The organism is Streptomyces sp. NPDC060035, assembly GCF_042736635.1.
Lineage (GTDB): Bacteria > Actinomycetota > Actinomycetes > Streptomycetales > Streptomycetaceae > Streptomyces.
Genome location: NZ_JBHWVO010000012.1, coordinates 1 through 88683, shown reverse-complemented (window position 1 = coordinate 88683; position 88683 = coordinate 1). Strand labels below are relative to the sequence as shown.

The 88683-nt window shown below is 70.3% G+C and carries 79 protein-coding genes, 1 pseudogene and 1 riboswitch; of the genes and pseudogenes, 29 read left to right on the top strand and 51 right to left on the bottom strand.

What is annotated here, in order from left to right; all coding sequences use genetic code 11:
- Positions 1-129 precede the first annotated feature (129 nt).
- Positions 130-3669 carry a DNA polymerase III subunit alpha gene (dnaE, locus tag ACFWBQ_RS20400; RefSeq protein WP_385490730.1) on the bottom strand — a complete coding sequence of 1180 codons (3540 nt, stop codon included), beginning with the start codon at positions 3667-3669 and terminating at the stop codon, positions 130-132.
- A gap of 210 nt (positions 3670-3879) precedes the next feature.
- Between dnaE and ACFWBQ_RS20395 the strand changes: the two genes are divergently transcribed.
- The 4 genes from ACFWBQ_RS20395 (at position 3880) to ACFWBQ_RS20380 (ending at position 8697) form a co-directional block, all read left to right on the top strand.
- Positions 3880-5205, top strand: coding sequence for a DUF2252 domain-containing protein (locus tag ACFWBQ_RS20395; protein WP_385490727.1), 1326 nt, complete (start codon positions 3880-3882; stop codon positions 5203-5205).
- A 57-nt stretch (positions 5206-5262) separates the two neighbouring features.
- Positions 5263-5988, top strand: a complete 726-nt coding sequence (locus ACFWBQ_RS20390; protein ID WP_385490724.1) for a hypothetical protein — start codon at positions 5263-5265, stop codon at positions 5986-5988.
- A gap of 50 nt (positions 5989-6038) precedes the next feature.
- The gene (locus ACFWBQ_RS20385; protein WP_385490721.1) at positions 6039-6854 is read left to right on the top strand and encodes a DsbA family protein; all 816 of its coding nucleotides are present in this window, start codon (positions 6039-6041) and stop codon (positions 6852-6854) included.
- 193 nt (positions 6855-7047) lie between these two features.
- Positions 7048-8697, top strand: coding sequence for an alkaline phosphatase D family protein (locus tag ACFWBQ_RS20380; RefSeq protein WP_385490718.1), 1650 nt, complete (start codon positions 7048-7050; stop codon positions 8695-8697).
- Positions 8698-8778: 81 nt separating this feature from the next.
- Here the strand turns inward: ACFWBQ_RS20380 and ACFWBQ_RS20375 are convergent, their stop codons facing one another.
- Positions 8779-9363 carry a dienelactone hydrolase family protein gene (locus tag ACFWBQ_RS20375; RefSeq protein ID WP_385490716.1) on the bottom strand — a complete coding sequence of 195 codons (585 nt, stop codon included), beginning with the start codon at positions 9361-9363 and terminating at the stop codon, positions 8779-8781.
- A 37-nt stretch (positions 9364-9400) separates the two neighbouring features.
- Between ACFWBQ_RS20375 and ACFWBQ_RS20370 the strand changes: the two genes are divergently transcribed.
- The gene (locus ACFWBQ_RS20370; protein WP_385490713.1) at positions 9401-10546 is read left to right on the top strand and encodes a mechanosensitive ion channel family protein; all 1146 of its coding nucleotides are present in this window, start codon (positions 9401-9403) and stop codon (positions 10544-10546) included.
- A gap of 188 nt (positions 10547-10734) precedes the next feature.
- Here ACFWBQ_RS20370 and ACFWBQ_RS20365 read toward each other — a convergent pair whose 3' ends face one another.
- From ACFWBQ_RS20365 to ACFWBQ_RS20350, 4 genes are read right to left on the bottom strand one after another with little or no spacing between them, the layout of a single operon-like run.
- The gene (locus ACFWBQ_RS20365; protein WP_385490710.1) at positions 10735-11211 is read right to left on the bottom strand and encodes a GNAT family N-acetyltransferase; all 477 of its coding nucleotides are present in this window, start codon (positions 11209-11211) and stop codon (positions 10735-10737) included.
- Entirely contained in the window at positions 11208-12149 is a 942-nt protein-coding gene (locus ACFWBQ_RS20360) for an RluA family pseudouridine synthase (protein WP_385490707.1), read from the bottom strand. Before ACFWBQ_RS20360 ends, ACFWBQ_RS20365 begins: the two co-directional genes overlap by 4 nt.
- Positions 12150-12172: 23 nt before the next feature.
- Entirely contained in the window at positions 12173-12787 is a 615-nt protein-coding gene (lspA, locus tag ACFWBQ_RS20355; protein WP_385490704.1) for a signal peptidase II, read from the bottom strand.
- A 57-nt stretch (positions 12788-12844) separates the two neighbouring features.
- Positions 12845-13747, bottom strand: a complete 903-nt coding sequence (locus ACFWBQ_RS20350; RefSeq protein WP_385490701.1) for a TraR/DksA family transcriptional regulator — start codon at positions 13745-13747, stop codon at positions 12845-12847.
- Between the two features lie 539 nt (positions 13748-14286).
- Here ACFWBQ_RS20350 and ileS point away from each other — a divergent pair.
- Positions 14287-17436, top strand: a complete 3150-nt coding sequence (ileS, locus tag ACFWBQ_RS20345) for an isoleucine--tRNA ligase (RefSeq protein WP_385490698.1) — start codon at positions 14287-14289, stop codon at positions 17434-17436.
- 281 nt (positions 17437-17717) lie between these two features.
- Here ileS and ACFWBQ_RS20340 read toward each other — a convergent pair whose 3' ends face one another.
- From ACFWBQ_RS20340 to rsmH, 16 genes are all read right to left on the bottom strand, one after another.
- Complete coding sequence (locus tag ACFWBQ_RS20340) at positions 17718-18854, bottom strand: DivIVA domain-containing protein (RefSeq protein ID WP_385490695.1); 1137 nt, start codon at positions 18852-18854, stop codon at positions 17718-17720.
- Between the two features lie 49 nt (positions 18855-18903).
- Positions 18904-19200 carry a YggT family protein gene (locus ACFWBQ_RS20335; protein ID WP_329212022.1) on the bottom strand — a complete coding sequence of 99 codons (297 nt, stop codon included), beginning with the start codon at positions 19198-19200 and terminating at the stop codon, positions 18904-18906.
- A gap of 92 nt (positions 19201-19292) precedes the next feature.
- Complete coding sequence (locus tag ACFWBQ_RS20330; protein ID WP_056784116.1) at positions 19293-19904, bottom strand: cell division protein SepF; 612 nt, start codon at positions 19902-19904, stop codon at positions 19293-19295.
- Positions 19905-20031: 127 nt separating this feature from the next.
- The gene (locus ACFWBQ_RS20325; protein WP_385490691.1) at positions 20032-20751 is read right to left on the bottom strand and encodes a YggS family pyridoxal phosphate-dependent enzyme; all 720 of its coding nucleotides are present in this window, start codon (positions 20749-20751) and stop codon (positions 20032-20034) included.
- A 6-nt stretch (positions 20752-20757) separates the two neighbouring features.
- The gene (gene pgeF / locus ACFWBQ_RS20320; RefSeq protein WP_385490688.1) at positions 20758-21489 is read right to left on the bottom strand and encodes a peptidoglycan editing factor PgeF; all 732 of its coding nucleotides are present in this window, start codon (positions 21487-21489) and stop codon (positions 20758-20760) included.
- A gap of 17 nt (positions 21490-21506) precedes the next feature.
- Positions 21507-22715: a cell division protein FtsZ gene (gene ftsZ / locus ACFWBQ_RS20315; RefSeq protein ID WP_385490686.1), complete on the bottom strand. Its 1209-nt coding sequence runs from the start codon at positions 22713-22715 to the stop codon at positions 21507-21509.
- Between the two features lie 276 nt (positions 22716-22991).
- Positions 22992-23786: a cell division protein FtsQ/DivIB gene (locus ACFWBQ_RS20310; protein ID WP_385490683.1), complete on the bottom strand. Its 795-nt coding sequence runs from the start codon at positions 23784-23786 to the stop codon at positions 22992-22994.
- A gap of 49 nt (positions 23787-23835) precedes the next feature.
- On the bottom strand, positions 23836-24930 hold the full coding sequence (gene murG, locus ACFWBQ_RS20305) for an undecaprenyldiphospho-muramoylpentapeptide beta-N-acetylglucosaminyltransferase (protein ID WP_385490680.1): 1095 nt from the start codon (positions 24928-24930) through the stop codon (positions 23836-23838).
- 6 nt (positions 24931-24936) lie between these two features.
- Positions 24937-26397: a putative lipid II flippase FtsW gene (ftsW, locus tag ACFWBQ_RS20300; protein ID WP_385490677.1), complete on the bottom strand. Its 1461-nt coding sequence runs from the start codon at positions 26395-26397 to the stop codon at positions 24937-24939.
- A 115-nt stretch (positions 26398-26512) separates the two neighbouring features.
- Positions 26513-27931 carry a UDP-N-acetylmuramoyl-L-alanine--D-glutamate ligase gene (gene murD / locus ACFWBQ_RS20295; RefSeq protein WP_385491057.1) on the bottom strand — a complete coding sequence of 473 codons (1419 nt, stop codon included), beginning with the start codon at positions 27929-27931 and terminating at the stop codon, positions 26513-26515.
- On the bottom strand, positions 27928-28998 hold the full coding sequence (gene mraY / locus ACFWBQ_RS20290) for a phospho-N-acetylmuramoyl-pentapeptide-transferase (RefSeq protein ID WP_385490674.1): 1071 nt from the start codon (positions 28996-28998) through the stop codon (positions 27928-27930). The genes murD and mraY overlap by 4 nt, the downstream gene beginning before the upstream one ends.
- Entirely contained in the window at positions 28995-30416 is a 1422-nt protein-coding gene (murF, locus tag ACFWBQ_RS20285) for a UDP-N-acetylmuramoyl-tripeptide--D-alanyl-D-alanine ligase (protein ID WP_385490671.1), read from the bottom strand. The genes mraY and murF overlap by 4 nt, the downstream gene beginning before the upstream one ends.
- A 4-nt stretch (positions 30417-30420) precedes the next feature.
- Positions 30421-32151, bottom strand: coding sequence for a UDP-N-acetylmuramoyl-L-alanyl-D-glutamate--2,6-diaminopimelate ligase (locus tag ACFWBQ_RS20280; RefSeq protein WP_385490668.1), 1731 nt, complete (start codon positions 32149-32151; stop codon positions 30421-30423).
- 15 nt (positions 32152-32166) lie between these two features.
- Positions 32167-34170 carry a peptidoglycan D,D-transpeptidase FtsI family protein gene (locus ACFWBQ_RS20275; protein ID WP_385490665.1) on the bottom strand — a complete coding sequence of 668 codons (2004 nt, stop codon included), beginning with the start codon at positions 34168-34170 and terminating at the stop codon, positions 32167-32169.
- Positions 34171-34174: 4 nt separating this feature from the next.
- Positions 34175-34720 (bottom strand): septum formation initiator family protein, encoded by a 546-nt coding sequence (locus ACFWBQ_RS20270; RefSeq protein ID WP_385490663.1) that lies wholly within the window; start codon positions 34718-34720, stop codon positions 34175-34177.
- A gap of 49 nt (positions 34721-34769) precedes the next feature.
- Positions 34770-35732: a 16S rRNA (cytosine(1402)-N(4))-methyltransferase RsmH gene (rsmH, locus tag ACFWBQ_RS20265; RefSeq protein ID WP_385490660.1), complete on the bottom strand. Its 963-nt coding sequence runs from the start codon at positions 35730-35732 to the stop codon at positions 34770-34772.
- A 408-nt stretch (positions 35733-36140) separates the two neighbouring features.
- On the opposite strand from rsmH, the gene ACFWBQ_RS20260 reads away from it, so the two are divergent.
- The 4 genes and pseudogenes from ACFWBQ_RS20260 to ACFWBQ_RS20245 form a co-directional block, all read left to right on the top strand.
- A complete protein-coding gene (locus tag ACFWBQ_RS20260; RefSeq protein ID WP_385490657.1) occupies positions 36141-36704 on the top strand; it encodes a beta-class carbonic anhydrase in 564 nt (187 codons plus the stop codon).
- A gap of 207 nt (positions 36705-36911) precedes the next feature.
- A complete protein-coding gene (locus tag ACFWBQ_RS20255) occupies positions 36912-37979 on the top strand; it encodes an AAA family ATPase (RefSeq protein WP_385490655.1) in 1068 nt (355 codons plus the stop codon).
- Positions 37979-39346: a DUF58 domain-containing protein gene (locus ACFWBQ_RS20250; RefSeq protein WP_385490653.1), complete on the top strand. Its 1368-nt coding sequence runs from the start codon at positions 37979-37981 to the stop codon at positions 39344-39346. The genes ACFWBQ_RS20255 and ACFWBQ_RS20250 overlap by 1 nt, the downstream gene beginning before the upstream one ends.
- Positions 39343-41748 (top strand): annotated as a pseudogene (locus tag ACFWBQ_RS20245) (transglutaminaseTgpA domain-containing protein); the annotation flags it as partial. The gene ACFWBQ_RS20250 and the pseudogene ACFWBQ_RS20245, both read left to right, overlap by 4 nt.
- Positions 41749-41829: 81 nt before the next feature.
- Here the strand turns inward: ACFWBQ_RS20245 and ACFWBQ_RS20240 are convergent.
- The 3 genes from ACFWBQ_RS20240 to ACFWBQ_RS20230 all read right to left on the bottom strand — a co-directional run bounded on the left by ACFWBQ_RS20240 (position 41830) and on the right by ACFWBQ_RS20230 (position 43983).
- Positions 41830-42234 carry a DUF3040 domain-containing protein gene (locus tag ACFWBQ_RS20240; protein ID WP_385491054.1) on the bottom strand — a complete coding sequence of 135 codons (405 nt, stop codon included), beginning with the start codon at positions 42232-42234 and terminating at the stop codon, positions 41830-41832.
- Between the two features lie 301 nt (positions 42235-42535).
- Positions 42536-43294: a class I SAM-dependent methyltransferase gene (locus ACFWBQ_RS20235; protein WP_385490650.1), complete on the bottom strand. Its 759-nt coding sequence runs from the start codon at positions 43292-43294 to the stop codon at positions 42536-42538.
- 167 nt (positions 43295-43461) lie between these two features.
- The gene (locus ACFWBQ_RS20230) at positions 43462-43983 is read right to left on the bottom strand and encodes an SAV_6107 family HEPN domain-containing protein (protein WP_385490647.1); all 522 of its coding nucleotides are present in this window, start codon (positions 43981-43983) and stop codon (positions 43462-43464) included.
- A gap of 170 nt (positions 43984-44153) precedes the next feature.
- Between ACFWBQ_RS20230 and ACFWBQ_RS20225 the strand changes: the two genes are divergently transcribed.
- The 5 genes from ACFWBQ_RS20225 to ACFWBQ_RS20205 all read left to right on the top strand — a co-directional run bounded on the left by ACFWBQ_RS20225 (position 44154) and on the right by ACFWBQ_RS20205 (position 50171).
- On the top strand, positions 44154-44957 hold the full coding sequence (locus ACFWBQ_RS20225; protein WP_385490645.1) for an ATP-binding cassette domain-containing protein: 804 nt from the start codon (positions 44154-44156) through the stop codon (positions 44955-44957).
- Positions 44929-47016, top strand: coding sequence for a YhgE/Pip family protein (locus ACFWBQ_RS20220; protein ID WP_385490642.1), 2088 nt, complete (start codon positions 44929-44931; stop codon positions 47014-47016). The genes ACFWBQ_RS20225 and ACFWBQ_RS20220 overlap by 29 nt, the downstream gene beginning before the upstream one ends.
- Before the next feature lie 29 nt (positions 47017-47045).
- Positions 47046-47657: a TetR/AcrR family transcriptional regulator gene (locus ACFWBQ_RS20215; protein ID WP_385490640.1), complete on the top strand. Its 612-nt coding sequence runs from the start codon at positions 47046-47048 to the stop codon at positions 47655-47657.
- A 359-nt stretch (positions 47658-48016) separates the two neighbouring features.
- Positions 48017-48619: a DUF4126 domain-containing protein gene (locus ACFWBQ_RS20210; RefSeq protein ID WP_385490638.1), complete on the top strand. Its 603-nt coding sequence runs from the start codon at positions 48017-48019 to the stop codon at positions 48617-48619.
- Positions 48620-48665: 46 nt separating this feature from the next.
- Entirely contained in the window at positions 48666-50171 is a 1506-nt protein-coding gene (locus ACFWBQ_RS20205) for a phytoene desaturase family protein (RefSeq protein WP_385490635.1), read from the top strand.
- A 34-nt stretch (positions 50172-50205) separates the two neighbouring features.
- Here ACFWBQ_RS20205 and ACFWBQ_RS20200 read toward each other — a convergent pair whose 3' ends face one another.
- The 6 genes from ACFWBQ_RS20200 to ACFWBQ_RS20175 all read right to left on the bottom strand — a co-directional run bounded on the left by ACFWBQ_RS20200 (position 50206) and on the right by ACFWBQ_RS20175 (position 55146).
- A complete protein-coding gene (locus ACFWBQ_RS20200) occupies positions 50206-51171 on the bottom strand; it encodes a hypothetical protein (protein ID WP_385490632.1) in 966 nt (321 codons plus the stop codon).
- A 50-nt stretch (positions 51172-51221) separates the two neighbouring features.
- A complete protein-coding gene (gene metF / locus ACFWBQ_RS20195; protein WP_385490630.1) occupies positions 51222-52139 on the bottom strand; it encodes a methylenetetrahydrofolate reductase [NAD(P)H] in 918 nt (305 codons plus the stop codon).
- 133 nt (positions 52140-52272) lie between these two features.
- Positions 52273-52923 carry a thiamine phosphate synthase gene (gene thiE / locus ACFWBQ_RS20190; RefSeq protein ID WP_385490628.1) on the bottom strand — a complete coding sequence of 217 codons (651 nt, stop codon included), beginning with the start codon at positions 52921-52923 and terminating at the stop codon, positions 52273-52275.
- Between the two features lie 188 nt (positions 52924-53111).
- The gene (locus tag ACFWBQ_RS20185; RefSeq protein WP_385490625.1) at positions 53112-53477 is read right to left on the bottom strand and encodes an Rv2175c family DNA-binding protein; all 366 of its coding nucleotides are present in this window, start codon (positions 53475-53477) and stop codon (positions 53112-53114) included.
- A gap of 66 nt (positions 53478-53543) precedes the next feature.
- A complete protein-coding gene (locus ACFWBQ_RS20180) occupies positions 53544-54776 on the bottom strand; it encodes an NAD(P)/FAD-dependent oxidoreductase (protein WP_385490622.1) in 1233 nt (410 codons plus the stop codon).
- 28 nt (positions 54777-54804) lie between these two features.
- Positions 54805-55146 carry a hypothetical protein gene (locus tag ACFWBQ_RS20175; RefSeq protein WP_385490620.1) on the bottom strand — a complete coding sequence of 114 codons (342 nt, stop codon included), beginning with the start codon at positions 55144-55146 and terminating at the stop codon, positions 54805-54807.
- Between the two features lie 51 nt (positions 55147-55197).
- Positions 55198-55310, top strand: a riboswitch (TPP riboswitch).
- Here ACFWBQ_RS20175 and thiO point away from each other — a divergent pair.
- The 5 genes from thiO (at position 55308) to ACFWBQ_RS20150 (ending at position 60472) form a co-directional block, all read left to right on the top strand.
- Positions 55308-56525 (top strand): glycine oxidase ThiO, encoded by a 1218-nt coding sequence (thiO, locus tag ACFWBQ_RS20170; protein ID WP_385490617.1) that lies wholly within the window; start codon positions 55308-55310, stop codon positions 56523-56525. It overlaps the preceding riboswitch by 3 nt.
- Entirely contained in the window at positions 56522-56764 is a 243-nt protein-coding gene (gene thiS / locus ACFWBQ_RS20165) for a sulfur carrier protein ThiS (RefSeq protein WP_385490614.1), read from the top strand. The genes thiO and thiS overlap by 4 nt, the downstream gene beginning before the upstream one ends.
- Positions 56765-56766: 2 nt before the next feature.
- Complete coding sequence (locus ACFWBQ_RS20160) at positions 56767-57561, top strand: thiazole synthase (protein WP_385490611.1); 795 nt, start codon at positions 56767-56769, stop codon at positions 57559-57561.
- A 128-nt stretch (positions 57562-57689) separates the two neighbouring features.
- Complete coding sequence (gene pknB / locus ACFWBQ_RS20155; RefSeq protein WP_385490608.1) at positions 57690-59603, top strand: Stk1 family PASTA domain-containing Ser/Thr kinase; 1914 nt, start codon at positions 57690-57692, stop codon at positions 59601-59603.
- A gap of 5 nt (positions 59604-59608) precedes the next feature.
- Positions 59609-60472 (top strand): deoxyribonuclease IV, encoded by an 864-nt coding sequence (locus ACFWBQ_RS20150; RefSeq protein WP_385490606.1) that lies wholly within the window; start codon positions 59609-59611, stop codon positions 60470-60472.
- Positions 60473-60519: 47 nt separating this feature from the next.
- Here the strand turns inward: ACFWBQ_RS20150 and ACFWBQ_RS20145 are convergent, their stop codons facing one another.
- Positions 60520-61152, bottom strand: a complete 633-nt coding sequence (locus tag ACFWBQ_RS20145; RefSeq protein WP_385490603.1) for a sulfite oxidase-like oxidoreductase — start codon at positions 61150-61152, stop codon at positions 60520-60522.
- A gap of 156 nt (positions 61153-61308) precedes the next feature.
- Here ACFWBQ_RS20145 and bfr point away from each other — a divergent pair, with 156 nt between their 5' ends.
- Entirely contained in the window at positions 61309-61788 is a 480-nt protein-coding gene (gene bfr / locus ACFWBQ_RS20140) for a bacterioferritin (RefSeq protein ID WP_351175097.1), read from the top strand.
- A gap of 33 nt (positions 61789-61821) precedes the next feature.
- On the opposite strand, the gene ACFWBQ_RS20135 is transcribed toward bfr, so the two are convergent.
- Positions 61822-62091 carry a bacterioferritin-associated ferredoxin gene (locus tag ACFWBQ_RS20135; RefSeq protein ID WP_385491051.1) on the bottom strand — a complete coding sequence of 90 codons (270 nt, stop codon included), beginning with the start codon at positions 62089-62091 and terminating at the stop codon, positions 61822-61824.
- A gap of 160 nt (positions 62092-62251) precedes the next feature.
- Positions 62252-63604, bottom strand: coding sequence for a class II 3-deoxy-7-phosphoheptulonate synthase (locus tag ACFWBQ_RS20130; protein ID WP_385490599.1), 1353 nt, complete (start codon positions 63602-63604; stop codon positions 62252-62254).
- A 97-nt stretch (positions 63605-63701) separates the two neighbouring features.
- On the opposite strand from ACFWBQ_RS20130, the gene ACFWBQ_RS20125 reads away from it, so the two are divergent.
- Positions 63702-63758 (top strand): trp operon leader peptide, encoded by a 57-nt coding sequence (locus ACFWBQ_RS20125; protein WP_385491048.1) that lies wholly within the window; start codon positions 63702-63704, stop codon positions 63756-63758.
- Between the two features lie 98 nt (positions 63759-63856).
- Positions 63857-65743: an anthranilate synthase family protein gene (locus tag ACFWBQ_RS20120; RefSeq protein ID WP_385490596.1), complete on the top strand. Its 1887-nt coding sequence runs from the start codon at positions 63857-63859 to the stop codon at positions 65741-65743.
- 30 nt (positions 65744-65773) lie between these two features.
- Here ACFWBQ_RS20120 and ACFWBQ_RS20115 read toward each other — a convergent pair whose 3' ends face one another.
- The 5 genes from ACFWBQ_RS20115 to ACFWBQ_RS20095 form a co-directional block, all read right to left on the bottom strand.
- Entirely contained in the window at positions 65774-66772 is a 999-nt protein-coding gene (locus tag ACFWBQ_RS20115; protein ID WP_385490594.1) for a 2-hydroxyacid dehydrogenase, read from the bottom strand.
- A 66-nt stretch (positions 66773-66838) separates the two neighbouring features.
- A complete protein-coding gene (locus ACFWBQ_RS20110) occupies positions 66839-67876 on the bottom strand; it encodes a 6-phosphofructokinase (RefSeq protein ID WP_385490591.1) in 1038 nt (345 codons plus the stop codon).
- A 114-nt stretch (positions 67877-67990) separates the two neighbouring features.
- Positions 67991-68683, bottom strand: a complete 693-nt coding sequence (locus ACFWBQ_RS20105) for a response regulator (RefSeq protein ID WP_385490588.1) — start codon at positions 68681-68683, stop codon at positions 67991-67993.
- Positions 68680-69909 (bottom strand): MacS family sensor histidine kinase, encoded by a 1230-nt coding sequence (gene macS / locus ACFWBQ_RS20100; RefSeq protein WP_385490585.1) that lies wholly within the window; start codon positions 69907-69909, stop codon positions 68680-68682. The genes ACFWBQ_RS20105 and macS overlap by 4 nt, the downstream gene beginning before the upstream one ends.
- 43 nt (positions 69910-69952) lie before the next feature.
- Entirely contained in the window at positions 69953-70672 is a 720-nt protein-coding gene (locus ACFWBQ_RS20095) for a lysophospholipid acyltransferase family protein (protein WP_385490582.1), read from the bottom strand.
- Positions 70673-70921: 249 nt separating this feature from the next.
- Between ACFWBQ_RS20095 and ACFWBQ_RS20090 the strand changes: the two genes are divergently transcribed.
- Together ACFWBQ_RS20090 and ACFWBQ_RS20085 are read left to right on the top strand one after the other, a co-directional pair.
- Complete coding sequence (locus ACFWBQ_RS20090; RefSeq protein ID WP_385490580.1) at positions 70922-71701, top strand: alpha/beta hydrolase; 780 nt, start codon at positions 70922-70924, stop codon at positions 71699-71701.
- The gene (locus tag ACFWBQ_RS20085) at positions 71694-72362 is read left to right on the top strand and encodes a hypothetical protein (protein ID WP_385490577.1); all 669 of its coding nucleotides are present in this window, start codon (positions 71694-71696) and stop codon (positions 72360-72362) included. The genes ACFWBQ_RS20090 and ACFWBQ_RS20085 overlap by 8 nt, the downstream gene beginning before the upstream one ends.
- A 16-nt stretch (positions 72363-72378) precedes the next feature.
- Here ACFWBQ_RS20085 and ACFWBQ_RS20080 read toward each other — a convergent pair whose 3' ends face one another.
- The 6 genes from ACFWBQ_RS20080 to ACFWBQ_RS20055 form a co-directional block, all read right to left on the bottom strand.
- Positions 72379-73140, bottom strand: coding sequence for an endonuclease/exonuclease/phosphatase family protein (locus ACFWBQ_RS20080; RefSeq protein WP_385490575.1), 762 nt, complete (start codon positions 73138-73140; stop codon positions 72379-72381).
- Between the two features lie 72 nt (positions 73141-73212).
- The gene (locus ACFWBQ_RS20075) at positions 73213-74154 is read right to left on the bottom strand and encodes an ROK family glucokinase (protein ID WP_385490572.1); all 942 of its coding nucleotides are present in this window, start codon (positions 74152-74154) and stop codon (positions 73213-73215) included.
- 75 nt (positions 74155-74229) lie between these two features.
- A complete protein-coding gene (locus ACFWBQ_RS20070) occupies positions 74230-74721 on the bottom strand; it encodes a DUF5304 domain-containing protein (RefSeq protein WP_385490569.1) in 492 nt (163 codons plus the stop codon).
- An 81-nt stretch (positions 74722-74802) separates the two neighbouring features.
- A complete protein-coding gene (locus ACFWBQ_RS20065) occupies positions 74803-75996 on the bottom strand; it encodes an ArsA family ATPase (protein WP_385490567.1) in 1194 nt (397 codons plus the stop codon).
- A 4-nt stretch (positions 75997-76000) separates the two neighbouring features.
- Positions 76001-76447, bottom strand: a complete 447-nt coding sequence (locus ACFWBQ_RS20060; protein ID WP_385490564.1) for an SRPBCC family protein — start codon at positions 76445-76447, stop codon at positions 76001-76003.
- A gap of 120 nt (positions 76448-76567) precedes the next feature.
- Complete coding sequence (locus tag ACFWBQ_RS20055) at positions 76568-77377, bottom strand: metallophosphoesterase (RefSeq protein WP_385490562.1); 810 nt, start codon at positions 77375-77377, stop codon at positions 76568-76570.
- 279 nt (positions 77378-77656) lie between these two features.
- On the opposite strand from ACFWBQ_RS20055, the gene ACFWBQ_RS20050 reads away from it, so the two are divergent.
- Entirely contained in the window at positions 77657-79453 is a 1797-nt protein-coding gene (locus ACFWBQ_RS20050; RefSeq protein ID WP_385490559.1) for an AMP-dependent synthetase/ligase, read from the top strand.
- A gap of 104 nt (positions 79454-79557) precedes the next feature.
- Here the strand turns inward: ACFWBQ_RS20050 and ACFWBQ_RS20045 are convergent, their stop codons facing one another.
- Positions 79558-80700: a glycosyltransferase family 4 protein gene (locus ACFWBQ_RS20045; protein WP_385490556.1), complete on the bottom strand. Its 1143-nt coding sequence runs from the start codon at positions 80698-80700 to the stop codon at positions 79558-79560.
- Between the two features lie 77 nt (positions 80701-80777).
- Here ACFWBQ_RS20045 and ACFWBQ_RS20040 point away from each other — a divergent pair, with 77 nt between their 5' ends.
- On the top strand, positions 80778-82004 hold the full coding sequence (locus ACFWBQ_RS20040) for a glycosyltransferase 87 family protein (RefSeq protein ID WP_385490554.1): 1227 nt from the start codon (positions 80778-80780) through the stop codon (positions 82002-82004).
- On the opposite strand, the gene ACFWBQ_RS20035 is transcribed toward ACFWBQ_RS20040, so the two are convergent.
- From ACFWBQ_RS20035 to ACFWBQ_RS20015, 5 genes are all read right to left on the bottom strand, one after another.
- Positions 81961-83214 carry a hypothetical protein gene (locus tag ACFWBQ_RS20035; RefSeq protein ID WP_385490551.1) on the bottom strand — a complete coding sequence of 418 codons (1254 nt, stop codon included), beginning with the start codon at positions 83212-83214 and terminating at the stop codon, positions 81961-81963. The two genes, ACFWBQ_RS20040 and ACFWBQ_RS20035, sit on opposite strands and share 44 nt — an antisense overlap.
- 16 nt (positions 83215-83230) lie before the next feature.
- Positions 83231-84253, bottom strand: coding sequence for an NlpC/P60 family protein (locus tag ACFWBQ_RS20030; protein ID WP_385490548.1), 1023 nt, complete (start codon positions 84251-84253; stop codon positions 83231-83233).
- A gap of 235 nt (positions 84254-84488) precedes the next feature.
- On the bottom strand, positions 84489-85514 hold the full coding sequence (locus tag ACFWBQ_RS20025) for an NlpC/P60 family protein (RefSeq protein WP_385490546.1): 1026 nt from the start codon (positions 85512-85514) through the stop codon (positions 84489-84491).
- A 291-nt stretch (positions 85515-85805) separates the two neighbouring features.
- A complete protein-coding gene (locus ACFWBQ_RS20020; protein ID WP_385490543.1) occupies positions 85806-87167 on the bottom strand; it encodes an NYN domain-containing protein in 1362 nt (453 codons plus the stop codon).
- A gap of 37 nt (positions 87168-87204) precedes the next feature.
- Positions 87205-87447, bottom strand: coding sequence for a hypothetical protein (locus ACFWBQ_RS20015; RefSeq protein WP_329211905.1), 243 nt, complete (start codon positions 87445-87447; stop codon positions 87205-87207).
- A 161-nt stretch (positions 87448-87608) separates the two neighbouring features.
- On the opposite strand from ACFWBQ_RS20015, the gene ACFWBQ_RS20010 reads away from it, so the two are divergent.
- Both ACFWBQ_RS20010 and ACFWBQ_RS20005 read left to right on the top strand, forming a co-directional pair.
- Complete coding sequence (locus ACFWBQ_RS20010; protein ID WP_385490541.1) at positions 87609-88361, top strand: rhomboid family intramembrane serine protease; 753 nt, start codon at positions 87609-87611, stop codon at positions 88359-88361.
- Positions 88358-88639 (top strand): Lrp/AsnC family transcriptional regulator, encoded by a 282-nt coding sequence (locus ACFWBQ_RS20005; RefSeq protein ID WP_123470113.1) that lies wholly within the window; start codon positions 88358-88360, stop codon positions 88637-88639. Before ACFWBQ_RS20010 ends, ACFWBQ_RS20005 begins: the two co-directional genes overlap by 4 nt.
- Positions 88640-88683 lie beyond the last annotated feature (44 nt).

Genomic DNA, 88683 nt, shown 5'->3' with positions numbered 1-88683 from the left:
TGTTTTTTTATAAAAACAAACACCCCAACACGGGCCCCCCCCCCACCTGCGGCCCGGGCCGCCCCCCCCGCCCGGGGGGGCCCCCCCCCGGGGGGGGGCCGCCCCTCTCGCAGGTCCGGGTCGGGCTTGTCAGCCGGCCAGGCAGGACGGGCCGAGCAGCACCTTCAGGTCACCGAAGAGCGCCGGGTCGGGCTTGACCCGGTGCCGGTCGAGCCGTAGCACGGTGGTCTTGCGGGGGCCCTGGAGTCTGATGCGTACCTCGGTGTCGCCCCGGTGGCTGCTGAGGACCTCGCCGAGCCGGCTGACCATCGGCGGGGTGATCTTGACCGTGGGGATGGTCAGCACGACCGGCGCGTTGGTCCCGGCCGACGAGATGTCGGGAACCTGCATTTCCATGGCGACCAGACGGGGTACGTCCTCGCGCTTGTCGAGGCGTCCCTTGACGAAGACGACGGTGTCCTCGACGAGCTGGGTGGAGACCAGCTGGTAGGTGGCGGGGAAGAACATGCAGTCGATGGAGCCCGCGAGGTCCTCGACGGTGGCGATGGCCCAGGCGTTGCCCTGTTTGGTCATCTTGCGCTGGAGGCCGGAGATGATGCCGCCGATGGTGACGATCGCACCGTCGGCGTGCTCACCGCCGGTGAGCTGGGAGATCGCGGCATCGGACTTGTCGGACAGTACGTGCTCGATACCGAAGAGCGGGTGGTCGGAGACGTAGAGGCCGAGCATCTCCCGTTCCTGTGCGAGCAGGTAGGACTTCTCCCACTCGATGTCGGAGAACTCCACATCGAGTCCGAAGCCCGGCTCGTCGCTCTCCTCCTCGCCCATGCCGCCGAAGAGGTCGAACTGCCCCTCGGCCTCCTTGCGCTTGACCTGCACCACGTTGTCGATCATCGGCTCGTGGTGGGCGACCAGGCCCTTGCGGGTGTGGCCCATCTCGTCGAAGGCGCCGGCCTTGATGAGCGACTCGACGGTGCGCTTGTTGCAGACGACCGCCTCCACCTTGTCCAGGAAGTCCGGGAACGTGGAGTACTTACCCTTCGCCTTGCGGCACCGGATGATCGAGTCGACGACGTTCTGGCCGACGTTGCGGATGGCGGTCAGGCCGAAGAGGATCACTTCGTCGCCCTGCGCGGCGAAGTTCGACTCGGACTCGTTGACGTTGGGCGGAAGCACCTTGATGCCCATGCGGCGGCACTCGTTGAGGTAGACCGCGGACTTGTCCTTGTCGTCCTTGACCGAGGTGAGCAGCGCGGCCATGTACTCGGCGGGGTAGTTCGCCTTGAGGTACGCGGTCCAGTAGGTGACCAGGCCGTACGCGGAGGAGTGCGCCTTGTTGAACGCGTATCCGGCGAACGGGACCAGGACGTCCCACAGGGCCTTGATCGCGGCGTCGGAGAAGCCGTTCTTCTTGGCACCGGCCTCGAAGAGGACGAAGTTCTTCGCCAGCTCGTCGGCCTTCTTCTTGCCCATCACGCGGCGCAGGATGTCGGCCTCGCCGAGCGAGTAGCCGGCGACGATCTGGGCGGCCTTCTGCACCTGCTCCTGATAGACGATCAGGCCGTAGGTGAGCCCGAGGACCTCCTTGAGAGGCTCCTCCAGCTCCGGGTGGATCGGAGTGATCTCCTGCCGGGCGTTCTTGCGCTCCGCGTAGTTCGTGTGGGAGTTCATGCCCATCGGGCCCGGCCGGTACAGGGCCGAGACGGCGGAAATGTCCTCGAAGTTGTCGGGCTGCATCTGGCGCAGCAGGGAGCGCATCGGCCCGCCGTCGAACTGGAACACCCCGAGCGTGTCGCCGCGGCACAGCAGCTCGTACGTCTTGGGATCGTCCAGCGGGAGCGCGAGCATCTCGAGGTCGACGCCCTTGTTGGCCTTCACCATCTTGATGGCGTCGTCCATGATCGTCAGGTTGCGCAGGCCCAGGAAGTCCATCTTGAGCAGGCCGAGCGACTCGCACTGCGGGTAGTCCCACTGTGTGATCGTCACACCGTCGGTGTGCCGCACCCAGATCGGGGCGTGGTCGACGATGGGCTCGCTGGACATGATCACGCCGGCCGCGTGCACACCCATCTGCCGGACCAGGCCCTCGACGCCCTTCGCGGTGTCGATGACCTTCTGGACGTCCGGCTCGTTCTCGTACATTCCCCGGATCTCGCCCGCCTCGCTGTAGCGCGGGTGCTTCGGGTCGGTGATGCCGTTGAGGTCGATGCCCTTGCCGAGGACGTCGGCGGGCATGGCCTTGGTCAGGCGGTCGCCCATCGCGTACGGGTAGCCGAGGACACGGGCGGAGTCCTTGATCGCGTTCTTGGCCTTGATCTTGCCGTAGGTGCCGATCATGGCGACCTTGTCGGCGCCGTACTTCTCGGTCACGTACCTGATCACCTCGACGCGCCGGCGCTCGTCGAAGTCGATGTCGACGTCGGGCATGGACACGCGCTCGGGGTTCAGGAACCGCTCGAAGATCAGTCCGTGCGTGATCGGGTCGAGGTCGGTGATGCCCATGGCGTACGCGACGATCGAACCGGCGGCGGACCCTCGGCCGGGACCGACCGCGATGCCGTTGTTCTTGGCCCACATGATGAAGTCGGCGACGACGAGGAAGTACCCCGGGAACCCCATCTGGATGATGATGTCCATCTCGTACTCGGCCTGCTTCTGCCGGTCCTCGGGGACACCTGCGGGGTAGCGGCGGCCCATGCCGACCCGGACCTCTTCCTGGAACCAGGTGATCTCGGTGAAGCCGTCCGGGATGTCGAACTTCGGCATCAGGTCGCGCTTCTCGAACATGCCCGTGGTGTCGATCTGCTGCGCGACCAGCAGGGTGTTGGCGCAGCCCTCCTGCCAGGCGTCCGAGGAGTCGACGCCGTACATCTCGTCCGTCGTCTTCAGGTAGTAGCCGGTGCCGTCGAAGCGGAAGCGGTCCGGGTCGGAGATGTTCTTGCCGGTCTGGATGCACAGCAGCGCGTCGTGCGCCGCCGCCTCCCTGGCATAGGTGTAGTGCGAGTCGTTCGTCACGAGCGGCGGGATGTTCAGCTTCTTGCCGATTTCCAGGAGCCCGTCGCGGACCCGGCGCTCGATCTCGATGCCGTGGTCCATCAGCTCCAGGAAGTACCTGCCCTCGCCGAAGATGTCCTTGTAGTCGGAGGCCGCCTGGACCGCCTCGTCGAACTGTCCGAGCCGCAGCCGGGTCTGCACCTCACCGGAGGGGCATCCGGTGGACGCGATCAGGCCTTCGGACCACTGGGAGATGGTCTCCCTGTCCATACGCGGCCACTTCTGCAGCCAGCCCTCGGCGTAGGCGTCCGAGGACAGCTTGAAGAGGTTGTGCAGCCCGGTGCTGTTCGACGCCCAGATCGTCTTGTGGGTGTAGCCACCGGAGCCGGACACGTCGTCGCGCTTCTGGTGCGGCTGGCCCCACTTGATCTTGCGCTTGTGCTTGCGCGACTCGGGGGCGACGTAGGCCTCGATCCCGATGATGGGCGTCACCCCGGCCTTCTTCGCCGAGTGGAAGAAGTCGTACGCCCCGTGGAGGTTGCCGTGGTCGGTCATCGCGATGTGCGACATGCCCATGTCGTTGCACGCCTCGAACATGTCCTTGAGCCGCGCGGCACCGTCCAGCAGCGAGTACTGGGTGTGGACGTGCAGGTGCGTGAAGGGCGGCTTGGCCACGGCGCTGTGCCTCCGGGTTGTTGTTCAGGGCGGCGCGAAGCGCCTCGATGAGGGGTGGTGTCGGGGAGATGTCGGCTTGGGGGGACAGCGTGGAAGTCTACGTCTTGGAGGTGACAGGCGACGGGCACTCCGGGGTACGGTCGCGCGTTGGAAGGGCTGGGACGCCCGTCCCATTTGTCATGAACGCCATGTACCAGGAGGCACCCAGCGATGTCGGTCACGCAGCCCAGCGCGGAACAGCGCGGGGAGCAGATCCTTGCCGTTTTCGACACCGCCTTCGGCGAGCTCCTGGCCGCCGACCCTGCCGCTTTCCGGGTGAAGTTCCGCAAGATGGCGGGCTCGGCCTTCGCCTTCTACCGCGGCTCGGCCGGGCTGTTCTACGCCGATCTGGACCGCGAGCAGCACAGCGGGCCGTATCTCGACGAGCGCACGAGCCGGGTCTGGATCCACGGCGATCTGCACGCGGAGAATTTCGGCACGTACATGGACGCCAACGGCCGGCTGATCTTCAACGTCAACGACTTCGACGAGGCCTACGTCGGTCCGTTCACCTGGGACCTCGAGCGCTTCGCCGCATCCGTCGCCCTGATCGGTTACGCGAAGGCGCTGGGCGACGACCAGATCACCGAGCTCGTCCGGGTCTACGCCGCTGCCTACCGGGAGCGGATCCACGCCCTGGCGACGGGCGCGAAGAACGACGAGGTGCCGCCCTTCACCCTGGACACCGCCGAGGGTCCGCTGCTCGATGCGCTGCGTGATGCCCGGTCCCTGACCCGATTCGGGCTGCTGGACTCGATGACGGAGATCCGGGACTTCGAGCGCCGCTTCGCAGCCGGCGGCGGTGCGATCGACCTGGACGCCGCGACGCGCTACAAGGTGCTCGCCGCGTTCGACGGCTACCTGGAGACGCTGCCGGAGTCGAGCCTGACCCGGCCGGACTCCTACCGGGTCAAGGACGTCGTCGGTCGTCGCGGCATCGGCATCGGCTCGGCGGGCCTGCCCTCGTACAACATCCTTCTGGAGGGCAACAGCGACGCCCTGGAGAACGATGTGGTGATCTACCTCAAGCAGGCGCAGACCCCTGCGGTCTCCCGGCACATCACGGACGCGGCCGTGCGGAACTACTTCCAGCACGAGGGGCACCGCACGGTGATCTCGCAGCGCGCGCTCCAGGCGCACGCCGACCCGTGGCTGGGCTGGACGGAGCTGGACGGGGCGGGTCAGCTCGTCGCCGAGGTCTCGCCGTACGCGGTCGATCTGGACTGGTCCGACATCGACGAACCGGAGGAGATCGCAGCGGTCGTCGCCGACCTCGGCCGGGCGACGGCGACGATGCACTCGGCCGCGGACGACGAGAGCGGGCACTCGCTGGTGCCGTTCTCCACGGAGCGAGCGATCGACGCGGCGATCGCGGCGGACGAGGAGGGCTTCGCGGAGCTGCTGGTCGACTTCGCGCACAGTTACGGCGCCCGCGCCCGCGCCGATCATCAGATCTTCGTGGACCTCTTCCGCAACGGCCGTATCCCGGGGCTGTAGGACCCGGCCGACGGCCTTAGGGCTCGTTTACAGCTACACATGGCACACTCTGCGGCGATGGACGTATCAGGGACGCAGATCAGAGCGGTACGCGCGGCGCTGTTCACCGCGCTCGTCGTCACGCTCTCCTCCGCGTCCCATGTGCTGCTCTCGCGGGTCCCGCTGCCACTGACGGCGATCGCCCTGCTGACCGGGGCCGTCTTCACCGTGGCGTTCGCGCTCGCGGGCCGGGAGCGCAGCTTCGGGGCGATCGCCGGGCTGCTGGTTCCGCTGGAGCTGGTCGCCGACACCGTGTTCACCACCGGACAGCACCTCTGTTACGGGGCGGCGGGCGGCCCGATCGCGGGCCCTCTGCGCTCCGTGGGCGTCGATGTGCTGTGCGGTGGCGAGGCGGGCGCAGGCTCCACACACCTCGCGGGTGTGGCCGCGGTCGGTACACCGCTGACAGGGGTGACCGGGACGAGCGAGCGCGCTGCTGCCCTGCTGGCCTCGCCCGGCCCTGCCGTGCCGTGGCTGCTGCTCGCCGCGCACGTGACCGTGGGCCTGCTGGCCGCGGCCTGGCTGCGGCGCGGTGAGTCGGCGATGGCGGGGCTGCTGCGCGCAGCGGGGGCTGTCGCGTTCCGGCCGCTGCTGACCGCTGTCGCCGTGTGGGTGACCGCCCGGCGCCACGCACGGCGCGATGCGCGCTCCGGCGGACGGGCCGACCCCCTCTTCCCGGCCCGCCTCCTCGTGCACTCCGTGGGACGGAGGGGACCGCCGCGCTCGGCCTGTGCCCTTTCCTGAGCACGCGGCAGACCCCCCGGACCACCCCACGTACACACGGAGAAACAGTCATGAGCAACCGCAACAGCCAGGCCAACAAGTCAGCCGCCCGTGAGCGGCTGCGCGTCGAGCGCGAGCGCCAGGCCAAGAAGGACAAGGTACGCAAGCAGGTCGTCGTCGCCGTCTCCGTGGTCGCCGTGCTGGCGATCGCGGGCGGCATCAGCTACGGCGTGATGCAGCTGAACAAGCCCTCCGGCTGGGAGGCGGCCGCGGACGCGAAGAACGTGACCGCACCGAAGAACACCTCGGGTGACAACGGCACGACCGTCGTGATCGGCGAGTCGACCGCCAAGAAGACCCTGGAGCTGTACGAGGACTCGCGCTGCCCGATCTGCGCCACGTTCGAGCAGACGGTCGGCGAGACGGTCGCCAAGGACGTCGACGCCGCCAAGTACAAGATCAAGTACGTCGGTGCGACCTTCATCGACAACTCCGACAACGGCGAGGGCTCCAAGAACGCCCTGAGTGCGCTGGGTGCGGCGCTCAATGTGAGCCCCGAGGCCTTCCTGGACTACAAGGCCGCGCTGTACTCCGCGAAGTACCACCCCGAGGAGAGCCAGGACAAGTTCGCCAAGGACAGCTTCCTGATCGACGTGGCGGACTCGGTGGACGCGCTGAAGGGCAACACCGCGTTCCAGAAGGACGTCGAGGACGGTACGTACGACGCCTGGGCGATCAAGATGTCCGAGACGTTCGACAAGAGCGGGGTGAAGGGCACGCCGACGCTGAAGATGGACGGCAAGACCGTCACCGCCGAGGGCAGCAAGAACGCGCCCATGACGGTGGCCGACTTCAACGCGGCGATCACCAAGGCACTGAAGGGCTGACCGCCTGACAGGCTCCGGCTGACGGGCTGGCGGGCTGACGGGCTGACGGGCTGACGGGCTGACGGGCTGACGGGAGAACCTGCGGCCCCGAGCGCACCTCGGGCGTAACTCCGGGCGTCGAATTTCCAACAGGCGGGCGAACTTCCCTTGTTCGCCCGCCTGTTCGCTCTACCCACCAGTAGGGTGATCGTCCGTGACCAGTCGACATCTTTCCGCACCCAGCCGCCGCACGGTCGTCAGAGCCGCCGCCGCCACAGCGGTCGCCGCCCCCGTGCTCGCTTCCGCCACCAGCGCCCGGGCCGCCGAGGGCCCGGCCTTCCTGCACGGCGTGGCCTCGGGCGATCCGCTGCCCGACGGCATCCTGCTCTGGACCCGCGTCACTCCCACCGCTGACGCCGTGCCCGGCTCCGGCCGCGGCGCCGATACGGCGGTGCGCTGGGAGATCGCCGAGGACAAGGCCTTCTCCCGGATGGCCGCTCAGGGCACGGCCGTCTCGAAGGCCGCCTCCGACCACACGATCAAGGCCGATGTCCGTGGGCTGCGCCCCGCCACGACGTACTACTTCCGCTTCTCGGCGGGCAGCGCGGAAACGGTCCGCTCCCCCGTCGGCCGCACCCGCACGGCTCCCGCGGCCGGCACGGCCACCCCAGGGATCCGCTTCGGCGTGGTGTCGTGCGCCAACTGGGAGGCCGGCTGGTTCTCCCCGTACCGGCATCTCGCGGCCCGCGCCGACCTGGACGCCGTTCTGCACCTGGGCGACTACATCTACGAGTACGCGTCGGGCAGTTATCCGACCCAGGACACCGTGGTACGTCCCCACTCACCGCTCCACGAGATCCTCACCCTCGCCGACTACCGGACCAGGCACGGCACGTACAAGACGGATACCGATCTCCAGTCGCTGCATGCCACCCACCCGGTGATCGCGATCTGGGACGACCACGAATTCGCGAACGACGCGTGGTCGGGCGGAGCCGAGAACCACACCCCGGGCACCGAGGGCGACTGGGCCGCACGGGTCGCCGCGGCGAAGCAGGCGTACTTCGAGTGGATGCCGGTCCGCGCCTCCACCGAGGGCACCGTCTACCGCAGGCTGCGCTTCGGCAGCCTGGCCGAGCTGCACCTGCTCGACCTGCGCAGCTTCCGCTCCGAGCAGGCGTCGATCGGCAACGGCAAGGTCGACGACCCGGAGCGGTCGATCACCGGGCGGGCGCAACTGGACTGGCTGAAGGCCGGACTGGCCGGATCGGACGCCAGGTGGAAGCTGGTCGGCACCTCGGTGATGATCTCGCCGGTCGCCTTCGGCGCGCTGCCGGCCCATCTGCTGGCGCCGCTCGCGGAGTTGCTGGGGCTTCCCAAGGAGGGGCTCGCGGTCAACGTCGACCAGTGGGACGGCTACACGGACGACCGCAAGGAGCTGATCTCGCATCTGCGGGACCGGTCGGTGACCAACACGGTCTTCCTGACCGGTGACATCCACATGGCGTGGGCCAACGACGTCCCCGTGAAGGCCGCGACGTACCCGCTGTCGGCCTCGGCGGCCACCGAGTTCGTGGTGACATCGGTGACCTCGGACAACCTGGACGACATCCTGCGGGTCGCCCCGCAGACCGTCTCGGTGGTCGCGGCGGCAGCGGTCAAGGCCGCCAACCGCCATGTGAAATGGATCGACCTGGACTCGCACGGCTACGGCGTCCTCGATGTGACGGCCGAACGGTCGCAGATGGACTACTACGTGATCTCGGACAAGACGAAGAAGGACGCGACCGCCTCCTGGGTCCGCTCGTACCGCACGCTCAGCGGGACCCAGAAGATCGAACGGGCCGACGCCCCCGTGCGCTGACCGCACCGGGAGGCGAAAGCCGAGAAGCGAAGCCGGGGAGCACGAGCCCGGGGGCCCCGCACCCAGGTGCGGGGCCCTTGCTCATGCCTGCAGCGTGGCGAGGAACCCGAGCCCGACCTTCCAGGCCAGTTCGGCGGATTCCCCGTCGTAGTCGGGCAGTTCCGGGTCGGTGAACAGGTGCCCGGCCCCGGGATAGCGGTAGACCTCGACATCCGCGCCGGTCCGCTGCATCTGGAGGTACCAGCTGTTCAGCCAGTCGTGCGACTCGAACGGATCGGGGTCGGCGACGTGCAGCTGCACCGGCAGCTCGTCCACCGAGGCGCTCGCAGCGATGTCCGACGTGCCGTGGAACAGCAGCAGCCCGCGCGCCTTGGCGTCGCCGAGCGCGAGGGTCTGCGCCACCGACGCACCGAAGGAGAAGCCCGCGTACACAACCCCCTGGTCGGAATAGGGTGCGGCGGCCAGCACGGCGCGCTTGAGCAGCTCGTCCTTGCCCACCTGGTCCTTGAAGGCCATTCCTTCCTCGACGGTGTCGAAGGTGTGCCCCTCGAAGAGATCGGGCACGCGCACCTCATGCCCGGCTGCACGCAGCCGGTCGGCAGCCGCGTGCACAGCGGGCCGCAGACCGTAGGTCGAGTGGAAAAGCATGATGTTCATGAAGTCCATGGTGCCAGCTGTGCCCCAACGCTTGGAGGACCGGGGAATGGAGAACGTAGTGCGCCCGCTGCTCGTCCTGGGCGGATCGCTGGTGATCACCCTGCTGGTGGGCTGGCTGGTCGATCTGCTGTTGCGCCGGGCAGACAGCCGCCACTACGAGACGCCCGTCTGGGGCCTGCTGCGGCGGTGCCGTCTTCCGCTGCAGGTGGTGCTCTGCACGGCGTTGCTGCGGGCCAGCTTCATCCACGTACGGCTCGATCCGGTGCGGGACCACCGGGCCGGGATCGGCCGGGCCCTGACCCTGGTCCTGATCGCGGCATCGGCCTGGCTGGTGATCCGCGTCGCGGCCACCGTCGTCCAGTCCTCGTACGCCCGCTATGCGACGTCCACCCGCGATCCGGCCCGGGTCCGCCGGGTACGGACCCAGGTCACGCTGATCCAGCGTGTGGTCACCGCCGTGGTGGCGACGGTCGCGGTGGCAGCGATGCTGCTGACCTTCCCGGCGATGCGCACCGTCGGCACCTCGATGCTGGCCTCCGCCGGTGTGCTCGGCATCGTCGCCGGTGTCGCGGCCCAGTCGACGCTCGGCAACCTCTTCGCCGGCTTCCAGATCGCCTTCGGCGACATGGTCCGGATCGGCGACACCGTGGTGGTGGACGGCGAGTGGGGCACCGTGGAGGAGATCACCCTCACCTTCCTCGCGGTGCGGACCTGGGACGAGCGGCGGATCACCATGCCTGTGTCGTACTTCACCAGCAAGCCGTTCGAGAACTGGTCGCGCGGCGGGGTCCAGATGACCGGCACGGTCTTCTTCCAGCTCGACCACTGCGCGCCGATCGCCGCGATGCGTGAACAGCTGCGCGAGATCCTCGGCGAGTGCGCCGCCTGGGACGGCCGCGACTGGTCCCTGGCCGTCACGGACACCACCCCGTCGACGATCGAGGTGCGGGCCGTGGTCACCGCGAAGGACGCGGACGACATCTGGACGGTGCGCTGCGCGGTGCGGGAGCAGCTCATCGGCTGGCTGCGTGACCGCCACCCGTACGCGCTGCCGCGGATCGTGACGTCACCCGCGGTGCTGCCGCCGGGCGACCGCTGGCCGGAACCGACGGGTGCCGAGGACGGCGTCCGGGGCCCCGTCGACGGCCGGGTCCCGGCCCCCGGGAGTGCCCCGCGTACGGGCCGCGGCTGACCGCCCGCAGGGATGTCGTCTTCGGCGCAGGCTGCGTACGTCCGGGTACCGCAGCACCCGGAGCCACGGCAGGGCCATGCCTTGGAAGACGAGGGAGCGCCCTGGCCCGGGGCCCGGTGATCATCCGGCCGGGGCGCCGACGTGCCACGAGAGGTCTGCGGACCAGGCGTCACCGGTGGACGACACGGTCAGAGCGCGCGGCGCATCGCCCGGTGCGGCATTCCGGCGTCCGGGAATTCGGGGCCGTACGCCTCGTACCCGAGCTGCTCGTAGAAGCCGAGCGCATGGGTCTGGGCGTGCAGGTCGACCGCGGTCAGGCCCAAGGTGCGTGCCTCGTCCTCGATGGCGCGCACCAGCGCGGCGCCGACCCCGAGGCCGCGCGCCTCGCGGGTCACGGCGAGCCTGCCGAGCGAGCCGACGGCTGCGGCGCCGCCGGTCTTTCCTGCCGCCGCCGCGCCGTGCAGCAGCCTGCCCGTACCGAGCGCCGAGCCGTCCGCCGCGACGGCGAGGACGTGTACCGCTCCGGCGTCGTAGGCGTCGTACTCGATCTCCTCGGGCACCTGCTGTTCACCGACGAAGACGTTCTTGCGGACCTGGAAGCAGGCCGAGAGATCGCTGTCCTCGACAGCCCTGCGGGTGCTGTACGGGGCGGGCGCGGGACTCACTCGCTCTCCGCCGCGATCGTCTCGAGGGCGTGGCGCAGGTCGTCCGGGTAGGTGCTGGAGAACTCGACCCAGCTGCCGTCCGAGGGGTGCTCGAAGCCGAGCCGGACGGCGTGCAGCCACTGGCGGGCCAGACCGAGGCGCTTGGACATGGTCGGGTCGGCGCCGTAGGTCAGGTCGCCGACGCAGGGGTGGCGGTGCGCGGACATGTGCACCCGGATCTGGTGGGTGCGCCCGGTCTCCAGCTTGATGTCGAGCAGGCTGGCGGCGCGGTAGGCCTCGATGAGGTCGTAGTGCGTCACGGAGGGCTTGCCCTCTGCGGTGACGGCCCACTTGTAGTCGTGCTGCGGGTGGCGCCCGATGGGGGCGTCGATGGTGCCGCTCATCGGGTCCGGGTGGCCCTGGACCAGCGCGTGGTACTTCTTCTCGACGACCCGGTCGCGGAACTGGGCCTTGAGCAGGGTGTAGGCCCGCTCGGACTTCGCCACGACCATCAGGCCGGAGGTACCGACGTCCAGCCGGTGCACGATGCCCTGGCGCTCGGCGGCGCCGGACGTGGAGATCCGGTAGCCGGCCGCCGCGAGACCGCCGATCACGGTGGTGCCGGTCCAGCCGGGGCTGGGGTGGGCGGCGACGCCGACGGGCTTCATGATGACGACGATGTCGTCGTCGTCGTGCACGATCTCCATGCCCTCGACGGGCTCGGCGACGATCTGGACCGGCGCGGCTGCCTGCGGCATCTCCACTTCCAGCCAGGCGCCGCCATGCACCCGCTCGGACTTCCCGGCCACCGCACCGTCCACCTGGACCTTCCCGGCAGCGGCCAGCTCGGCGGCCTTGGTGCGGGAGAAACCGAACATCCGGGAGATGGCGGCGTCTACACGCTCGCCCTCCAGGCCATCGGGTACGGGCAGGGTGCGGACCTCGGGATACGTACTCACCTGTCGAGTATGCCTTGCGCCCACTAATCCTTGTGCACGGTGCCGTCGGGGTCCAGGCCCTTGAAGGAAAGGATCACGATCAGGATGCCGCCGCAGACGATCGCGGAGTCGGCGAGGTTGAAGACGGCGAAGTGCGCGGGGGCGATGAAGTCCACCACCGCGCCCTCGAAGACGCCCGGTGCACGGAAGATGCGGTCGGTGAGGTTCCCGAGCGCTCCGCCGAGCAGCAGCCCGAGGGCGATGGCCCAGGGCAGGCTGTAGAGCTTGCGTGCGAGCCTGGCGATCACCACGATCACGACCGCGGCGATGGCCGTGAAGATCACCGTGAACGCCTCGCCCATCCCGAACGCGGCACCCGCGTTCCGGATGGCGTCGAACTTCAGCCAGTCGCCGAAGATCTCGATGGGCTCCTGGTGCTCCAGCTTCGCGACCACGATCATCTTGCTGATCAGGTCCAGCAGGTAGGCGAACACGGCCACGACGAAGAGCACGAGGATCTTCCGCCTGCCCCTGCCGCTGCCCGTGTCGTCGCTTCCGGCCTGAGTCGTGCCGTCGGCGGGCTGCGGGGACTCTGCCCCGTCAGCCCCCTCGGCATCAGGGATATCCGGCGTACCGATGATGCGCTCCGCCTCTGCCACGTGAGTCCCTCAACCTAGGTGCCTGACTGAGGACGAGGGTACGACACACGGCCATGGTCAACCGCGTCGCTCCTGCTTCTGTTTGTCCTCCACACAGAGCGTGGCCCGGGGGAACGCCTGCATGCGTGCCTTGCCGATCGGGTTGCCGCAGATCTCGCACAGCCCGTACGTCCCCGCGTCGAGTCTCGCGAGGGCGCGTTCGGTCTGCTCCAGCATCTCCTGGGCGTTGGCCGCCAGGGACAGCTCGTGCTCACGCGTGATGTTCTTGGTGCCCGTGTCCGCCTCGTCGTCACCCGCCCCGTCGCCGGAGTCCCGCATCAGCCCGGCCAGTGCCGCTCCCGATGCCTCCAGCTCGCTGCGCAGCCGCATGACCTCGCTGGTGAGCACCGTCCGCGCCTCGGCGACCTCGTCCGGGGTCCAGGGGTCCTCCCCCGGCCTGACCGCAAGCTCGCCGGGCGCCGTCGCGGCTGCACGGGCCTGAGGCACCGCTGTGGTGCCGTTTCCTACGGCCGTGGTCCGGCCGGCGCTCTTCTTGGCTACCACCGTGTGGGCTCCTGTCTGCTCGGCGGCCTGGGCCGCCCCCGTGGCCTTCTTCGAAGCCTTCTTGGCTGCGTTCTTCTTCGCCGCGCTCTTCTTCGCCGGCCCGTGGTGCGCCGGAGCCCGATCGGCCCGTTCCTGCTCGTCCGGCGGCCCGGCCGCCGTCATGCCGGCGGTCTTCCCGTCAGGAGGCTTCCCTGCCGAGGCCTTCTTGGCCGCCTTCCTCACCGCTTTCTTGGCCGCCTTCTTGGCCGCCTTCTTCGCTGTCCTCCCGGCCGGCTTCTCCCTGTCGGTCACCCGGCCGTTGTCCGGGTCCGGGCCCGTGGCCTCTTCTCCGCTCGCATTCCCGGTCGTCTCCTCGGCCACCGCACCCGTGGATCTCGCCGACGCCGTTCCTGTTCCGGCGGTCTTCTTCGCCACCATGGCCGCGGCCCCTTCACATATTGTGATCTTGCACGCGAATCGTGCTGGGACGATAAGTCGACCCCAGCCCCACGGCAACGGGGCACGCCGCCGGTTCGCCCCTCCCCGTGCCCGGGTCGCGACGCGCCTGCAACCGTTGTGCCCAGCTCCCCGCGCTGTAATCCGCTCCCGATACGCCCGCCAGGACTTCCTCCGCCCCGTCTGGCCATTCGGGTCACGCCGCACCCCGCCGGAAATCCGGTCGGCCCTCGCCCGTGCGGGCCCGTACACTGACCGCAGCGAGAGGCATGGATGGGACGAGTAGCGTCGTACGCAGCCCATAGCGACCCGGGGACGGTGGGAGCCCGGGGGCGAGCGCGTCGTGAAGATCACCCCGGAGTCGCCGGAAGAACGCCGTAAGGCGCGTAGACCCGGCATCGCTACCCCAATGAGGGGGCCACGGGTGCACGCCCGGGGCCAAGGAGGGTGGTACCGCGGGAGCCGGTAGGTTCTCGTCCCTCCGACGGAAGTGGAAGACGTCCGCCGGAGGAAGCCCGCTCATGACATCGCCGCAGTACCGCCAGGTACCCGCCCAGGTCGACCTGCCCGCCCTCGAGCACGCCGTGCTCGACTTCTGGCGCGACAGCAAGGTCTTCACCAAGAGCCTCGAACAGTCCGAGGGCCGCCCCGAGTGGGTCTTCTACGAGGGCCCGCCGACCGCCAACGGCATGCCCGGAGCCCACCACATCGAGGCCCGCGTCTTCAAGGACGTCTTCCCCCGCTTCCGCACCATGCAGGGCTACCACGTCGGCCGCAAGGCCGGCTGGGACTGTCACGGTCTGCCGGTGGAACTCGCGGTCGAGAAGGAGCTGGGCTTCAACGGCAAGAAGGACATCGAGGCGTACGGCATCGCCGAGTTCAACGCCAGGTGCCGTGAGTCCGTGACCCGCCACACCGACGCGTTCACCGAGCTCACGACCCGCATGGGCTACTGGGTCGACCTCGACGACGCCTACCGCACGATGGACCCGGAGTACGTCGACTCCGTGTGGTGGTCCCTGAAGGAGATCTTCAACAAGGACCTGCTGGTACAGGACCACCGCGTGGCCCCCTGGTGCCCGCGCTGCGGTACCGGCCTGTCCGACCACGAGCTCGCCCAGGGCTACGAGACGGTCGTCGACCCCTCGGTCTTCGTACGCTTCCCGCTCACCTCGGGCCCGCTGGCCGGCGAGGCCGCACTGCTCGTCTGGACGACCACCCCCTGGACCCTGGTCTCCAACACCGCCGTCGCCGCGCACCCCGACGTCACCTACGTCGTCGCGACGGACGGCGAGGAGAAGCTGGTCGTCGCCCGGCCGCTGCTCGAGAAGTCTCTCGGCGAGGGCTGGGAGCTCACCGGTCAGTCCTTCACCGGCCGCGAGATGGAGCGCTGGACGTACGACCGCCCGTTCGCCCTGGTCGACTTCCCGAGCGAGGCGCACTACGTCGTCAACGCCGAGTACGTCACGACCGAGGACGGTACGGGTCTGGTCCACCAGTCCCCCGCCTTCGGCGCCGACGACCTCGTCGTCTGCCGCTCCTACGGCCTCCCCGTCGTGAACCCCGTCCGCCCCGACGGGACCTTCGAGGAGGACCTCCCGCTGGTCGGCGGCGTCTTCTTCAAGAAGGCGGACGAGGCGCTCACCGAGGACCTGGCCGCGCGCGGCAAGCTCTTCCGCCACGTTCCGTACGAGCACAGCTACCCGCACTGCTGGCGCTGCCACACGGCGCTGCTGTACTACGCGCAGCCGTCCTGGTACATCCGCACGACGGCGGTCAAGGACCGGCTGCTCCAGGAGAACGAGAAGACCAACTGGTTCCCCGGCTCGGTCAAGCACGGCCGCTTCGGCGACTGGCTGAACAACAACGTCGACTGGGCGCTGTCCCGGAACCGCTACTGGGGCACCCCGCTGCCCATCTGGCGCTGCGAGGACAACCACCTGACCTGTGTGGGCTCCCGCGCCGAGCTGGGCGAGCTCACCGGCAGCGATCAGTCGGAGCTGGACCCGCACCGGCCGTTCATCGACGAGATCACGTTCACCTGCACGCAGGAGAACTGCCAATTGGAGGCGTACCGGGTCCCCGAGGTCATCGACGCCTGGTACGACTCGGGCTCGATGCCGTTCGCGCAGTGGGGCTACCCGTACAAGAACAAGGAGATCTTCGAGAGCCGCTACCCGGCGCAGTTCATCTCGGAGGCCATCGACCAGACCCGCGGCTGGTTCTACACGCTCATGGCGGTGGGCACGCTCGTCTTCGACAAGTCGAGCTACGAGAACGTGGTGTGCCTCGGTCACATCCTGGCCGAGGACGGCCGGAAGATGTCCAAGCACCTCGGGAACATCCTCCAGCCGATCCCGCTCATGGACCAGCACGGCGCCGACGCCGTGCGCTGGTTCATGGCGGCAGGCGGTTCCCCGTGGGCGGCGCGCCGTGTGGGCCACGGAACGATCCAGGAGGTCGTCCGCAAGACGCTCCTGACCTACTGGAACACGGTCGCCTTCCAGGCCCTGTACGCCCGTACGTCGAGCTGGGCCCCGTCCGCGGCCGATCCGGCACCCTCCGAGCGCACGGTCCTGGACCGCTGGCTGCTGAGCGAGCTGAACGCCCTGGTGGACCAGGTCACCCAGGCGCTGGAGAGCTACGACACCCAGCGCGCCGGCAAGCTGCTGTCCTCGTTCGTCGACGATCTGTCCAACTGGTACGTACGCCGCTCACGCCGCCGCTTCTGGCAGGGCGACAAGGCGGCGCTGCGCACGCTGCACGAGGTCGTCGAGACGGTCACCCGGCTGATGGCTCCGCTGACACCGTTCATCACGGAGCGGGTCTGGCAGGACCTGGTCGCCCCGGTCTCCCCGGACGCCCCGGAGTCGGTGCACCTCTCCTCCTGGCCCGAGGCGGACCTGGCGGCGATCGACCCCGCCCTGTCCACGCAGATGGCGCTGGTCCGCCGCCTGGTCGAGCTGGGGCGCGCCACGCGTGCCGAGTCGGGCGTCAAGACCCGTCAGCCGCTGTCCCGCGCCCTGGTCGCGGCCTCGGGCTTCGAGAGCCTCTCCCCCGAGCTGCAAGCCCAGATCACGGAGGAGCTGAACGTCTCCTCGCTGGCCTCCCTGTCCGAGGTCGGCGGCTCGCTGGTCGACACGACGGCGAAGGCGAACTTCCGGGCACTGGGCAAGCGGTTCGGCAAGGGCGTCCAGGCGGTGGCCAAGGCGGTCGCGGACACCGACGCCGCCGCGCTCTCCCTGGCCCTGCGCGAGGGCACCGCGTCGGTCGAGGTCGACGGTGAACAGGTCACCCTCTCCCCCGACGAGGTCATCATCACCGAGACCCCTCGCGAGGGCTGGTCGGTGGCCTCCGACTCGGGCGCCACGGTCGCACTGGACCTGGAGATCACCCCGGAGCTGCGGGCGGCGGGACTGGCCCGTGACGCGATCCGGCTGATCCAGGAGGCCCGCAAGAACAGCGGCCTGGACGTGGCGGACCGGATCGCGGTCCGCTGGACCTCCACGTCTCCCGCGACGGCCGAGGCCCTGACCGAACACGCGTCCCTGATCGCTGACGAGGTGCTGGCCCTGGACTACGCCCGGGGCGAGGCGGACGACACGTACGGCACCGCGTTCGAGGACGAGGGCCTGTCCCTCACGTTCCGTCTCCGCAAGACGCAGCGGTAACCCGTAGGACGCCAGTGGCCCGGCCGGACATGTTCCGGCCGGGCCACTTCTCTGTGCCGCCCCCTGGCCGCCGCATCCCGCCTCGCCGGCGTTCCGGGCGCGGGGGCCCCGGGGGCGGACCCTCGGTTACGGAAGGGGGCGCTGAGGGCCGGGTAGAGGGACAAGCCCCGCGCGGCGGCCCCGCACACCGGTGGCCACGGCAAAGGGCCGGGCCCCGGGGAGAATCCCGGGGCCCGGCCCTTTGCCTGCCGACGGCTACGCGCTCAGCGAGCGCGAACCGATCAGTTGTCGTCCTCGTCGATCAGGAACCCGCGCATCGGCGACGGAGCCTGCTGCATCGGCTGCGGCGCCTGCGGCCGCACCGGAGCCATCGGCTGAGTCATCGCGGGCGACATCTGCTGCTGGCCGCCGTACGACGGGCCACCCATGGACGGGTTGCCCATCTGCTGGTTGCCGTGCCCACCGTGGTTGCCGCCCATGGTGTGACCCATGGCGCCCGCACCGGCCGGGGCCAGCGAGGCCGACGGCGGCAGCGAAGCGGCTGCCGGGCTCCGCGGCGGAGCCAGGGAGTCGTCGGCCTGGGTCTCCAGCTGGCGCAGCTGGCTCTCCAGGTACGACTTCAGACGGGTCCGGTACTCGCGCTCGAAGCCACGCAGGTCCTCGACCTTGCGCTCAAGCGTCGCGCGGGCCGACTCGAGGGAGCCCATGGCCACGCGGTGCTTCTCCTGCGCGTCCCGCTCCAGAGCGTCCGCCTTGGCACGGGCGTCCCGCTCCAGACCCTCGGCGCGGCTGCGCGCCTCGCCGACGATCTTGTTGGCCTCGGAACGGGCCTCCGCGATCGCCTGGTCCGCGGTCTGCTGGGCAAGGGAGAGGACACGGGCGGCACTGTCGCCGCCGGGGGCCTGCTGCTGCATCTGCGGCGGCTGCATCTGCTGCATCTGCTGCATCTGCTGCTGCTGAGGGTGACCGCCCATCGGGCCGCCCATGGGGCCGCCCTGCATCGGGCCGGGGCCGTGCTGGCCCTGCGGACCGTGGCCACCCTGCGGACCGTGGCCGCCCTGGGGGCCGTGGCCACTGGGACCGGCAGGCAGCTGCGGAGCTCCACCGGACAGCTGGGGGGGACCCATCTGCGGGGGCTGCTGCTGCACCGGCGGGCCAGATATGGCGGCGGGTACGGGAGCACCGGGGCGGTCCTGCTGCTCCGGCGGCTTGCGCATACCCTGCTGCTGCTGGTTCTGCGCAGCCGCACGCGTCGCCGCGGCCAGCTTGGCTCGCAGGTCCTCGTTCTCACGGAGCAGACGAGTCAGTTCCGATTCGACCTCGTCGAGGAAGGCATCGACCTCGTCCTCGTCATAGCCTTCTCGGAGGCGGACGGTCGTGAACTGCTTGTTCCGCACGTCCTCGGGGGTCAGCGGCATCTCTTCTTCACCTCTACGTAGTCGTCGGCAGTCGGCAAGACCGTATCGTTCACACGCTGCTCGCAAGCTTGCCCACGATGCTGAGCAGGATGTAGACGATGATCATCAGAACGAAGAAGGACAGGTCAAGTGCCACGCCCCCGAGACGCAACGGTGGTATGAACCGCTTCAGAAGCTTCAGCGGTGGATCGGTGACAGTGTAAGTGCCCTCGAGAACGACCACCATCGCCTTGCCTGGGTGCCATGAACGTGCGAACTGGAAGACATAGTCCATGACCAGCCGGAAGATCAGCACGATGAGGAAACACATCAGCGCGATGTAGACAACATCCAATGCGACGCCCATGTCCCGCGCTTCCCTCTCCCCTGGCTTTCGTAGCTCCGGCCTCCCGGCCGTTTACCGACCTGACGGCCGGGTTTGTTCCCGGTGTCGTGTTCTCAGCTCTGGTTGAAGAATCCGCCCTCTGCGATGCGGGCCTTGTCCTCCGCCGTGACATCGACGTTAGCAGGCGACAACAGGAACACCTTCTGCGTCACCCTTTCAATGCTGCCATGGAGACCGAACACGAGGCCTGCGGCAAAGTCGACAAGTCGCTTCGCATCCGTGTCGTCCATCTCCGTGAGGTTCATGATCACCGGAGTGCCCTCACGGAAGTGTTCCCCGATGGTACGGGCCTCGTTGTAGGTCCTGGGGTGCAACGTCGTGATGCGGTAGGGCTCCCGCTCGGACACAACCTTGGGCATGATCACCGGTGCGTTCTTCTCCATGTTCGGGCGGTCAGGTGTGATGGATGCCACGGGGGCGATTCGGGCGGGTCGTCCGCTTTCCGCCGGGAGCTGAACCGGCTCACGTTGCGCCGGCGGCTGCACCACTCGTACCGGTTCGTCCCGTTCCCGCTCCACCTGATGCGCGGGCTGGTGCCGCCGCCGGTCCCGCTCGGGCTCCGGCTCGGGTTCGAATTCGTCGTCGGGGTCGAACCCCGGACCGTCGTACCCATCGTCCTCCACGAGGCCGAGGTAGACCGCCATCTTGCGCATCGCGCCGGCCATGCTCCGAGTCCTCCGCTCTGTGGTGGATCGGCATTCGTGTCACCAAGTGCCCGAGATCCACTCCGGCCTGCCCGCTTCGAGCGGGAATGACCATATTTTCTGCTGTGGTCCGACTTGCTTCGCGACGTTACCCGAGCCGGGGTCGGACTCCGAGTACCGCCGTACCGACGCGTACATGTGTCGCTCCGGCCGCCACCGCGTCCTCAAGATCCGAACTCATCCCTGCAGAGACCATGTTCGCAGCCGGATGGTTCCCGCGCAGGCGGGATGAGAATTCCATCAGCCGGTCGAACGCGGCCCGCTGCCGGCCCGCGTACGGTCCGGCGAGCGGGGCTACGGTCATCAGACCTCCGAGCCGGAGCCCCGGTGCCGCGTCCACCGCAGCGGCCAACTCCTCGATCGCGTCCGGTGCGACGCCTCCCCGGTCACCGCGTTCGCCGCTCTCCGCGTCCAGGGCGACCTGGATGAGGCAGCCGAGCTCCCGGCCGCCCTTCACCGCGGCCGCCGAGAGCGCGGTGACCAGTTTGATCCGGTCCACCGACTGCACGACATCGGCATAACCAGCCACGGAGCGAACTTTGTTCGTCTGCAACTGTCCGACAAAGTGCCATGTGAGCGACAGATCCGCACAAGCGGTGGCTTTCGGTGATGCGTCCTGATCACGATTCTCGGCGACGTGACGCACACCGAGTTCATGCAGGATCCGCACATCGCTCGCGGGGTAGGTCTTGGTGACCACGATCAGGGTCACTTCCTCCCGCTTGCGGCCTGCCGTGGCGCAGGCGGAAGCAATGCGTTCCTCCACCTGTGCCAGGTTTGCCGCGAGTTGGGACCTGCGATCCGTCATGTCCTATCAGTCCAACCAGACATATCCGGCGAGCCGCCCGGTGGTGCGGTCGCGGCGGTACGAGAAGTGGTCGCCGGATTCCAGGGTGCAGTGCGGCGAACTGTGGCGGTCGCTCACGCCGAGGGCGTCGAGCTGGGCGTGGACTCCCGCGGTCACGTCCACCGCCGGCGTCCCCCAGCCGGTCTCCGACCACGAGGCGGGAACGACCTGCGCGACCTCGGCGCGCATCTGCGCCGGCACCTCGTAGCACCGCCCGCAGACGGCCGGTCCGGTGTGCGCGACGATCCGGGACGGTTCGGCGCCGAGAGCGATCATCGCCTCGACGGCGGCCGGCACGACACCCGCGACCAGTCCGGGCCTGCCCGCATGGGCCGCGGCGACCACACCGGCGGCCGGGTCGGCCAGCAGTACGGGCGTGCAGTCGGCGGTGAGTACCGCGAGCGGGAGTCCGCGCCGGGCCGTCACCACCGCGTCCACCGCCGGGATCTCGGGGGCGTCGCCCCAGGGCCCGTCGACGACGGCCACCTCGCGCCCGTGCACCTGGTTCATCCAGACGACCTGCGCCGGATCCAGGCCGAGGGAACGGGCGGCGCGTTCGCGGTTCTCGCGGACGGCGGCGGGGCCGTCGCCGACCGCACCGCCGAGGTTGAGCTCCTCGTACGGAGCGGCGCTCACTCCGCCCCACCTGTCGGTGAAGGCGAAATGGGCGCCGCCCGTCGAAGACACTGCGGTCTTCACCGCGTGGTGCGGACCTATCACTTCAGGAAGTCCGGTACATCCAGCTCTTCGGCCTGGGTGTCCTGATACGGACGGGCCGTCGGGACATGCGGCGGGGAGACCGGCGGCAGCGAGCTCTCGTTCGCCACCGGCTCGACCGGCGCCTGGGTCTCCTCGCGCGTGGGCACGGAGCCCAGTCCGCCCGTCTGGCGCACCGGTTCGGCGGTCCTGGCCGGCGACACCGACTCCTCACGCTTGCCGGCACCCGCTCCGAGAACCGTCTCGCGACGGGTCGGCGGCTGTCCGCCGTCGAAGCCCGCGGCGATCACGGTGACCCGCACCTCGTCGCCCAGCGCGTCGTCGATGACCGCGCCGAAGATGATGTTCGCCTCCGGGTGGGCCGCCTCGCTCACCAGCTGCGCGGCCTCGTTGATCTCGAAGAGACCGAGGTCGCTGCCGCCGGAGATGGAGAGCAGGACACCGCGGGCACCGTCGATGGACGCCTCGAGGAGCGGCGAGGAGATCGCCATCTCCGCGGCGGCCACCGCGCGGTCGTCGCCGCGGGCCGATCCGATACCCATGAGCGCCGATCCGGCCTCGGACATGACCGACTTGACGTCGGCGAAGTCGAGGTTGATCAGACCCGGGGTCGTGATGAGGTCGGTGATGCCCTGGACGCCCGAGAGCAGCACCTGGTCCGCCGACTTGAACGCGTCGAGCACACTGACCTGGCGGTCCGAGATGGACAGCAGTCGGTCGTTGGGAATGACGATGAGGGTGTCGACCTCTTCACGGAGCTCGGCGATGCCGTCCTCCGCCTGGTTCGCCCGTCGGCGGCCCTCGAAGGTGAACGGGCGGGTGACCACACCGATCGTCAGGGCGCCCAGCGAGCGAGCGATGTTGGCCACGACGGGTGCGCCGCCGGTGCCGGTGCCGCCGCCTTCTCCGGCGGTGACGAAGACCATGTCGGCCCCCTTGAGGACCTCCTCGATCTCCTCACGGTGGTCCTCTGCCGCCTTACGACCGACGGCCGGGTTCGCCCCGGCGCCGAGGCCACGGGTGAGTTCACGGCCGACGTCGAGCTTGACGTCGGCGTCGCTCATCAACAGTGCTTGCGCATCGGTGTTGATCGCGATGAACTCGACGCCCTTGAGACCGACCTCGATCATTCGGTTGATGGCATTGACACCACCGCCGCCGACACCGATGACCTTGATGACTGCGAGGTAGTTCTGCGGTGCTGCCACGTCGAAGGCCTCTCGCCTCGAGTTACGTGTCGTCGCTTCGCGGTAGTCCCGCCGCGACGACGGATGCCGATTGGGACGGTCCGAACGCCGACCCAAACCCTAACGTTGAAGTTTAGGGTTACCAGTGTGTCCGCTTCTTGGACTCTTCTGAACAGGACACTAAGTCGACAAGTGGCGCACGTTCAACGAACACGCCGAACCTCCCGTTTTTCTTTTCACCCTATGTGATCACCCGTAGCGCTGACCAACCAGGGTGCTGGCCAGGCCAAATGTGCGTCAACTCGTCGATACGGCCGGGGCGGTGGGTGCACTCACGTCGAAGTGCCCCGCTTTGGGAGCCGCTTTCATGAGTGCTACGAGGACTCGCGCCTTCACGGGCCCTTCCTCACCACTGCCCCACATCACGGTGCGCCCCCGGGTCAGCTCCAGGACGACGGAGTCGTACGACACGATCCGTACGACCTCGGTCTCCCCGGCCAGATGTCCCGGAAGTCCGCCCGCCACCCGGACTGCTTCCTGCAACAGACGGTCACTTCCGAAGCGGCGGAGACTCGCTGACCGATCCGGTACCAGTTCCAGCCGAGGTACGCGCCTCGGCGCTTTGTCCACAGTTGCGAAGCGCACGCCTTTCGCGTCCACTTCAATGAACTTTGCGCCCTTTTTCACCAACAGGACCGGCTTTCGTTCGGTCACTTTAAGTCCGATGCCGTGTGGCCATGACCGTACGACATCCACCGAGTCGATACGAGGCAACTTCTGGCGCAACCTGTCCGCCATGGCTTCGGTGTCCACGGAAATCAACGGAGCACCGACCGGAGCCGCGGCGGCGGTCTCCACCTCGGCCCGGGTCAGGACGTCGGTGCCGGTGGTCGTCACCTGTTCGACCCGCAGCCAGGGCGAGCCGTAGAGCACCCAGATTCCGCCTGCCGCGATCAGCGCCACGACAAGTGCGGCCAGGACCAGTCGCGTACGGCCGGTCAGCCGACGCCCTTCGGGACGGATGTGCGGCGGGCGGGCCGGAGTGTCGGCACGCTTGACTGTGCCGCGCTGGGCGGTCGTCGGTCCGGCCACGCTCGCTCCTTCACCGGACCCGGGGCGCGCGCCCCGGGTCCGCACCGCCTCACGCCTGGCGGCGTGCGGCAATCGCCTCGTACACCATGCCGACGAGCAGGTCGTCGGCGTCCCTTCGCCCGAACTCCGCGGCGGCACGGGACATCTCGTACAACCGGTGCGGATCCGACAGCACCGGAAGGACGTTGCCCTGCACCCACTCCGGGGTGAGCACCGCGTCGTCCACCAGAAGGCCGCCGCCCGCGTTGACCACCGGCTGGGCGTTGAGCCGCTGTTCGCCGTTACCGATGGGCAGCGGGACGTAGGCGGCGGGCAGCCCGACGGCGGAGAGCTCGGCGACGGTCATCGCGCCCGCGCGGCAGAGCATCATGTCGGCCGCGGCGTACGCGAGGTCCATCCGGTCCACGTACGGTACCGGGATGTAGGGCGGCATCCCGGGCATGTTGTCGATGCGCGGCAATTCGTTCTTCGGGCCGACCACGTGCAGGATCTGGATTCCGGACCGCTGAAGCAGCGGCGCGACCCGCTGGACCACCTCGTTGAGGTGGCGCGCGCCCTGTGAGCCGCCGGAGACCAGCAGCGTCGGCAGGTTGGGGTCGAGACCGAAGGCGGCGCGCGCCTCCGGACGCACCCGGGCCCGGTCGAGGGTGGCGATGGTGCGCCGCAGCGGGATGCCGATGTAGCGGGCGCCTCGCAGCTTGCTGTCCGGGGTGGAGACGGCAACCCCGTGCGCGTACCGCGAACCGATCTTGTTGGCCAGGCCCGGCCGGGCGTTGGCCTCGTGGACGACGATCGGGACACCTGCCCGCTTGGCGGCGAGGTAGCCGGGCAGGGCGACATAGCCGCCGAAGCCGACCACGCAGTCGGCCTTGGTGCGCTCCAGGATCTGCTCGGCTGCCTTGATGGTGCCGCGCAGCCGTCCCGGGACAGTGATCAGCTCAGGTGTGGGCTTGCGCGGCAGCGGCACAGCAGGGATCAGTGCCAGCTCGTACCCCCGCTCGGGTACGAGCCTGGTCTCGAGTCCGCGTTCCGTGCCGAGGGCAGTGATTCCCACGGCCGGGTCCTGCCTGCGCAGGGCGTCTGCGAGGGCAAGCGCGGGCTCGATGTGGCCGGCGGTCCCCCCACCGGCGAGTACGACATGCACCGAAATTCACCGCTCTCCGGACGGACGCTTCGTGACGCGCCGTCTCATCGTCTTCCATCTCACCCCGGGCCTCCGCATGGCCAGGGCCGCTTTCGCAGCGGGTTCCTCTCGCGCGAACGCGATCAGCAGCCCGACAGCGAACATGGTCGGCAGCAGGGCCGAACCTCCGTAGGAGAACAGCGGCAGCGGGACACCGGCGATCGGCAACAGGCCGAGCACCGCACCGATATTGATCACGGCCTGGGCCGTGATCCAGGTGGTCACGCCTCCCGCTGCGTACCTCACGAAGGGGTCCTCCGTGCGTCCGGCCACGCGGATACCCGCATAGCCTAGAGCCGCGAACAGGGCGAGCACCGACAGCGTCCCCGCCAGACCCAGTTCCTCCCCGGTGATGGCGAAGATGAAATCGGTGTGTGGTTCGGGGAGTTGACCCCATTTTTCCACACTCGCACCCAGCCCGGAACCGAACCATCCGCCGGAGGCCAGCGCATAGATTCCGTGCACTGCCTGCCAGCAGGAGTCACCGGGACCGGGCTCGGAGGCGCCGATGCACCCGAGCCGGGACATCCGGTTGGGGCTGGTCTTGATCAGGACGAAGCCGATGAGGCCGGCGAAGGCGAGCACCCCGGCGAAGAGCCGGGTGGGAGCACCCGCCAGCCAGAGCAGACCGAAGAGGATCGCGGTGAGAATGATCGCAGTTCCCATGTCGCCGCCGAGCATGATCAGTCCGAGCAGCATGAAGGCGACCGGGACGAGCGGCACCAGCATGTGCTTCCACTGCGTCAGGAGCCGCTTGTCATGTTTGCGCGCGATCAGGTCGGCGCCCCACAGAACGAGGGCGAGTTTGCCGAACTCGCTGGGCTGGAGCTGGAAGGGACCACCCAGGTAGAGCCAGTTCTGGTTGCCGTTGACCGACATCCCTATCCCCGGGATCTGCACCATCACCATCAGGAAGACGGATCCCATGAGGAGCGGGTAGGCCAGTGCCCGGTGCAGTTTGACGGGCATCCTGGAGGCCACCAGCAGCAGGCCGGCCCCGATGACGGCGGCGAGGAACTGCTTGCGGAAGAAGTACGTGCCGGGTTTGGCGAGCTCCAGCGCCTTGATCATGGAGGCGGAATAGACCATGACGAGCCCGAGAACCGTGATCAGCAGGCTGGAGCCGAGGATCAGGTAGTACGCGGTCAGAGGGCGGTCCCAGGCCCGGCGCGCCTGCTCGTACATCCGCCGCACGGCGGCGAACCGGGGTGGCCGGGATCCTGGGCCGGAGCCACTGGTGCCGCTGCGGGGCACGGGGGGCCGCCGGGAGCCGACAGCAGGCCTGCTGCGCAGCGCGAGTCCCGCGGGGAGCCCGGAGCTCCCGTCGGCCGGCTGGGCGAGCAGGAGCGGGGTGAACGCCCGGCTGATCGCGGCGGTCACCCGTGAGCGGTCCGCTCCGCGAGGGGCTGGGCTCTCGTCGGCCGGCATTGTCGCTGTCCCCTCCACTGCTCGTGCCCGGGGCTGTTGCCGGGGCGCCGGGGCCCGCGGCGGTGCCGCTCGTGCCCCGGGACTCCCGGACGGTACGGCGTGGAGGCCGGGCCTGTCAGGCGCTCTCGGCGACGAGTTGGCGGACCGCGTCCGCGAACGCCTCGCCCCGCTTGTTGTAGTTGACGAACATGTCCATCGAGGCACAGGCCGGTGCCAGCAGTACGGTGTCGCCCGGCCGGGCGAGCCGTGCCGCTTCCCGGACCGCTTCGGACATCGCCCCAGTGTCGGTCCGGTCGAGGTCGACCACCGGTACCTCGGGGGCGTGTCGCGCCAGGGCTTCGCGGATCAGCGCCCGGTCGGCGCCCATCAGCACGACGCCCCTCAGGCGCTTGGCGGCCCCGGTCACCAGCTCGTCGAAAGCGGCGCCCTTGGCGAGGCCGCCGGCGATCCAGACGATCGGGTCGTAGGCCGCGAGGGAGGCCTCGGCGGCGTGGGTGTTGGTCGCCTTGGAGTCGTCGATGTAGGTGACCCGGTCGACGTCCGCGATGTGCTCGATGCGGTGGGCGTCGGGGCGGAAGGCCCGCAGCCCGTCGCGTACGGCGGCGGGCTCCACCCCGAAGGCGCGGGCGAGGGCCGCGGCGGCGAGGGCGTTGGCGATGTTGTGCGGAGCCGGCGGATTGATGTCGGAGACCTCCGCGAGCTCCTGCGCCTGCTTCTGGCGGCCGGCCACGAAGGCCCGGTCGACGAGGATGCCGTCCACCACGCCGAGCTGCGAGGGACCCGGCGTACCGAGGGTGAAGCCGATCGCCCGGCAGCCCTCCTCCACGTCGGCCTCGCGCACCAGGTCCTCGGTCGCGCCGTCCTGTGCGTTGTAGACACAGGCGATGCGGTTGCCCTCGTAGATCCGGCCCTTGTCGGCGGCGTACGCGGACATGGAGCCGTGCCAGTCCAGGTGGTCCGGGGCCAGGTTGAGCACGGCCGCGGAGTGGGCGCGCAGCGAGGGCGTCCAGTGCAGCTGGTAGCTGGAGAGCTCGACGGCGAGCACGTCGTACGTCTCCTCGCCGAGGACCGCGTCCAGGAGCGAGACGCCGATGTTGCCGACCGCGGCGGTGCGCAGGCCGGCCGCCTCCAGGATCGAGGCGAGCATCCGCACGGTCGTGGTCTTGCCGTTGGTTCCGGTGACCGCGAGCCAGGGTGCGGCGTCGGGCCCCCGCAGCCGCCAGGCGAGTTCGACGTCGCCCCAGACGGGGACGCCCGCCTCGGCGGCTGCCAGGAAGAGCGGCTTTCCGGGCTTCCAGCCGGGGGCCGTGACGATGAGTTCGGTGGACCCGGGCAGGGTCGCCCCGTCGCCGAGGCGCACGGTGATGCCGAGCGCCTCCAGTTCTGCGGCCTCGACGCGGGAGCGCTCGTCGTCGCCGTCGTTGACGACAGTGACCAGCGCCCCGCGCTCGTGGAGGGCGCGGGCCGCGGGGATACCGCTGACGCCGAGCCCGGCGACGGTGACGTGTTTGCCCTGCCAGTCCGCGTTGCTCACTTCTTGGCTGCCCATCCTGCGTAGAAGAGGCCGAGTCCGACGATCACGCACATGCCCTGGATGATCCAGAAGCGGACCACGACAAGGACTTCGGACCACCCCTTGAGTTCGAAGTGGTGCTGGAGCGGTGCCATCCGGAAGACCCGTTTGCCGGTCATCTTGAACGAGCCGACCTGGATGACCACGGACATGGTGATCATCACGAAGAGGCCGCCGAGGAGGGCGAGCAGGAACTCCGTGCGGGAGCAGATCGCGAGGCCCGCGAGCGCGCCGCCCAGGGCGAGCGAACCGGTGTCGCCCATGAAGATCTTCGCGGGCGAGGTGTTCCACCACAGGAAGCCGAAGCAGGCGCCCATGAGCGCCGAGGCGACGACCGCGAGGTCGAGTGGGTCACGTACCTCGAAGCAGGCTTCGGGGTTGGTCAGCGTGTTCGCGTTGGCGCAGGACTCCTGGAACTGCCACAGCCCGATGAAGGTGTACGCACCGAAGACCATCACCGACGCGCCGGTGGCCAGGCCGTCCAGACCGTCCGTCAGGTTCACGCCGTTGGACATGGCGAGAATCATGAACAGCGCCCAGACGCAGAAGAGCACCGGTCCGATGGACCAGCCGAAGTCCTCGACGAACGAGAGCCGGGTGGATGCCGGGGTGTTGCCCCGGATGTCCGCGAACTGGAGGGAGAGCACCGCGAACGCGATGCCGACGATCAGCTGGCCGGCCATCTTGGCCTTGGCCCGCAGACCCAGCGAACGCTGCTTGACGATCTTGATGTAGTCGTCGAGGAAGCCGACGAGGCCCATTCCCGCCATCAGGAACAGGACGAGGACGCCGGAGAAGCGCATCTCCTCGCCGGTGATCACCTTCGCCAGGACGTACGCGATGATCGTCGCCAGGATGAAGGCGATACCACCCATGGTGGGCGTGCCCTGCTTGCTGCCGTGGGAACGCGGGCCGTCGTCCCGGATGAACTGCCCGTAGCCCTTGCGGGCCAGGAGTTTGATCAGCAGCGGAGTGCCGACCAGGGTCAGAAAGAGCCCTATGGCTCCTGCGAAGAGGATCTGCCTCATCGGACGGCGCCCTCGCCCTCGGTCGCGTTCTCCAGCAGTGCCAGGGCGACCTTTTCCAGGCCGACCGACCGGGACGCCTTCACCAGCACGACGTCTCCCGGGCGCAGTTCACTGCGCAACAGGTCGACGGCCGCCTGTGCGTCGGACACGTGCACCGACTCCTCACCCCACGAACCCTCGTTATATGCGCCCAGTTGCAGCCAGGAGGCTTCTCTTCCTCCGACAGCGACGAGCTTGCTGACGTTGAGCCGGACGGCGAGCCGTCCGACAGCGTCGTGCTCGGCGAGCGACGCGTCGCCGAGCTCGGCCATCTGACCGAGCACCGCCCACGTACGTCCCCCTCCTGCCCGTGAGGCTCTGCCCATGGCAGCCAGCGCACGCAGTGCGGCTCTCATGGATTCGGGGTTCGCGTTGTAGGCGTCATTGACGACCGTCACACCGTCCGGACGCTCGGTGACCTCCATGCGCCAGCGGGAGAGGGAGCCCGCCCCGGAGAGCGCCTCGGCGATCTCAGTCACGGACATGCCCAACTCATGGGCGACGGCGGCCGCGGCGAGCGCGTTCGACACGTGGTGCTCACCGTACAGGCGCAAGGTCACGTCGCTGCACCCGGTGGGTGTGTGGAGCGCGAAAGCGGGGCGGCCGTCGTCCGTGAGCCGGACGTTCTCTCCCCGTACGTCCGCATCCGGGGCCTCTCCGAAGAGGACCACCCGCGCTTTTGTGCGGGCGGCCATGGCCCGCACGAGCGGATCGTCGGCGTTGAGCACGGCGACGCCGTCCTCGGGGAGGACCTCCACGAGCTCGCCCTTGGCTTGGGCGATCGCCTCCCGGCTGCCGAACTCACCGATGTGGGCGGTTCCCACGTTGAGGACCAGGCCGATCCTCGGCGGGGTGAGGTCGGCGAGATAGCGGATGTGGCCGATGCCGCGGGCGCCCATCTCGAGGACGAGATGTCGGGTTTCCGCGGTGGCGCGCAGCGCGGTGAGCGGCAGGCCGATCTCGTTGTTGAGCGAGCCCGGGGTCCAGACGGTGGGTGCCTTGCGCTCCAGGAGCTGGGCGATCAGATCCTTGGTGGAGGTCTTTCCGGCCGATCCGGTGAGCGCGACGACGGTCGTGCCGAGGCGCTCGACGACCGCGCGGGCGAGGGTGCCGAGCGCCGATACGACGTCGTCCACGACGATCGCCGGAACACCGACGGGGCGGGCGGCGAGCACGGCCACCGCGCCCGCCTCGAAGGCGCGCTGCGCGTAGTCGTGGCCGTCGACCCGCTCGCCGGCGAACGCGGCGAACAGTGCGCCTTGCTGCACCTCTCGGGAGTCGATGACGACGGGGCCGGTGACGGTGAGGGTCCGGTCCGGTATGTCGTGCGGCTGCCCGCCGACGATTTCGGCGATCTCGGCGAGTGAAAGGGCGATCACTTGGTCATCCCTGACTGTTGTTCTCGTGGGTGTGTGCGCGGCCCTCGGGGGCGTGCACGGCGCTCGTGCGTCCCCTGGAGCGCTCGATGGCCTGGCGCAGGACCAGACGGTCGTCGAAGGGGCGTACCACGCCGTGGATGTCCTGGCCCTGCTCGTGTCCCTTTCCGGCCACCAGTACGGTGTCGCCGGGTTCGGCGCGTGCGACCGCCGCGGCGATGGCGGCGGCCCGGTCCGCGTCGACGAGAACGTCGCCGCGTTCGTGGACGGGCACCTCGGCGGCGCCCAGAAGCATCGCGGCAAGGATGGCCAGGGGGTCCTCGGAGCGCGGGTTGTCCGAGGTCAGAACGGCGGTGTCGGCGAGCCGGGCCGCCGCGGCACCCATCGGACCGCGTTTCGTCGTGTCACGGTCGCCGCCGCAGCCGAGCACGATGTGCACCCTGCCCTCGGTGACCTTCTGCAGGGAGCGCAGGACGGATTCGACGGCGTCGGTCTTGTGCGCGTAGTCGACGACCGCGAGGTACGGCTGTCCGGCGTCGACGCGTTCCAGTCGGCCGGGGACACCGGGGACCGCCGCGACGCCGTCGGCGGCGGTCTGCGGGTCGACGCCCGCGACGGCCAGGGTGACGATCGCGGCGAGGGTGTTGGCGACGTTGAACGGGCCGGGCAGCGGGGCCTTCGCGGTGATCTGCTCGCCCTTGGGGCCGATCACGGTGAAGGTGCTGCTCTGCGGGCCGACTTCGACGTCCCCTGCGCGCCAGTCCGCGTCCGGGTGGCCCTCGGCGGAGAAGGTGACGACCGGGACGGACGCCTCCGTGACCAGCCTGCGGCCGTATTCGTCATCGAAGTTGACCACGCCCAGCCTGCTGCGGTGCGGCGTGAACAGCCGCGCCTTGGCCTGGAAGTAGTCCTCCATACCGGAGTGGAACTCCATGTGCTCCGGGCTGAGGTTGTTGAACACGGCCACGTCGAAGACACAGCCGTCGACCCGGCCGAGCATCAGAGCGTGGCTGGAGACCTCCATGGCCACCGCCTCGACACCGCGTTCGCGCATGACGGCGAACAGCGCCTGGAGATCGGTGGCTTCCGGGGTGGTGCGTTCGGACTTGATGCGCTCGTCGCCGATGCGCATCTCGACCGTGCCGATCAGGCCCGTACTGCGTCCGGCTCCGCGCAGGCCGCCCTCGACCAGGTACGCGGTGGTGGTCTTGCCGGATGTGCCGGTGATGCCGATCTGGAGGAGGCCGACGCCGGGCCGGCCGTAGATCTCGGCGGCGATGTCGCCCATCCGGCCGCGTGGGTCCTCGGTGACCAGGACCGGGATTCCGGTGGCGGCGGCGCGGTCGGCACCCGCCGGGTCGGTGAGGATCGCGGCCGCACCGAGACCCGCGGCCTGGGCGGCGAAGTCGGCGCCGTGGAAGCGGGCACCGGGCAGAGCCGCGTACACGTCCCCCGGGCGCACGGCCCGCGAGTCGTGGGTGATGCCGGTGACCTCACCGGCTTCTTGCGGTCCGGCGCCGAGCCGGGCTGCCAGCTCTCCGAGGGAAGTCGGCCGGAGCCGGTCCGGTCGGGGCGCTCCCGGATAGTTCACAGGCGCGTCCTTCTGAGTGGTTTGGAACTGATCAGCGTGGGGCACGGCGGTGAGCGTACCGGGCGGACCCGGCCTCTCGCGAAGCGAGGGGCCGGGTTTGCGGTACTTCTCGTTCCGGTTCCAGGGATCCGGGGTGATGGTCGTCACTGAGGCATTTCCGAGTCATTCGCCGGGCTTGAAGGACACCGGCAGCCTGGCGGGATCGCTGCCGGACGGTGCGGTCTGGAGGGTCTTCAGCGCGAACTCCATGACCTTCTTGTAGATCGGACCGCAGATCTGGCCGCCGAAGTAGCTGCCCTTGGTGGGGTTCTGGATCGCGCAGTAGACGGTGACCTGCGGGTCGTCGGCCGGGGCGAAGCCCGCGAAGGACGCGGTGTAGCCCTTGTAGATGCCGCGCACAGGGTCCACACGGTTGGCCGTACCGGTCTTGCCCGCGACGCGGTAGCCCGGAATGTGAGCCTTGGCTCCGGTGCCCTCCCGGTCCTCGACCACGGACTCGAGCATGTTCGCCAGGGTCTTGGCGGTCTTCTCGCTGACCACCCGGGTCCGTTCGGGGGCGGCCCCCGCGGTGTAGCGGCCGTCCGCGCCCTTGGTGCCGCGGACGAGGGTCGGCTCGACCCTGACCCCGCCGTTGGCGATGGCCTGGTACACCGACGCGGCCTGCATGGCGTTGAGCGAGAGGCCCTGGCCGAACGGGATGGTGTACTGCTGCGAGGTCGACCAGTCCTGCGGCTTGGCGAGGATGCCGGGCGACTCGCCCGGGTAGTCGAGCCCCGTGGTGCTGCCGATACCGAATTTACGCAGGTACGAGTACAGGACCTTGTTGGCCTCGGTCTGTGTCCTGCCGAGCTGTCCGGTGGCCAGAATGGTGCCGATGTTGCTCGATTTGGCGAGTACGCCGTTGAGCGTGAGGTACCACGTGGGGTGGTCGATGTCGTCCCTGAACAGCCGGTCCCCCCGGTGCAGCCGGTTGGGGACGGTGACATGCGTATCGGGCGTTGCGGCCCCCTCCTCCAGTACCGCGGCCATGGACATGACCTTGCTGGTGGAGCCGGGCTCGTACACGTCCTGGAGTGCCGCGTTGCCGAGGGCCGCGGAGTTGACCTGCGAGAGGTCGTTCGGGTCGTAGCCGGGGGCGTTCGCCATGGCCAGTACCTCGCCGGTCCTCGTGTTCTGGACGATCACATAGCCGCGGTCCGCCTCGGACTTCTTCACCTGGTCGGCGATGGCCCGCTGGGCGGCCCACTGGATGTCGCGGTCGATGGTCAGCTCGATGTCGGTGCCCGCGACGGCCGGAATCTCCTTGGTACCCGCCGTCGGTACGGGGCGGCCGCCGGCCTGGGCATACCGGATCTTTCCGTTCTCGCCCTCGAGCTGTCCGTTCAGCTGGGCCTCCAGGCCGCCGCCGCCCTTGCCCTCGGCATTGACGAATCCCAGTATTCCGGCGGCGAGATCGCCGTTCGGGTAGACCCGCTTGGTGGTGGGCTCCTGGAGGACACCGGCGAGTACGTTCGCTCCCGGGCCGCCGTCGGCCTTGTCCTTCGCCGCCTTCTCGGCGAATGCGGACTTGAGGTCCTTGATCTGCTTCCAGACCTGCGGGGTCTGCCGCCGGGCCAGCACGGTGTAGCGGATCTTGGGGGCCGAGAGCTTCTTCGTCAGCTCCCGGGCGTCCTTGCCGAGGATCGGGGCGAGCAGCGCCGCCGCCTGCTGCGGCGCGTCGGGGGCCTTGCTGTCCTCGGGGGTGAACAACTTGGGATCGGCCGTGATGTCGTGCGCGTCGACGCTGGTTGCCAGCGCGATGCCCCTGCGGTCGGTGATCTCACCGCGCTCGGCGGCGATCGTGTACTCGAGATAGCGGTTCTTCTCGGCCTTGGCCGAGTACGCGCCGGCGTCGACCGCCTGGACCTGGAGCAGCCGGACGACGAACGCCAGCATGACGAGCGTCAGGCAGAGGCTGATCAGGCGCAGCCGCGGGCGGGGGCTGCCCAGGCGGATGGACTGCGGGGAGCCGCCACGCGACGCCCTTCCCCGCGGGCGCCGCGACTGCGGGCGCGGGCGCCCCGCGCCGGGACGGGCGGCGGGCCGGGGCCGCCCGGATCCGCCTGCCGCTTTACGGGGGCGCGCAGGGCCGGGTACACGGCGGCGCGGCGGTTCCTTGGACGGCACTGCGTCACCTGCCGGGGCTCGTCGGGGGCGAAGTCGTGGGGGTCGTGGACGGCGCCGAGGTGGAAGCGGCACCGGAGGGCTCCGACGGTACGGACCCGGACGGCGGGGCGACGGCCGGCGGCGAGGCCGCGCTGCCGGACGGGCTCGCATCAGGCTTGGGGGCGGCCGCGGGGGACGGCTCCTCGGTGATGCGTTCCGAAACGCCGCGGATGGTGCCGTCCGGGTTCAGGAAAGCCGGGCTGCCCCCGGGCACCATTCCGAGTTCCCGGGCGCGCCGTTCCAGCGCGTCCGGCTCCGAGTAGCTGTCGACGTCGCGCTGCAGGGCCTGCTGCTCATCGGTGAGGTCGGTTGTCTCCCGCTTCAGCTTGCTCAGCCTGAACGATCCTTCGTTGAGCGCCGAGTTCAGCAGGAGCAGCGAGATCAGGCCACCGGCGAGGAGCAGCACGACCAGCAGGACGAAGGGGGTGCGGGCCGCCGTGCTCGGCCCCGACGGCATCAGCCGGGCGAGCCTCCCTGCCCGCCCCTTCATCTGCTCGGCCGCCTTGGTCACCGCAGTGCCCCCGCCTTCCCCGGTGCCGCACCGGGGCGGCGGAGCGCGCTCATCGCTCCTCCTCGCGGATCCGCTGGGCGCCGCGCAACCGGGCGGGGGCGGCCCGCCGGTTCTCGGCGACCTCCTCCTCGGTGGGCAGTTCCGCGCCGCGGGTCAGCAGCTTCAGCCGGGGCTGGTAGCGCTCGGGGACGACGGGCAGACCGGGCGGCGCCGTGTTGGCCGCGCCGGCCGCGAAGACCTGCTTGACCAGCCGGTCCTCCAGCGAGTGGTACGAGAGGACGGCGATGCGGCCGCCCACCGCGAGGCTCCGCACAGCAGCCGGAACGGCCCGCTCCAGGACGGTGAGCTCACCGTTGACCTCGATACGCAGCGCCTGGAAGGTGCGCTTGGCCGGATTGCCCCCGGTTCGCTTGGCGGCCTGGGGAAGGGAGTCGCGGATCAGCTCCACGAGGCGGGCGCTGTTGCTGAAGGGTTCCTTCTCGCGCTCGCGTACGACGGCGGAGACGATCCGCTTGGCCTGCTTCTCCTCTCCGTATGCGCGGAGAATCCGTACGAGCTCACCCGGCGCGTAGGTGTTGAGCACCTCGGCCGCGCCGATGCCGGTCGTCTGGTCCATGCGCATGTCGAGCGGGGCGTCCTGGGCGTACGCGAATCCGCGGTCGGCCTCGTCAAGTTGCATGGAGGAGACGCCGAGGTCGAACAGCACGCCCTGGACCTTGGGGACACCCAGCCGGTCGAGAACCTCGGGCAGCTCGTCGTAGACGGCGTGGACCAGGGTGGCCCGGTCGCCGTACGGGGCGAGGCGCTCGCCGGAGAGCCGCAGCGCCTCCTTGTCACGGTCCAGTGCGATCAGCCGGGCCGTCGGGAAGGTGGCGAGCAGTGCCTCGCTGTGCCCGCCGAGCCCGAGGGTGCAGTCCACAACCACAGGCGGCGGCCCTGTCACCTCCAGAGCCGGGGCCAACAGGTCCAGGCACCGCTGGAGCATCACCGGGACATGTCGGGTCTGGCTCAATGCGCCCTCTCAGGCTCAGTCCCGTGTGGCTGCACGTGCGGCCTGGTCCCCGCCCGCTCGGAAGGGGAGGTCCGCCGGCGCCGGGGAAGAGGCGTCGGCCGACCGGCGAGCGGGAGAGGGCCGGGCCGCATGTACGCCGCACATCACGGGGAATTCGAAACGTGCTGAAATATGCAGAATGTGCAGGCGTGTCGGTAACTTCGCGTCACTTTAGTCCACCCTGCCATTCGATCGATTCCCGATCAACGAACCGGACAGCGCGTCGCACCACCCTCTGCAGGCCCGGGTCTCACCCGTGCGGGTGCAGGACCGTGAGGCTTGTGGGTTACCTCACAACAAGCCACGTTGACGTTCTTTGTCCCCTTCCACAGCACGCCGACGGCGACTGCGAGAGCTAACGTCATAGCCATGTCGACTTCCGCGCAGTCTTCCGCCGAGCCCATCGCTTCCGCCGCAGGCGCGGCCCGTTCGGGCGGCACGGTCACCGACCGGCTGGTCGAAGCGAACGCCCGTTATGCAGACGCGTTCGGCGATCCCGGCATGGACGCACGCCCGGTGCTCCGCGTCGCCGTGGTCGCCTGCATGGACGCGCGTATCGACCTCCACGACGCACTCGGTCTGGAACTCGGCGACTGTCACACCATCCGCAATGCGGGCGGTGTGGTCACCGACGACGTCATCCGGTCGCTGACCATCAGCCAGCGGGCGCTCGGCACCCGCAGCGTCATACTCATCCACCACACGAACTGCGGCCTCGAATCGCTCACCGAGGACTTCCGGCAGGAACTGGAGCACGAGGTCGGACAGCGGCCGGTCTGGGCGGTGGAGTCCTTCAAGGACGCCGACCAGGACGTACGGCAGTCCATGCAGCGCGTACGCACCTCTCCGTTCCTCCCGCACACGGACGACATCCGGGGTTTCGTCTTCGACGTGACCACCGGTCTGCTCCGCGAGATTCTTCCCGCCTCCTGACCCTCCGGCCACGGCTCGCCCGTCGACATACGGGCCACACCTGACATATCGCACCCACTTATCCACAGGCGAGTGACACGAAGCGGTAACGGCAACAAGAATGCGGGTGTGACACCTCTCCGGGTCTTCCGGGAGGTGTCCGTATTTCGGGGCGGGCCGGGGCAGCTTTGCATGTCGGCCCGTGCACAAGGGGCCGAGGAGGGCCGGGTGACGACCTATGACGATCGAGCGAGCCTCACAGATCTGACCACCACAGCGGAGCAGGTGCGCAGGTCGGTGGAGGGTGTGATCGAGGGCAAGCCTGAGGTCGTACGGCTTTCGCTGACCGTATTGCTCGCGGAGGGACACCTCCTTATCGAAGATGTGCCCGGGGTCGGCAAGACGATGCTGGCCAAGGCGCTGGCGCGGTCCATCGACTGCTCGGTGCGGCGTATCCAGTTCACGCCCGACCTGCTGCCCTCGGACATCACCGGGGTGTCGATCTTCGATCAGCAGCGACGGGAGTTCGAGTTCAAGCCGGGCGCGATCTTCGCCCAGATCGTGATCGGCGACGAGATCAACCGCGCATCGCCCAAGACCCAGTCCGCGCTGCTGGAGTCGATGGAGGAACGCCAGGTCACGATCGACGGCCAGACCTACGAACTGCCCAACCCGTTCATGGTCGTGGCCACCCAGAACCCGGTGGAGATGGAAGGCACGTATCCGCTGCCCGAGGCGCAGCGCGACCGGTTCATGGCCCGGGTGTCGATCGGCTATCCCAGCCCGGAGGCCGAGCTCCAGATGCTGGACGTGCACGGCGGGGTCTCACCGCTGGACGACCTGCAGCCCGTGGCGCACGCCCACGACATCGTGAAGCTGATCGACGCGGTGCGCATGGTCCATGTGGCCGATTCCGTGCGCCGGTACGCGGTGGACCTCGTCGGGGCCACCCGTCAGCACCCGGATCTCAGACTCGGGGCCTCGCCCCGCGCGACCCTGCATCTCCTGCGTGCGGCAAAGGCATCGGCGGCCCTCAGCGGGCGCGAGTACGCCCTGCCCGACGACGTCCAGGCGCTCGCGGTGGCCGTGCTCGCGCACCGGCTGCTGCCCACGGCCCAGGCCCAGCTCAACCGCCGCACGGCGGAGCAGGTCGTGCTGGAGATCCTTCAGCGCATCCCCGTGCCGACGTCGGGTGCCGCCACGGCCGCCACGGCCGCCACTGCTGCCCCGGCGCAGCTGCAGCACCAGCCCGGCCGCCCGGTCTACGGCCAGCAGCCCGGCCTACGGCGGCTGTGATGGCGGCCGGGGTGCCCGGTCCCGTGGACGACGGCGACGACAAGGGCAGCCTGCGTGCCGCTCTGAGCGGCCTGACAACCCGGGGGCGGTCCTTTCTCGCCGCCGGTGTCGCCGCTGCGGTCTGCGCCTACGTGCTGGGCCAGGGCGACCTGCTGCGGGTCGGACTGCTGCTGGCGGTGCTGCCCCTGGTCTGCGTGACGGTGCTCCACCGCACCCACTACCGGGTCGCGGGCAGCCGGCGGCTGTCGCCGTCCCGGGTTCCCACAGGTTCGGAGGCCCGGGTCCACCTGCGGATGGACAACCTGTCCCGGCTGCCCACGGGCCTGCTGATGCTCCAGGACCGGGTGCCGTACGTGCTGGGCCCCCGGCCCCGCTTCGTACTCGACCGGGTGGAGGCGGGCGGCAAGCGCGAGGTCTCCTACCGGGTCCGGTCCGATCTGCGCGGCCGCTATCCGCTCGGTCCGCTGCAGCTGCGGCTCAGCGATCCGTTCGGGATGTGCGAGCTGACCCGCTCCTTCAGCGCGTACGACACCCTCGTCGTCATACCGCGCACAGAGACCCTTCCGACGCTGAAGCTGGCGGGCGAGGCTTCCGGATACGGCGACGGCCGGCAGCGTTCACTGGCACTGGCCGGCGAGGACGACATCATTCCCCGCGGTTACCGGCACGGGGACGACATGCGGCGGGTGCACTGGCGCTCCACCGCGCGCTACGGCGAGCTGATGGTGCGTCGCGAGGAGCAGCCGCAGCGGGCCAGGTGCACGGTCCTGCTGGACACCCGGCGGATCGCGTACCGGGGGGCCGGGCCGGACTCCGCCTTCGAGTGGGCGGTGTCCGCAGCGGCCTCCGTACTGGTGCACATGCTGGAGCGCGGCTTCGCCGTACGTCTGCTGACGGACAACGGCAGCGCCGTGCCGGGTGAGGGTTCCGACGGATTCGCCGGGTCGACCCCGGGCTCCGCGGACTCGGCGGGTCTGATGATGGACACCCTCGCAGTCGTCGACCACTCCGACGGGGGCGGTCTGTCCCGTGCCTACGCCGTGCTGCGCGGGGGCAACGAGGGCCTTCTGCTGGGGTTCTTCGGCGATCTGGACGAGGAGCAGGCGGCGGTGGCGGCCCGGATGCGGCAGCGAAGCGGCGCCGCAGTCGCGTTCGTGCTGGACAGTTCCGACTGGATGCGCGGCGGGGACAGGGACGATGTGTCTCCCGCGCCGGCCGAGGGCCGGCTGCGGCTGCTGCGCGAGGCGGGCTGGACAGCGGTGGCGGTGCCACCCGGGGTGGAGTTCGCCCGGCTGTGGCAGCAGGCCGGCAGCCCACAGTCAGCAGCGGCCGGCGGGACGACGGGGTTCTCTGGGGGATGGTCATGAGCGGTCGGGCTCGGCTGGCGCTGTGCGCCTTTGTGGCGACGCTGATGGCGGCCGGGTCTCTGATCCCGCTGGTCGAATCGGCGAAGTGGCTCTTCCAGGCCGCTTTCCTGCTGGGGATCCAGAGCGGTGTGGGTGCGCTCGCCCGCCGGGTGCCCCTCGCACGGGTTCTGACGATCTCCGCGCAGGTGCTGGTCACGCTGCTGCTGCTGACGATGGCGTTCGCCGGGGAACAGGCGCTGTTCGGCGTGCTGCCCGGGCCCGAGGCCGTGCAGCGGCTGGCGGATCTGCTGACGACGGGCGCCGACGACGTCGGCAGGTACGCCATCCCCGCGCCGGCGACGGACGGTATCCGGCTGATGCTGATCGGCGGGGTGCTGCTGATCGGGCTCGCCGTGGATGCACTCGCGGTGACCTTCCGTACCGCGGCGCCGGCCGGGCTGCCCCTGCTGGCGCTCTACTCGGTCGCTGCGGGGCTCGGCGACGGAGGAGCGGGCTGGCTCTGGTTCCTGCTCGCCGCGTGCGGGTACCTGCTCCTTCTGCTGGCCGAGGGCCGTGACCGGCTGTCCCAGTGGGGGCGGGTCTTCGGCGGCATGTCGCCCTCGTCGGGCGGTCCGGCGGCCGGGCTGGAAGGGTCGTCGGGCCCTCCGGCACCGGTCCGCACCGGGCGTCGCATCGGTGCGGTCGCGCTGGGCATCGCCCTGGTGGTCCCTGCGGCGCTGCCCGCTCTGGACGGCGGGCTGCTGGACGGCAGCGGCGGCGGCACGGGCAAGGGCAGCGGCGGGGGCACGATCTCCGCGGTCAACCCGCTGGTCTCGCTGCAGAACAATCTGAACCAGCCGGAGAACCGGGAGGTGATGTCGTACCGCACCAACTCGGCGAACCCCGAGGACTTCTATCTGCGCATCCAGGCCCTGGACCAGTTCAACGGGAGTGAGTGGCGGCCTTCGACCCGCCGCCTGAAGGACGTGCCGGACCGGCTGCCGCAGCCGGCCGGGCTGGGCTCCGACGTCACGGTCACGGAGATCCGGACGAACATCTCCGCTTCGCGCTCGTACCAGCAGACGTACCTGCCGCTCCCCTATCCGGCGAGCGAGGTGGACATCGGCGGTCGCTGGCGATACGAACCGGAGGGACGCACCCTCGTCGGGGACGACGGCCAGACGACACGTGGCGCCCGGTACGAGGTCAGCAGTCTGGTCGTGGAGCCGACGGCCGAACAGCTCGCCGGGGCACTGGCTCCGCGTTCGGAGCTGGCGCGCGAGTACACCCGGGTTCCCGGCTCGCTGCCCGAGGTGGTCCTGAAGACCGCCGAACGGGTGACGAAGGGGGCGGCCAACGACTACGAGCGGGCCGTCAAACTGCAGGACTGGTTCACCTCGGGAGGCGGCTTCCGTTACGACACGACGGTGACGTCGGGGACCGGAACGGCGGCGATCGAGCGGTTCCTCAAGCACAAGGAAGGCTTCTGCGTCCACTTCTCGTTCACGATGGCCGCGATGGCCAGGACGCTGGGCATTCCGGCCCGGGTCGCGGTGGGCTTCACACCCGGCACGGTCCAGGCGGACGGTTCCGTATCGGTCGGGCTGCGCGATGCGCACGCCTGGCCCGAGCTGTACTTCGAGGGCGTGGGCTGGACCCGCTTCGAGCCGACCCCGTCCCGGGGCACCACCCCCTCGTACACCCGGCAGGACGAATCCCCGGATGACACGGACGATCCGGCGCAGCCGTCGGCAGGAGCCTCTGCCGCACCCACGGCCGTCCCGTCCGCCTCGGAGTCGTGCCCGGCGCAGATGCGCCGCCAGGGCGAGTGCGGTGTGTCGGCAGCTTCCGGCGCGGTGGACTCCGCAGACCCGGGGGCGCCGACGGGAACCATCGTGCTGGTGGTGCTCGGCGCCCTCCTGGTGCTCGTGACCCCGTTCCTGCCGATGTTCTGGCGTCTTCGTGCCCGTGCACGGAGGCTGGGTTCCTCCGGGGGCCGTACGCCTGCGGATGCCACAGCCGGAGTCATGGCCGCGTGGCGGGAGCTCACCGACACGGCCTGGGACCACGGTGTCGAACCCGACGAGTCGCAGACCCCTCGCAAGGCGGCGGCGCGCGTCGTGCGGCTGGGGAAGCTCGACGGCACGGCGGCGGCCGCGGCCCACCGGGTGGCGGGTGCGGTGGAGCAGGTGTTGTACGCACCCGTGCCCCTGGCAGCCGCCGGTTCGGCCGAGGATGTCCTGGTCGTACGGGCAGGGCTGCGTGCCTCGGCCGGGCGCCTGGGCCGGCTGCGCGCGACGGTCGCACCCCGTTCGGCTGTTCGGGTGATCTGGGCGGTCTCGGAACGCCTCGCGGCCTTCCGCGGTCGGTGGGCGAACCGTCCGCGCCGTGAGGGCTGGGCCGCCCGCCTGCGCCGCCCCTCACCCATGAGTCCTGCAGCAAGTTTCGGTGTTCACGGTCCGGATCAGGGGCCGGGCGGGCCGACGCCTATCGGACCGAGGTGTTCACTGGCCCTGTTCGTCGCGGCGGCGCTGCCACCGTTGCTCGATCCGGTTCATCATCGACCGGCGCTGCCTGGGATGTCGGCGTTCGCCTCCGCCCCCGCTCTCGCTCCCCGCCTGCGGCTGCTCGCCGGGCTTGGGCGCTTTGCGCCACCCGGTGACAACCAGCACGGCGCAGCCCAGCATGACGAGGAATCCCACCACGCTGATCCAGGTCTGCTTAAAGACCATTCCGGCCATGAGGAGCGCGATACCCACCAGAAAACCGACCACCGCCTGGTAGACCCGTCGCCGGGTGTACCTGCGCAGCCCGCTTCCCTCAAGCGCTGTCGCGAACTTGGGATCTTCGGCGTACAGCGCTCGCTCCATCTGCTCGAGCATTCGCTGCTCGTGCTCCGAGAGCGGCACGGAGTCCTCCTCGTCGTCGGCCGCGGGGGGCGACCGGTATGCGGCCCTTCCAGAATAGGCAGGGATTCGCCCCCGTGAAACCCGCCCTCTAGCCTTAGCCAGTCCGGACCGCCATGTCGGTCCGGCTGCTGAGGCGTAGATTCCCCGACGGCCGATCCGTCATGCCGGATGGTGTCACCCGATCATACGGGGCCCGCGCCCCGATCGGGTGTTCTGGGCAGTACTCCGTCTGCAGCTGCGTTGCTGATCAGCCGTGTTCCGGTCGCTCCACGGACACGTATCGGCTGTGTCCTGTCATGACTCAGACGCGCTTCTCGCCCAGAACGTGCAGCTGGGTCGCCACCGAATGGAAGGCGGGCAGTTCCGCGACGGCGGCCTCCAGCCTCAGGAGCGCTTCCATCGCGCCGGACTCGGTATCCACGAGAGCGCCCGGCACGAGATCGGCGAAGACCCGCACACCGTGGACCGCGCCGACCTCGACGCCTGCGGCCACGACCAGCTCGACGAGCTGGTCGGCGGTGAACCTGCGGGGCACGGGGTCGCCCTCCCCCCAGCGTCCCGCCGGGTCCGTCAGCGCCTGCCTGGCCTCGGTGAAGTGGCCGGCGAGGGCGCGGGCCAGAACGGCGCCGCCGAGCCCGGCGCCCAGCAGGCTGAGCGCCCCGGACGGACGGAGCGCGTCGACCGCGTTCCGTACGCCTTCGGCGGGGTCGTCCACGTACTCCAGGACGCCATGGCACAGGACCGCGTCGTAGCCGGCGCGCTCCACCACGTCGAACAGGCCGAGGATGTCGCCCTGGACCCCTCGGACCCGGTCGGCCACCCCGGCCTCGGCCGCGCGGCGCTCCAGCGCGAACAGCGCGTTGGGGCTGGGGTCGACGACGGTGACCCGGTGACCGAGACGGGCGACGGGCACCGCGAAGTTGCCGGTGCCGCCGCCTGTGTCCAGCACGTCCAGGGCGTCCCTGCCGGTCACCTTGACGCGACGCTCGAGAGCGTCCTTCAGGACGTCCCAGACCACGGCGGTACGGAGGGAGGCACGGGGGCGCAGCTGGTCCGACACGGCAGATGACTCCTCGGCAGGGTGCCGCCACGGACGGCGGAGCGTGAACGGTGCAGGTGGTACGGGTGCTCTCCACCCTATTGCCTCGCACCGCCGTCCCGGTCACCCCGCGTCATTGCCTCGCACCGCCGTCCCGGTCACCCCGCGTCGGACCACCTCTCGGCCTGCTACCGGGGCCGGTCCTTCCGTGGCTGCGGAAGGACCGGCTGGAGCACCAGGAGCCGCTCGACCAGGCGCAGGAACATGCCGGCGTCCCTCAGCAGATCGTCGGCGTCACGGCTGGTGGCCGCGCCCGGTATACCGGCCTCCGCGCGGGCCCTGCGCCGGGCCCCGGAAGCGAACAGGGCGCTCCATTCGGTGAGTTCCGGGGCGATTTCCGGAAGGACTTCCCAGGCGCTGCGGATCCTCTCCCGGCGGCGCCTGCTGGTTTCGGGACGGCCACGGGCGGCGAGCACGGCGGCTGCGGTGCGCAGCGCGGCAAGGTGAGCGGTGGCATACCGCTCGTTCGGCACGTCGAGAACGGCGGCCTCGTCCAGGCCGGAACGGGCCTGGGCGAGCAGATCGAGAGCGGCGGGCGGCGCAGTGGTGCGACGCATAACGGGGTGGACGTCGGTTGCCGGACCGGTCAGTGAGGGGGCAGGGCTGCCTGCGCGGCGCCGTGGAGCGGCGGCTGCGGACGAGCTGGCCATGACGAACCTCCTGTCGTCGTGTGACGGCTTCGTGGCCGTATGTGTCCATCGTGGAGGCCACCACTGACAATTCCTTCCGAACTGCCGCTGACCTGGCACTTTGCTTCGAGTGCAAGTTCGGGCTAGGTTTTTTGCACTGACCGGTCAGTGCAAAAGACGGGGGTGAGGCTGTGGACGGCCCGAACGGGGCGGAAGTGAGCGCCGAGGACTTCGGACTGAAAGGGCCGCGCGGCTGGGCTTTCCGGGGCGTGGACTTCACCGCGGATCCCGGAACGCTCGTCGCGATCGAGGGTCCGTCCGGCTCGGGTCGCACCTGCCTGCTGCTCGCGCTCACCGGCCGGATGCGCTCCACGCAGGGGCACGCGGAGGTCGGCGGACTCCGCCTGCCGGGTCGGCTCGGAGCCGTTCGCAGGATCAGCGCGCTGGGCCCGGTGTCCGGGGTCAGTGAACTCGACCACGCCCTCACCGTCGCCGAGCATCTGCGTGAACGGGCCCTGCTGCAGCGCCGCTTCGACAGCTCGTTCCGCGCCCTGCTGCAGCCCCGCGCCCGGCGGGCCGCGACGGCCCGGGCCACCGTCGATGCCGCGCTGGATGCCGTCGGCCTGGACCCCTCGGTCCTGCCCAAGGCCGAACGTACCGCCGTACGGGACCTGGAGCGCCTCGAGGCGCTGCGGCTGTCCCTCGCCCTCGCACTGATGGCCCGGCCCCGGCTCCTCGCGGTGGACGACACCGACCTCAAGCTCTCCGACGCGGACCGGGCCGAGGCCTGGGAGCTGCTGCGCACCCTCGCGGGCGGCGGGACGACGGTGCTCGCCGTGTGCAGCGAGGCACCCGAGGGCGCGTTCACCGTACGCACGGGAACACCCGCCACAAGCGTGCCGCGGCCCGGGGCGGCCGACGCCTCCACGACAGAGGACGACACCACGACCGGAGAGGGGACGGCCGATGCGATCGCCGAAACTGGCCGCGCTTGAGCTGAAGCGATTCGGCAGGGGCCGGATGCCACGGGCCGCCCTGGTGGCGCTTCTGCTGCTTCCCCTGCTGTACGGCGCCCTGTATCTGTGGTCCTTCTGGGATCCGTACGGGCGGCTCGACAAGATCCCCGTCGCACTCGTCAACAACGACAAGGGTGCGAGCGCCGAGGGCAGGCGCGTCGTGGCCGGTGACGAGATCGCCGGCAGGCTGCTCGACTCCAAGGTCTTCGACTGGCACGAGGTCGACCCGGCCGAGGCCCGCAGGGGCGTCGAGGACGGAACGTACTACCTCTCGCTGACCATGCCGTCCGACTTCAGCGAGCGGATCGCCTCCAGTTCCGGTGACTCCCCCGAGGCCGGCGCCCTGCAGGTCCGTACGAACGATGCCAACAACTACATCGTCGGGCAGATCTCCCGGACCGTGTTCGCCGAGGTCCGCAGCGCCGCATCGACGAAGGCCTCGCGCGGTTTCCTCGACCGGATCTTCATCAACTTCTCCGGTCTCCATGACGCGACGGCGAAGGCGGCCAAGGGCGCCGACGACCTCAAGGGCGGCATCACCAAGGCGAAGAAGGGCTCGAAGGACCTCGCGGACGGGCTCAAGGACGCCAAGGCGGGCAGTGGCACGCTGTCCGGCGGAATCGTCAAGCTCGACAAGGGCGCCGGCGACCTGGAGACCGGATCCCGGCAGGTCGCCGCCGGGACCCAGCTCCTCGCCGACAAGGTCAACAAGGTCGCTGCCGATGTCCGTCCGTTCCTGAAGGACAACGGCAGGACGATCGGGGACACGGCCCGGCTGGTCGCCGACTCCTCCAGGACCGTGCGGGACAACCTCGACCTGCTGGTCGAGGCCGCGCCCGCGGCGTCGGCCGCCGCCCACGCGGCCTCCGACGACCTGTCCGAGGTCTATCGCATCCGCTGCACGGAGCAGCCGCTGCCCGACCCCGGAGTCTGCCCGCAGCTGAAGCGCGCCAAGACCGCGGCGGCCGATGTCGCGGAGGTCTCCGACGACCTGAACACTCTGGTCACCAACCAGAACGGGGACCTGAAGAAGCTGCGCGCCCAGCTGACCACCCTGCAGAAGCAGGCCGACGCCCTCGCCAAGCGCTCGCCGAACCTGGACACGGACCTGGAGTCCGCCGTCACGAAGATCAACTCGCTCAACACCGGTGCCCACAAGGTCGCCAAGGGCGCCGACGCACTCCACACCGGACTGGGCACCGCGAAGACCGGGTCCGCGAAGCTGGACACCGGACTCGGAAAGCTCAAGAAGGGGGCCAAGAACCTGGACAGCGGGCTGTTCCGGCTCGGTGACGGGTCCGCGACCCTGGCCCAGGGGCTGAACGACGGTGTCGGCAGGATCCCCGACTACGACAAGAAGGACCGCGACGCCCGTACCGGTGTCATGGCCGACCCCGTACAGCTGGCCTCCTCGTCGCTGCACGCAGCTCCCAATTACGGCACCGGCTTCGCCCCGTACTTCATCCCGCTCTCCCTCTGGGTGGGCGCGATGGTGGCGTACATGCTGATCCAGCCGCTCAACCGGCGTGCGCTCGCCGCCGGGGCCCCGGCCTGGCGCATCGCCTTCGCCGGCTGGCTGCCGGTCGCCGCGATCGGCCTGCTCCAGGTCGTCGCCCTGATGTCCGTGCTGCACTGGCGGCTCGGCCTCCAGATGGAGCACGCCGCCGGGACGATCGGCTTCCTGGCTCTGGTCACCTGCTGCTTCGCCGCGATCGTCCAGTGGCTGAACGCCCGCTTCGGCGCGGCGGGACGGATCCTCGTGCTGGCGGTGCTGATGCTCCAGCTGACCTCGGCCGGGGGCACGTACCCCGTCCAGACCAGCCCGGCCTTCTTCGGCGCGGTCCACCCCTATCTGCCGATGACGTACGTCGTGGAGGGGCTGCGCAGGCTGATCACGGGCGGCGGTCTCGGCCCGGTCTGGCAGGCGTGTGCCGTGCTGCTGGCCTTCACCGCGGGCGCACTGGCGCTGACCGCCCTCTCGGCCCACCGCAAGCAGGTGTGGACCCTGGACCGGCTGCATCCGGAGCTCAGTCTGTGAGTGCGCCGGGACCTGTGAGAATCGACCGTATGGACAGCAGTAGCACCACACGCCGCCAGGCCACGCGGCAGAAGCTCTACGAGGCGGCTGTGACCCTCATCGCGGAGAAGGGCTTCTCGGCGACGACGGTGGACGAGATCGCCGAGCGTGCCGGGGTGGCCAAGGGCACGGTCTACTACAACTTCAAGAGCAAGACCGAGCTCTTCGAGGAGCTGCTGCGGCACGGGGTCGGACTGCTCACGCAGTCCCTCCGCTCCGCCGCGGAGGAGACCGACGAGCGCAGCGGCACCCGGGTGGAGGCGCTGGACGCGATGATCAGGGCCGGTCTGGTCTTCATCGACCGCTACCCGGCCTTCACCCAGCTGTACGTCGCTGAGCTCTGGCGCACCAACCGCGCGTGGCAGTCGACCCTCCTGGTGCTGCGCCAGGAGGCCGTGGCGGTGGTCGAGGAGGTGCTTCGGGAGGGCGTCGCCAACGGTGAGCTCAGCGAGGAGATCGACATCCAGCTGACGGCCGCCGCGCTCGTGGGGATGGTCCTGGTGGCGGCCCTCGACTGGCAGGCGTTCCAGCCGGAGCGGTCGATCGACGATGTGCACTCCGCCCTGTCCCTGCTGCTGCACGGCCGGGTCAGCGGGCGCTGAGGAGCACGCGGGAACAGTCCGGCACACACGAAGACGCCGGTCCGGTGGAATTCGATCCCCCTCGAATTCCACCGGACCGGCGTCTTCGGTGATTCCGCGGTGCCCTCCCCCGTGACCCCGATCCCCCGTGGTCCCCGGGCTCCGCGTCGTGCACCCCCGTTGCGTCCGGGGTGCCGCGCCGTTCCGCCGCCCCGTGTCGGCGGTCCTGGCGCTGCGCCCCTTCCGTGGACTCCACTCTGCCGTCCGTGCAGGTGAGGGCCCATCCGCGTCCCTACTCATCTCCCCCACTAGGTACGGATACTCAGAGCTGTGTGCGGGGGCCCACCCGGGGCGGACGGCGACTGGTTACGATCGCGTCCGTGTCGGTACTCCCCCTGGTGTTCACGAGCGGCTGGGCGAGCGGGATCAACGCCTATGCGGTGGTCCTGCTGTTCGGCATCTTCGGCGCGACCGGCCTCACCGACGAGGTGCCCGAGTCGCTGCAGCGCACCGATGTGCTCGTGGCGGCCGGAGTGCTCTTCCTGTGCGAGGCGGTGGCCGACAAGATCCCCTATGTGGACTCGGCCTGGGACGCGGTGCACACCGTGGTACGTCCGGTCGCCGGGGCAGTCGTAGCGGCGCTGCTGGCGGGCGAGAGCGGATCACTGCCGGAGCTCGCGGCCGCGGCGGTCGGCGGTTCCACCGCGCTGATGAGCCATCTGGTGAAGGCGGGCACCAGGATGGCGGTCAACACCTCGCCCGAGCCGTTCAGCAACGTCGCGGTCAGCGTCGCGGAGGATCTCGGCGTCGCCGGGATCATCACGTTCGCCGTCTTCAACCCCGTGGCGGCTGCCGTCATCGCCGCGACGCTGCTGGTGCTCGGCCTGGTGATACTGGTCTTCCTCGCCTCGCGCATCCGCCGCTTCCTGCGTCGCAGAGCACAGCGTCACGAAGAGAAACGCATGGCCGGAGCGGGCAGGTAGTGGCCTCACGAGTGAGCTGTCGGTGCCACCCCTTAGGGTCACTGACATGGCACGAATTGCGGTGATCGGCGCCGGGACGGGCGCGATGGCGGCGGCCGCCCGGCTGGCCGTGGCAGGCCACCGGGTGACGGTGTACGAGCGGTCGCGGACCTATGGCGGCTCGGTCGGCCGGTATGCCCACGAGGGGTTCGTCTTCGACACCGGGCCCTCGCTGCTGCACCTGCCCGCGGTCTATCGCGACCTGTTCGTGAAGACCGGCAAGGAACCCCTGGAGCAGCGTGTGACGCTCACCCAGGTCGACCCTGCGAGCCGCCACCATTTCGCGGACGGCACCGCGGTCTCCTTGCCGAACGCCTCACGGGCCGGGACGGTCGGCGCACTGGACGGGGCGCTCGGCAAGGGCGCAGGAGCCCGCTGGGGGGAGTTCCTCGACCGGGCCGGGACCGCGTGGGACCGGTCGCGCAGGCCGCTTCTGGAGGAACCCCTGCGCGAGGACCGGCAGGTGCTGGGCCGCGATCCCTACCCCGCCCTCCGCAGGCGCAGGCTCCTGACCGTCCGGGAGGCGGGCACGCTCGCCGAGGTCGGTGCATGGGAGCTGGCGGACCCCCGGTTGGCTGCCCTGCTCGACGGGTACGCCCTGTCGTACGGCCTGGACCCCCGCCGCGCGCCGGCAGCCGCCGCCCTGCTGCCCTACATGGAGGAGACCTTCGGCAGTTGGTACGTCGCCGGGGGGATGCGGGCGCTCGCCGAGGCGGTGTACGAGCGGTGCCTGGCCCGCCGTGTGACGTTCGTCTTCGGTGCCGAGGTGGTCCGGGTGGCCGAGAAGGACGGCCGGGCCGCAGGTGTCGAGCTGGCGGACGGCGAGAGCGCCGGGGCCGATCATGTGGTCCTGGGCGCGCAGCCGTCGCCCGGGCTGTTGCCCGGTCAGGCGCGGTGGTCCGGCGGGCAGGACGCGGAAGCCGGGCAGGGTCCGGTGCCGGGCCGCTTCCTGGTGCTGCTGTCGCTGCGCGGCGCCCGGGAGGCCGGTGCGGTGCACCGGAGCGTGGTGCATGGCGAGGACGGGGCCGCTGAGCAGGACGCGGTGTTCGGCGGCCGGACGGCGGAGCGGCCCACCGTGACAGTGCTGCGTCCCGACGACCCCGCCACCCGCCCCGACGAGGCACACGAGGCAGTGACCCTGATGGCGACGGTGGCCCCGCACGGTCCGGTCGACTGGACGGACGCGGCGCTGCGCGAGCGGTACGCCGACGTGCTGATCGACCGCGCCTGCAAGGCCGTTCCCGGCCTGCGTGAGCGCATACTCCACGCCGAGGTGCGCACCCCCGCCGAGACTGCGGCCGACACCGGCGCCGAGGGCGGTTCGGTGCCCGCGCCCGCCCTGGCGGGCGCGCGGGGCGCGTATCTGCACTCCGGGAACCGCACCGGGCTGCCCGGCCTGTATCTGGCGGGCGGCTGGTCGCATCCCGGCGGCGGACTGGCGCATGCCGGGATGTCGGGTGCCCTGGTCGCGGGGCTCGTGGTGGAGGGTGACGGCTTCCGCGGCTCACAGTGAGCCGGGAAGCGCTCGTCGTCTCTCGCGCCGGTGGTCAGTAGCGGTACTGCTCGTTCTGGCCGGTGTCGTACCCGTTGCCGTACGGGGCGGGCTGCGGGGGCTGTTCGGGCGGCAGCGGGGGGTACTGATCGCCCTCGCGCTGCTGCGGGACCCAGACGCCTCCCGGCGGCGTCTCGGGGGCGTACTGCTCGGCATAGGGGGCGGTGTACTGCTGCTGGCCCCCGTAGCTGTCGTAGCCGTTGCCGTAGTTGTCGTACGAGGGGTACTGCCCGGACCCCGCTGCCGTCCCTGTCCCGATGTACGGGTCGGAGTACGGGGCGTAGTCCGGCGTCGGCGTGCCGTAGTCGTACTGGCCGGCGTAGTTGTCCTGCCCCTGGTAGGTCTCCTGGCCCGGGTAGGTGTTCTGGCCCTGGTAGGCGCCCTGGCCGCTGTAGGTGCCCTGACCGCTGTACGTGTCCTGGGCCGGCTGGGCGTAGTCGGTGTACGGGTCGTAGGCGCCGTACTGCTGCTGTCCGCCCTGCTGCTCCTGGCTGCCCCCACCGCTGCCCGCGTAGGCGGTGTCGGTGTATATGCCGTACTGCCCGGTGTCGTCCGGCAGCGGCTGCGGTTCGTAGACCGCGGATGCCTCGGTCTCGGCCGCGGGATCCGGGCCGGGCTCCTGGTACTCCAGGCCGGAGACCTCGAGCGTGGGTTGTTTCCGGCCGGGGCCGTCACCGGCCGCACGACGACGGCGGCTCTCGCCGGGACTGCCGCCTATGGCCCAGCCCGTCGAGAAGCCCCGCCGGAAGGAGAGGGTCACATACGTCTGACCCGTCGCGAAGGCGATCGCGCCGACGGCGATCACCAGCACGGAAGGAATCAGTACACCGAGGACCACACCGAGGAAGCCGGCGAAGGCGAGCAATCGCCAGCGCAGCCGCGCCTTGTACTGGAGCAGCACCTCGCCCAGCAGCCACAGCGCCACGACGCCGAATGCGATGTAGAGGACCGTCCAGCCCACGCCCGCCCCCTCCTACGGCCACCGCCCCGGTTGGTGGCGGGTACGGCCGGTCACGACTGCTTGTGCAGTCCGAGATTCTCGTAGATCTCGAGTGTTGCCGTCGAGTTGTTGAGCGTAATGAAGTGCAGCCCCGGGACACCCTCGGAGAGCAGCTTCGCGCAGAACTCCGTGGCGAACTCGATGCCAATGGAGCGTACAGCGGCGGGATCGTCCTTCGCGGCGAGGATGCGCTCTTTCAGCGAGGACGGCAGAGAAGCGTTGCTGAGCTGGGCGAATCTCTCCAGCTGTCGGACGCTGGTGAGCGGCATCACCTCGGGGATGACCGGGGTGTCGCAACCGGCAGCGACCACGCGGTCACGCATCTGCAGATAGCTCTCGGGCTGAAAGAACATCTGGGTGATCGCATAGTCGGCACCCGCGCGGCACTTGTCCACGAAATGTTCGATGTCGGAGTCCCAGTCGGCCGACCGCGGGTGCATTTCGGGAAAGGCCGCGACGCCGACGCAGAAATCGCCGGATTCCTTGATGAGCCGGACGAGATCTGCCGCGTACCGCACGCCCTGCGGGTGCTTGACCCACTCGGCCATCGGGTCACCCGGCGGATCTCCGCGCACCGCGAGAATGTTCCGGATACCGGCGTCGGCGTACTGCCCGACCATGTTGCGCAGCTGGGCGACGGAGTGGTCGACGGCGGTGAGATGCGCGACGGGGGTGAGCGTGGAGTCGGCGGCGATCTGCTGGGTCGCCCGCACCGTCCCCGCACGGGTGGAACCGCCGGCTCCGTACGTCACGGAGACGAAGCTCGGGCCCACCGCCTCGACCCGTCGCAGGGCGTTCCAGAGGTTCCGTTCGCCCTTTTCGGTCTTGGGCGCCCAGAACTCGAACGAGTACGACGTTTTGCCGGTCGCGAGCAGCTCACGCACGGTGCGAGCGTGATCTGTCCTGGTGGAAGGTGTGCCAAGAGCCATACTGGGAGGTTAACCAGGGCTCGGCGGTACCCCAACCAGAGCGGTGCTTTTCGTCCGGAATAATGGGATTGCCGTCCACCCCTCGGACAGCCCCGGAACAGCCGCCTCCCGCGGAGCGCGATGTCCGCCCCGCTCAGGCCACGCGCGCCCTGATGCGCCCGGCGAGTGCCGCCGTCGCCGCAGCGGGGTCCGCCGCCTCGGTGATCGCCCGCACGACAACGACCCGCCGTGCGCCCGCGTCCAGCACCTCGTCCAGGTTGCCCGCGTCGATTCCGCCGATGGCGAACCAGGGGCGTGGCTGGTCGAGTGAGGCGGCGTAGCGGACGAGGCCCAGACCCGGGGCGTACCGGCCGGGCTTCGTCGGGGTGGGCCAGCAGGGGCCCGTACAGAAGTAGTCCACGCCCGCCTCGGCGACGGCCGCGTCGACCTCGGACTCGGCGTGGGTGGAGCGGCCGATCACCACCTCGTCGCCGATGACGGCGCGGGCGGCAGGCACCGGCAGATCGCCCTGCCCGAGGTGCAGCACGTCGGAGCCGATGGCGTGGGCGACATCGGCCCGGTCGTTCACCGCGAGGAGCTTGCCGTGACGCTTGCAGGCGTCCGCGAACACGGCCAGGTGTTCGAGCTCCTCGGCGGCTTCCATGCCCTTGTCGCGCAGCTGAACGATGTCCACGCCGGCGGTGAGCACGGCATCGAGGAACGCGGGAAGGTCGCCCTGCCGTTTGCGGGCGTCCGTGCAGAGATAGAGCCGGGCGTCCGACAGCAGCGAGCGAGGCATGGACATGGTGGATTTCCCCCGTCGACAGGTCGCCGACCCCATAGGTCGTCGACCCGGTAGGTCGTCAGGCCGGCCGGTCGTCAAACCGGTGCCCCGGCTCTTCACCGGTCCGGCAGGTACCGGTCCGGCAGGTGTCGGTCACGGCAGGGTGCGGGCCGTGAGTCACGGCCCGCACCCCACACACGGTCGCCCGGTCAGACGGCGAGCGCCTGGGCCCGGCGCTTCACCTCCGTGCCGCGATTCTCGCTCAGTGCCTGCGCGGGCGTGCCGGGCAGGCTCGGGTCGGGGGTGAAGAGCCAGTCCAGCATCTCTTCGTCGCTGTAGCCGTCGTCCCTCAGGAGCGTCAGGGTCCCTGCGAGACCCTTGACCACCTTGTCGCCGTCGATAAAGGCGGCAGGCACCTGGAGCGTCCGCCTCTCACCACGTCGTACGGCGATGAGCTGGCCCTCCTTGACCAGCTGCCGTACACGCGTCACCTCGACATCGAGCATTTCCGCGATGTCGGGAAGGTGGAGCCAGGCAGGGACGAGAACATCGATCTTTGCGTCAATCTCGGTCACAGGGACAAGCCTGCCATCCCGGACCGACAGTCGGTAGCCGGGCCGCCCGTAAGGGGCACCCGGGTCCTACAGAGCTGCCGCTTTCAGCGGTACGGAAGGGTCCGCGGCCCGCACCGGATCGAGGCGCGCCCCGGCCTCGACGAGTTTGCGCGCCTGGGCGAGGTCACGCGGCCGGCCGACGGCCAGCACCGCCACCAGGACGCCCTCGCGCAGCCAGCAGACCGTCCATGCCGGGTCCGCCGGGTCGCCCCGCCACAGCATGGTGTCGGCACCGGCGTGGTGGCCGGCGTACTGCACGAAACGGCCGAACTGCTCGGACCAGAAGTAGGGCACCGGGTCGTACGTCCGGTACCGGCCGTCCGCGATGGCGGCGGCGACCGTCCGGGGCCCCTGGAGGGCGTTGTCCCAGTGGTGGACGAGCAGACGCTCGCCGTAGCGGGCGGAGGGGAAGGAGGCGCAGTCACCCACCGCGTGGACGTCGGGCAGGGAGGTACGCAGCGAGCCGTCGGCAGTGACCGAGCCGTCCGGGCCCAGTGCGATGCCGGAGCCGGCCAGCCAGCCGGTGGCGGGCCGGGCGCCGATGCCCACGATCACCGCTCCGGCGGGGATCACCCGGCCGTCCGTCAGGTGGACGGCGCCGGGGTCGACCCGCGCCACCCGTGCACCGGTGAGGAGTTCGGCTCCGCTCTCGGCGTACCAGCGGGCCATAGGAGCTGCGACCTCGGCGGGCAGGGTGCCCGCGAGGGGGCGTTCCGCGGCTTCGACGACGGTGACCGCGCAGCCCGCGGCGCGGGCGGCGGTGGTGAATTCGGCACCGATCCAGCCGGCCCCCACGACCACGACGTCGTGCTGCCGCTCCAGGACGGGCCGCAGCCGTGCGGCATCGTCGACGGTGCGCAGCAGGTGGACGCCGGGAACACCCTCCGCGCCGGGCAGGACGACGGGCTCGGCCCCGGTGGCGAGGACCAGCACGTCGTACGGGACGGGGCCCTGAGGAGTGTCCAGTTCGTGGGCGGCGGCGCGCAGGCCGCTCACGTCGAGCCCCAGTCGCAGGGTGATGTCCAGCGCCTCGAAGTCGATGTCGAACGCCGAGTCCTCGGCCAGGCCGAGCAGGACCGCCTTCGACAGGGGCGGCCTGTCGTACGGCTGGTGCGGTTCCGCGCCGATCAGGGTGACCGGGCCGGCGAAGCCCTGTTCGCGCAGGGCCACAGCGGTCTGCACGCCGGCCATGCCCGCGCCGACGATCACGACCCGGCGTGGCCGCTGTCCTGCTTCCCGGTGTTCCGTCTGCTCACTCACCCGGCCACCCTAGCCACCTGACGTTCCGTCAGCCGACGAGCTCCTCCACCACACTCGTCCCGCTGCCCTCCTGGGACTCCCACTCCCACCGCTCGTCCAGCCGCACCCGGCCGTCGGGAAGATCCGTGACGGTCGAGACGCAGTGACCGCCGGAAGTCGTTCCGTCCTGCTTCAGCTGCACGTACCGGAAGTCCAGGGTGTCGCCCTGCCGGGTGCCGACGAGATGGCCGCGGACGACGTCACCGCCCGTGTACTCGGCCCAGATCCGGCCCTCCCGCTCCCGGTACGTGAAGCGGGTGCGGGTGCCCACCTGGCCGGGCGCCTGGTCGGCGACGGGCGAGAGGACGAGTCCGTCGAGTGAACGGGCCACGGCGGCTGCTCCCTTACTGGCTACGGGTGGCGGGGTTTAGGGTGGCCAACGTAAGGCACTCGCGGGAGCCCGGACGCACCGGGCTGAGAGGGAGGCTGACCGGCCTCCGACCGTACGAACCTGATCCGGGTCATGCCGGCGAAGGGAGGGGCTGGACGCCCATGCGCATCTCCGGAAACGGATCCGACGTCCTGGTTGTCGGGGGCGGCATCATCGGTCTGGTGACCGCCTGGCGGGCGGCCGGGCGCGGAATGTCCGTCGCGGTCGCCGATCCCGAACCGGGCGGCGGGGCCGCCCAGGTCGCGGCCGGCATGCTCGCCGCCGTCACCGAACTCCACTACGGCGAGCAGACGCTGCTCGCCCTCAATGTCGCCTCCGCCGCGCGCTATCCGGCGTTCGTGGCCGAGCTGGAAGAAGCGAGCGGGCAGGAGACCGGCTTCCGTGCCTGCGGCACGCTGGCCGTCGCGCTGGACTCCGACGACCGGGCCCATCTGCGGGAGCTGCACGCGTTGCAGCAGCGTTCGGGACTGGCCTCGGAGTGGCTGACCGGCCGCGAGTGCCGCCGGCTGGAGCCGATGCTCGCCCCCGGCGTGCGGGGCGGGCTGCGGGCCGACGGCGACCACCAGGTGGATCCCCGTCGGCTGGCCTCGGCGCTGGTCACCGCGTGCGAACGGGCCGGAGTGGTCTTCCACCGGGCCCGGGCCGAACGGCTCTCCGTGACGGGCGGCCGTGCGACCGGAGCGGTCCTCGCGGACGGTACGCAGCTGAGCGCCGACCAGGTCGTGCTGGCCGCCGGCAGCCTCAGCGGCAGGCTCGCCGGGCTCCCCGAGGAGATCGTGCCACCGGTCCGCCCGGTCAAGGGGCAGGTGCTGCGGCTGGCCGTGCCGCCCGCGTACGCCCCCTTCCTCAGCCGGACCGTACGGGCCGTGGTCCGCGGCAGCCACGTCTATCTCGTCCCGCGCGCCAACGGCGAGCTGGTCGTCGGCGCGACCAGCGAGGAGATGGGCTGGGACACCACGGTCACCGCGGGCGGGGTCTACGAACTGCTGCGCGACGCCCACGAGCTGGTGCCGGGCATCACCGAGCTGCCGCTGACCGAGACCCGCGCGGGCCTGCGCCCCGCCTCTCCGGACAACGCCCCGCTGCTGGGTCCGACGGCGCTGCCCGGCCTGCACCTCGCCACCGGCCACCACCGCAACGGGGTGCTGCTGACGCCCCTCACCGGTGACGTGATGGCCCACGTGCTGACCACCGGCGAACTGCCCGCCGAGGCCCGCCCCTTCGCACCGAGCCGGTTCGCGCCCTCCCGCCGGGGCCCCGCCTCCCGGAACCCTTCTCCCGGAGCCCTCTCCCCAGCACCTCAGGAGCAGCCCGCATGACAGAGCCCCTGCCCACCGGCGTTTCTGCGTCTGCCTCCGTGTCCGTATCCGTCAACGGGGAACTCCGCACCGTCCCGGCCGATACCGCGCTGAGCACGCTGGTCGCGACCCTGACCACGGCACACTCCGGTGTCGCCGCGGCGGTCAACGAGGCCGTCGTGCCGCGCAGCCAGTGGTCCGCCACCGCACTGGGCGACGGTGACCGCATCGAGGTCCTCACCGCGGTTCAGGGAGGCTGACCATGTCGGACGATCTCTTCACGCTCGGCTCCACCACCTTCACGTCCCGGCTGATCATGGGAACGGGCGGTGCGCCCAGTCTCGAGGTGCTGGAGCGCTCCCTGATCGCCTCGGGAACCGAGCTGACCACCGTCGCGATGCGCCGCCTCGACCCGACCGTGCAGGGCTCGGTGCTCTCCGTACTGGAGCGGCTCTCCATCCGCGTCCTGCCCAACACCGCCGGCTGTTTCACCGCGGGCGAGGCCGTGCTCACCGCCCGGCTTGCCCGGGAGGCCCTCGGCACCGACTGGATCAAGCTGGAGGTCGTGGCCGACGAGCGGACCCTGCTGCCCGATCCGATCGAGCTGCTGGACGCCGCCGAGACCCTGGCGGACGAGGGCTTCACCGTCCTTCCCTACACCAATGACGACCCGGTCCTGGCCCGGAAGCTCCAGGACGTGGGGTGCGCGGCGATCATGCCGCTCGGCTCCCCCATCGGCTCCGGGCTCGGCATCCGCAATCCGCACAACTTCCAGCTGATCATCGAGCAGGCCGGGGTTCCGGTGATCCTCGACGCCGGGGCCGGGACCGCGTCGGACGCGGCGCTGGCCATGGAGCTGGGGTGCGCTGCTGTGATGCTCGCCTCAGCGGTGACCCGGGCGCAGGAGCCGGAGCTGATGGCCGCTGCGATGCGGCACGCTGTGGACGGCGGGCGCCTGGCGTACCGGGCCGGCCGGATCCCCCGGCGCCATTTCGCCGAGGCCTCCTCGCCGGCCGAGGGCCGGGCGGTGCTGGATCCGGAGCGCCCGGCCTTCTGACACGAGTGCCCCGGCAGCCGCCCTCCGGTCACAACACGTACATGTCCCTGTCACGGCTCGGCTTCAGAACGGTCCCCCGGCAGCCCCGGCCCGTCCGTCGTGTCCGTGGTGGCTCGTAGACTCGACCCGTGGATACGACCCTCCAGGACCCTCTCGTCGGGCAGCTGCTCGACGGCCGCTACCGCATCGATGCGCGCATCGCCGTCGGCGGCATGGCCACGGTCTACCGGGCCGTGGACACCCGTCTCGACCGGGTACTCGCCCTCAAGGTGATGCATCCGGCACTGGCGACCGACGCCGCTTTCGTCGAGCGCTTCATCCGCGAGGCCAAGTCCGTGGCCCTGCTGGCGCACCCCAATGTGGTGGCCGTTTTCGACCAGGGCGCCCAGGGCGCGTACGTGTACCTGGCGATGGAGTACGTCGCCGGGTGCACCCTGCGCGACGTCCTTCGTGAGCGCGGCGCCCTGCAGCCACGGGCCGCACTGGACATCCTGGAGCCGGTCCTCGCCGCCCTGGGCGCCGCGCACCGGGCGGGCTTCGTCCACCGCGACATGAAGCCGGAGAACGTCCTGATAGGGGACGACGGCCGGGTGAAGGTCGCCGACTTCGGTCTCGTACGGGCGGTGGGCACCGTCACGGACACCACCGGGTCGCTCCTGGGCACCGTGTCGTACCTCGCACCGGAGCAGATCGAGCACGGCACTGCCGACACCCGCGCCGATGTGTACGCCTGCGGAGTCGTCCTGTACGAGATGCTGACCGGCGGCAAGCCGCACACCGGTGACACCGCCGCACAGGTCATCTACCAGCACCTCAACGAGGACGTCCCGGCCCCGTCCGGTGCGGTTCCCGGCCTGGCCGCCGGGCTGGACGAGCTCGTGGCGGGCGCCACCGCCCGCAACCCCGAGGTCCGGCCCCGTGACGCGGTGGCGCTGCTGGCCCGGTCCCGTGAGGTACGCGCCGGTCTGACCGGGGACCAGCTGGACGCGATGCCTCCGCAAGCCGTCGCCGAGGCGCATGACGCCGCCGTCGACCGTACGAGTGTGATCCCGCGGGTGATCCCGGCCGGCCAGGGCACCGCGCACCACACCAGCCGCCTGGAGACGCCCCCGCTGCCGCCGCGGACGGGTGGCCGCAGGCCGTTCGCCGCAGGATCCCGGCGCGGGGCATACGCGGCGCTCGTCGCCCTCCTGCTGGTCCTGGGAGTCGGTGCGGGCGTCTGGTACATCAACTCGGGGCAGTTCACCCGGGTCCCCTCGCTGCTGGGCCAGACCCAGAATGCGGCGGAGAAGCGGCTCGCGGACGCCGGTCTCGACGTGGGGGGCGTCAGGCGTTCCTACAGCGACACGGTGGATCGCGGCGCGGTGATCAGCAGCGATCCAGGATCGGGCGAGCGGATCCGGGGCAACGACGCGGTGAAGCTGGTGATCTCGCGCGGGCCGGAGATCGTGCAGGTGCCCGACGTCGAGGGCATCGCACTCGCCGATGCCCGGCGCGAGCTGAAGAAGGTCGGCCTGGTACCCGGGATGGTGACCCGGGAGTTCAGCGAGGAGATCGCGCGGGGCGAGGTGATCCGTACGGATCCCGGCATCGGCACCGAGCGCCACCCCGATTCGGCGGTCGCCCTGGTCATCAGCAAGGGCAGCCCGGTGGACGTCCCGGATGTCACGGGGCTCGATGTCGAGGACGCCACGGCCGAGCTGGACGAGGCGGGTCTCCGGACCGAGGTACTGCCCGACCGGGTCGACTCCGTCGAGGCCGAGGGCACCATCGCCCGCCAGACGCCCGGCAGCGGCGCGGAGGCCGCGGAGGGCGACACCGTCGAGCTCACCGTCTCCAAGGGCCCGCGCATGCTCGATGTCCCGGATGTCACCGGGAAGGACGTGGACGAGGCCCGGAGCGAACTGGAGGAGGCAGGGTTCGAGGTCAAGGTCGACCGCGGGTTCCTCTCCTTCAGCGACACGATCGGGAGCCAGTCGGTCGACGGCGGCGAACAGGCCGCGGAAGGCTCCACCATCACCATCAAGACCAAGGGTCTCTAGAACACATGCGCAACCCAGTAGGCGGTCACGTCCCGGTGGCGGGCGGCCTCGCGAAGGTCGGCCTCGGCTACGCACGGGAGCTGGCGGCGGAGACCGTACAGGTCTTCGTCGCCAATCCGCGCGGCTGGGCGACACCGCCCGGAAACCCGGCGCAGGACGAGCTGTTCCGCACGGAGTGCGCGGCCGAGTCCATCCCCGCGTACGTCCACGCCCCGTACCTGATCAACTTCGGTTCGCACACCGAGGCCACCGTCGAGAGGTCTGTCCGGTCGCTGCGCCACTCGCTGCGCCGGGCCAGGGAGATCGGCGCCCTGGGCGTGGTGGTGCACACCGGGTCGGCGACCGGCGGGCGGCCGCGGTCCGAGGCCCTCGCACAGGTGCGTACGCACATGAGGCCGCTGCTGGACGAACTGACCCATGACGACGATCCGTTTCTGCTGCTGGAGTCGACGGCCGGGCAGGGCTTCTCGCTGTGTTCACGAACCTGGGACTTCGGCCCGTACTTCGAGGCCCTGGACTCCCACCCCAAGCTGGGGATCTGCCTGGACACCTGCCACATCTACGCGGCGGGCCACGATCTGGCAGGCCCCGGCGGCATGCGGCAGACCTTGGATCTGCTGGTGGACACGGTCGGCGAGGGCCGGCTGAAGCTGATCCACGCCAATGACTCCAAGGACGTCGTGGGAGCGCACAAGGACCGCCACGAGAACATCGGCGCGGGCCACATCGGTGCCGAGCCCTTCCGCGAGCTGTTCGCGCATCCGGCGACCGACGGGGTGCCACTGATCATCGAGACGCCCGGCGGCAAGGAAGGGCACGCGGCGGACGTGGCACGTCTGAAGGAACTCCGGGGCCCCGCCGGCCTGTGAGGTGAGCATGGCGGAACACCCGTGAGGGTGTATCGACTGCCGCGGGGTCAGAGCTCGGGGCCGTCCCCGGGCTCCTCCTGGTAGGAGTAACGCTGCTCGCTCCACGGATCACCGATGTTGTGATAGCCGCGCTCTTCCCAGAATCCACGGCGGTCGGCGCTCATGTACTCGATGCCGCGGACCCACTTGGGGCCCTTCCAGGCATACAGATGCGGTACGACCAGCCGCAGCGGGAATCCGTGTTCGGCGGTGAGCAGGTCACCGTCCTTGTGCGTGGCGAAGAGCGTCCGGTCGGACATGAAGTCGGCCAGCCGCAGATTCGAGCTGAATCCGTATTCGGCCCAGACCATCACATGGGTGACATGGGGTGCGGGCGGCGCCAGTTCCACGACCGAGCGTGCGAGGATTCCGCCCCATTCGGCTCCGAGCATGCTGAACTTCGTTACGCAGTGGAGATCGGCGACGACCGAGGAGTACGGCAGCGCCGAGAATTCCTGGTGGTTCCAACAGCGCTTCTCACCGTCCGCCGTGGCCCCGAAGACCCGGAACTCCCAGCGGTCGGGCTTGAACTTGGGCACCGGCCCGTAATGGGTGACCGGCCAGCCACGCTGCAGTCGCTGCCCCGGCGGTAGCCCGGACTGCTCTGCTGTGCCGCGTTCCCGGCTTTCCGGCTGACCCATGCCTCCATGGTGACAGACAGGCAGGGGTGGTCATGACCAGGGGAGACTTGATTCGGGCAACTCATACTAAGCGTGCACTTACTGGACGGCCGAGGGGTGCGATGCAAGGATGCGGCGCAAACATGCCCAGTCCACCGGTTGGAAGGAGCCTCTGCGATGCAGGGCGACCCCGAGGTCCTCGAGTTTCTGAACGAACAGCTGACCGCCGAATTGACTGCCATCAATCAGTATTTCCTGCACGCCAAGATGCAGGACAATTTCGGCTGGACGAAGCTCGCCAAGTACACCCGGGCCGAGTCGTTCGACGAGATGAAGCACGCCGAGATCCTCACCGACCGGATCCTCTTCCTGGAGGGCCTGCCCAACTATCAGCGGCTCTTCCATGTACGGGTCGGCCAGACGGTCACCGAGATGTTCCAGGCCGACCGTCAGGTCGAGGTGGAGGCGATCGACCGCCTCAAGCGGGGCATCGACGTGATGCGCGGAAAGGGCGACGTCACATCGGCGAACATCTTCGAGTCCATCCTGGCGGACGAGGAGCACCACATCGACTACCTCGACACCCAGCTGGAACTGGTCGAGAAGCTCGGGGAGCCGCTCTACATCGCACAGCTGATCGAACAGCCGGAGAGCTGACCCGAGGGGCCCGAACGATCCCGGGCGACCCGCTCAGGCGGCGTCGGAGAGCCGGACGTCCGGCGGACCGGCGAAGGTGACGGGCGTACCGACAGGGGCGCCCGTCGGCTCGGTCCGTCCTTCGAGGAGCTCGCGGCGCGGGCAGTCACCGCGGCCGAGCAGCGCCTGGATCCTGCGGACGCAGCCGCCGCAGTCCGTGCCGGCCTTGCAGGCGGAAGCGATCTGGCGAGGCGTGCACGCACCGTCGTCCGCATGCTTCTTGACCTGCTGTTCCGTGATGCCGAAGCAGGAGCAGACGTACACGCGGTTCACCTCCCGACGGGGTCGATCGCTGCGCCGTCCCGATGTTTCGGTGAGGCTAACCTAACCTTACCCGTCACGCCAGGCGCGTAAAAGCCCGGTAGCACCTGTGGGGCACGGATCACATCGATCCGTGCCCCACAGGTGCAATCAGCGGTGGTTCCTACTGGTCGCGGTACATCTCGGCGACCAGGAACGCCAGGTCGAGGGACTGGCTGCGGTTGAGGCGCGGGTCGCAGGCCGTCTCGTAGCGCTGGTGCAGGTCGTCCACGAAGATCTCGTGGCCGCCGCCCACGCACTCGGTGACATCGTCACCGGTGAGCTCGACGTGGATGCCGCCCGGGTGCGTGCCGAGGCCCTTGTGGACCTCGAAGAAGCCCTTGACCTCGTCCAGGACGTCGTCGAAGCGACGCGTCTTGTGCCCGGAAGCGGCCTCGAAGGTGTTGCCGTGCATCGGGTCGGTCACCCACACCACCGTGGCACCGGAGGCGGTGACCTTCTCGACCAGCGCGGGGAGCTTGTCGCGCACCTTGTCGGCGCCCATGCGCACGATGAAGGTCAGCCGGCCCGGCTCGCGGTCCGGGTCGAGACGGTCGATGTAGCCGAGCGCCTCGTCGACGGTGGTCGTCGGGCCGAGCTTGATGCCGATGGGGTTGCGGATCTTCGAGGCGAACTCGATGTGCGCGCCGTCCATCTGGCGGGTGCGCTCACCGACCCAGACCATGTGGCCCGAGGTGTCGTACAGCTGCCCGGTGCGCGAGTCGGTGCGGGTCAGCGACGACTCGTAGTCCAGCAGGAGCGCCTCGTGCGAGGAGTAGAACTCGACCGCCTTGAACTCGGCCGGGTCCGTGCCGCACGCCTTCATGAAGTTCAGCGCGTTGTCGATCTCGCGGGCCAGGGCCTCGTAACGCTGGCCGGAGGGCGAGGACTTCACGAAGTCCTGGTTCCAGGCGTGCACCTGGCGCAGATCGGCGTAACCGCCGGTGGTGAAGGCACGGACCAGGTTCAGCGTCGAGGCGGACGCGTGGTACATCCGCTTCAGCCGCTCGGGGTCCGGGATGCGGGCTTCCTCGGTGAAGGCGAAGCCGTTGACGGAGTCACCGCGGTAGGTCGGCAGGGTCACGCCGTCGCGGGTCTCGGTCGACTTGGAGCGCGGCTTGGAGTACTGGCCCGCGATCCGGCCGATCTTGACCACGGGTACGGAGGCCGCGTAGGTGAGGACGGCGCTCATCTGGAGCAGCGTCTTCAGCTTGGCCCGGATCTGCTCGGCCGACACGGCGTCGAAGGCCTCGGCGCAGTCACCGCCCTGCAGCAGGAACGCCTCGCCCTTGGCAACGGCTGCCAGGCGGGCACGCAGCTGGTCGCACTCGCCCGCGAAGACGAGCGGCGGATACGACTCGAGGTCCGCGAGTACGTCGCGCAGAGCCTCGGCATCGGGGTACTCGGGCTGCTGCGCCGCGGGAAGGTCACGCCAGGTGTTGCCACCGGCGACGGAGGTATTGACGTTCACGGTCACCTCCCCAACATTACGGGGTCGCGGAGCGCGTCCATCCAGCCGCTCAGCAAATGAGACGCACGCTCGTCTGTCGGGTGCATCCGCTAGGGTTCGGGACATGTTCGCGCCGATGACCCAGAACTGGTGGTGGACCGCTCATCCGGCGGCCCGCTGACTCATCGCGCGAAACAGACTTCGCGAAGGCCGCCCCGAGGGGCGGCCTTCTCTGCGTTTCGGAGCCGGGAGCCGTTCCTCCATCCGGAAGGAACTCCCATGCCCGACCGTGTCACGGACCTCGTTCACAGACTGCTCCGGGACGACTGCCCTCCCTTCGCGCTGCTGCGCAGGCGCACACCCGGCCGGGACCACGACACCGTCGAGGTCCTGATCGGCGGGGTCCACCAGGTGGACAGGCTCGCCGATCTCCCGGTGGGCGAGCAGCCTGCTTTGGCCCTGGTGCCGTTCCGGCAGATCGCCGAGCGCGGTTTCGACGTGCGCGACGACGGCACCCCGCTGGCCGTGCTGGTCGCCGGGGAGTCCTGGGAGCTGCCGCTGGACGAGGTGCTGGCACGGCTGCCCGCCCATGACGTCACCGTCGAGAACGGTGCCTTCGACATCCCCGACGAGGAGTACGCGGACATCGTCCGGCGGGTCATCGAGGACGAGATCGGGCACGGCGAGGGCGCCAACTTCGTGATCCGGCGGACCTTCGGGGGCGAGATCCCCGGCTTCGGCCGGGCCGACGCGCTGGCGCTGTTCCGGCGGCTGCTGGCCGGTGAGCGGGGCGCGTACTGGACGTTCGTCGTGCACACCGGGGACAGGACGCTGGTCGGTGCCAGTCCCGAGGTGCATGTGCGGATGTCCGGCGGCACCGTCGTGATGAACCCGATCAGCGGGACCTACCGCTACCCCGCCCAGGGGCCGACCGCCGAGAGCCTGCTGGCCTTCCTCGGCGACCGCAAGGAGACCGAGGAGCTCTCCATGGTGGTCGACGAGGAGCTCAAGATGATGTGCACCGTCGGCGACATGGGCGGTGTGGTGATCGGCCCCCGGCTCAAGGAGATGGCCCACCTCGCGCACACCGAGTACGAGCTGCGCGGGCGTTCCTCGCTGGATGTGCGCGAGGTCCTCAAGGAGACGATGTTCGCGGCGACGGTCACCGGTTCCCCGGTGCAGAACGCCTGCCGGGTGATCGAGCGGTACGAGCCCGGTGGCCGCGGCTACTACGCGGGCGCCCTGGCCCTGCTGCGCCGGGAACCCGGCGGTACGCAGACGCTGGACTCCCCCATCCTGATCCGTACCGCGGACATCTCTGCGGACGGCCGGCTGCGGGTACCGGTGGGAGCGACGCTCGTACGCCACTCCGACCCGGCGGGCGAGGTCGCCGAGACCCATGCCAAGGCGGCCGGTGTGCTCGCGGCGCTGGGCGTCCGGCCGGGCCGGCCCGCGGCGGAGGCCGACCGTCCGCAGCTGGCCTCCGATCCGCGGGTGCAGGCTGCCCTGGACGACCGGCGCGGCGGCCTCGCACCCTTCTGGCTGCGGATGCAGGAGCGCACCCGGGAGCTGTCCGGGCACGCTCTGGTGGTGGACGGCGAGGACACGTTCACCGCGATGCTGGCGCATCTGCTGCGCTCCTCGGGCCTCGCGGTGTCGGTGCGCAGGTACGACGAGCCCGGCCTGCGCGAGACCGTACGGGCGCACGAGGGGCCCGTCGTCCTGGGCCCGGGCCCCGGTGACCCCGGGGACGCGGGCGATCCGAAGATGCGACTGCTGCGCGGGCTGACCGCCGAGCTCGTCCGGGAACACCGCCACGGGCTGCTCGGCGTATGTCTGGGCCATGAGCTGATCGCGGCGGAGCTGGGCCTGGAGATCGTACGGAAAGCCGTGCCGTACCAGGGTGCGCAGACCCGGATCGAGCTCTTCGGCCGGCCGGAGACCGTCGGCTTCTACAACAGTTTCACGGCCCGCTGCGACGAGGCCGCCGCCACGGAGCTGGGCGCACACGGCATCGAGGTGAGCCGGGACACGGACTCCGGTGAGCTGCATGCGCTGCGGGGCAAGGGCTTCGCCTCGGTCCAGTTCCACCCGGAGTCGGTGCTGACGCTGCGCGGGGCCGCTATCGTCACCGGACTGCTGGCGGCGCTGCCGGTGCTCGGCTGAGGCATCCCGTAGGGCCCCGCCGCCGGGGTCCTACGGGGCCGCCGGGACGAGGACGTTGGCGCTGCGGCGGCCCGCCAGGTAGTCGGTGACGTTCTGCACGGTGGCGTCGATGATCTGTCCCACGGCGTCGCGCGTGTAGTACGCCTGGTGCGAGGTCACGATGACGTTGGGGAAGGTGACGAGCCGGGCCAGGGTGTCGTCGTCGACACCCTCCAGGGACTTGTCGAGGTAGAACAGCCCCGCCTCCGCCTCGTACACATCGAGTCCGACACCGGTGAAGCGGCCGGCCCGCAGGTCGCCGACGAGCGCCTCGGTGTCGATGAGACCGCCGCGGCTGGAGTTGACCAGGATCGCGTCGTCCTTCATCACGGACAGGATGTCCTTGCCGACGAGGTGGTGGGTGGCCGGCAGCAGCGGTACGTGGAGGCTGATCAGGTCCGCCTCGGCGAAGAGCTGCTCCTTGCCGACGTAGGTCATGCCGAGCGCGGTGCAGGCGGGGTTCTCCGCGAGGTCCCAGCCCAGCAGATTCATCCCGAAGCCATGGGCGATCCGGGTGAACGCCTCGCCGATCTTGCCGGTGCCGACCACACCGGCCGTGCGGCCGTGCATGTCCCGACCGAGGAGCCCGTCGAGCCGGAAGTCGAAGTCACGGGTGCGGCTCACCGCGCGGACGATGCTGCGGTTGACCGCCATGGCGAGGGTCCAGGCGAATTCGGCGACCGAGTAGGGCGAGTAGTACGAGACCCTGGCGACCCGCAGTGCGAGGCGTTCGGCGACGTCGAGGTCGATGTTGTTGAAGCCCGTGGAGCGCTGGGCGATCATCTGCGTGCCGCCCGCCGCCAGGCTCTGCAGGACCGAGCCGCCGAGGTCCGCGTTGACGCTGGTGGAGATGATCTCGTAGCCGGCTGCGATGGGGGCGGTGTCCTTGGTGAGGAAGACGTCCAGGCAGCGGACGTCGTGGAGTCCGGCGAAGGCCTTCTCGATCAGTGGCTTCTCGTCGGACTGCACACCGAATGCCAAGATTTCCACGAGGTCTCCCATGGTGGGGGCGGGCCTGTCGTCGCGAATATACGGCCCGCACCCCCAGGGCGCCGCTCAGCCGAAGAAGACCCCGGCCTCCGCGTACAGGGCGGGATCGACGGTCTTGAGGCGGGCTGTCGCCTCCGCGATCGGTACGCGCGCGATGTTCGTGCCCTGCAGCGCCACCATGATGCCGAAGTCGCCGTCGTGCACGGCCTCGATGGCGTGCAGCCCGAAACGGGTGGCGAGCCAGCGGTCGAAGGCGCTCGGTGTGCCGCCGCGCTGGACATGCCCCAGGACCGTGGTCCTGGCCTCCTTGCCCGTACGCCTCTCGATCTCCTTGGCCAGCCATTCGCCGACGCCGGAGAGCCGGACGTGCCCGAAGGAGTCGTGCGACCCGTCCTTGAGGATCATCTCGCCGTGCGCGGGCGCCGCGCCCTCGGCGACCACCACGATCGGCGCGTAGCTCGCCCTGAAACGGGAGGTCACCCAGTCGCAGACCTGGTCGATGTCGAAGCGCTGTTCCGGGATGAGGATGACGTTGGCGCCGCCGGCCAGACCGGAGTGGAGGGCGATCCAGCCCGCGTGCCGGCCCATCACCTCGACGACGAGGACGCGCATATGCGATTCGGCCGTGGTGTGGAGCCGGTCGATCGCCTCGGTCGCGATGCCGACCGCGGTGTCGAAGCCGAAGGTGTAGTCGGTGGCGGAGAGGTCGTTGTCGATGGTCTTGGGTACGCCGACGCACTTGATGCCGTACTCGTCGGACAGGGTCGCCGCGACGCCGAGCGTGTCCTCGCCGCCGATCGTGATGAGGGAGTCGACCTCGTACTTGGCGAGGTTCTGCCTGATCCGGCGGACACCCTGCCCGGCGTACTCGGCGTCGAACGGATTGGTACGGGAGGAACCGAGGATCGTGCCGCCGCGCGGCAGGATGCCGCGCACCGCCGGGATGGAGAGCGGTACGGTCCGGCCCTCCAGTGGTCCGCGCCAGCCGTCCCGGAAGCCGGTGAATTCGTAGCCGTACTCCTGCACGCCCTTGCGGACGATGGCGCGGATGACCGCGTTGAGTCCGGGGCAGTCGCCGCCCCCGGTCAGTACTCCGACCCGCATGGAAGCATCCCTTCGCCGAAGTGAGCTCTCTACAGGTCACGCTAATGGTGACCCAGGTCACTCCGGGATGGGTCGGACGGTCAATTCCCGCGCGGTGTGCGGTGATTGTTCCTGTCAGGCGTCGTCGAGACCGGTCTCGATGGCGTACCGCACGAGCTCCACCCGGTTGTGCAGCTGGAGTTTGCCCAGGGTGTTCTGCACATGGTTCTGCACGGTGCGGTGGGAGATGACCAGGCGTTCGGCGATCTGCTTGTACGAGAGTCCCTTGGCGACCAGCCGCAGCACCTCGGTCTCGCGTTCGGTGAGTTGCGGGGCCTTCGGTTCGTCGGAGGCGGCCGGGGCGGGGTCGGAGGCGAGCCTGCGGTATTCGCCGAGGACCAGTCCGGCCAGACCGGGGGTGAAGACCGGGTCGCCGGCCGCCGTGGCACGCACGGCGTCGGTCAGCTCCTGGGTGCTGGCCGACTTGAGCAGATAGCCGGTGGCACCCGACTTCACGGCCTCCAGCACATCGGCGTGCTCACCGCTGGCGGAGAGCACCAGGACGCGCAGCCCGGGGTGGGAGCCGACGAGCTCCTTGCAGACCTGGACGCCCGGCATCCCCGGCAGATTGAGGTCGAGGACGAGGACGTCGGGGCCGGCCGCCCTGGCACGGCGTACGGCCTGCGGGCCGTCACCCGCGGTCGCCACCACGTCGAAGCCGGACTCGGCCAGATCGCGGGCCACGGCGTCGCGCCACATCGGATGGTCGTCGACGACCATCACCTTGATGGGCCGCTCCTCGGATGCCTGTGTGTGCGGTGTACTCATCGGGCCGATCCTGCCTTCCCCCGTGAAACCTTCGGAACCTTCAACTCGACCTCGGTGCCCTGGCCGGGTACCGAGATCAGCTCTGCTGTGCCACCCAGATCGCGCAGCCGCCCACGGATCGACAGGGCGACGCCGAGCCGCCCTTCGCCCTCCGCCTGGTCGAGCCGGCCCTCCGGGATACCCGGCCCGTCGTCCCGGACCGTGACGATCACCTCGTCCGGCTCGTCCTCGACCAGGATCCAGGCCTGCGCGCCCTGTCCGGCGTGGACCCGGACGTTGTCGAGTGCGGCGCTCACGGCTGCGGCGAGTTCACGCGCCGCTCCGGGCGCGAGCAGCACCGGGGCGCCGGGTTCCGCGAAGCTGACCCGGGAGCCCGCGTGCCGGGCGAGGAGGGTGCGCAGGTCGCAGTCGGCCGACCCGGATTCCTCGTCGTCGAGGTCCACGTCCACGGTGCGGACCACCGCGCCCTCGGCGGTGTCCTCGGAGACCCGGGTGGTGGGTACCAGACCGCTGGAGACCAGGGTGCGCAGGGCGACCTCCTGGTCGCCCGCCATCCGGCCCAGCTCGGCGGCCTCGCCGCCGAGCGCCGCACCCCGGCGCTGCACCATCGCGAGGACCTGCAGGACACTGTCGTGGATGTCGCGGGCGAGGCGCTCACGCTCACGGGTGGCGGCCTCGATCTCCAGGGCGCGGGCCAGGGTGCGCTCACTGGCGCGGGCCACCTCGACGACGTATCCGATCGCTATCGACGCGACCCAGACCAGCAGGACGTTGTGGAAGGTGTCCCGGCTGGGCTCGCCGCGTTCGATGATGTTGGCGACCGCGACGAGCGTGGAGGCGAAGGCCGCCCAGCGCCAGCCGCCCTTGAGCGCGAAGGCGAGGACCGAGCCGGCGGTCCAGATCGAGGGAAGGGTCGGGCCGTCGACGTGCTGGGCGCTGAAGTCGGCGAGCGGGGTCAGCAGGATCCCCGCCAGGGCGACGGTGAGGTCGATGCCGAGGAAGCGTCGGGTGCAGCTCGCGGCGCCCGCCACCCTGGGGAGGGTGACCAGCGTCCAGAGGGCCATCGCCGCAAGGAAGGCGATGGCCACCCAGGGCCGGTCGTACGGCTTGTCGCGGAAGCCCGCGAGCAGCACCGCGTAGATCAGGGTCAGTACGCGGTACGCGGTCAGCGCACGCCACAGCGGCTGCTCGACCGACATCCGTACGACCCGCTCACGCCTGGTCATGTCCCCTCCCCCGTTTTCCTGCCCCGGACGGTGAACGACGCGGTTATGCGCCGGACCGTTCCGTCCCCTTCTTCTTCGCGTCCTCGGCGATCTGCCGCTTGGCCGCGGTCGCGTAGATGTCCACGTACTCCTGGCCGGAGAGCTTCATGATCTCGTACATGACCTCGTCGGTCACCGAGCGCAGGATGAAGCGGTCGCCGTCCATGCCCTGGTAGCGGCTGAAGTCGAGCGGCTTGCCGATCCTGATGCCGGGCCGCATCAGCTTGGGCATCACCTGGCCGGGCGGCTGGATCTTCTCCGTGTCGATCATCGCGACGGGGATGACGGGTGCACCGGTGGCGAGGGCCACCCGGGCGAGACCGCCGGGCTTGCCCCGGTAGAGCCGTCCGTCGGGTGACCGGGTGCCCTCCGGGTAGATGCCGAAGAGCCCACCGCTCTCGATGACCTGGATGCCCGCCCTGATGGCCGCCTCACCGGCGCCGCGACCGCCGGAGCGGTCCACCGGGAGCTGGCCCACTCCCTTGAAGAAGGCGGCGGTGAGCCTGCCCTTCACTCCGGGGGCGGTGAAGTACTCGGCCTTGGCGATGAAGGTCACCTTGCGGTCGAGGACGGCCGGCAGGAAGAACGAGTCGGAGAACGAAAGGTGGTTGCTCGCGAGGATCGCCGGCCCCTGTGCGGGGATGTTCTCGAGGCCCTCCACCCACGGCCTGAAGGCGAGCTTCAGGGACCCGCCGATGGAGAACTTCATTGCGCCGTAGATCAACTCGGATGCCTCCTGTGTGCTGTCGGTCCGACCTTAGCCTGTGGGGCCGCGGCCTCCTCAGCCCGGCATGTGCCGGTGCTCCCGGCCGCGGGGGCTCCCCGGCCGGCCAACGGCGGGGAAACTATGGCCGGGGACGACGGCTCGGGCAGTGACGGCCCTGGTCGGTGTCGGTCCGGTCGCGTACGGTGAAGTAATCCTTTTGCACTCCCCTCGCACGCCCCCCGTCCCGCTCATGAACAGGAGACCCCGGTGCCGGTCCTTCCTGGAGCCGAGCCGTTCCGCCACGAGGGCGGAGAGGTCGGCGTCCTTCTCTGTCACGGATTCACCGGTTCGCCGCAGTCGCTGCGCCCCTGGGCCGACTATCTGGCGGAGCGCGGCCTGACCGTGTCCCTCCCCCTGCTGCCCGGACACGGCACGCGCTGGGAGGACATGGCGGTCACGGGCTGGCAGGACTGGTACGCGGAGGTGGACCGGGAGCTGCGCGTTCTGCTGGCCCGGTGCGAGCAGGTCTTCGTCTTCGGGCTCTCCATGGGCGGCGCGCTGTCGCTGCGCCTCGCGGCGAAGCACGGGGACGCGATCCGGGGCCTGGTCCTGGTGAACCCGGCGAACAAGGTGCACGGTCTGTCCGCGTACGCCCTGCCTGTCGCCCGGCACCTGGTGCGGACGACCAAGGGGCTGACCAGCGATATCGCACTGGAGGGCGCCGAAGAGGTCGGTTACGGACGGGTGCCGCTGCACGCCGCGCACTCGGTCCGGAAGTTCTTCCGGCTCGTCGACGCCGAACTGCCTCAGGTCACGCAGCCGATCGTTCTCCTGCACAGCCCGCAGGACCATGTCGTGCCGCCCGCCGACTCGGCCCGGATCCTCAGCCGCGTGTCGTCGAGGGACGTCGAGGAGATCCTGCTGGAACAGAGCTACCACGTGGCGACGTTGGACCACGATGCGGAGCGGATCTTCGATGAGAGCTACCGGTTCATCGGCCGCCTCGCACCCAGCGTCGGTAGGAAGGGGAGCACGTCCGGTGGCTGAGCACGACGCGGAGCGAGCAGGCAGTGACGAGGAGCGCGAACCGCGCCCCACGGAGGGGACAGCCGTCCCCGACGGCACGGAGGAGGCCCGGCCGCTGGACGAGGCCGCGGCCTGGGAGGCGATCGTCGCCGGATACGGCGAGGAGCCGCCGGATCCGCCGGGCGCCAAGCCGTTCAAGTCGATCGAGAACCTCGCCCTGCTGGAGGACGACCAGCTCAACACCCTGCCCGGTACGGACACGGGCGCGGGGGACGACGCGGACAAGGGTGCGGACAAGGAGGCACCCGGCAAACCGCCGGAGACGAAATCGCTCGGCAGTTCGGTCGTCTTCGCTCCCGGGGTCGCCGGTCCGCGCGACTACGACGTGGTGGAGCCCCCGGACGGCGATATCGACGATCCGGACGACAGCGAGGAGGGGCATTTCGTCCCGCCGGAGCCACCGCCGCTGCCGGAGGCCGACGTGACGGCGAAGTTCGCCTGGCTCGCGGTCGTCGGCGGTCCGGTACTGATGCTGGTCGCCGTGCTGCTGCAGTGGGACATGACGTGGTGGCTCACCACGCTCTGCATCGGAGGTTTCCTGGGCGGCTTCGCCACCCTGGTGGCCCGCATGCCCCACGACGACGACGAGGACCACGACCCGGGGCGCGGCGCGGTCGTCTGACCCCGGCGACAGGCTCTCAGCCCCCCGCGGGCACTCTGAGGGCGGCCAGTACGGGCAGATGGTCCGTGGCCGCCCGCAGGTCCGCCTCGGTGACGCCGGGCAGGCCGGCCGGGACGCCGCATCCGAGCACCTCGATACCGTCGGTGGCGAGGACCGCGTCGATGCGCTTGCCCGGTGCGTGGGGCGGGAAGGTGTACTCGCCACCCCACGGACGCACGGACCGGCAGTCCTGGAGCCGTCCGGCCAGCCGCCGGAACGCCCGCCCTTCCGGTACGTCGTTGAGGTCACCCGCCGCAACGGCGTGCGGGACGTCCATCGCATCGAGCTGTGCCAGCAGGAGTTCCGCCTGCGCGTGGCGCTCCTCGCGCTGCAGACTGAGGTGGCAGCTCACGACCCCGAGCCGGGCCCCTGCGATCCGTACCACGGCCGTGGCCAGGCCCCGGCGGTGCAGTCCGGGGGTGAGCGGCAGCAGGACGTCCTCGGTGCGTTCCACCGTTGCGCGCAGGGAGCACAGCAGCAGCGGTCCCGCCGCGGTGGCACCGCCGCTGAGGATCACCAGGTCGGTCATGGCGGCGAGCCGGGCCGCCGCCTTGCGCCAGCGGAAGAAGCGCGGGGCCTCCTGGACGCACACCAGATCGGGCGCGCAGGCGCGGATGACACGGGCCAGCGCCTCGGTGTCGTCGCGCAGCGAGCGGACGTTGTAGCTGAGCACTCTGATGACGGCCGAACCGTCCTGGTCGGTGCGGGAGTCGGGCAGCAGCATCGGCGTCGTGACCATGCGGTGCACGATACGACGGACGCCCGCCGCTCCCCTCGGGGCGCGACGGGCGTCCGTCGTACTGCCTACGACTCAGCCCTGGCGTGCCAGGTCCGCCGCGCCCACCAGGCCTGCCTTGCCGCCCAGTTGGGCCGCGAGCACCTGCGCGTGCGGCCGCCACTCGCCACCGATCAGCCAGCGCCGGAACGACTTGCGGATCGGGTCGAGGACCAGCTCGCCCTCGTCCGAGACGCCGCCGCCGACGATGAACGCCGACGGGTCGAAGAGCGAGGCGAGGTCGGCGAGTCCGGCGCCGGCCCAGCGGGCCAGCTCACGGAACGAGTCGACGGCCACCGGGCAGCCCTGACGGGCGGCCTCGCTGATGTGCTTGCCCTCGATGCCGTCCACCGTGCCGTCGCCGAGCGCCAGCAGTATCACGGCGTTCTCCGGGGTGGCGTTGGCGCGCTGCTTCGCGTACCGGACGAGTGCGCGCCCGGATGCGTACTGCTCCCAGCAGCCCTGGCTCCCGCAGCCGCAGAGCAGGCCGTCCGGGACAACCCGGATATGACCGAATTCCGCGGCTACGCCGAAGCGTCCCCGGCGCAGCTTGTTGCCGATGATGATGCCGCCGCCGAGGCCGGTGCCGAGCGTGATGCAGATGACGTCGTCGTGCCCCTGGCCGGCACCGAAGCGGTATTCGCCCCAGGCCGCCGCATTGGCGTCGTTCTCGACGACCACCGGCAGGCCGACGCGCTGCTCGACCTTGTCCTTGAGCGGCTCGTGCCGCCAGTTGATGTTCGGAGCGAACAGCACGGTGGCGCGCTTGTCGTCGACATATCCGGCTGCGCCGATGCCGACGGCCTCGACCTCGTGTCCCTCGCTCGCTCCGGCCACGGCCGAGCAGATCGCGTCGACGATGCCTTCGGCCGTCGGCGGGGTCGGTACCTTGAACATCGAGAGGATCCGGCCCTCTTCGTCGACCACTCCAGCCGCGATCTTCGTGCCGCCGATATCGACGCCGATGGTGAGTCCCATGAATCCCTCAGTTTCGGTCGAGCCCCGCTACGGCCAACCGTACCCGAGCCGGGGACGGGTATTTCCTGCCCAGGGTCAGTCCAGGTCGATGTGTTCGCTGCCGCCGGGGCCCTCGTCACGCGGGTCCGAGGGGTCCTCGGCGGCCTTTTTCGCCGGGCCCGAGGTACTCGTGGTACCCCCCGTCGAGCCTCCGGCACCTTCGGTGCCGCGGGTCCAGCGGCCTTCCTGGCCCTCGACCGCGGAGCGGTAGGCGGCCAGAAGTTCGTTGCCGGCGGCGGCGAGATGGTCGAAGAGGTCCGGATTGCGCTCGATGACGGGCTCGACCACGGACTTGGCCTGCCGGATCACCTGCTGGACCGTGCCCTGGGCTGCCATGCCGAGCAGCGGCGACTGGAGCGAGGTGACCTTGTCGGCCACCGCGTCGATCAGCTTGCGCAGCTCTTCCGCGGCGGATCCGGGCTGCGGCCCGTACTGGGCCCGCCGACGTGCCTTCTCCGCGTCGAGATCCTCGGCGCAGGCCTCGGCCCACGCATCGTCGTCGACGGGACGATCGGTGGCTTCACTCATGGCGGACTCCTGCGACGCGGTTGCCTGTGGTGGCCGCGCGGGCCACGTACTACCGACGTTACCCGAACGGTGGTACGCCGTTCATCGTGTCCGCGGCCAGAGCGCGGGGTCCGGCGTGAACCGGACACGCAGGATCCCGTCGGTCAGCGCGGCCCCGGAGACGGTGCAGCGGCGCAGCGCGGACTCCAGGCGCACGATCCGGTGGAACGCGCCCACAGTGAGGAGCAGTTCGTCGCCGCGCCGGACGAGCCGCAGCTCCTCCTTGACGGCTCCGGGAAGGGGCAGGCACCAGACGAGGACGCCGTCGCCTCCCTCGCCGCGGGTGTCCTCGGTCCACCAGGGGTCTTCGGCACGGCCCGGTGTCCGGTCGTCGGGAGCGAAGGCAGCACCCAGGAGGGCGAGGTCGTCGAGGCCCTGCGGGTCACGTCCGAGATGGGCCACTTCGGTCAGCGGTGTCCCGGGTGCCCACGCCTGGTGCCAGAGGTCCAGGCTCTTCTCCTGCTGGGCGGCGAGAGCGGCGAACCAGGGGTCGGCCGAGTGCCGCGGCAGGATGCGGTTGGCCACGAGGGTGTCGACGCGCAGTCCGTGCAGGGCCAGGCCGGTACGGGCGGCGCTCAGGGTGTCCTCGGCGGCAGGACCCGGTTCGGCGACCAGCCGCACGGTCGTCGCGCTGTCCTCGATCAGGGCCTCGACCGCGGCGAGCTCGGCGTCCTTGCGGGCGGCGGCCTCGTACAGCCACTGCGCGGGCATGGGGACACCGGCCAGCTGGGCGAGCATCGGGCGCAGGGCGCGGGCGGCCTGGCGTTCCTGGGGCAGAAGTCGGCGCAGGTAGCGGCGCAGCTGCCCGGGCAGTGCGAGCAGGGCGAGGGTTTCGGCCAGCGGCGGGAGGTCGACGACGAGGACGTCGTAGCCGTCCTTCGACCAGTCGCCCTCGGCGGCCCGGTGCAGTGTGTGCAGGAGGGCGAACTGCGCACTGCCGGGCAGTTCGGTGACCTCCTCGCCGTCCAGCCGCCCCGCTCCGAGCAGGTCGAGCGCTCCGGACGCCCGGTCCTGGAGGGCGACGAGTTCACTGCGGAAGTGCTCGCGGGAGTCGATACGGGCGTGGTGCAGCCCGTCGGCGACCTCGGTGGGTCCGGTGCCGGCAGGGAAGCCGGGTACGGCGTCGGCGGAGATCAGGAGCGCGCGCCGGCCGCTGCGGGCCGCGGCCAGTGCGGTCGCCGCGGCGACGGTGGTACGGCCTGCGCCGCCGGGGCCGGTGACGAGGACCGTACGCACGTGATCAGGCCTTCTGGACGGATTCGACGCGCTTCTTCAGTCCGGCCAGGGCACGGTCGATGATGACCTTCTCGGCCTTGCGCTTGATCATGCCCAGGAGCGGGATCTTGACGTCGACGGCGAGCCGGTAGGTGACCTCGGTGCGGTCGCCGCCGACGGGCGCCAGTGCGTAACTGCCGTCGAGGGCGCGCAGCATCTGGGACTTGACGAGGGTCCAGCTGACCTCGTTCGCGCCGTTCCAGGTGTAGGCGAGGACGTGGTCGTCCTTGATCGCTCCGGCGTCCAGCACCAGCCGGACCTGTTCGGCGCGGCCCAGGTCGTCGGTGGCCAGGATCTCGGCCTCCTTCACCTCGCCGGTCCATTCCGGATAGCGGGCGAAGTCGGCGATCACTCCCATGACGTCGGCCGGTGCCGCCTCGATCGTGATGCTCGAGCTGGTGTGTTCAGCCATCGCCGTGGCCCTCCAGTGCGGTGTACCGGTCGCGTTCGGCAGAGGCCTGCCGTGTGCAGGCTATCGCGTACCCGGCGCCGCCCCGTCCACGCCCCGGCCGTCGGCCCGGACCCGTACCGATCACCACTCCAGGACCCATGGCCGCCCGGTCGACGCGAAGTGGCCGACGTTGACGCACTCGGTGACGCCGATCCGCATCCGGCGTACCAACGGCTGGTGAACGTGACCGAAAATCGCGTACCGCGGGCGGGTGCGGTGAATGGCGTCCAGGAGCGCGCGGCTGCCGCGCTCGAAGCGGCGGGCCACCGTGTCGTACGTCAGCTCGGGCACCTCGGGCGGGATGTGCGAGCACAGGACGTCCACCGGCCCGAGCGCCTCGACCTTGGCGGCGTACTCCTCGTCGCTGATCTCGTACGGGGTGTTCATCGGGGTCCTGAGGCCGCCGCCGACGAACCCGAAGACCCGGCCGCCGATCTCGACGCGCTCGCCGTCCAGCACCGTGGTGCCGGGGCCTGCGTACTCGGGCCAGAGCTGGGGCACGTCGACGTTTCCGTAGGTGGCGTACGTCGGGGTCGGCAGGACGGCGAACATCTCGGCGTACTGCTTGCGCACGGCTCCCAGGATCGCGGCGTTGCGGTCCCTGCCCGCCCACAGGGCGCGGCCGAAGTCGCGCGCCTCGTCGAAGCGGCGCGCGGTGCGCAGTTCGACGATGCGGTCCGCGTTGTCCACGCCGAACAGGTCCGGAAAGATGCCGCGCGAGTGGTCCGCGTAGTCGAGGAAGAGAACCAGGTCACCGAGACAGATCAGGGCGTCCGCGCCGTCCCCGGCGCGTGCCAGCGCCTCCGTGTTGCCGTGCACGTCACTGACCACGTGCACACGGGTCCCGCGGGTCGCGGTTGCGTCTCGACCGTCCGGTCCGCTGGCTCGCATGGAGATCACCCTAGGTCTCCGCACCCGCGCTGGGTAGAGCCCACCGGACCTGCGGTTACTTCCGGGTCGCAACGGGGGTGGACTACTGTGCACCCAAGGACCACTTATATGTGTGATGCATAAGACATCTGGCCGGAAACCCCTATCCGGAACCGAGTACTGATGGGTAACGTCCCGCCAGTCCAGTCGTGCTCACCCCACTGAGCATCTGCCAGTCTTGGACCGATCCGGTGCGTCACACAGAGCCGTGGAACCGGAGCCCGATGAGGAGCAGCAGTCTTGCGCGAGTTCAGCCTTCCGGCCCTGTACGAGGTCCCTACGGACGGCAACCTGACGGATCTCATCCGCCGCAATGCCGCTCAGCATCCCGATGTCGCGGTGATGAGCCGCAAGGTGGCCGGCGTCTGGACGGACGTCACGGCCACCCAGTTCCTGGCTGAGGTCAGGGGCACCGCCAAAGGCCTGATCGCGGCGGGCATCCAGCCCGGCGACCGGGTCGCCCTCATGTCCCGCACCCGCTTCGAGTGGGTGCTGCTGGACTTCGCCATCTGGAGCGCGGGCGCGGTCACCGTGCCCGTCTACGAGACCAGCTCGGCCGAGCAGGTCCAGTGGATACTCGGCGACTCCGGTGCGGTCGCGGTCCTCGTGGAGAGCGACGCCCATGCCGAGTCCGTCGCCTCGGTGCGCGACGGACTCCCCGGCCTGCAGCATGTGTGGCAGATCGACCGGGGCGCGGTCGGCGAGCTGACCGCCTCGGGCGTCGGGATCTCCGACGAGACCCTTGATCTGCGCATGGTGAGCGCCAAGGCCGACGACCCGGCCACCATCGTCTACACCTCGGGCACCACCGGACGCCCCAAGGGCTGTGTGCTGACCCACCGCAGCTTCTTCGCGGAGTGCGGCAACGTGGTGGAGCGGCTGAAGCCCCTCTTCCGTACGGGTGAGTGCTCCGTCCTGCTCTTCCTGCCCGCCGCTCATGTCTTCGGCCGGCTGGTCGAGGTCGCCTCGGTGATGGCCCCGATCAAGCTCGGCTGTGTGCCGGACATCAAGAACCTCACCGACGAACTGGCCGCGTTCCGCCCGACGCTGATCCTCGGAGTGCCCCGGGTCTTCGAGAAGGTCTACAACTCGGCGCGTGCCAAGGCGCAGGCCGACGGCAAGGGAAAGATCTTCGACCGGGCGGCCGACACGGCCATCGCGTACAGCCGCGCGCTGGGCACGCCGCAGGGCCCGTCGGTGGGCCTGAAGGTCAAGCACAAGGTCTTCGACAAGCTGGTGTTCAGCAAGCTGCGGGCCGTGCTCGGCGGTCGTGGCGAGTACGCGATCTCCGGCGGCGCGCCGCTCGGCGAGCGGCTCGGCCACTTCTTCCGCGGCATCGGTTTCACGGTGCTCGAGGGCTACGGCCTCACCGAGACCTGCGCGGCCACGGCCTTCAATCCGTGGGACCGGCAGAAGATCGGTACGGTCGGCCAGCCGCTGCCCGGCTCGGTCGTGCGCATCGCCGACGACGGCGAGGTACTCCTGCACGGCGAACACCTGTTCACGGGGTACTGGAAGAACGAGGCGGCGACGGCCGAGGCGCTGGCCGACGGCTGGTTCCACACGGGCGACATCGGGACGCTCGACGAGGACGGCTACCTCGCGATCACCGGCCGCAAGAAGGAGATCATCGTCACGGCGGGCGGCAAGAACGTCGCCCCGGCCGTGATCGAGGACCGGATCCGTGCGCACGCCCTGGTGGCCGAGTGCATGGTGGTCGGCGACGGACGGCCGTTCATCGGCGCCCTGGTCACCCTCGACGAGGAGTTCCTCTCCCGCTGGGCCGAGGAGAACGGCAAACCGGCCGGTGCGACGGCGGTGTCGCTGCGCGACGACGCCGATCTCCTGGCCGAGGTGCAGCGAGCGGTCGACGACGGCAACGCGGCGGTGTCCAAGGCGGAGTCGGTGCGCAAATTCCGCATCCTGGCCCAGCAGTTCACGGAGGAGGCGGGCCACATCACACCGTCGCTGAAGCTGAAGCGCAACGTCGTGGCGAAGGACTTCGCGGACGAGGTCGAGTCGATCTACCGCGGCTGAACACCGGACGAGGCCGAACCCATGGCGAGGCTGAACACCGGACGAGGCTGAACGCATGACGAGGGGCCCGCACCAAGACGGTGCGGGCCCCTCGTCGTACGCGCTCAGAGCAGCGTCTTCAGCTTCTCGGCGAGCAGATCCCAGCGCCACTTCTCCTCGACCCAGGCCCTGCCCCGCTCCCCCATCCGCCGGCGCAGCGCGGGATCTGCGAGCAGGGTGACGATCCGGTCGGCGGCGTCCTCGGCCGAGCCGCCCCGCGCCACCCACCCGGTCTCGCCGTCGAGCACGGCGTCGGGAGCACCGCCCGAGTCGCCCGCCACCACCGGCAGTCCGGTCGCGGACGCCTCCAGGTACACGATGCCGAGGCCTTCGACGTCGAGCCCGCCGCGCCGGGTACGGCAGGGCATGGCGAAGACGTCCCCTGCGCCGTAGTGCGCGGGCAGTTCGTCCCACGGCACCGGTCCGGTGAAGCGCACGGAGTCCTGGACGCCCGTCTCGGCGGCCAGCTTCTTCAGCTGCCCCGCGTACGGGCCGCCGCCGACGATCAGCAGGACGGCGTCCGGCTCCCGCGCCAGGATCGCGGGCATGGCGAGGATGAGGGTGTCCTGGCCCTTGCGCGGGACGAGCCGCGACACGCAGACGACGACCGGCCGGTCCGTGAGCCCCAGCCGGGCCCTGACGCGGTCCCCGCCCGAGGACGGGTGGAAGGTCGACTCGTCGACACCGGGCGGCAGCTGGACCATGCGGCCCGCCGCCGCGGGGGTGAGGGCCGCGGCGATCCTGGAGCGGGTGTACTCGCCGAGGTAGGTGATCGTGTCCGTGTCCTCGCCGATACGGCGCAGCAGCTGCCGGGACCCGGGCAGCTGGGCCCAGCCCGCCTCGTGCCCATGGGTCGTTGCCACGATGCGGCGTGCTCCGGCCCTGCGGAGCGCGGGTGCCATCAGGCCGAGGGGTGCCGCCGCGCCGAACCAGACGGAGGAGCAGTCGTGTTCGCGCAGCAGCCGGACCGCCTGCCGGGTGACTCCCGGGGTGGGCAGCAGCATCGTCGTACGGTCGCGTACGACGGTGAAGGGCTGTTCGGCGTCGAAGGCGGCGGTGGCCTCCTGGCCCTCGGCGCTGCGCTTCCAGGTGGAGGCGTAGACGACGAGCTGTCCGGGGTCCAGGCGCAGCGCCATGTTGTGCAGAAAGGCCTGGATACCACCGGGGCGGGGCGGGAAGTCGTTCGTCACGATCAAGGTCTTGTCCATCGCCGCCGACAGTACCGGGCCGCCGTACGGCCCTGCTTGACGGCTCCCGCACAGCAGGCAACGGCATCATGACGGTCATGCGTCTGCTCCTCGCCACCTGGGTCCTCACCCGAGCGGCGCTGCTGCTCTGTGTCTTCAAGGTGTTCACGGTGCCCGGCCCGGACGTCACGAGCGATGTCTCGGTGATCTACCACGGCTGGTACGAGGTGCTCCGCGCCGGTTCGTTCCCGCTGGACGACGTCACCTGGCAGTACCCGCCGGCCGCCGCGCTGGCCGTGCTGTCTCCGGCTCTGCTGCCCTTCCTGGAGTACCCGTCCGCCTTCTTCGTCCTCGTACTGGCGTGCGATGCCCTGGTGTTTCTGCTTCTGCTGTACGCGTCCGGCCGGCCGGGCACGTGCGCGGCGGGCGCCTGGGTGTGGGTGGTGGGTGTGCCACTCCTCGGGCCGACGGCGTACGCCCGGTACGACCTGATGGTGACGGCCGTCGCGGTGGCGGCACTGCTCGCCGGGGTGCGCCACCCGCGGGTCCTGGGAGCGCTGGCCGCGTTCGGTGCGCTGATGAAGGTGTGGCCGGTCCTGCTGCTGGCGGGTACCGCCCGGGGGCGGGCGACGCGGCTCTCCTGGTCGGCCGCGGCGGTGACGGCCGGCGGGCTCCTCCTGGTGGCCGCGGTGGCTCTGCCCGGCGCGTTCGCGTTCCTGGCCTTCCAGCGGGACCGGGGCCTGGAGGTCGAGTCGCCGGGGGCGCTGGTCTTCCACCTGGCGCGGCAGTTCGGCTGGGAGGGCCGGGTGGAACTGCGCTACGGCTCGCTGGAGTTCACCGGTGCGCACGTCGAGCTGGTGAGCACGCTGGCACTGGGGCTGAGCGTGCTCGCCTTCGGCTGGCTGCTGGTGTGGCGGCTGCGGGCGCGCACGTTCGCGGTGCACACCCCGGCGGACGCGGCGTTCACCGCGGTGCTGCTGTTCACCACGACCAGCCGTGTCATCAGCCCGCAGTACATGGTGTGGCTGGTCGGTCTGGCCGCGGTGTGCCTGGTGTTCCGCGGCAGCCGGATGGCACCGCCCGCCTGCATGGTCCTGGCGGCCACCGGCGTCACCCTGCTGGAGTTCCCGCTGGGGTTCGCCCATGTGGTGGCCAGTGACGCGGAGGGCGTGGCGCTCCTCGTCGTACGCAACGCATTGCTGGCCGTGGCGACGCTGAGCGCCGGGCGGCGGCTGTGGCAGGAGACCGTACCGGGGGTGCGGCCCGGGCGCGGGGGACGGCTCAGCCGAGCCGGGCGCGCAGATACTCCCGCCAGCGCGCCGTGAAATCCTCAGGGGTGGTCCCGAGCACCGTCTGCATGGCCTGCTCCACCGCCCCGTCCCGCCCGGAACGGCTCCCGACCGCCTTGTAGAAGGCGATCAGCTTCTCCTCGCCCCAGTCCTGCGCGATCAGCGCGCAGGCCAGCCAGCCGCCCTCGTACGCCTTCGCGAGTGTCGCCGCGTCCCCGCCGAAGCCGAAGTCCTCGTCCACCGGCAGCAGGCCGGGCAGCTCACCTCGGCGGACCGCGCCGGCCAGCTCGGGTGCCGTCTCCTCGGCGGTACGGCTCTCCTGCCGGTAGGCGGTCCAGTCGGCGAAGCCCTCGGAGAGCCATACCGGTGTGGCCGCGGAGGTGTGGGCCCTGGTCGCCACATGAGTGGTCTCGTGGGTGAGAACCACCCGCTGACCGAACTCGCCGAGCATTCCGTACGCCTGCGGATTGACGATCACCCGGTCCGCGGGCGCCCGGCCCGTGCCGCCGACCTCACCGGTGGTGACGGCCGCTATGCCCCGGTAGCTCGCCACGGGTGAGCCGAGGAGGCCCGCCATGTCCTCCACGGAGTCCGGTACGAGCACGACGACCCGCTCGGCCCAGGGCTCCGGCCAGACGCCCGAGACGGCCGGCACGGCCCGGTCCGCGGTGTCCGCGATCCGGCGCAGCTCCTGCGCCCGGCGGCCGACCCCGAGCACGAGGCTGTGCGTGCCGCGTACGACCTGGACGTCGCCCTGCTGCCACAGCAGCCCCGGAGCGTCCTTGCCGGCCCGGTCGGCGGCGATGTACCAGGGCCCGTCGTCGCCGCGGCGTACCAGCTCCACCGTGCGGGCCGAGGACATCGGGGCGTTGTCGAAGCCCTTGATCCGGTAGCGCAGCTCGACTTCGGCGGCGACCCGGCCGGAACCCTTCCCGGTCACGTTCTTCACCTTGTACGCCCAGGACTCCAGGGGTACGTCGGCCAGATTCTCCAGCTCGGCGCGCTGGGCCGCCCGGAACGACGTGGCCTCCGGGTCGAGCGAGGCCAGGTACGCGCCGGTGTCGTGCCCCATGACCGCGGCGGCCCTGCGGTCCAGGGTGGCGCCGACCTCCCGGGCGGTGATGCCGTCCGCGGAGTCCTGCGGCGCGGCACAGGCGGACGCGAACAGCAGCCCGGCGAGCACGGCACCCGCCGTGCTCCGTGTGCGGGTACGCCCCCGCCGCGCGTTCTGCGTCCGAACAGCCATTCTGCCGATCGTACGGTCAGACGCGGGTCACCGAGGAGACGGGCATCATGCCGACCGGGTCGTAGCGCACCGGAGCGCCCGGATACGGGGCGTGGATGACCTGGCCGTTCCCGGCGTACATCCCGATGTGGCTCGCGTCGGCACGGTAGGCGACCAGGTCGCCGGGCCTGGCCGCTTCGAGCGGCACCGTGCGGCCCGCGTACCGCTGGGCCTGCGAGGTCCGCGGCAGGCTGACCCCGGCCTGGGCGTACGCCCACTGCATCAGCCCGGAGCAGTCGAACGAGGACGGGCCGTCGGCGCCCCACACGTACGGGCTGCCGAGTGCCTGCCGGGCCGCCATGAGAGCCGCAAGCGCGCGCGGGGAGGCAGCACCGGGAGGGAGGAGGGCCTCCTGCCCTGCGGACCGCGAAGCGCGGCCGGGGGTCTCGCGGTCCTGGGCGGGCAGCGAGTGCAGCAGCTGCCGTGCCCGGGCCAGCTTGCCCTCGACGGTGCGCCTGTGCCGGGTGACGGCCTCCCGGTTGCGCTCCAGCCCGGCGAGGGCGCCGGTGGCCTCGGCACGGGTCTGGGCGATCCTGCGCTGGGCATGCTGGAGCTTGCGCAGCAGCACGGCCCTGCGCTCGCCCAGCCGGTCCAGCGTGGCGGCCCGGTCCAGGAAGGTGTCCGGGTCCGAGGAGAGCAGCAGCGCGAGCGAGGGGTCGATGCCGCCCGAGCGGTACTCCGCGCCCGCCATGGAGCCGAGGGCGGTCCGCATCCGGTTGATGCCCTCCTGGGCGCGGGCCGCCGCGTCCTGGGCCCTGTCCACCTCGCCGCGCAGCAGGCCGACGTTCTCCCGGGCCCTGTTGAAGTGCTCGGTGGCGCGCTCCGCCTCCCCGTACAGCTGGTCGACCCTGGCCTTCGTGGTCTCCCGCGTGTCCTGTGGTTCGGCGCCCGCCGGGGCGGCGCCGAGGGTGGCCGCCGCGGCGGCCGCGGCGGCCGACAGGACGGTGGCCCGGATGCCACTGTTGGGGCCAGGCCGGGTGGGACGGCGATGCGACACCACAGGAAGCCGCACTCCCTTCCGCTGTACGCAGATGTGCGCAGCCCCTGCCGCCCTGGAGGGCGGACCGACGACCGGGAGCTGCACGGCAGCGCAGACAGTAACCGGACGACTACGGAGCGACCAAAGCCGACTCGGGGCCCAGGAGGGGGAGAAACAGCGCCGCCCCGCCGGTGACCTGTCGGTCTCCGGCGGGGCGGTGCTCAGCGAAGGGTGTGGCGATTCGCCCGTTCGGGCGTCAGATCCGCACGCCGAACTGGAAGGTGCCCATGTAGTCCATCGACTCGTAACGGACCACGGCGCCCGGCTTCGGGGCGTGCAGGATCTGATTGTTGCCCGCGTACAGGCCCACGTGCGAGGTGTTGTTGAAGAAGACCAGGTCGCCCGGCTTCAGGGCGCTGCGGCCGATCCGGACACCGTCGTTGATCTGGGTGTACGTGGTGCGGGTGATCTGGACGCCGGCCTGCGCGTAGGCCCACTGGGTCAGACCCGAGCAGTCGAACGAGTTGGGGCCGGTGCCGCCGGAGACGTACGGCTTGCCCTGCTGCGTGGAGGCGGCCTGGAGCGCCGCTCCGCCGAGTGCCGATGCGGGGACCTCGTTGCCGAGAGAGACCCGTTCACCGGCGGCGCGGCTGGCGCGCTGGTCGTCGGCGGCCATCTTGGCCCGCTCGGCGGCGGTGAGGGTGTTGAGGAGCTCCCGGGCGTCGGCGAGCTTGCCCTGGTACTTCTTCTTGTTCTCACCCAGGGTCTTGCGGACGTCGGCGAGGTCGCCGAGCTTCGCCTGTGCTTCCTTGCGCTGCTGCGCGAGGGTGCGCTGCTTGGACTGGATCTTCTGCAGCGACTCGGTCTGCTTGGCCGTCAGCTGGTCGAGCGCGGAGGCCTGGTCGAGGAAGGTGTCCGGATCCGAGGCGAGGAAGAGCTGGACCGACGGGTCTATTCCACCGGAGCGGTACTGCGCGGTCGCGAGCGAACCGAGCTCGCCGCGCATGGCGTTGAGATCGTCCTGGCCGCGGGCGACCTTGTCCTGGAGCGCGTCGACCTGCTTCTTGAGCTTGTCCTGCTGCTCCTTGGCGCCGTTGTACTTCTCGGTGGCGGCCTCGGCCTCGTGGTAGAGCTTGTCGACCTTCGCCTTGACCTCGGTCTTGGTCGGCTTGGGATCGGCGTGCGCAGCCTGGGAAGTCAGAGCCACGGCCGCAGCGGCGGTCGCGGTGAGCACGGTCACGCGGGTGCGGCTCGGCTGCTTGGGACGACGGTGGGACGCCACGAAGGCGAGCTCCTTCTTCCTCGAGCCGCCTACCGGGCTGTGGGGGACGGGATCCCCGGCTCCGTGCACGTCACGGACTCGGCGGTTCCTTCGCTGCCACCCCTGGTGGGTGATCAACCGTGCGAAGGTTCGAGGCCTGACCTTAGTGACCATCCTGTGATCAGTTCAAATCCTCACAAGAAAAATCTCGTCACACCAGGCACTTCTTTACTTTCATCACACCGCGTGTAGTGGCGACTTGACGGTACGTTCCCAAAATTCCGGCAAGACTCACATTCCACACATGACGCACTAGACGCGCGAAAGGCGCTTCAGGAGCAAGACGGACGCAACAGGTCTGGCTCCCGCCTTCGCCACTCCGTCGGCCACTTCGCGGTCGGTGGACACCACCACGACGGGTCTGCCCGGCGGTTCGGCGCGGGCCAGCTGCCTGATCAGCTCATCGGCCGTCACTCCCGCCTTGCTGAACAGCACACGCACTCCACGCGGCGGCGCGAGCAGGACAGGTGCCGCCAGTTCGGCCCCGTCGAAGACACAGGTCATCTCGGCGCCGGTCTGCGCGGCGAGGACCGAGAGGCCGCCCAGGAGCCGCAACCGCTGCTTCTCCAGCGGCATCTGCGGATAACCGGTCTTCGTGACGTTGTAGCCGTCCACGATCAGATGCGCCTGCGGCAGCGCGAGCAGCTGGTCGAGCAGAGCCGGATCCGTCTCCGAAAGGGCCCTGGTCGCAATGTCCTTCGGCGACATCCTGCCCGGCTCCACCGCCTCGACGCTGTCCGCCGGACGGATCGACGAGGGCGGCAGGGCCAGTTCACGACGGAGCCCCTGAGCCGCGTCGAGCACGGTGTCCAGGAGCAGCCGCAACCGCATGTCCTCGACGGAACGCCCTTCCCTGGCCGCCCTGCGGCTCGCCTCGACGGAGGTCTCCGCCTCGGCCAGCCGCGCCTTCAGCCGCCGGGACTCGCTCTCGGCCGCGGACACCTGGGCGGCGGCCTCGGCGCGCACGGTGTCCGTCTCGGTGCTACCCCTGCGCAGGGCGGCCTCGCCGCGCTTCACCTCGCTGAGGGCACTGCGCAGTTTGCGCTGCAGCGATTCCGCTTCCTTGCGGGCCGCGTCCAGCTCCGTACGCAGCCGCTCGGTCTCGCTCCTGGTCTGGCTGCGGGCATGGGCGAGCTCCTCGCGCAGCCTCTCCAGCTCGCGCCGGGTCTCCTCGTCCACACGCTCGGCGTCGGCGCGCTGGACCTCTTCGCCCGCCGCGGCCACCAGCTTGACCCAGCCCGCCGGCCGCAGCACGTACGCCGCGGCGGCCACATCGACAGGATCGGCCGCTGCGGGCGGCGCGCCGGACTCCAGCGCGCCGGCCAGCTCCGGCTGACTCTGGCCGATCCGCTCACCGATGCGCCGGCGGAAGACCGGATCGCTCTCGAGGGCGGCCGCCATCGCGTTACCCGCGAATTTGGCGCGCCTGCTCGGGGTGAAGCGGGCGTACTGCCTGAGCTGGGGGGGAAGTTCGCCGACGGTCAGACCGCCGAAGGCATCCGAGACGAGCGCCACGACCTTGCGGCGCACGCCTTCGGGCAGCGGACGGTCGAGCGACTCCGCGGTGCCGTCGGCCGCATCGGCCGGTCCGGCGCCGCCTGTCGGCTGCTCCACCATCCATCACCCCAATATGTCTGTCCGCACGGCCCCGTCAGGAGTCGGCACCCGGCCTGTCGACCAGCTCGATCTGATCCACCGCGTTGCACCAACGACAGCGCACGGACTCGATGGTCTCACTGACCACCTCCCGCTCCTCGACACTCGACTCCCCGGCCAGGTCGAGGTGTACGTACTCCACGACCTTGGAGGAGCGCGTCACATCGAAGCGGGTGAGATTGCCGCAGAGCGTGCAGCGCCAGCGGGTCCCGTCGGTCGGCGTGGGAACCGTCGTCATCGTTGCGTCCTCTTTCGTCGAGCTCGTGCTGCCCAGGTCTTCGATCTCGCGGTGCGCCGTCGAACTGCGGATGTCCTGTGGTAACCCTACGGCCTTGCGTATACCCATCGACACGGCGAGGCGATCTGTCACGTTCTCCCCCGGTGCGGCATGCTCTGTACGTGATCATTGGGCGGGGTGCCGGCTGGCGGGAGCGGGCCAGAGAATTCGGGGCGGCGGCCTCGGCGGGCGGCGCACCGGTCACCTACGGCCTCATCGCGCTCTGCTCCGCCGTGTTCCTGATCAGCCCGCTCTCCGGGTTCAACCCGGTCTACGGCACGGCGGACGCCCTGCTCGCCGCGCAGGCCGGGTACTTCGAGCGGTGGGGCGTGATCCCCAGTGAACTCCTGGACGGCTCCGCACACGCGGCGCTCACCCCGCTGACCGCCCTCTTCGTGCACGGGAGCTGGCTGCACCTGCTGGGCAACATGCTGTTCCTGTACGTGTTCGGGGCGATGGCCGAGGAGCGCATGGGCCGAGCCGAGTTCACCTTCTTCTACCTCTGCTGCGGCTATCTGGCCCTGGTGGTCTACGCGGTCGCGCACTCCGGTTCCGATCAGACCCTGGTGGGTGCGTCGGGGGCGATCTCGGCGGTGCTCGGCGCGTTCCTCTATCTCTTTCCCCGGGCACGGGTCACCAGCCTCTTCCCGTTCCTCTTCTTCCTGCCGCTGCGCTTCCCCGCCTGGATCGTGCTCGTCTTCTGGTTCGCGCTGCAGTGGCTGGCGGCGCAGGGCGCGGGCAGCGGCCCCGGTGTGGCCTACCTCGCCCATGTCGCGGGCTTCGCAGCCGGGTTCCTCTACGCCTGGGGGCGCTACCGGGGTGGGGCTAGAGTGAAGTCTCCAGCCACGGCCACCGAGGGAGAAAGCCAGCCGTGATCACCGCGATCGTGCTCATCAAAACCAGCGTGGACCGGATTCCCGAGATCGCCGAGGCCGTCGCCGCGCTGGACAGCGTCAGCGAGGTCTTCTCGGTCACCGGTACGTACGACCTGATCGCCATGGTCCGGGTGGCCAAGCACGACGATCTGGCCGATGTCATCCCCGGCCGGATCAGCAAGATCCCCGGCGTCGAGGGCACCGACACGCACGTCGCCTTCCGTACGTACTCGCAGCACGACCTCGAGGCGGCCTTCGCCATCGGTCTCGACGCGTAGACGGCGTACGGCTTCGGCCGGGGACGGGGCAACGCCTCCCGTCC

Coding starts and splice junctions, on each gene's coding strand:
- ACFWBQ_RS20395 (WP_385490727.1), top strand. CDS start 3,880: ATGTCGGTCACGCAGCCCAGCGCGGAACAGCGCGGGGAGCAGATCCTT.
- ACFWBQ_RS20390 (WP_385490724.1), top strand. CDS start 5,263: ATGGACGTATCAGGGACGCAGATCAGAGCGGTACGCGCGGCGCTGTTC.
- ACFWBQ_RS20385 (WP_385490721.1), top strand. CDS start 6,039: ATGAGCAACCGCAACAGCCAGGCCAACAAGTCAGCCGCCCGTGAGCGG.
- ACFWBQ_RS20375 (WP_385490716.1), bottom strand. CDS start 9,363: ATGGACTTCATGAACATCATGCTTTTCCACTCGACCTACGGTCTGCGG.
- ACFWBQ_RS20370 (WP_385490713.1), top strand. CDS start 9,401: ATGGAGAACGTAGTGCGCCCGCTGCTCGTCCTGGGCGGATCGCTGGTG.
- ACFWBQ_RS20350 (WP_385490701.1), bottom strand. CDS start 13,747: ATGGTGGCGAAGAAGACCGCCGGAACAGGAACGGCGTCGGCGAGATCC.
- ileS (WP_385490698.1), top strand. CDS start 14,287: ATGACATCGCCGCAGTACCGCCAGGTACCCGCCCAGGTCGACCTGCCC.
- ACFWBQ_RS20340 (WP_385490695.1), bottom strand. CDS start 18,854: ATGCCGCTGACCCCCGAGGACGTGCGGAACAAGCAGTTCACGACCGTC.
- ACFWBQ_RS20335 (WP_329212022.1), bottom strand. CDS start 19,200: ATGGGCGTCGCATTGGATGTTGTCTACATCGCGCTGATGTGTTTCCTC.
- ACFWBQ_RS20330 (WP_056784116.1), bottom strand. CDS start 19,904: ATGGCCGGCGCGATGCGCAAGATGGCGGTCTACCTCGGCCTCGTGGAG.
- ACFWBQ_RS20325 (WP_385490691.1), bottom strand. CDS start 20,751: ATGACGGATCGCAGGTCCCAACTCGCGGCAAACCTGGCACAGGTGGAG.
- ftsW (WP_385490677.1), bottom strand. CDS start 26,397: ATGCCGGCCGACGAGAGCCCAGCCCCTCGCGGAGCGGACCGCTCACGG.
- mraY (WP_385490674.1), bottom strand. CDS start 28,998: ATGAGGCAGATCCTCTTCGCAGGAGCCATAGGGCTCTTTCTGACCCTG.
- ACFWBQ_RS20260 (WP_385490657.1), top strand. CDS start 36,141: ATGTCGACTTCCGCGCAGTCTTCCGCCGAGCCCATCGCTTCCGCCGCA.
- ACFWBQ_RS20250 (WP_385490653.1), top strand. CDS start 37,979: ATGGCGGCCGGGGTGCCCGGTCCCGTGGACGACGGCGACGACAAGGGC.
- ACFWBQ_RS20230 (WP_385490647.1), bottom strand. CDS start 43,983: ATGGCCAGCTCGTCCGCAGCCGCCGCTCCACGGCGCCGCGCAGGCAGC.
- ACFWBQ_RS20220 (WP_385490642.1), top strand. CDS start 44,929: ATGCGATCGCCGAAACTGGCCGCGCTTGAGCTGAAGCGATTCGGCAGG.
- ACFWBQ_RS20215 (WP_385490640.1), top strand. CDS start 47,046: ATGGACAGCAGTAGCACCACACGCCGCCAGGCCACGCGGCAGAAGCTC.
- ACFWBQ_RS20205 (WP_385490635.1), top strand. CDS start 48,666: ATGGCACGAATTGCGGTGATCGGCGCCGGGACGGGCGCGATGGCGGCG.
- metF (WP_385490630.1), bottom strand. CDS start 52,139: ATGGCTCTTGGCACACCTTCCACCAGGACAGATCACGCTCGCACCGTG.
- thiE (WP_385490628.1), bottom strand. CDS start 52,923: ATGTCCATGCCTCGCTCGCTGCTGTCGGACGCCCGGCTCTATCTCTGC.
- thiO (WP_385490617.1), top strand. CDS start 55,308: ATGCGCATCTCCGGAAACGGATCCGACGTCCTGGTTGTCGGGGGCGGC.
- thiS (WP_385490614.1), top strand. CDS start 56,522: ATGACAGAGCCCCTGCCCACCGGCGTTTCTGCGTCTGCCTCCGTGTCC.
- ACFWBQ_RS20160 (WP_385490611.1), top strand. CDS start 56,767: ATGTCGGACGATCTCTTCACGCTCGGCTCCACCACCTTCACGTCCCGG.
- ACFWBQ_RS20150 (WP_385490606.1), top strand. CDS start 59,609: ATGCGCAACCCAGTAGGCGGTCACGTCCCGGTGGCGGGCGGCCTCGCG.
- ACFWBQ_RS20145 (WP_385490603.1), bottom strand. CDS start 61,152: ATGGGTCAGCCGGAAAGCCGGGAACGCGGCACAGCAGAGCAGTCCGGG.
- bfr (WP_351175097.1), top strand. CDS start 61,309: ATGCAGGGCGACCCCGAGGTCCTCGAGTTTCTGAACGAACAGCTGACC.
- ACFWBQ_RS20120 (WP_385490596.1), top strand. CDS start 63,857: ATGCCCGACCGTGTCACGGACCTCGTTCACAGACTGCTCCGGGACGAC.
- ACFWBQ_RS20110 (WP_385490591.1), bottom strand. CDS start 67,876: ATGCGGGTCGGAGTACTGACCGGGGGCGGCGACTGCCCCGGACTCAAC.
- ACFWBQ_RS20105 (WP_385490588.1), bottom strand. CDS start 68,683: ATGAGTACACCGCACACACAGGCATCCGAGGAGCGGCCCATCAAGGTG.
- macS (WP_385490585.1), bottom strand. CDS start 69,909: ATGACCAGGCGTGAGCGGGTCGTACGGATGTCGGTCGAGCAGCCGCTG.
- ACFWBQ_RS20080 (WP_385490575.1), bottom strand. CDS start 73,140: ATGGTCACGACGCCGATGCTGCTGCCCGACTCCCGCACCGACCAGGAC.
- ACFWBQ_RS20075 (WP_385490572.1), bottom strand. CDS start 74,154: ATGGGACTCACCATCGGCGTCGATATCGGCGGCACGAAGATCGCGGCT.
- ACFWBQ_RS20070 (WP_385490569.1), bottom strand. CDS start 74,721: ATGAGTGAAGCCACCGATCGTCCCGTCGACGACGATGCGTGGGCCGAG.
- ACFWBQ_RS20060 (WP_385490564.1), bottom strand. CDS start 76,447: ATGGCTGAACACACCAGCTCGAGCATCACGATCGAGGCGGCACCGGCC.
- ACFWBQ_RS20055 (WP_385490562.1), bottom strand. CDS start 77,377: ATGCGAGCCAGCGGACCGGACGGTCGAGACGCAACCGCGACCCGCGGG.
- ACFWBQ_RS20045 (WP_385490556.1), bottom strand. CDS start 80,700: ATGGACAAGACCTTGATCGTGACGAACGACTTCCCGCCCCGCCCCGGT.
- ACFWBQ_RS20040 (WP_385490554.1), top strand. CDS start 80,778: ATGCGTCTGCTCCTCGCCACCTGGGTCCTCACCCGAGCGGCGCTGCTG.
- ACFWBQ_RS20035 (WP_385490551.1), bottom strand. CDS start 83,214: ATGGCTGTTCGGACGCAGAACGCGCGGCGGGGGCGTACCCGCACACGG.
- ACFWBQ_RS20015 (WP_329211905.1), bottom strand. CDS start 87,447: ATGACGACGGTTCCCACGCCGACCGACGGGACCCGCTGGCGCTGCACG.